Origin of the sequence: Dolosigranulum pigrum ATCC 51524 (assembly GCF_000245815.1) — a bacterium.
Classification (GTDB): domain Bacteria; phylum Bacillota; class Bacilli; order Lactobacillales; family Carnobacteriaceae_A; genus Dolosigranulum; species Dolosigranulum pigrum.
Genome location: NZ_JH601103.1, coordinates 115,343 through 230,685, shown reverse-complemented (window position 1 = coordinate 230,685; position 115,343 = coordinate 115,343). Strand labels below are relative to the sequence as shown.

102 protein-coding genes, 2 tRNA genes, 3 rRNA genes, 2 pseudogenes and 1 other annotated feature (2 of these 110 running past the window's edge) are annotated in these 115,343 nt (G+C 41.3%); of the genes and pseudogenes, 93 read left to right on the top strand and 16 right to left on the bottom strand.

Annotated elements, in window-relative coordinates; genetic code table 11:
- The 5 genes from HMPREF9703_RS01005 to HMPREF9703_RS08825 form a co-directional block, all read left to right on the top strand.
- On the top strand, positions 1-84 hold the 3' end of the coding sequence (locus HMPREF9703_RS01005; RefSeq protein ID WP_004634791.1) for an ABC transporter ATP-binding protein. It extends 1,635 nt beyond the left edge of the window; 84 of the gene's 1,719 nt are visible here — the last part of the coding sequence; its start codon lies off the left edge, out of view; it ends in the stop codon at positions 82-84.
- On the top strand, positions 84-1,958 hold the full coding sequence (locus HMPREF9703_RS01000; RefSeq protein ID WP_004634789.1) for an ABC transporter ATP-binding protein: 1,875 nt from the start codon (positions 84-86) through the stop codon (positions 1,956-1,958). The genes HMPREF9703_RS01005 and HMPREF9703_RS01000 overlap by 1 nt, the downstream gene beginning before the upstream one ends.
- A 303-nt stretch (positions 1,959-2,261) precedes the next feature.
- On the top strand, positions 2,262-3,746 hold the full coding sequence (locus tag HMPREF9703_RS08830) for a hypothetical protein (RefSeq protein WP_004634787.1): 1,485 nt from the start codon (positions 2,262-2,264) through the stop codon (positions 3,744-3,746).
- Between the two features lie 249 nt (positions 3,747-3,995).
- On the top strand, positions 3,996-5,366 hold the full coding sequence (gene brnQ / locus HMPREF9703_RS00990; RefSeq protein WP_004634785.1) for a branched-chain amino acid transport system II carrier protein: 1,371 nt from the start codon (positions 3,996-3,998) through the stop codon (positions 5,364-5,366).
- Positions 5,367-5,598: 232 nt separating this feature from the next.
- Positions 5,599-5,739 carry a lmo0937 family membrane protein gene (locus tag HMPREF9703_RS08825; protein WP_004634783.1) on the top strand — a complete coding sequence of 47 codons (141 nt, stop codon included), beginning with the start codon at positions 5,599-5,601 and terminating at the stop codon, positions 5,737-5,739.
- Between the two features lie 62 nt (positions 5,740-5,801).
- On the opposite strand, the gene HMPREF9703_RS00985 is transcribed toward HMPREF9703_RS08825, so the two are convergent.
- Positions 5,802-6,122, bottom strand: coding sequence for a hypothetical protein (locus tag HMPREF9703_RS00985; RefSeq protein ID WP_004634781.1), 321 nt, complete (start codon positions 6,120-6,122; stop codon positions 5,802-5,804).
- 202 nt (positions 6,123-6,324) lie between these two features.
- Between HMPREF9703_RS00985 and HMPREF9703_RS00980 the strand changes: the two genes are divergently transcribed.
- The 22 genes and pseudogenes from HMPREF9703_RS00980 (at position 6,325) to HMPREF9703_RS00875 (ending at position 29,018) form a co-directional block, all read left to right on the top strand.
- Positions 6,325-6,558, top strand: a complete 234-nt coding sequence (locus HMPREF9703_RS00980; RefSeq protein WP_004634780.1) for a hypothetical protein — start codon at positions 6,325-6,327, stop codon at positions 6,556-6,558.
- A gap of 255 nt (positions 6,559-6,813) precedes the next feature.
- On the top strand, positions 6,814-8,304 hold the full coding sequence (locus HMPREF9703_RS00975; RefSeq protein ID WP_004634779.1) for an efflux RND transporter periplasmic adaptor subunit: 1,491 nt from the start codon (positions 6,814-6,816) through the stop codon (positions 8,302-8,304).
- A gap of 3 nt (positions 8,305-8,307) precedes the next feature.
- Positions 8,308-9,156: an ABC transporter ATP-binding protein gene (locus HMPREF9703_RS00970; RefSeq protein WP_004634778.1), complete on the top strand. Its 849-nt coding sequence runs from the start codon at positions 8,308-8,310 to the stop codon at positions 9,154-9,156.
- A complete protein-coding gene (locus HMPREF9703_RS00965; protein WP_004634777.1) occupies positions 9,153-10,388 on the top strand; it encodes an ABC transporter permease in 1,236 nt (411 codons plus the stop codon). The genes HMPREF9703_RS00970 and HMPREF9703_RS00965 overlap by 4 nt, the downstream gene beginning before the upstream one ends.
- 331 nt (positions 10,389-10,719) lie before the next feature.
- Positions 10,720-11,634 carry an FAD:protein FMN transferase gene (locus HMPREF9703_RS00960; protein WP_306424276.1) on the top strand — a complete coding sequence of 305 codons (915 nt, stop codon included), beginning with the start codon at positions 10,720-10,722 and terminating at the stop codon, positions 11,632-11,634.
- A 75-nt stretch (positions 11,635-11,709) separates the two neighbouring features.
- Entirely contained in the window at positions 11,710-12,318 is a 609-nt protein-coding gene (locus HMPREF9703_RS00955; protein WP_004634775.1) for an NADPH-dependent FMN reductase, read from the top strand.
- 12 nt (positions 12,319-12,330) lie between these two features.
- Complete coding sequence (locus HMPREF9703_RS00950) at positions 12,331-13,662, top strand: NAD(P)H-dependent oxidoreductase (protein WP_004634774.1); 1,332 nt, start codon at positions 12,331-12,333, stop codon at positions 13,660-13,662.
- A 631-nt stretch (positions 13,663-14,293) separates the two neighbouring features.
- A complete protein-coding gene (locus HMPREF9703_RS00945; RefSeq protein WP_004634773.1) occupies positions 14,294-15,112 on the top strand; it encodes a MetQ/NlpA family ABC transporter substrate-binding protein in 819 nt (272 codons plus the stop codon).
- Positions 15,113-15,145: 33 nt separating this feature from the next.
- On the top strand, positions 15,146-16,156 hold the full coding sequence (locus HMPREF9703_RS00940) for a methionine ABC transporter ATP-binding protein (protein WP_004634772.1): 1,011 nt from the start codon (positions 15,146-15,148) through the stop codon (positions 16,154-16,156).
- Entirely contained in the window at positions 16,156-16,857 is a 702-nt protein-coding gene (locus HMPREF9703_RS00935; RefSeq protein ID WP_004634771.1) for a methionine ABC transporter permease, read from the top strand. Before HMPREF9703_RS00940 ends, HMPREF9703_RS00935 begins: the two co-directional genes overlap by 1 nt.
- A gap of 89 nt (positions 16,858-16,946) precedes the next feature.
- A complete protein-coding gene (locus HMPREF9703_RS00930) occupies positions 16,947-17,828 on the top strand; it encodes a MetQ/NlpA family ABC transporter substrate-binding protein (RefSeq protein WP_004634770.1) in 882 nt (293 codons plus the stop codon).
- Positions 17,829-18,025: 197 nt separating this feature from the next.
- A complete protein-coding gene (locus HMPREF9703_RS00925; RefSeq protein ID WP_004634769.1) occupies positions 18,026-18,697 on the top strand; it encodes an NAD(P)H-dependent oxidoreductase in 672 nt (223 codons plus the stop codon).
- Positions 18,697-18,882: a hypothetical protein gene (locus HMPREF9703_RS00920; RefSeq protein WP_004634768.1), complete on the top strand. Its 186-nt coding sequence runs from the start codon at positions 18,697-18,699 to the stop codon at positions 18,880-18,882. The genes HMPREF9703_RS00925 and HMPREF9703_RS00920 overlap by 1 nt, the downstream gene beginning before the upstream one ends.
- Before the next feature lies 1 nt (position 18,883).
- A complete protein-coding gene (locus tag HMPREF9703_RS00915; protein WP_004634767.1) occupies positions 18,884-20,713 on the top strand; it encodes a DUF2207 domain-containing protein in 1,830 nt (609 codons plus the stop codon).
- 129 nt (positions 20,714-20,842) lie between these two features.
- Positions 20,843-21,961 (top strand): DUF1002 domain-containing protein, encoded by a 1,119-nt coding sequence (locus tag HMPREF9703_RS00910; protein ID WP_004634766.1) that lies wholly within the window; start codon positions 20,843-20,845, stop codon positions 21,959-21,961.
- A gap of 141 nt (positions 21,962-22,102) precedes the next feature.
- Positions 22,103-22,786 carry a SanA/YdcF family protein gene (locus tag HMPREF9703_RS00905; RefSeq protein WP_004634765.1) on the top strand — a complete coding sequence of 228 codons (684 nt, stop codon included), beginning with the start codon at positions 22,103-22,105 and terminating at the stop codon, positions 22,784-22,786.
- Between the two features lie 107 nt (positions 22,787-22,893).
- On the top strand, positions 22,894-24,231 hold the full coding sequence (locus HMPREF9703_RS00900) for a C1 family peptidase (RefSeq protein WP_004634764.1): 1,338 nt from the start codon (positions 22,894-22,896) through the stop codon (positions 24,229-24,231).
- A gap of 168 nt (positions 24,232-24,399) precedes the next feature.
- Positions 24,400-24,984 (top strand): class D sortase, LPxTATN-specific, encoded by a 585-nt coding sequence (gene srtD / locus HMPREF9703_RS00895; protein WP_004634763.1) that lies wholly within the window; start codon positions 24,400-24,402, stop codon positions 24,982-24,984.
- A 79-nt stretch (positions 24,985-25,063) separates the two neighbouring features.
- A pseudogene (yidD, locus tag HMPREF9703_RS09175) lies at positions 25,064-25,297 on the top strand (membrane protein insertion efficiency factor YidD); the annotation flags it as partial.
- Between the two features lie 547 nt (positions 25,298-25,844).
- On the top strand, positions 25,845-26,528 hold the full coding sequence (locus HMPREF9703_RS00885; protein WP_004634761.1) for a response regulator transcription factor: 684 nt from the start codon (positions 25,845-25,847) through the stop codon (positions 26,526-26,528).
- 34 nt (positions 26,529-26,562) lie between these two features.
- A complete protein-coding gene (locus tag HMPREF9703_RS00880; RefSeq protein WP_004634760.1) occupies positions 26,563-27,705 on the top strand; it encodes a sensor histidine kinase in 1,143 nt (380 codons plus the stop codon).
- On the top strand, positions 27,705-29,018 hold the full coding sequence (locus tag HMPREF9703_RS00875; RefSeq protein WP_004634759.1) for a serine hydrolase: 1,314 nt from the start codon (positions 27,705-27,707) through the stop codon (positions 29,016-29,018). The genes HMPREF9703_RS00880 and HMPREF9703_RS00875 overlap by 1 nt, the downstream gene beginning before the upstream one ends.
- 265 nt (positions 29,019-29,283) lie before the next feature.
- Here the strand turns inward: HMPREF9703_RS00875 and HMPREF9703_RS00870 are convergent, their stop codons facing one another.
- A complete protein-coding gene (locus HMPREF9703_RS00870) occupies positions 29,284-29,823 on the bottom strand; it encodes a hypothetical protein (RefSeq protein WP_004634758.1) in 540 nt (179 codons plus the stop codon).
- Between the two features lie 420 nt (positions 29,824-30,243).
- Positions 30,244-30,497 (top strand) — a binding site (T-box leader).
- 58 nt (positions 30,498-30,555) lie between these two features.
- On the opposite strand from HMPREF9703_RS00870, the gene serS reads away from it, so the two are divergent.
- Genes serS through HMPREF9703_RS00855 form a run of 3 tightly spaced genes read left to right on the top strand, consistent with a single transcriptional unit; the run spans position 30,556 to position 33,511 of the window.
- On the top strand, positions 30,556-31,851 hold the full coding sequence (serS, locus tag HMPREF9703_RS00865; protein ID WP_004634757.1) for a serine--tRNA ligase: 1,296 nt from the start codon (positions 30,556-30,558) through the stop codon (positions 31,849-31,851).
- On the top strand, positions 31,852-32,379 hold the full coding sequence (msrA, locus tag HMPREF9703_RS00860; RefSeq protein WP_004634756.1) for a peptide-methionine (S)-S-oxide reductase MsrA: 528 nt from the start codon (positions 31,852-31,854) through the stop codon (positions 32,377-32,379).
- Positions 32,380-32,413: 34 nt separating this feature from the next.
- Complete coding sequence (locus HMPREF9703_RS00855) at positions 32,414-33,511, top strand: beta-N-acetylhexosaminidase (RefSeq protein ID WP_004634755.1); 1,098 nt, start codon at positions 32,414-32,416, stop codon at positions 33,509-33,511.
- Between the two features lie 68 nt (positions 33,512-33,579).
- Here HMPREF9703_RS00855 and yidA read toward each other — a convergent pair whose 3' ends face one another.
- Genes yidA through HMPREF9703_RS00840 form a run of 3 tightly spaced genes read right to left on the bottom strand, consistent with a single transcriptional unit; the run spans position 33,580 to position 36,661 of the window.
- Entirely contained in the window at positions 33,580-34,395 is an 816-nt protein-coding gene (gene yidA, locus HMPREF9703_RS00850; RefSeq protein ID WP_004634754.1) for a sugar-phosphatase, read from the bottom strand.
- Between the two features lie 41 nt (positions 34,396-34,436).
- Positions 34,437-35,786: an HD domain-containing protein gene (locus tag HMPREF9703_RS00845; RefSeq protein WP_004634753.1), complete on the bottom strand. Its 1,350-nt coding sequence runs from the start codon at positions 35,784-35,786 to the stop codon at positions 34,437-34,439.
- The gene (locus HMPREF9703_RS00840) at positions 35,786-36,661 is read right to left on the bottom strand and encodes a lipoate--protein ligase family protein (RefSeq protein ID WP_004634752.1); all 876 of its coding nucleotides are present in this window, start codon (positions 36,659-36,661) and stop codon (positions 35,786-35,788) included. Before HMPREF9703_RS00840 ends, HMPREF9703_RS00845 begins: the two co-directional genes overlap by 1 nt.
- A gap of 175 nt (positions 36,662-36,836) precedes the next feature.
- Here HMPREF9703_RS00840 and HMPREF9703_RS00835 point away from each other — a divergent pair, with 175 nt between their 5' ends.
- The 8 genes from HMPREF9703_RS00835 to pyrG all read left to right on the top strand — a co-directional run bounded on the left by HMPREF9703_RS00835 (position 36,837) and on the right by pyrG (position 44,138).
- The gene (locus HMPREF9703_RS00835) at positions 36,837-37,280 is read left to right on the top strand and encodes a YwiB family protein (protein WP_004634751.1); all 444 of its coding nucleotides are present in this window, start codon (positions 36,837-36,839) and stop codon (positions 37,278-37,280) included.
- Positions 37,281-37,328: 48 nt separating this feature from the next.
- Positions 37,329-37,847: a DNA-directed RNA polymerase subunit delta gene (rpoE, locus tag HMPREF9703_RS00830; protein ID WP_004634750.1), complete on the top strand. Its 519-nt coding sequence runs from the start codon at positions 37,329-37,331 to the stop codon at positions 37,845-37,847.
- Positions 37,848-38,031: 184 nt separating this feature from the next.
- A complete protein-coding gene (locus tag HMPREF9703_RS00825) occupies positions 38,032-38,943 on the top strand; it encodes a magnesium transporter CorA family protein (RefSeq protein WP_004634749.1) in 912 nt (303 codons plus the stop codon).
- Between the two features lie 335 nt (positions 38,944-39,278).
- The gene (locus tag HMPREF9703_RS00820) at positions 39,279-39,662 is read left to right on the top strand and encodes a GntR family transcriptional regulator (protein ID WP_004634748.1); all 384 of its coding nucleotides are present in this window, start codon (positions 39,279-39,281) and stop codon (positions 39,660-39,662) included.
- A complete protein-coding gene (locus HMPREF9703_RS00815) occupies positions 39,649-40,374 on the top strand; it encodes an ABC transporter ATP-binding protein (RefSeq protein ID WP_004634747.1) in 726 nt (241 codons plus the stop codon). The genes HMPREF9703_RS00820 and HMPREF9703_RS00815 overlap by 14 nt, the downstream gene beginning before the upstream one ends.
- On the top strand, positions 40,367-41,191 hold the full coding sequence (locus tag HMPREF9703_RS00810; protein ID WP_040376761.1) for a hypothetical protein: 825 nt from the start codon (positions 40,367-40,369) through the stop codon (positions 41,189-41,191). The genes HMPREF9703_RS00815 and HMPREF9703_RS00810 overlap by 8 nt, the downstream gene beginning before the upstream one ends.
- Positions 41,192-41,204: 13 nt before the next feature.
- Positions 41,205-42,383, top strand: coding sequence for a hypothetical protein (locus HMPREF9703_RS00805; protein WP_004634745.1), 1,179 nt, complete (start codon positions 41,205-41,207; stop codon positions 42,381-42,383).
- Positions 42,384-42,536: 153 nt separating this feature from the next.
- Positions 42,537-44,138: a CTP synthase gene (gene pyrG / locus HMPREF9703_RS00800; protein WP_004634744.1), complete on the top strand. Its 1,602-nt coding sequence runs from the start codon at positions 42,537-42,539 to the stop codon at positions 44,136-44,138.
- An 80-nt stretch (positions 44,139-44,218) separates the two neighbouring features.
- Here the strand turns inward: pyrG and HMPREF9703_RS00795 are convergent, their stop codons facing one another.
- Positions 44,219-45,520, bottom strand: a complete 1,302-nt coding sequence (locus HMPREF9703_RS00795; RefSeq protein WP_004634743.1) for a Na+/H+ antiporter NhaC family protein — start codon at positions 45,518-45,520, stop codon at positions 44,219-44,221.
- Between the two features lie 684 nt (positions 45,521-46,204).
- Between HMPREF9703_RS00795 and fba the strand changes: the two genes are divergently transcribed.
- A complete protein-coding gene (gene fba / locus HMPREF9703_RS00790) occupies positions 46,205-47,059 on the top strand; it encodes a class II fructose-1,6-bisphosphate aldolase (protein ID WP_004634742.1) in 855 nt (284 codons plus the stop codon).
- 91 nt (positions 47,060-47,150) lie between these two features.
- Here fba and HMPREF9703_RS00785 read toward each other — a convergent pair whose 3' ends face one another.
- Positions 47,151-49,223 carry a heavy metal translocating P-type ATPase gene (locus HMPREF9703_RS00785; protein WP_004634741.1) on the bottom strand — a complete coding sequence of 691 codons (2,073 nt, stop codon included), beginning with the start codon at positions 49,221-49,223 and terminating at the stop codon, positions 47,151-47,153.
- A 1-nt stretch (position 49,224) separates the two neighbouring features.
- Entirely contained in the window at positions 49,225-49,500 is a 276-nt protein-coding gene (locus tag HMPREF9703_RS00780; RefSeq protein ID WP_004634740.1) for a DUF6110 family protein, read from the bottom strand.
- A 191-nt stretch (positions 49,501-49,691) separates the two neighbouring features.
- Here HMPREF9703_RS00780 and HMPREF9703_RS08660 point away from each other — a divergent pair.
- The 20 genes and pseudogenes from HMPREF9703_RS08660 to HMPREF9703_RS00690 form a co-directional block, all read left to right on the top strand.
- Positions 49,692-49,853 (top strand): annotated as a pseudogene (locus HMPREF9703_RS08660) (phosphoribosylformylglycinamidine synthase subunit PurQ); the annotation flags it as partial.
- 278 nt (positions 49,854-50,131) lie between these two features.
- Positions 50,132-50,299 carry a hypothetical protein gene (locus HMPREF9703_RS08820; protein WP_004634739.1) on the top strand — a complete coding sequence of 56 codons (168 nt, stop codon included), beginning with the start codon at positions 50,132-50,134 and terminating at the stop codon, positions 50,297-50,299.
- 194 nt (positions 50,300-50,493) lie between these two features.
- Entirely contained in the window at positions 50,494-50,799 is a 306-nt protein-coding gene (locus HMPREF9703_RS00775; protein ID WP_081476604.1) for an AIR synthase-related protein, read from the top strand.
- A gap of 129 nt (positions 50,800-50,928) precedes the next feature.
- Positions 50,929-51,117 (top strand): DNA-directed RNA polymerase subunit beta, encoded by a 189-nt coding sequence (locus HMPREF9703_RS00770; protein WP_040376759.1) that lies wholly within the window; start codon positions 50,929-50,931, stop codon positions 51,115-51,117.
- A 68-nt stretch (positions 51,118-51,185) separates the two neighbouring features.
- Entirely contained in the window at positions 51,186-51,548 is a 363-nt protein-coding gene (locus tag HMPREF9703_RS00765; protein ID WP_004634736.1) for a DUF488 domain-containing protein, read from the top strand.
- Positions 51,549-51,720: 172 nt separating this feature from the next.
- Positions 51,721-52,947, top strand: coding sequence for an arginine deiminase (gene arcA / locus HMPREF9703_RS00760; protein WP_004634735.1), 1,227 nt, complete (start codon positions 51,721-51,723; stop codon positions 52,945-52,947).
- 95 nt (positions 52,948-53,042) lie between these two features.
- The gene (argF, locus tag HMPREF9703_RS00755; protein ID WP_004634734.1) at positions 53,043-54,047 is read left to right on the top strand and encodes an ornithine carbamoyltransferase; all 1,005 of its coding nucleotides are present in this window, start codon (positions 53,043-53,045) and stop codon (positions 54,045-54,047) included.
- 66 nt (positions 54,048-54,113) lie between these two features.
- Complete coding sequence (locus tag HMPREF9703_RS00750) at positions 54,114-55,607, top strand: YfcC family protein (RefSeq protein ID WP_004634733.1); 1,494 nt, start codon at positions 54,114-54,116, stop codon at positions 55,605-55,607.
- Between the two features lie 37 nt (positions 55,608-55,644).
- Positions 55,645-56,982, top strand: a complete 1,338-nt coding sequence (locus HMPREF9703_RS00745) for a M20 family metallopeptidase (RefSeq protein WP_004634732.1) — start codon at positions 55,645-55,647, stop codon at positions 56,980-56,982.
- A gap of 13 nt (positions 56,983-56,995) precedes the next feature.
- Entirely contained in the window at positions 56,996-57,943 is a 948-nt protein-coding gene (gene arcC / locus HMPREF9703_RS00740; protein WP_004634731.1) for a carbamate kinase, read from the top strand.
- 132 nt (positions 57,944-58,075) lie between these two features.
- Positions 58,076-59,404 (top strand): arginine--tRNA ligase domain-containing protein, encoded by a 1,329-nt coding sequence (argS, locus tag HMPREF9703_RS08535; protein ID WP_004634730.1) that lies wholly within the window; start codon positions 58,076-58,078, stop codon positions 59,402-59,404.
- 129 nt (positions 59,405-59,533) lie between these two features.
- Positions 59,534-60,253, top strand: a complete 720-nt coding sequence (locus tag HMPREF9703_RS00730; protein WP_004634729.1) for a B3/B4 domain-containing protein — start codon at positions 59,534-59,536, stop codon at positions 60,251-60,253.
- 160 nt (positions 60,254-60,413) lie between these two features.
- Positions 60,414-61,112: a Crp/Fnr family transcriptional regulator gene (locus tag HMPREF9703_RS00725; RefSeq protein ID WP_004634728.1), complete on the top strand. Its 699-nt coding sequence runs from the start codon at positions 60,414-60,416 to the stop codon at positions 61,110-61,112.
- 98 nt (positions 61,113-61,210) lie between these two features.
- Positions 61,211-61,498: a Veg family protein gene (locus HMPREF9703_RS00720; protein ID WP_004634727.1), complete on the top strand. Its 288-nt coding sequence runs from the start codon at positions 61,211-61,213 to the stop codon at positions 61,496-61,498.
- A gap of 173 nt (positions 61,499-61,671) precedes the next feature.
- Positions 61,672-62,940, top strand: a complete 1,269-nt coding sequence (locus HMPREF9703_RS00715; RefSeq protein WP_004634726.1) for a metal ABC transporter solute-binding protein, Zn/Mn family — start codon at positions 61,672-61,674, stop codon at positions 62,938-62,940.
- A gap of 78 nt (positions 62,941-63,018) precedes the next feature.
- Positions 63,019-63,726, top strand: a complete 708-nt coding sequence (locus tag HMPREF9703_RS00710; protein WP_004634725.1) for a metal ABC transporter ATP-binding protein — start codon at positions 63,019-63,021, stop codon at positions 63,724-63,726.
- On the top strand, positions 63,672-64,475 hold the full coding sequence (locus HMPREF9703_RS00705; RefSeq protein ID WP_004634724.1) for a metal ABC transporter permease: 804 nt from the start codon (positions 63,672-63,674) through the stop codon (positions 64,473-64,475). The genes HMPREF9703_RS00710 and HMPREF9703_RS00705 overlap by 55 nt, the downstream gene beginning before the upstream one ends.
- A 160-nt stretch (positions 64,476-64,635) precedes the next feature.
- Positions 64,636-65,544 carry a ribonucleoside hydrolase RihC gene (rihC, locus tag HMPREF9703_RS00700; RefSeq protein WP_004634723.1) on the top strand — a complete coding sequence of 303 codons (909 nt, stop codon included), beginning with the start codon at positions 64,636-64,638 and terminating at the stop codon, positions 65,542-65,544.
- A gap of 120 nt (positions 65,545-65,664) precedes the next feature.
- Complete coding sequence (locus HMPREF9703_RS00695; protein ID WP_004634722.1) at positions 65,665-66,720, top strand: PTS sugar transporter subunit IIC; 1,056 nt, start codon at positions 65,665-65,667, stop codon at positions 66,718-66,720.
- 17 nt (positions 66,721-66,737) lie between these two features.
- On the top strand, positions 66,738-67,658 hold the full coding sequence (locus HMPREF9703_RS00690) for a 2-dehydropantoate 2-reductase (RefSeq protein WP_004634721.1): 921 nt from the start codon (positions 66,738-66,740) through the stop codon (positions 67,656-67,658).
- Positions 67,659-67,795: 137 nt separating this feature from the next.
- Here HMPREF9703_RS00690 and HMPREF9703_RS00685 read toward each other — a convergent pair whose 3' ends face one another.
- Positions 67,796-68,734: a sugar-binding transcriptional regulator gene (locus HMPREF9703_RS00685; protein WP_004634720.1), complete on the bottom strand. Its 939-nt coding sequence runs from the start codon at positions 68,732-68,734 to the stop codon at positions 67,796-67,798.
- 142 nt (positions 68,735-68,876) lie between these two features.
- On the opposite strand from HMPREF9703_RS00685, the gene HMPREF9703_RS00680 reads away from it, so the two are divergent.
- The 8 genes from HMPREF9703_RS00680 to HMPREF9703_RS00645 all read left to right on the top strand — a co-directional run bounded on the left by HMPREF9703_RS00680 (position 68,877) and on the right by HMPREF9703_RS00645 (position 76,198).
- Entirely contained in the window at positions 68,877-69,722 is an 846-nt protein-coding gene (locus HMPREF9703_RS00680) for a class II fructose-bisphosphate aldolase (protein WP_004634719.1), read from the top strand.
- Between the two features lie 4 nt (positions 69,723-69,726).
- Positions 69,727-70,425, top strand: a complete 699-nt coding sequence (locus HMPREF9703_RS00675; protein WP_004634718.1) for a triose-phosphate isomerase — start codon at positions 69,727-69,729, stop codon at positions 70,423-70,425.
- Positions 70,426-70,947 (top strand): YjbQ family protein, encoded by a 522-nt coding sequence (locus HMPREF9703_RS00670; protein ID WP_004634717.1) that lies wholly within the window; start codon positions 70,426-70,428, stop codon positions 70,945-70,947.
- Between the two features lie 4 nt (positions 70,948-70,951).
- The gene (locus HMPREF9703_RS00665; RefSeq protein WP_004634716.1) at positions 70,952-71,416 is read left to right on the top strand and encodes a PTS sugar transporter subunit IIA; all 465 of its coding nucleotides are present in this window, start codon (positions 70,952-70,954) and stop codon (positions 71,414-71,416) included.
- An 11-nt stretch (positions 71,417-71,427) separates the two neighbouring features.
- Positions 71,428-72,762 (top strand): PTS galactitol transporter subunit IIC, encoded by a 1,335-nt coding sequence (locus HMPREF9703_RS00660; RefSeq protein WP_040376858.1) that lies wholly within the window; start codon positions 71,428-71,430, stop codon positions 72,760-72,762.
- Position 72,763: 1 nt separating this feature from the next.
- Positions 72,764-73,045: a PTS sugar transporter subunit IIB gene (locus HMPREF9703_RS00655; RefSeq protein WP_004634714.1), complete on the top strand. Its 282-nt coding sequence runs from the start codon at positions 72,764-72,766 to the stop codon at positions 73,043-73,045.
- Positions 73,046-73,221: 176 nt separating this feature from the next.
- Positions 73,222-74,730, top strand: coding sequence for a PTS transporter subunit EIIC (locus tag HMPREF9703_RS00650; RefSeq protein WP_004634713.1), 1,509 nt, complete (start codon positions 73,222-73,224; stop codon positions 74,728-74,730).
- Between the two features lie 46 nt (positions 74,731-74,776).
- The gene (locus HMPREF9703_RS00645) at positions 74,777-76,198 is read left to right on the top strand and encodes a glycoside hydrolase family 1 protein (RefSeq protein ID WP_004634712.1); all 1,422 of its coding nucleotides are present in this window, start codon (positions 74,777-74,779) and stop codon (positions 76,196-76,198) included.
- 72 nt (positions 76,199-76,270) lie between these two features.
- On the opposite strand, the gene HMPREF9703_RS00640 is transcribed toward HMPREF9703_RS00645, so the two are convergent.
- From HMPREF9703_RS00640 to HMPREF9703_RS00620, 5 genes are all read right to left on the bottom strand, one after another.
- Positions 76,271-77,083: a Cof-type HAD-IIB family hydrolase gene (locus tag HMPREF9703_RS00640; RefSeq protein WP_004634711.1), complete on the bottom strand. Its 813-nt coding sequence runs from the start codon at positions 77,081-77,083 to the stop codon at positions 76,271-76,273.
- Positions 77,084-77,259: 176 nt separating this feature from the next.
- Positions 77,260-78,705 carry a sialidase family protein gene (locus HMPREF9703_RS00635; protein WP_004634710.1) on the bottom strand — a complete coding sequence of 482 codons (1,446 nt, stop codon included), beginning with the start codon at positions 78,703-78,705 and terminating at the stop codon, positions 77,260-77,262.
- Positions 78,706-78,830: 125 nt separating this feature from the next.
- Positions 78,831-80,672 (bottom strand): oligopeptide ABC transporter substrate-binding protein, encoded by a 1,842-nt coding sequence (locus tag HMPREF9703_RS00630; protein WP_004634709.1) that lies wholly within the window; start codon positions 80,670-80,672, stop codon positions 78,831-78,833.
- 157 nt (positions 80,673-80,829) lie between these two features.
- Positions 80,830-82,686, bottom strand: coding sequence for an oligopeptide ABC transporter substrate-binding protein (locus HMPREF9703_RS00625; protein ID WP_004634708.1), 1,857 nt, complete (start codon positions 82,684-82,686; stop codon positions 80,830-80,832).
- A 400-nt stretch (positions 82,687-83,086) separates the two neighbouring features.
- A complete protein-coding gene (locus tag HMPREF9703_RS00620) occupies positions 83,087-84,445 on the bottom strand; it encodes an FAD-dependent oxidoreductase (protein ID WP_004634705.1) in 1,359 nt (452 codons plus the stop codon).
- A 286-nt stretch (positions 84,446-84,731) separates the two neighbouring features.
- On the opposite strand from HMPREF9703_RS00620, the gene murA reads away from it, so the two are divergent.
- From murA to HMPREF9703_RS00570, 10 genes are all read left to right on the top strand, one after another.
- Entirely contained in the window at positions 84,732-86,006 is a 1,275-nt protein-coding gene (gene murA, locus HMPREF9703_RS00615) for a UDP-N-acetylglucosamine 1-carboxyvinyltransferase (protein WP_004634703.1), read from the top strand.
- Between the two features lie 7 nt (positions 86,007-86,013).
- A complete protein-coding gene (gene rho / locus HMPREF9703_RS00610; protein ID WP_004634702.1) occupies positions 86,014-87,291 on the top strand; it encodes a transcription termination factor Rho in 1,278 nt (425 codons plus the stop codon).
- Positions 87,292-87,433: 142 nt separating this feature from the next.
- Positions 87,434-87,688, top strand: coding sequence for a type B 50S ribosomal protein L31 (locus HMPREF9703_RS00605; protein ID WP_004634700.1), 255 nt, complete (start codon positions 87,434-87,436; stop codon positions 87,686-87,688).
- A 153-nt stretch (positions 87,689-87,841) separates the two neighbouring features.
- Entirely contained in the window at positions 87,842-90,907 is a 3,066-nt protein-coding gene (locus HMPREF9703_RS00600) for a glycoside hydrolase family 2 TIM barrel-domain containing protein (protein WP_050815184.1), read from the top strand.
- On the top strand, positions 90,908-91,942 hold the full coding sequence (locus tag HMPREF9703_RS00595; RefSeq protein WP_004634697.1) for an aldose epimerase family protein: 1,035 nt from the start codon (positions 90,908-90,910) through the stop codon (positions 91,940-91,942). It abuts the gene before it with no gap.
- A 3-nt stretch (positions 91,943-91,945) separates the two neighbouring features.
- A complete protein-coding gene (locus HMPREF9703_RS00590; RefSeq protein WP_004634694.1) occupies positions 91,946-93,118 on the top strand; it encodes a galactokinase in 1,173 nt (390 codons plus the stop codon).
- A 135-nt stretch (positions 93,119-93,253) separates the two neighbouring features.
- A complete protein-coding gene (locus tag HMPREF9703_RS00585) occupies positions 93,254-94,300 on the top strand; it encodes a D-alanine--D-alanine ligase (protein WP_004634692.1) in 1,047 nt (348 codons plus the stop codon).
- 18 nt (positions 94,301-94,318) lie between these two features.
- Complete coding sequence (locus HMPREF9703_RS00580) at positions 94,319-95,695, top strand: UDP-N-acetylmuramoyl-tripeptide--D-alanyl-D-alanine ligase (RefSeq protein WP_004634691.1); 1,377 nt, start codon at positions 94,319-94,321, stop codon at positions 95,693-95,695.
- Positions 95,692-96,051, top strand: a complete 360-nt coding sequence (acpS, locus tag HMPREF9703_RS00575; RefSeq protein ID WP_004634688.1) for a holo-ACP synthase — start codon at positions 95,692-95,694, stop codon at positions 96,049-96,051. Before HMPREF9703_RS00580 ends, acpS begins: the two co-directional genes overlap by 4 nt.
- 167 nt (positions 96,052-96,218) lie before the next feature.
- A complete protein-coding gene (locus HMPREF9703_RS00570; RefSeq protein WP_004634687.1) occupies positions 96,219-96,575 on the top strand; it encodes a type II toxin-antitoxin system PemK/MazF family toxin in 357 nt (118 codons plus the stop codon).
- 120 nt (positions 96,576-96,695) lie between these two features.
- Here HMPREF9703_RS00570 and cbpA read toward each other — a convergent pair whose 3' ends face one another.
- Complete coding sequence (gene cbpA / locus HMPREF9703_RS00565) at positions 96,696-97,343, bottom strand: cyclic di-AMP binding protein CbpA (RefSeq protein WP_004634686.1); 648 nt, start codon at positions 97,341-97,343, stop codon at positions 96,696-96,698.
- Between the two features lie 89 nt (positions 97,344-97,432).
- On the opposite strand from cbpA, the gene HMPREF9703_RS00560 reads away from it, so the two are divergent.
- The 13 genes from HMPREF9703_RS00560 to HMPREF9703_RS00500 all read left to right on the top strand — a co-directional run bounded on the left by HMPREF9703_RS00560 (position 97,433) and on the right by HMPREF9703_RS00500 (position 111,303).
- Positions 97,433-98,140 carry an O-methyltransferase gene (locus HMPREF9703_RS00560; protein ID WP_004634682.1) on the top strand — a complete coding sequence of 236 codons (708 nt, stop codon included), beginning with the start codon at positions 97,433-97,435 and terminating at the stop codon, positions 98,138-98,140.
- Between the two features lie 419 nt (positions 98,141-98,559).
- Positions 98,560-100,106 (top strand): 16S ribosomal RNA (locus tag HMPREF9703_RS00555).
- Between the two features lie 82 nt (positions 100,107-100,188).
- Positions 100,189-100,261, top strand: a tRNA-Ala gene (locus tag HMPREF9703_RS00550).
- 193 nt (positions 100,262-100,454) lie between these two features.
- A 23S ribosomal RNA gene (locus HMPREF9703_RS00545) occupies positions 100,455-103,358 on the top strand.
- A gap of 78 nt (positions 103,359-103,436) precedes the next feature.
- A 5S ribosomal RNA gene (gene rrf / locus HMPREF9703_RS00540) occupies positions 103,437-103,552 on the top strand.
- The 16S, 23S and 5S rRNA genes sit together here with 2 tRNA genes alongside, the layout of an rRNA operon.
- A gap of 30 nt (positions 103,553-103,582) precedes the next feature.
- Positions 103,583-103,655: transfer RNA gene (locus HMPREF9703_RS00535), tRNA-Asn, on the top strand.
- Positions 103,656-103,888: 233 nt separating this feature from the next.
- On the top strand, positions 103,889-104,380 hold the full coding sequence (locus tag HMPREF9703_RS00530) for an ECF transporter S component (RefSeq protein WP_004634681.1): 492 nt from the start codon (positions 103,889-103,891) through the stop codon (positions 104,378-104,380).
- Positions 104,381-104,414: 34 nt separating this feature from the next.
- Entirely contained in the window at positions 104,415-104,885 is a 471-nt protein-coding gene (locus HMPREF9703_RS00525) for an S-ribosylhomocysteine lyase (RefSeq protein ID WP_004634679.1), read from the top strand.
- Between the two features lie 135 nt (positions 104,886-105,020).
- A complete protein-coding gene (metG, locus tag HMPREF9703_RS00520) occupies positions 105,021-107,045 on the top strand; it encodes a methionine--tRNA ligase (RefSeq protein WP_004634678.1) in 2,025 nt (674 codons plus the stop codon).
- Between the two features lie 294 nt (positions 107,046-107,339).
- On the top strand, positions 107,340-108,956 hold the full coding sequence (locus tag HMPREF9703_RS00515; RefSeq protein ID WP_004634676.1) for an ATP-binding cassette domain-containing protein: 1,617 nt from the start codon (positions 107,340-107,342) through the stop codon (positions 108,954-108,956).
- A 138-nt stretch (positions 108,957-109,094) separates the two neighbouring features.
- A complete protein-coding gene (locus tag HMPREF9703_RS00510; RefSeq protein ID WP_040376749.1) occupies positions 109,095-109,277 on the top strand; it encodes a DUF4093 domain-containing protein in 183 nt (60 codons plus the stop codon).
- Positions 109,270-110,160 carry a 16S rRNA (adenine(1518)-N(6)/adenine(1519)-N(6))-dimethyltransferase RsmA gene (gene rsmA / locus HMPREF9703_RS00505; RefSeq protein WP_004634674.1) on the top strand — a complete coding sequence of 297 codons (891 nt, stop codon included), beginning with the start codon at positions 109,270-109,272 and terminating at the stop codon, positions 110,158-110,160. Before HMPREF9703_RS00510 ends, rsmA begins: the two co-directional genes overlap by 8 nt.
- Before the next feature lie 177 nt (positions 110,161-110,337).
- Positions 110,338-111,303 carry a ZinT/AdcA family metal-binding protein gene (locus HMPREF9703_RS00500; RefSeq protein ID WP_004634672.1) on the top strand — a complete coding sequence of 322 codons (966 nt, stop codon included), beginning with the start codon at positions 110,338-110,340 and terminating at the stop codon, positions 111,301-111,303.
- Between the two features lie 141 nt (positions 111,304-111,444).
- Here HMPREF9703_RS00500 and argS (HMPREF9703_RS00495) read toward each other — a convergent pair whose 3' ends face one another.
- Positions 111,445-113,136 (bottom strand): arginine--tRNA ligase, encoded by a 1,692-nt coding sequence (gene argS, locus HMPREF9703_RS00495; protein ID WP_004634671.1) that lies wholly within the window; start codon positions 113,134-113,136, stop codon positions 111,445-111,447.
- Between the two features lie 313 nt (positions 113,137-113,449).
- Between argS (HMPREF9703_RS00495) and HMPREF9703_RS00490 the strand changes: the two genes are divergently transcribed.
- The 3 genes from HMPREF9703_RS00490 to HMPREF9703_RS00480 form a co-directional block, all read left to right on the top strand.
- Complete coding sequence (locus tag HMPREF9703_RS00490) at positions 113,450-113,785, top strand: single-stranded DNA-binding protein (protein WP_004634668.1); 336 nt, start codon at positions 113,450-113,452, stop codon at positions 113,783-113,785.
- A 206-nt stretch (positions 113,786-113,991) separates the two neighbouring features.
- Positions 113,992-114,708, top strand: coding sequence for a response regulator transcription factor (locus HMPREF9703_RS00485; protein WP_004634664.1), 717 nt, complete (start codon positions 113,992-113,994; stop codon positions 114,706-114,708).
- A gap of 2 nt (positions 114,709-114,710) precedes the next feature.
- Positions 114,711-115,343, top strand: the beginning of a protein-coding gene (locus tag HMPREF9703_RS00480; RefSeq protein ID WP_004634662.1) for an ATP-binding protein. 825 nt of this gene lie beyond the right edge of the window; only the first 633 of its 1,458 coding nucleotides appear in the window; the start codon lies at positions 114,711-114,713; the stop codon falls past the right edge of the window.

Below are 115,343 nucleotides of genomic sequence, written 5' to 3'. Positions count from 1 at the left end.
CGTGGCACACACGAAGAATTAAAAGCGACCAATGATGTGTACCAAGAGATTATGAATTCACAGATGAAAGGAGAGGAATTATAATGCCAGCATCTGCCCAACATAAGCGCCGCCGAAAAGCCCATAACTTCTGGGGAACGGTTCTGCGCTTGTTGCAATATATGTTCAAACGTGCATGGGGGCTGTCCTTTGCGGTTCTCATGTCAGCTGGGGCCATTATTTTAGGAGCACTCGCCCCGAGTTACTTAGGACGCGCGACGGATGAAGTCTACCGTGCGATCCAAGAAGCCCGTGAATTACGAGCAGCCGGCGAAGTATTGGATGGCATTCCGATTAACTTTGACTTGATTAAAGAGATCATTCTAACCTTGATTATTCTCTACGTTATTCAAGCCATATTACGCTTCTTCCAGAGTTTCATTCTAGCGCGAAGTTCACAACGAACGGTCTATCACTTACGTAAGGATCTTAAGCAAAAAATCAGTGAACTACCGATTGAATACTTTGATACACACGGGAACGGTGATATTATGTCACGAGCTGTCAATGATGTGGATCAAATTGCCAACACCTTGCAACAATCCTTAATTCAGTTGATGAATGGGGTAATTATGTTTGTTGGGGTCCTAGTCATTATGTATATGGTGAACTGGATTTTAGCGACGGTTGTAGTTGTGACGACTCCGATCAGTGCACTGTTAATCTACTACATTGCGCCTAAATCCCAACGGCAATTTTCGAATCAGCAGCGTGAATTGGGGAAATTGACCGATCAAGTGGAAGAAGCCTACTCGGGACATACAATTATTAAGACGTATAACAAGGAAGAAGATGAAATCGATAAGTTCCTTGAGCGCAGTGCTAAGCTGAATGAAGCTTCATGGAAAGCGCAGTTCTTAGCCGGAACAATGATGCCACTAGTGAGTTTTGCCCGCGATATTGGGTACTTCGGTATTGGCATTATCGGTGGATGGGGAGTGATTAATGGGACGATTTCGATCGGGCACGTGCAAGCGTTCATGGATTACGTGAACCAATTCGCCCAACCCGTTCGATTTTTTGCGCAACTCTCGAATACCGTTCAAGTCACGATTGCCTCAGCCGAGCGAATCTTTGAGATTATCGATGAAGATGCGATGGATGATGAAGTGGTCCATGTTCAGAATAAGCCGAATTCGCCGTACAAAGTTGAGTTCGACGGCGTTCAGTTCGGCTATGGTGATGAACCGGAAGATTCATTGTTGATGACAGACTTCAACTTGCAAGTTCATCCCGGTGAGATGGTTGCGATTGTCGGTCCAACCGGTGCTGGGAAATCGACGTTGATTAACTTGCTGGAACGCTTCTACGATGTAAGTGGTGGCGGAATTTACTTAGAAGGCACCGATATTCGTAATATTCCGCGTGAGCAATTACGCGAGCGCTTCTCGATGGTACTGCAGGATACGTGGCTATTTAACGGCACGATCTGGGAGAACATCGCTTACGGGAATGATGATAAGGCTGACGATGATGAAGCGATTCTGGAAGCGTCGAAAGCCGCCCGCGTTGATAGTTTCGTGCGCCGACTTCCTCATGGGTATGAGACGATTATTAATGAGGAAGGCAGTAACTTATCGCAAGGACAGCGCCAGCTCATTACGATTGCCCGAGCATTTCTAGCTGATCCTGAGATATTAATTCTGGATGAAGCGACCTCCAGTGTCGATACACGAACCGAAACCTTGATCCAAGAAGCGATGAATAACATCTTAGCTGAACGAACCAGTTTCGTCATTGCACACCGTTTGAGTACGATTCAAGATGCCGATAAGATTATTGTGATGAATCAAGGGGATGTTATCGAAACGGGCACCCACGATGAATTATTAGCTCAAGACGGCTTCTACGCCGGCTTGTACAACGCCCAATTCTCCAACATCGATGAAGCCGCCGATAACCTCGGTTGGAATAGTTAAAATACACAAGAGTCCTAGCAAAAGCTAGGGCTTTTTTGAATTGTTAAACAATATTGATTTTATTGAAAGGTATTTTTAAAGGAAATTCAATAATAAGCTATTAATGAATAGATTATCAAGGTGATATTGAATTTTTTGTGAAAAAGACTTGTTTTTTTTTTTTTTTTTTCTGGTAAGGTGTCGGTAGCAATCTGATGGTAATGACCGAAAGTATGCAATTTGTGAGTGCATGAGTAGATTGTGAGATTTATTGGACATGGGGCGGCATTACAATCACAATAAAAAGATTTAGGGGGAAATTAAATGAACAAATACAGTCAATTACTTAAGAAGTTAGGATTATCTGCCGCAGCTCTTGCGTTATCAGCGGCATTAGCTGTTGACAGTGCTGCAGCAGAAGAAGCTGATGTGAATGCAGAAGAGGGAGAAGAGGTTGTTGAAGACTTTGATGTTGATGGATTCCTTGAAGGCATCGAATCTGAAGCAGTAGAAACAGCACCTGAAGAAGAAACAGTGACTGAAGCGACTGAGGAAGTTAGCACACGTGCAGCAGAAGAAGTGGCAGAAGTAGAACAAGATAAAACAATTACACAACCGGAAGAAGTATTAGGATTGAACTTGAGCAGTAATGCTGGTGGGAATGTTCTAAGTAGCTATATACGTGTTTATATAAATCTTGATTGGCGAGTTAAAGAGTTAACGGGAACTTACCTAATTACTAACTCAAATGGACAGCGTATGGATGATGGTGAATTCAAATCAATTGATAACTTACAGCATCAAATTGTTGTCCAAAGAATTAGAGAATATCCAGATGGGATCTATACTATTACTATCGAAGGTCAAGCAGATGAACAAGATAATAACCAAAAATTTGCAGATACTTTTACATTTACAGTTAAAGATGGTAAAGCTCATAAAGATTTAAAAGAAACCGAAGAAGCTTCGGAAGAACCAGAAGTTGAAACACCGACTCCGGAAGAACCTCAAGAACCAGAAGTAACGCCAGAACCGGCCCCTGAAGAAGAGAAAGAACCGGAGAAAACACCAGAACCTGAACAGCCTGCTGATAAAGTAGATGAAGAAAAGCCAGCCGCAGACAAGCAAGAAGAGCAACAAGCAGAAACACCTGCGAAAGAAAAGCCAGCAACAGATAAGAAAGAAGAACAAAAACAAGAAGCTCCTGCGAAAGAAGAACCAAAAGAAGACGATAAAAAGTTTGAAGAGAAAAAAGAAGAATCATTTGATGATTTACGTCCATTAGAGGAATTACCTTTAGGTGGTCACGCATCATCATTCGATAAAAATGGTTTCCCAATTAACTGGAGTGAAGCGAAGAAACAAGCTTACATCGAAAAATTCGGCTTACCTAAAGGGGCTGACAAACAAGGATCTGTTCAATCAGATAAACAAGATTCAGAGTTAGTAGCAAAACGTAAAGATTTATTAGCTCGAGTAGAAGCATCAGACTTAACAGAGAGTGCCAAGAAACAGTTAATTGAAGTGATCAATGACTTAAAACTAGAAAATGTTAGTGGAGCTGAAACAGCTTTTTATCACTACCAAAAACGTCACTACGAAGAAGTTGAACGTCAAAAACAAGCCCAAGACAAACAACAACAAAATGATGGACAAAAACAAGCGCAAGACAAACAACAAGATACTCAAAAACAAGAAGCACGTGGTGAATGTCTACCAGACACGGCAACAGGTGCTTGGGCATTAGGCGCTGTTGGTTTATCAACTATTCTAGCAGGTCTCGGTGTCAAAAAATTCAAAAAAGACTAATTCATTAGTCTCTAATTGAAGTTTTAATCTATGAAGAAGGAACCCCATGTCCTTCTTCTCTACATAGCTTGAAATAGCCCTTCAGCCGGGGCTATTTTTATTTCTGAAAAAACCAGTTGAATTTATAATGAAAAAAATATAAAATAATAAAATGCTGTTGTGTCAGCTGGTCTTGTAATAGATACGGAGTATGCGGATTTACATGATTTAGTTTTTTGTACATAGTTGTTGAGTTAATGAGGAAGTAGGATGGTTGCTGGAGTAATTATCCGGAAAGGGGTTATGATGAAGCGACAATATCGTGATAGTATGACAGTGGGGTTTGCTCTGTTTGCTATATTTTTTGGGGCAGGGAATTTAATTTTTCCGCCGTATTTAGGGTTTTCAGCGGGACGTGATTGGCTCAGTGCAACGGGAGGTTTCTTATTAACCGATCCGTTCCTTGCTATTTTAACCGTTGTGGTGACGACAAAATTAGGTGGGCGGATTGATGATATTGGTCGCCGGGTAGGAGTGAATTTTGCCAAGGGACTTGGGGTGTTGACTATTTTGTTAATTACGTCACTTGTCGCTGTTCCGAGGACGGCTGCTACTGTACATGAGATTGCTATTGCACCGAATTTTCCCGGTATTTCTCCGGTATGGACGTCGATCATCTTTTTCAGCTTAACGATGTATTTTGTATTCAATGAAGGACGTGTGATAGATTTTATTGGGAACTTTTTGACGCCGATGTTGTTAATCACCTTAGCTATCTTTATTATACGCGTGGTGTTCAATCCTCCAGGTGAGTTGAGTGCACCAATTGTTGAGGGGAATCAATTTATTCGTGGGTTTATGGAAGGTTATCAGACGATGGATGCACTAGCGGCGCCGCTGATGGCTGGAATTGTTGTGACAGATTTTGTTCGACGGGGTTATGGTCATCCCGAGCAGAGCTATCATATGGTTAAAAAAGCCGGCTATATTGCATTAGCTTTGTTGATCTTTGTCTACAGTGGATTGACTTATATTGGGGCTACGATGGGAAGTCACTTCCCGGCTAGTGTGACTCGTGTAGAAATTTTATTGGGTTCATTTTTGCAAGTTTTTGGGGGAATGGGAGCGGTCTTGATTGCCTTGATCGTGACATTGGCTTGTTTGACTACTTCAGTCGGTTTAACAGCGACGTGTGGGGATTTTTTCCATTCCATTTCGAACGGTCGGTTGAGTTATAAAGCAATTGTGCTATGGTCGCTAGTTGTCAGCTTCTTAATTTCTTTATTTACGGTAGATGAGATTATTATTTATGCAGGGCCGATCTTGGAAGTCATTTATCCGGTTATGATTACATTGGTTCTATTGTCAGCGGTCGATCAGTTCATTATATATGATATGACTTATATCGGGGCAGTGACAGGGGTACTATTGATGAGTATAATCGAAGTGGCCAGTCGATTGTTGGGCTGGACAGGCTTTAGTCAGTGGTTAGATCACTGGATTCCGTTAGCGAGTATTGGCTTAGCCTGGGTGATGCCGGCTATTATTTTAGGGATTGTCTTTGGTCTGATCGGAAAATATGCTGCAGTTGGTAAGCAGTTGGCAGATCATAATGAAGTGCACACCGTTTATCGCGCGTAGATGGCGTGAATTATCTCACTATTGAATGGGTGAATACTTCATCTTGGGATGCTAACATGGACTATAATCGTATGATACCTGTGCAACATAGAATGGAATCAATGAAAAATGTAGTCGGATAGTGAAGATGGGGTTTAAAGGTGTTTTTACTATGTTGATCAGAATATAATTTGATTATCTAATATTCGTTTTTTCGTGTTATAATGATTGTATAGAGATAGGAGGGGTTAGTATGTTAAAAACATTAGCACTTATTTTATTAGTTATTTGGATTGGTGGACTGGTGTTGAATATTGCTGCGGGATTTATTCACTTTGTCCTAGTGTTGGCTATTATTTCATTCGTAGTGGATCTTGTTCGCGGGCGCCGCTAATCAATCAAATAAAGAGAGCGCTACAGTCCTATTAGACTGCATCGCTCTTTTTTGTTATGAAGTTATTTTGAGAAGTGCCAACCGATCCAATGACTGATAAATCCCCAAAACATATAGCCGATAATAATGGGCCACGATTGGCGTGGAAAGTAAACCAGCCAGGCTAGTAGCATGATGAGTGAGACACCTATTCCAAATAGGCTGTCATATTTTGGCGTGAGAATCCCATGTACGAGTCCGGTAATCCCGATAACACCAGGGACAATATAGACTAGATAAACAAAATCAATGCCGTGAACAATATTTAATAGATGGACTCCATAAATAATAAGTGCTACGATAAGTAAATTAATCCCTAAACTTCTCCAATCGCGTACCTTCATCATATCCCTCTTTCCCGTTGTTGGCTTCATTATACACCAAAACTTATAAACAAATAAACTAAATAATAAACTGCTGCATCATCTCAGAATATTCATCATTTTACCGAAAAAAAGTAATGCAATAAGAGCAATTTGTTCATTGCTTCGCAGAGTATTACTTGTTAAGATATGAGTATCAAAAATAGAGATAGGAGAATTACAAATGAAAAAAGCATCAAAATTTTTAACCATCTTATTGGCAGCAGGTACTTTAGCAGCGTGTGGTAGCAAGGTAACAAAAGAAAACGGAACGGAAACTGTTTCACCTGAGAACGCAACAATTACTGAAGAAGGCGCTGAAGAGGGTACTTCATTAGACGACGCTGAAGTTAAAGACGGTGACATGGACAAAGATATGGACATGGATAAAGATATGGATAAAGACGACAAACAATAATTGTCAGCTCTCCTTAAAAAGGGTCATCCGATATGTCGGGTGGCCTTTTTTAATTGGGACAAAGTAATAGGGGCTCATTTTTGGGGATAATTATCAAATAATGAGTCAATAGTGTATGAGTATAACTAAATTCATAAAAATATCAAAGAAATTCGGTGGACAATAAGGTGGTTTTACCGTACAATTGGTGTGATGTCACTCACAAAAGAGTGCGGGAGTATTAGAATGATCAGTATAGATAGAAGGGGAATAGCGATGAAAAAATGGTTGAGTGTGAAGAGAATAGTAGGGAGTATGGCGGTGGTCAGTACGCTGACATTGGCTGGATGCCAGGCATTCGGAGGAAATGAGCAGACTGAGGAGTCCGATGAATTAACGTATAATACAGTTATTGTACGTCCTGAAGAACCAGCAACAGTTGATGGAGTCGTTGCGTCTAGAATCGACAAGGGATATTATTACAGTTCAGATATTGGAACGATTTCGCAAGTCCATGTCTCAGATGGTCAACAAGTCCAAAAAGGCGATGCTTTATTTACATATGCAGCCAAGGAAGACGATCACGAGCTGGAAGATTTGAGCCGCGAGCAGACCAATCTGTACAATCAGCGAGAAGCCTTAATTGCCGACTTGTCACGCTTGACAGGTGGGACATATAACATGATGGGAGACCGTATTGTCTGGTCTTATGCACAAGGACGCTATGTCGTTACCGATCCAATTGGTGTGGATTACGGGGCACGCACGAATACAACAAACTCTGGTGGTCAAGCTGGTGGTGCGGGAGCCCAAACTCCTGATTCAGGCGGTAATGATGCGGATTCAATTAAATCCTCTATTCGTCAAGTGAATGCGCAGATTAAAGAAGTCGAGATTAAATTACTACGTGCTCAAGAGAAGAAAAACCCAACCATTAAAGCAGATTATGCGGGACAAGTTTATGTTGATGAACGTGGTCGTGATGGTGGTTCAGTACCGTTCGTGCGTATAATTGGTCAAGGTCTAGTTGTGAATGGAACAGTAGATGAATATAATTACCACCTATTAGAAAATGACTTAGAAGTTGATATGTACATCAATGCAGAAGACCGCACAATTAAAGGGAAAATTACGTCTTATGACCGCTTACCACAGAGTAATTCGTCACAACACGGCGGTGGAGGCGGTGCTGGCGGCGGAAGTGGTGCCGGTGAAGATAGCGGAAGTAGCGATGATGCGTCACCAAGTCAATCAGAATCACAAGCTGCCAAATTTGGCTTCATAGTTGAACCAGAAGAAGATGTCCAAATTGGATTCAGTACCCAAATTTCTATTCCGCGAAAAGGATTCGTCTTACCACCTGAATCTATTCTTGAGATGAATGGTGAAAAATACGTCTTCAAATACGTGGATGGCGTGGCGAAGAAGACAAAAGTGAAGATGGAAAAAATTGGTATCCAAGAAGTCATTACGAAAGGTCTATCAGAAGGCGATGAAGTTATCCAAGACCCAACCGGCTTAAAAGACGGAGACCAAGTAAAAGTTGCCGGTGAGAACCGAATGGAAACAGATGAAGACTTCATGGCTGATCCAGCGGCTGAAGATGCAGAAGGTGCAGATACAGAGGCCGAAACAACAGAGGCAGGTACTGATAAAAAAGATGGCAAAGACAACACAGAGAATGATGCAGATGAGGAAGTTCACTCACCTGCTGATGATGCTGATGTAAAAGATATGGATCTTAAACCTCAAAGTGAAGGGGAGTAAGCCATGATTGAATTAAAACGTGTAAGTAAATTTTATCAGCAAGGACCGAACCGTCATCAAGTGCTGAATGAAGTCTCTTTAAATATCGAACAAGGTGAATTTGTTTCAATTATGGGGCCGTCCGGGTCTGGGAAGTCCACTCTAGTGAATGTGTTAGGCTTCTTAGATGCTGATTATGAAGGGGAATATATCTTTGATGGAGAGTCAACAGTTAGCCGTAATGATAATCAAATTTCAAAATTACGCAATGAGATGGTTGGGTTTGTCTACCAGTCTTTCAACTTAATTGATTCGATTAGTATCGAGGATAATGTCCAATTGCCACTGCTCTATAATGGGTATTCTGTTGCTGAGACACATGAAAAAGTGAAAAAATCTTTAGAACGTGTAGGCTTAGGAAATAAATTGAAGAGTACGCCGAAAGAATTATCTGGGGGACAAAAACAGCGTGTTGCTATTGCTCGTGCCTTGGTGAATGAGCCTCGTTTTATCATTGCCGATGAGCCAACAGGAGCCTTGGATACAAAGACTAGTCGTATGATTATGACAACACTCGAGCGGTTAAATCGCGAAGATGGGGTGACGATTGTAATGGTTACCCATGATCCGACATTGGAAGATTATACGAACCGTCGTATTCGGGTCGTGGATGGCCAGGTTGTGACCAATACGTTGATTGATGATGAAACCTACCTTCGTGGGAAAGAAAAGTATCAGCCGGTTTACTTTGAATCTGAAGAACAATCAGTGCAGACTGTTCCGGAAGATAAGGCTGAAGCTGCCCAACAACGTTCACGGGTTGCACGCCGCTTCTTTAAACGAGGGAAGAAGTCAGGAGGCGATAAATCGTGAAATTTAGTGTTATTTTAAGATCATCGCTGTACTCACTGAAAAAGAATGCCCGGCGAACGTTTCTGACGATGCTAGGAATTATTATCGGGATCGCGTCGGTTATTACAATTATGAGTTTGGGAAATGGCTACAGCCGTCACAGTGTGGAAACGTTGACTAAAGATGAGCAAGGTCGCCAGAACGTTGACTTCTTTTATGAAATGACCTCAGAAGTGGATGTGCCGAACTTCTCGCCATTCTCTGATAAAACGATGGAAAAATTAAATGAAATCGATGGAGTAAGTGAGGCGGCCGAAAGTCAATATGAAGCAGATAATCAGCCGTATTATGAGATTAAAGCACGCGAACATTCTGAATCGCTAGCTGTTGATGTTGCCGCCAAAAATTATGACCGAACCATGGTGGCTGGACGGATGTTGACGCTAGATGAGCAAAAGACATTCTTACCTTACGCCGTTATAGATGACGAACTAGCGCGTAAGATGTATGGAACGGAAGAGAATGCTTTAAATAAGGGAGTAAAAATTAATAACTATTCCTTTACCATCATTGGTGTGATGGCCCGTGAAGGGGATGGCTCGTTTGGGAGTAATTTATTCGCAACGCCGGGCGAAGAATTGGAGACACCGCCGGGTAATGCGATTATTCCGGCTCGAACATATGAACAACTCTTTAAAGAAGAAATGCCACGGTTTGGGATTACGGTTTATATCGAACCGGGTCGGGATCCGAAAAAAGTTTCTGAACGAGTTAAATCTGCTCTGGATGAATTCGGATCAGGGGCTAAATATGGAACCTACTCATTTATTGACAATAGTGAGATTATGCGTGAGATCGGTAAGCAGTTGCAGACAACCACTTACTTTGTATCCAGTGTAGCTGGAATTTCTCTGTTCATTGCCGGAGTTGGGGTAATGAATATGATGTATATCTCAGTGTCAGAGCGTATTCGTGAAATCGGGATTCGCCGCTCACTTGGATCCACGAAGCAAGCGATCCAACTTCAATTCTTGTTGGAAGGGATCTTAATTACGGTAATTGGTGGGATATTCGGATTCGTGCTGGGACTTGCTATCGCTTATGGAGTCAGTACATTCCTACCATTCGGCATAGGTTTGACGCCAATCATGGTTGTCGGGACGATCGGAGTCTCCACGCTAATTGGAATTGTCTTTAGTGTCTTCCCGGCCCGATCAGCTGCCAATAAGAACTTAATCGAAATCTTACGATAAGTTTTTCGTAAGATTGTAAGACAGATCGGCTAAATAGCTTACATGAAAATCCTTCTAGTGTATCGGCATCAGCTTGTACTTTGGAAGGATTTTTTAATGTGTATGAGGATGTTGCTTCGTACGTTCCAGCGAATGAAAAATTAGGTTTTAAATACGATAAATACGTGCTAAAAAATAGAGTGTGGGATCAGTTGTAAACCTTATATTGGTGGAAATATCATCAATGTATATAGAAAAATATTGACCTTAGTTGGAATAATTGGTAAAATTCAAAGTGTAGAATGATTATGAAGGTGGTGATGCGGTGTTCAAAGAAACAGATTCTGTGCGAATGATGGGAACGACGATTCATCTGATGGCAGAAGGATGGCAAGCCGGACGTATTATTGAACGCATGAAGGAGTTGCTTGAGCAATATAATCACCGCTTTAGTGCGAATGATGATGGGTCAGAATTGGCCCAAGTCAATCATGCAGCTGGTCGGGAAAGTGTTCAAGTGCATCCGGAATTGTTCGAACTCATTCAGATTGGTAAGCAGCATAGTTTACCTGAGGATAGTTTTTTGAACATTGCGATTGGCCCATTAATAAAGCTATGGCGGATTGGTTTTGATGATGCGAATGTGCCTAGTAATCAGGCTATTGAGCAAGTGATGAAACGAATCGATGTGCATCAAGTGGAGCTTGACGCAACAACGCATACGGTGAAGTTGGCACAACCGAAGATGGAGCTTGATCTAGGTGCTCTGGCAAAAGGCTATATTGCTGATAAAATTATGGCTGATATTCAATCCTTCGCGCCGAGAACAGCTTTTATTAATTTAGGGGGCAATTTACTTTTATCAGGAAAGGCACATCATCATCCTGATAATTTGTGGCGGGTCGGTATTCAACATCCCGATAAGCCTCGGGGACAGAATTGTATGATTCTGAAGTTGCCAGCCTGTTCTGTTGTCACATCCGGCATTTATGAGCGGCGGCTTATTGCTGAAGATGGACGTGAATTCCATCACGTGTTTGATACGAATACGGGGCGCCCAATCGCTACTGATTTAGCTAGTATTACTATTATCTCGCCAACTTCATTGGAAGGTGAGATTTGGACGACACGTCTATTCGGTCATGATAAAGCAACTATCTTACAACAAGTAGAGGCGCTAGATCGGATCGAAGCAATCGTGATTGATCAGCAACATAATATTGCCTATACGTCGGGAATTAAGTCACGGATTGATGCATTTTTATAAAGATGCAACTTTAGATAATGTTTGGTATAATGAGTTTATAGTATAATAGTATAGAGGATGAAAGAGGGTAAAAAAATGAAACAATTAATCGGATTAGTGGGAACGAATTCTGATCAGTCAACCAACCGTCAATTACTGCAATTCATGAAGGAGCACTTCAAAGAAAAAGCTAAGATTGAATTGGTTGAAATTAAGGATTTCCCAATGTTCAACAAACCTGAAGAAAAAGATTTACCTAAGATTGTGAAAAATGTGGCAGAAAAAATCGAAAAAGCGGACGGTGTGATTATTAGTACACCAGAATATGACCACTCGATTACGGCGTCGTTAAATAATGCATTGGCTTGGTTATCTTACGGTATTTATCCATTTGTAGATAAACCGGTTATGATTACGGGAGCGTCTTATGGGACATTAGGTTCATCTCGCGCACAACAGCACTTGCGTCAGATCTTAGATGCACCAGAATTGAAAGCACGTATTATGCCAAGTTCTGAGTTCTTATTAGGTCACTCACTTGAAGCATTCGACGAAGAGAATCAATTAATCGATGAAGAAAAAGTTGAAAAATTAGATGAATTATTCGCAGATTTCTTAGTCTTTATCGAAATTATGGAGAAACTGTCACACGCTTATTCATCAAACAAAAAAGATGCTGAGAACTTCGATTGGGAATCATTGTAGAAGGAGAATATTATGCTTAAAATAGTAGGATTAGTAGGATCAAATGCGGACCGTTCGTATAACCGATTATTACTTCAAGCGATTAAACGTCGCTTCAAAGCGAAGTTCCGCTTCGAGATTTTAGAAATTAAAGATGTACCGATGTTTAACCAATCCGATGATCAGTCGGACAGTGCAGTGATTCAACATTTAAATGAACGGATTGAAAATGCAGATGGGGTCATTATTGCGACACCAGAGCATAATCATACATTACCACCAGCACTGAAAAGCACGCTCGAATGGCTATCTTACAAGTTACACCCATTTGAGAGTAAGTCAGTTATGGTGATGGGCGCCTCATACTATAACCAAGGGACTTCACGTTCACAACTGCACTTACGTCAAGTGTTAGAAGCACCAGGTGTTGGCGCACATGTCTTCCCAGGACAAGAATTCTTGTTAGGAAAAGTTAAAGAAGCCTTCAATGAAGATGATCACTTAATTGATCAACGAACCATTGATTACTTGGAATTGTGCTTGGATAAATTTGTAAGATTTGTAAAAGTGAATAAAGCATTTGAACAAAAGGGTCCGTTGCCATCTGAAGATTTGTGGGCAACAGATTCTATTGAATCAACCATTGAAGGAGTCGATAAGTCTGACCCAGAATGGGTTGAGAAAGCTGCTGAATTAGTTGGAGCGGCAGAAGGCTCAGACTATGTGAAGTTAGACCGTGGGATTTTAACGGTTGATCAGTTGAACATATTCTTACGTTCAATGCCAATGGAACTGACCTATGCTGATGATAACAACCAGTTCCTATACTACAACCGAGTACGTATGGGAGATGACATGTTAGCGTCTCGTTATGAGCATCAAGTTGGATTCTCTCTTGCTGAGTGTCACCCAGAGAGTGCGCGTAAGGGAGCAGAGTATGTTATCCAACAATTACGTTCAGGTCAGACTGACGTTCTTCGTATTCCGATTACACACCATGGCCCAGATAAGTATGTTGTTCACAACTACCAAGCCATGTACTATGAGAATGGTGACTATGCAGGAATTAATGAATATATCTTAGACTTCAAGCCAATTGTTGACTTCTACCTCCAAAAAACAGGTCAGTCATTAGTTGGTGTTGGCGACACGTCAAGTGGTGCGAGTGATGCAGGAACAGATGCCGACAGTGGCGCTAGCGAATCCGGTGGCGGTCAGGTTCCAGCAACAGCAGAAGGGGCACAACCTGCTACAGATGCTGATAGTGGTGCAAGCGACACAACCAGCAATACGTGGGATGCAGCAGCCAGTGATATTGACACACAAGCAGCCGTAGATACTTCATCTGGAGCATCAGAAGGCTAAGTCAGTTATTGAATTTAGTGGATAAAATATTTAAACACTCCATTTCTAACATGAAGTTAGAAGTGGAGTGTTTTCTCTGTATAATTCATGATAGAGTTAAGGTACATTTGGAGTTAGAATAATAAGGGATGACTGATGAAATTAAGTTGTGACGAGATAGTCTCTCTTTTTAAACTCATATTACATCTTGTTTTTTCTAACTTTTAATATTTTTTTCTAAAAAAGTGTTGACAGGGTGATGAATATGCGGTAAAGTATACATAGTTAGTTGAGCAAATTGAATAAGTTGCTGTGAGTGGATAAGTAAGTTAACGGAAATTGTCAGAGAGCCTGCGTTCGGTGTGAGTAGGTAAGGGAAGTTAGCCCAAAATGGTCCATGAGTATAGTGGTGTGAGCTGTCAGATGAGTATCACTCGGAAATCTCCGTTATCAGATATGAGTATGAATGCGACTGATGAAGTGATTGCTCATCAGAGTAAGCAGAGTACTTAATGAGGCGCATTCAGTGATGAATGTGTGGATAAAGGTGGTACCGTGAAGTCTTCACCCTTTATGATAATTTTGAATTATCATAAGAGGTGAGGACTTTTCTTTATGCCAAATTATATTATATAGAGTAGGAGTATGAAAGATGAAAAAATGGTTAAAAGCAAGTGCAACATTATTACTGGGAGCTAGTGTATTGGCGGCTTGTCAGCCAGCTGAAGAGGAAGCTACTAAGCTTCATATCGGAGCCAGCAACTCTCCACATGCTGATATTTTGGAATTCGTGAAGCCCAAGTTAGCTGAAGAAGGTATTGAGCTAGAGATTAGTGTGTTTGAAGATTATGTTTTGCCGAATCGAGCAGTCTTCGAGGAAGAGTCGGATGCGAATTACTTCCAGCATATTCCCTACTTAGAAGAGTCCAATCGTGAGAATGGCTATGATTTGGTCAATGCGGGTAGCATTCATTTGGAACCACTTGGCGCTTATTCACAGCGTTACGATAGCTTGGAAGAATTACCCGATGGAGCGGATATTTTTGTCAGCAATAATCGTCCGGATCATGGTCGTGTGATTGCAATGTTCGAAGAAGCTGGATTGATCGAAGTAGACCCGGATGCGGATTTGACCCAATCGAGTTTTGATGTTATTACGGAAAACCCACACAATTTCAACTTTGATGCAGATTATGATTCGGGCCTGATGGTTACACTTTACCAAGAAGATGAGGCAGATGTAGTCTTTATTAATTCCAACTTCGCGGTAGAGACTGGTATCGATGTGTTGGAAGAAAGTATTGCTCTAGAAAGTAAAGCCACACCGTATGTCAATATTCTGGCGGTTAAATCAGGACGTGAGAATGATCCGCATATTAAACGTTTGGTGGAAGAATTACAATCCCAAGAAGTGGCTGATTATATTCTAGAAACTTGGAAGGGAGCAGTTCTTCCAGTCGGGCAAGAATAAATACGCTGAACAGATCTAATGAGGAGTGAGTGAATGATTGAATTAAAAAATGTGTCAAAAGTATTCAGTGATGGCACGCAAGAGATTGTAGCCGTTGATGATGTCTCTCTACACATTGACGAAGGGGAAATATTTGGAATTATTGGCTATTCTGGAGCTGGGAAGAGTACTTTAGTACGAACGCTGAATGGCTTGGAACAACCGACCTCGGGAAGTATTACGGTAGCAGGCAAAGAGCTTAGTCGTCTAAGCGGCAAGCAACTGCGCCAGAGTCGGCAGAAGATCGGAATGATTTTCCAACACTTCAATATTTTATGGAGTCGGACCGTTGTTGAGAATATTATGTTCCCGCTTGAAATTGCAGGGGTGCCGAAGAAGGATCGACTCGAGCGAGCACAAGAGTTAGTGCGCTTAGTTGGACTAGATGGACGTGAAGGGGCTTATCCATCTGAATTATCAGGTGGACAGAAACAGCGAGTCGGAATTGCTCGGGCGTTAGCGAATGATCCGGATGTCTTGCTCTGTGATGAGGCGACCAGTGCATTAGATCCGAAAACGACTGATGATGTTTTGGAACTGCTCTTAGATATTAACCGTCGCCTTGACTTAACCATTGTCATCATTACTCATGAGATGGAAGTCATTCGGAAGATTTGTGATCGGGTTGCTGTTATGCAAGGTGGCCGTGTCGTTGAGACCGGGAAAACCACAGATATTTTCCAAAATCCAAAAGAAAAAATTACACGTGAATTTATTCAACAGGATGAGGATGAAGATATTGATCAATTGTTAAGTGACTTCCGTGAATATTTCCCTGAAGGGCGTATTCTTCGGGTGACTTATCCGGGCAACCAGTCCAGAGCACCTATTATCTCACGGGTATCGCGCGAGTTCAATGTAGATATTAATATCATTCGTGGTTCAATCTATACTACCCAGAATTCACCGGTTGGAACGCTTTATGTACAGGTTTTTGGTGATGAGAGTGATGTTGACCGAGCGATTGATGAGTTGCAAGTACTCAATACGGAGGTGTTATCATAATGAAATTATTATCGTTAGCGGGCGGGACGTTTGCCGATTATTTCCAATTTAGTGAAGTTGACTGGAGCAAAGTTTGGAATGCGACGTATGAGACGATTTATATGTCAGCGTCTTCGATCATTGCCATCTTCTTGCTTGGTCTTGTCTTGGGCTTGCTCTTATTCGAAACGAGAGTATCAGAGCATGCAGGCATCCAGGCCTTGCATAAAATCGTATCGGGTATTGTTAATATATTCCGTTCAATCCCCTTTATTATCTTAATTGTGTTACTTATTCCATTGACTCAAATTTTAGTGGGAAGAATGACAGGCCCAACTGCAGCTTTGCCAGCTTTGATTATATCATCGGGGCCATTCTACGCCCGAATTGTTGAAGCGGGTTTCCGCGATGTGGATAAAGGTGTGATTGAAGCAGCCGAAGCAATGGGTGCGAGCAAGTGGGAAGTCATTTATAAAGTCTTAATCCCAGAGAGTTCACCTAGTATTGTAGCGGGACTAACAACAACCGCGATTGCAGTCGTTGGTTTTACCGCAATGGCGGGTGTTATCGGAGCAGGTGGATTGGGAAGTCTAGCTTACTTACAAGGGTTTCAGCGTAATAAGCACTCAGTGACCTTAGTAGCGACACTAATTATTCTGGCGATTGTCTTCGTTGTACAAGCACTGGGAGATTGGGCCGTTAAGACGTTAGACAAGCGATAAGCGAGTTAAATCGTAACTATCAAAATGAATAACTATTATTTTATTAGCAAATTTTAAAAATTATTAATTATTATATGGAGGAATTTACAATGACAAACAACAAATGGATTAAATCAGGATTAACACTTTCAGCGGCATTAGTACTTGCAGCATGTGGTGGTGCTGGGAACAAGAGTGAAGAGGGATCAACGGGTGCGGATGATCAAGCAGCCGAGACAACTGAAGAGCAAGTGGATGACCAACATATTCATGTCGGTGCCTCTAACACACCACACGCTGAATTATTAGAATACGTCCAGCCAAAATTAGCTGAAGAAGGTATTGAGTTAGAAATTACGGTCTATGATGACTATGCGCTACAGAACCCTGCATTAGTGAATGGTGATGTAGATGCGAACTACTTCCAACACGTACCATACTTTAATGAGCAAATTAAAGAGAATGATTACGATATTGCTGATATTGGTCACATTCACTTAGAGCCGATTGCTGCCTTCTCTAAGCGCTTTAAGAGCTTAGAAGAATTACCAGATGGTGCAACCATTTATGTCAGCAACAACCGTCCTGACCACGGCCGAATTTTAGAAATTTTTGAAAAAGCTGGCTTACTTGAAATCGATGATGCTATTGATATTACCGAAGCTTCTTTCGAAGACATTAAGGAAAACCCACATGATTACAAATTTGAAACAGACTTTGACCCAGGTTTGATGCCAACATTTTACGAAAACGATGAAGCAGATGCGATCTTCATTAACTCTAACTTCGCAGTGGATGCGGGGATCAATATCTTAGAAGAAAACATTGCTATTCAAGATGCTGATTCGCCATACGCGAACTTGATTGCTGTTCGTAGTGAAGATAAAGATAATCCAGCCTTGAAACGCTTAGTTGAATTACTACAAGACAAAGAAACACAAGATTACATTCTCGAAAAATGGGAAGGTGCTGTACTTCCAGCAACAGACTAATACAATCTGATGGAAAACTGACTGCTATCTTTTTGGATAGCAGTTGGTTTTTTTCTATGTAAAAATTTAGACGTGGCAGATGGCACAATATGGGAAGGCATGGGTAGCGAAATAAGTTGTATGATATTAATGAATCAGTTCCATGTTAGGGTGGATGTTTGATATAATGAGGGTGAAGTAAGGGAATGGAGGTTCTTATGAAGACATTAGTTATTGTATCGCACCCGGATGTACAGGGGTCGAATAGTCAACAATTTCTGAAAGAATCCTTGCCAGTGAGCGAGGACATAACCTATCATCATTTGGAGACAACTTATCCAGATGAAAACATTAACCGTCAAGCAGAACAAGCATTATTGGTGGCGCACGATCGGATTATTTTTCAGTTTCCATTGTATTGGTATTCAAGTCCGCCACTGTTGAAGAAATGGCAAGATGAGGTGTTGACAGAAGGGTTTGCGTACGGTGTTGGTGGTCAAGCCCTTGTAGGCAAGGAGCTAGGCCTAGTTTTGACAGTTGGCATTGCCGAGCAAGCTTATCAAGCAGGTGGGGCTGAACAATTCGCGCTTAGTCAACTATTAATTCCTTATCAAGCAGTGGCGAATAAGGTGGGTATGCGATTTTTAGCCCCATTTGCGATTCATCAGTTTCAGTATATGACTGAGCGTGAGCAGCAAGCCTTATTAATTCGTTACCAGCAATATATGACTTTGCCAGATTTGTCACTGTCAGCACGGGTGAATTGGTTTATCGAGCAGTTGGAAGCTGAGGCGGATAGTTTCGAGATGGATCAAGTGATTGATGTGATAGAAGATTTGCAATTGGAGATTGATGAAATGCGACTGCACTTGAATTATGGAGGACGATGATGATGGAGAGAGCAGATTGGGCCCGAGCTGAGCTAGCTAAACGAGCTGAAGCAAGTCAGAATTATACACAAAAGGCCCTTTACTTAGAAGCAAGTACCTTAATTGAGGAATTAGTGTTACGACGCCAGCAAAATCAAGGAGAACTGGATGGAACACTGTGGTCACCTGAAGAATGGGAGGATTAAGATGAAACGATGGTATATTAGAGGAATGATGATGTTCGTAGCGCTGTTCGGTCTACTCATCGGAGTTAATCATGATGTTAGCGCTAATGAATTGCACCGCTTAGTGATTGATATTAGCTTGCAGTCAGATGGAACAGCCGTTGTATCTGAACAGCGAGAGATGACGGTTGATGAGGGAACAGAGTTGTACTTCACCTTGCCGAATTTAGCGCAAGAATCATTGATTGATTTTTCGGTGGAAGGTTATCAGCCCGTTGATGAGTGGGATATTGATGCTTCCTTGGAAGAAAAAGCGGGGAAATATGGGATTATTGATCAAGGCGATGGAACGTATGAGCTAGCGTGGGGAATGGGCACGCATGGTCAGCAATCATATCATTTAACGTACAACTTATCCAACTTAGTGAAGCAATTGCAAGATGGCCAAGCGCTGTATTGGAATTTTGATACGTTTAGTGATATTCCCGCTGAATCCTTAACAATTCGTGTCAAAAAAATTGACGGCGAGCCACTATCTACTGAAAATGTGAATTTCTGGGGCTTTGGCTTCAAAGGAGATATTCAGTTGGACGGAGAGGAGATTATATGGACCTCGACTGAGACTGCTTCGGAAGGCGCCACGTTGCTCTTACAGTTTCCGGAAGCATTCTTTGATTTGACAGCTATGCGGGATCAGACCTTGCTTGAGCAACGTCAACAGGCACTGGAAGGATCTGTTTATGATATCGAAGAAGCGACGGGAACCGCTAGCAGTACGGATACAGCTGGACATATCGGAGATGATTCGCTATCTGGCAAGACGATTGCCCTCATTATTACAGGAGTTATTGGCGGGATTGGTGCCTTGTTAGGAGGAATTTTCCGCCTAGATTATAAATTCCGACAACATATGCGTAAGCTTGGACATATCTTACCGACAGCAGAATTGGAACGTCAGCATGACGGATTAGAGCGCAGTGAACCGCCTCTTGTTGATGATTATGCCGGTATTGCCAAGGTGCTTCATCAGTTAGGTTATGGTCACTTCGAAGAGATTATGCAAGCTTACTTTATGAAGTGGGCGACTCAGAACTTAATAACGTTGGCTGGTCAGAAAGAGACCTCACTCTGGAGAGGAACGACGCATCATCCAACCATCCAGATTCATGATTATGCAGAGATTGTGGCACGAACAGATTTTTCTGCGGATGATGTTTTGCGTGAAGTCAAAGCTGAAACCTATACGGGAACCTATGAGGATGCACTCTGGGCGATCTTGATGGATGCCGCTGATACAACTGGGCAGGTGACCGGTGAAGCATTGAAAAAATGGCATAAACACCATGCTAAGCAGATGAATTACTTGGCTGATTACTTAATGGACTATTCGGAAGATTACTTAGAAGCAGAGGGATACTTCCGTTTTGGCCATACGAGATATTGGATGACGAAACACGAGACAATGGTGCCGAGTGAACAAGGGCAAGCGTTAGTTGATCATATTGTTCAGTTTCGTCAATACTTGCAAGAACAAGATTATGGTCAGGTTCTGAGTGCATTTCATCAAGCGGATACGGAAGCTGAAGCGATGATTTGGAGTGTGTTAGTGGGCTCTAGTCAACCGATAATGGATTATCTAGAGGAGTTATCGGAGACAGATGCGCATTATCCGTTCTATAGCTACTATTATCCTTATTATTATGGTGCATTTGGAGCGAGAGTGGAGAGTGCAAGTGGTCTTACAAGTGGTGGGTTCAGTTCTGCGACAAGTCCAGCTACAGGCGCTGGTGGAACAACTGGTATTGGAGGCGGAACCGGTGCTGGCGGTGGTGGAGGTGGCGGGGCCCGTTAACGGTAGTCGCTTGCTACATCTAGTTGCAAAGTTGTGCGAGTCTTCTAAGCTTTCATAGAAAAATCTGACTTTTCGAATGAAAAAAGCAAATACTCGTGATATAATCTTGAGGTGAAGGAGCGAAGTAAAATGACAATTAAGAAAATGATAAAAACAACGATCTTGATGGTAGTAGCCATAATTATAAGTATCGGTGTAGTGGAATCTGCATCGGCTATGATCGAGACGAAAGAATGGAAGAAGCCAACGTTTGTCTACGGTGGAGGCTTGAATGCCGATGAGATCAATCAGACAGCCGGAATTTTTGAAATTTCGCGTCAGGATGTAGTGGAAGCCCCGATTACAGGAGAAGATTACGGGAAGTATTTAGGCACAGCGCCGGTAGATACATCAGCCTTGATTTCATCTGTCTTAGTGGTGAAACAGAATAATATCTCCGGGGTAGAAGTTATCAATAAAACACCGAATAATATTACACAGGTGACGCAACTCCAGTATACGAATGCAGCGATCACAGCTGGGATTACCAATGCACGTATCTATGTGGGAAGTATTAAGCAAGTGACGGGAACCAGTGCCTTAACAGGTGTGTATAAAGCTTATGCCATGAATGGGGAGAACTTAGAATCTGATCGGATGGAAGTCGCTCAAGTGGAATTAGAAACCACCAACCAGATTGCTTCCAGCTTAGATGAAACAGATAGTGTGAAGCTGGAACAAGCCATTGTTGATATTAAGAAGGACTTGGCAGAGTTGAAGCAACAAGTCGGTGAGTTGGCGACACGTGAAGATATTGAACGTATTATTAATGATGCGCTTATGCAACATCAATTGCAAAATGTGATTACAACTGAACAGATTGATCGCTTAATTTCGTTATTTGAACGGTACCAGCAGACGAGTGCTATCGACTCAACAGAAGTGACGGAACAATTGAATAACTTTGCGAATGATATTTCAGGCCGTTTCGATTCATTCGTACAAGATGCTAAAGATAGTGGCCTCTGGGATCGTATTGTCCAGTTTTTCCAAAGTATCTGGGAAAGTATCATGGGCTTGTTCGGTGAATCGAATGGTGTTACGGAATCGTCTATTCAAGAACCAACATTGACTGATCCAACTGAAGACTTAGACCAGAAAACCTTTGAATCAGCAGCACCACAATCGGATGATCAGACAGACATGGGTGTTGAGCAACCAACAGCAGATGACCAACCGATTGATGGCCAAGATGAGACGATTGAATAAGGTGATCAATAGATAGTCCAAGGCGATTAGAGTTGCTGAAAGCGTAAGATGAGAGATTCTTTGCTGTCGTGAAATTGGGCAGTGAAGAATTTTTTTATTCATATTGGTAATAGCTATTAATGAGAGAGTGAGGGAGAGATGATGAGAGTTGTGAAGGTTGTGCTAAAAGGCTTGATGTGGGGAATTGGCATCATTGTCGCAGGTATTATTGCAATTAATATATTCGCTCAAGTATCTACCCTTCAACAAAAAGTATCAGTGGATGAAGTTGGTCAACAGTTTGATAACGCCCCAGTTGTGGTTGTCTTAGGGGCAGGAGTGACACCGAATAAAGAGCCAAGTTTAGTGCTTAAAAAGCGCCTAGATAAAGCAAGTGAGATCTATCAACAGTATCCGGAGGCGACGTTTATTATGTCGGGAGATCATCAAGGTCCTTATTATAATGAAGTATCAGTGATGAAGGCTTATTTAAGTGAACAGGCCGGTATTCCTAGTCGCCAAATTTATTTGGATCATTTAGGCATCAATACGTATAGTAGTATGTATCGGCTGCAACAAGTTTTTGGGGTAAATCATGTAGCAGTTGTTACGCAATCTAGTCACTTGAGCCGTGCATTGATGATGGCAAATGGCTTAGGGCTTGAAGCAGTAGGGGTCTCTGCTAGCGAGGATAATAATATCCAATTATCACAATTTGTACGTGAGGTGGGAGCAACGGTGAAAGCTTTTGCCGAAGTCTATACACCATTAAAGCCGACTGTGGTCTATGAGAGCAACCGAATTGATATGAATCAAGGTGGCGATCAGACAGATGAATTTTATTAAATAGTAGCTAGATACTTTTAAGTAAACTTAAAAGTATATTTAATAGACCTTTATAATATGTTGTGTTATAATGACCGTACTATCTATTAAGTAAAGGAAGGGATATTATGACGATCAATCAAGAACTAATCAATCGATTCAACCAACGTTATCAGGATAATCCGACTAATCAGGCAGTAGAGAGTGCGATTGCCAAGGTAGGAATCAATGATGCATCACTCAATAATAATACCGTTCGTTCGCATCCGTTTGTGTTTTCGGATGAGACGAAGCGAGGCGATATGACGAATCAGAAGTCAAGTGGCAGATGTTGGATATTCGCTGCTCTCAATACAGCTCGGGTAGATACGATGGCGACGCTGAATGTGAAGACATTCGAGTTTTCCCAAAATTATGCCTTATTCTGGGACAAGTTGGAGAAGGCGAACTATTTTTTAGATAATATCATCGAAACAGTGGACGAACCGTTAAATTCCCGCCTTGTTCAACATTTATTGAATAGCCCACTTGAAGATGGTGGCCAGTGGGATATGTTTGCCAACTTATTGAAAAAATATGGAGCTGTGCCAAAATCGGTCATGCCCGAAACCTATCACTCATCGAATACAGGACATTTAGTGGCGGTATTAACACATTATTTACGTGCATTTGCCAAAGATTTACGTGATCAAGCAGAACAAGGAGCCTCTACAGAAGCCTTAACAGAGCAAAAAGAAGAGATGTTGTATGTGATTTACAATGTCTTGACGAAAGCATTAGGAACAGTGCCGGAGTCATTCCGTTATGAGTATCGTGATAAAGATGATGTGTTCCATCGCTTGGAAGAAACAACACCACAAGCATTCTTTGAAAAATATGTTGATTGGCATTTAGACAACTTAGTCAGTCTAATTCATGCGCCGACTGATGATAAACCAATGGGGCGAGCCTATACGGTTAAATTCTTAGGTACTGTAGCGGAAGGGGAGCCGATTACGTATATTAATACACCGATTGAAGTCTTGAAGCAAGCAGCTATTGCCTCTATTCAGGATGGGAAGCCGGTCTGGTTCGGTTGTGATGTGGGTAAGATGTCACATCGCGATTCAGGAATTATGGACAAAGACTTATATGGTTATGAAGCCACATTAGGACATCCCCTCCGATTAGATAAAGCAGCCCGACTTGATTATGGCGAAAGTTTACTCACACATGCCATGGTGCTTGTTGGAGTGGACTTAGCTGATGATGGTAGTCCGCTTACGTGGAAAGTTGAGAACAGTTGGGGTGAAAAAGTTGGAGATAAAGGTATTTTCTCCATGAGTGATGCGTGGTTTGATGAATATACGTATCAAGTGACCGTTGACCGAAAATATGTTGAACAAGCTTGGTTGGAGGCACTAGACAAGCCGATAATCGAACTTGACCCATGGGATCCGATGGGGTCACTCGCAACGGTTCATTAAGATTATGAGTTGAAGTAAGCAGTCCTAGTTCACATTAGGACTGCTTTTTTAGAGGACATACAAGACATAATTCAAACATAATACATGGTACAAATTGAAACAGACTAGTTTACAAAGATATTCTTTTTCGATAAAATAGGGGTGTGATAATCTGGGAGGAGGGATTTTATGAAATGGTTTAGTCGATTATTAATGTCAGTTGGTGTGTTCTTCTTGATGGCCTTCGGGTATACAACGTGGGATCATGCCAATGCAAGCTCTGTTACTTTGGATGAAGCAAGAACGGTCCTCGAGACGAAGCAAGTAGAGGCAGCTGAACAAGAAGAGTATGATATTGCGAACTTCACGGCAGAGAAGAATGAAGCATTCGGTGTCTTAACTGTTCCGAAGCTAGATAACCGTAGTGTCGGTGTTGTTGAAGGAGCGGATGCAGATTCCTTGCGTCGTGGTGTCGGACACGTATCCAGTACAGCCTTCCCCGGACAAGGTGAGCAAATTGTTCTCTCAGGACACCGCGATACGGTATTCCGTGACTTTGGCCAGATCGAAGTTGGGGATACGTTTGTTGTAGAGATGCCTTATGGAACGTATGAATATGAGATTTATCAACGTGATATTGTCGATGCTGACGATCGAACGGTTATCCGTGAGATGGGCGAGGAAGTACTCGTTGTGACAACGTGTTACCCATTCGAGATGTACGGATTTGCTCCAGATCGGGCAGTCTTCTACTCACGTCCAGTGAATAAATAATGAATAATTAACTGTCTAATACTTCCTGCCATGTGTGGGAAGTGTTTTTTCTTTAGCGTGTGTTGAATGGAGGAAATGAATGAAACGATTGTTGATTGGTCTGGTGAAAGGGTATCAGCACTATATTTCACCGTTGACACCACCGAGTTGTCGCTATCATCCGACGTGTAGTCATTATATGGTACAAGCGATTGAAAAACATGGTGCAATAAAAGGGACAACAATGGGATTGGCTCGTATTATGCGCTGTCACCCCTTCACAGATGGCGGATTCGATACGGTACCGGAATATTTTACAGTGAAGCGGAATCCAGCTGATCTGGATCGTCAGACGTATGAAAGAGTGGAAGCACTAGATGAGATTGAGCAGTTATTGACTGTATATCATGAGAAGTTAAATATTCGATCAGAAGCAGTGACATTGAAGCAAGCGGCAGCCGAATTGGTTTCGCTTAAGGCGTGTCCCCTTGATAAGATATCCACTGAACAGTTAGCTGAGCTTGTCTCAGAAGAGGTGGGGGCTATCTCAGATTGGGAGTTGTACCGTGTCGTGCACGATAAGAGAAGCGAGGCGTATTTTTCTCAAGTAGCGCCAGGACCGCTCGATCAGATTTGGGATCCGGGAGCGATTGGCTTATTAATTAATGAGGAGCTAGGTATTTATGAGAGTAACTCAGTGGAGCTATTAGTTGATGTCATTCGGCAGTACGGTGTGACTGAACGCGATATTCAAGCGCGAAGTGATCGCTTGTTTGATTATCTTTATGTGCTACGTGAAACAGATATTTAGTAATTTAACCATTTTTTAAGCAGTTAGCCACTTAATCGTGATACAATAGGAGAGAATGGAGGGGGTTCGTATGCGGATATTAGTAGCAGATGATGATCGTGAAATTTGTAATTTACTTGAAATCTATATTAAAAATGAAGGTTATGACGTATTGAAGGCATATGATGGGCAAGAGGCACTCGATATCATTCAAAGGGAAGCAATTGATTGCTTAATCCTGGATGTGATGATGCCGAAGAAGAGTGGGTTGGAAGTGGTGAAGGAAGTACGAGCATATTCGCATTTGCCGATTTTGATGTTGAGTGCGAAGACGAGTGATGTTGATAAAATTCGTGGCTTATCGAATGGAGCGGATGATTATGTCGTGAAGCCGTTTAGTCCGCTCGAAGTATTGGCTCGGGTGAAGTCGTTGATTCGGCGTAGTACGTATAATCAGACTGAACGCAATACGGGTGAGTTAGAAGTGGGTCCGCTTCTCATTAGCAAGGAACGTCATGAAGTTGAGACAGTTGATGGCCAGTCGATTCCACTGACAGCACTCGAATTTGGGATTCTTTACTTACTAGCAAGCTACCCCAATCGTGTATTTAATGCAGATGAAATTTTTGAAAAAGTTTGGAAGCAAGAGAGCTTAGTGCCAGCAAAGACGGTAATGGTCCATGTGAGTCATCTGCGTGATAAGATCGAACAAGCGACAGGTGGCGAACAGATTATTAAGACCGTCTGGGGTGTCGGCTACAAGATTGAAGCATAAGACGGATGAACTATTGTAAGAGGACGGGGAGAAGATGAAGCTAACGACTAAAGAAAAAATGCGCTTAGTGGTGGAAGGTGTCATTACGGCGGGTATTATTCTCTTAATGTATGTGGCGACGCATCAAATTATGACCCGATTAGCTGTTTATATACTTGATAGTAAGCGTGAGGTTTGGTCTGAGGAATTTCTAGTCCAAATTCGCGACCAACAGTTTTGGGGGTTGACCCCGTATGTGGGTGTGTTCTTATTAATTATTATGGGTATTCTAGTTTACTGGCGATTGAAGCGACGATTACGTCAATATGAGCTGAGCCATATTATTGATGAGTTGCATTATATTGCGCAAGGGAACTTCGAACATCGAATCCGTGGTCAGTATCGTGATGAAGTCAAGCGGGTTGTTGAGAGTATTCATATGCTAGTGGATTCAGCACTTCAAGCGATGGAAGAAGAACGGCTGATCGAACAGTCTAAAGATGAATTAATTACCAATGTGAGTCATGATATTCGTACGCCACTTACATCAATTATTGGCTACCTTGGCTTGATTGAACATCAACGCTATCATTCAGAGGCAGAATTGACTCAATATGCGAGCGTGGCCTTCGAGAAAGCGCAACAGATGAAGGTCTTAGTGGACAACCTATTCGAATACACAAAAGTTCGCCAAACAACGACACCACTTAATCTGACTCAGTTCGATATGGTACAATTACTAGAACAATTAGTGATAGATTTTGAACTAGAAGCAGAGAAGCAAGCGATGCAGTTGACGGTATCCACGCAAGCACCACATGTTCACATGCAAGGTGATACAGAAAAACTCGTGCGAGCAGTGAGCAACTTGCTCTCGAATGCTTTAAAATACGGCAGTGATGGGGACCAAGTGAAAGTAAATGTAAAGTGTTATGAGCCAACAGATGAAGTTATTATTCAAATAAAAAATAATGGGACCCCGCTGGAAGCGACTCATTTGGAGGATATTTTTGAGCGATTCTATCGGGCGGAAGAATCGCGTTCTCAAGCAATTGAGGGAAGTGGTTTAGGTTTAGCGATTACGAAGAGTATTATTGATTTGCATCACGGCAATATTAGCGCTCGTGTCGAAGCAGGTTGGACAATTTTCCAAATCACATTACCGCGAATACAAGTTGTTCAAAATGGGGGAGAATAATGAAACAAGTCATGCATAAGTTAATAGGGATGGTGGGGGTTGCGCTAATTCTCATCTTCATTCAGCCAATTACTGCTTTAGCAGGCTTCGCGAATGCGCCGAATGTACCTGCTGAATCAGCGGTCTTAATTGATGCCGAGAGTGGTCAAGTCTTAGTTGATCAACAAGGTCATGAAGTGCGTGAGATCGCTTCAACTACAAAAATGATTGTCCAATATATTACACTATCAAAGATTCATGCCGGTGAGTTGGATTGGGAGGAACCAGTTAATATTAGTGATTACGTGATGGACTTGACGGAAGATCCCAAACTAGCTAACTTACCGCTTAATCAGGAAGATACATTTACAGTTCGCGAGTTATTTATGGGGATGAGTATTGCCAGTGCCAATGCAATGACCGTTGCTTTAGCAGAGCATATTGCGGGTTCAGAAGAAGCGTTTGTTACCCAGATGCGCGAATTAATGACCGATTGGGGCCTGGAAGACGCGCATTTAGTGAATGCAACAGGACTGAATAATGAAGATTTACAAGGCGGTCCACTGCTCAATACAGCCACGGATGATGAGAACCGCATGTCAGCACGTAGCTTAGCGGCGGTAGCCCAGCGATTAGTGACTGATTTTCCTGAAATACTAGAAATTACAGCACTCACGAGCTATACATACCGGCCTGACTCGCCGGCAGAACAAGACGTCAGTAGCTATAATTTTATGCTGCCGGGATTTCCTTATGCTTATCCTGGGGTGAAAGGCTTGAAGACAGGCACAACAATTAATGCGGGAGGCAGTTTTGTTGGCTATTTAGATCAGGAACCAACACCTCTTATTTCCGTGGTGTTGCATGCGGGTGATGGCTTTATGGATAAATTCAGTCGCTTCGATGCAACAGCAAAATTGTTTGATTATGCCATGGCTGACTTGGAGTATATCAATGTTCCACAAGTGAACTTACATCATGAAGAATTGACCGATTATCCCGTAGCTGATGGAACAATAGAGACAGTTGATTTGGAGATCGAGGGGAACTTGCCGGTCTACTTACCAGAAGAAGTAGCAGATTTGTATGAAGTGACGTATGAGATGGATCAATCTGCCGTCGATAAAAATGAGCAGTTACAACCACCATTTGTGGCAGGCGAAACAGTGGGAACTGCCACCGTGCATCCGACCGAAGCAGGACTGGACTATCTCGGTGACTTGCCGGAGGATTATTTTACCTTTCCAATTGTAACGACAGAAGCATCCGAGCAGTTGAATATCTTTCAACGTCTTCAGCGCAATATCAGTCAATGGTGGAAAAATTTAAGGTAAGTTGTATAATTAAATGCAAGCAAGAAAATACTAAAAAAAGCCATATTCTCTGTTAATCTGATAGCATTCACACCCATACAGAAAGGACAGAGAAATATGACTCACGTTAAGTGTACCAAATTAAAGCTAAAAGGTAAACATTTAGATGAAGAAGATGATCGGGAATAATTTGGAAAAAATGGCTCGTCAAAATCGTCAGCTCCCTAAGCATAAGCGATTGACTCAAGCAGATGTTGCACAATAATAATTAATAGCTGGTTAATGACTAAAGCAATTCTTTTTCTTGCAAGAAGTTTTCAATATCTTGTTGTTTTGATCGATCAAATTCTAATCGTTGTTCTTCTCCCTGATTCATATCAAACTTTAAAATAACTTTATCCATTTTGTCATTCGTTAAGGTGGCGTTACTTGCTTTTTGGTAAGAGACTTTATGCACATTACGAATAGGGAACATGGCTCCCATACTTCCCCCGGCATTGACGAATAATTTAATCTCACAATGAATATTGTTTTCGGCTAGTCCATAATACTTCACTGAAAGTATCCGACTGATGATAATCAGGGCGATAATAATGAGAATAGTAGCGGGTGCTTGCTGGTACATAAACGTATAGATTCCTAATGCAACAGAGATAATCACTGTGTAGCCAATATTCCAAAGTCGTTTCATTTTGCCAGGTTGTCCAGGAATTATAATTTTTTTGGCATCATTTAATTGCACCATTATTCCGATAATAAGTCCAACAACAGCAAGTCCCAAAATTGCATTCATTTCCATAGATTCAACTAAAAAATATTCTTTCATGATGTGTCCTCTTTTCCAATTTAATTAACAAAGTAAAAGTGATGAGCCGAAGTGAGCATTAAAACGATTCACCCGGGAATTAGACCGATCATTTCATCGCGCATGCAGGTGAGAAAACGTCTTTGGTAGACTGCAGCTTGAAGATGTCCCTGAATATTGTCTTCAGTATACAAAACATTGATACCTTCTGCAATATATTCCGCTTGTTCTTCTCTATAGCGACTAGCCAACATTTCTTTATTAACGGTTACTTGCCCGTTTTCATATACAATATCATAATTATAAATAAATTGAAATACCTTTTTCCTATCTGGTAGAGATTAGTGCCTATTTAGACAAGCGATCTTACTAAATAATATCGAGCTTTAAATTTGCACCTGTATTGATTTAGCGGTACAATAGAACTAATTAAATGAATAATTAAATACGAATCATCTGTCCTAGTAAGTAGCGGAATCTAACAGAGAGTCAGCGGGTGGTGTGAGCTGACAGAGGAAGGTGCTGAATCCAGCAGATGAGTAAATAATGACCAAGGACAGGGATGACTGCTAAGTGATCCCTGTGTACAAGTTATTTCGGTAGATCCGTTATCCAAGTTGAGTGCAAGCTAGGCCTGTTTAATGGCATGGCTTGAAAGTTGGGTGGCACCGCGAGAGGCAGTCTTCGTCCCTAGTTGAGGGATAGGGACTGCCTTTTTCAGAATAAAAATTAAGAGATAAAGGAGCGATAGTCATGTTAGATATGAAGGGCATGCGCGAGCAGATTGATTTATATAAGCAGAAGTTGCAGTCGAGAGGAGTGGCTGCTGAAGTTGTTGATGAATTAGTAGCGTTAGATGAGAAGCGACGTGAGCTCATCCAAACATCAGAAACCTTGAAGCAGCGCCGTAATGATGTATCCAGTACGATCGGTGAGAAGAAGCGAGCCGGTGAATCAGCTGAGGATGCGATTGCTGAGATGCAAGAAGTTGCTGCAGAAATTAGAGACCTTGATGAGAAGTTAGCTGAGATTGAGGAACGTCTGCAAGAGCAGTTATCTTGGTTACCGAACTTACCACATGAATCAGTGCCGGTAGGTGAGGATGAAGAAGATAATGTTGAAGTGAAACGTTGGGGAGATGAGTTTATCCCTGATTTCTCAGATTTTCCTAATGGCGAGCCTAAAGCACACTGGGATTTAGGGAAAGATTTAGATATTTTAGACTTTTCACGTGGGGCGAAGGTGGCGAGTTCGCGTTTTCTTTACTACAAGGGCTTAGGCGCACGCTTGGAGCGAGCTTTGTACAATTATATGTTGGACAAGCATGTGGATGAGAATGGTTATCGTGAGATGATTCCGCCTTATTTAGTCAATGATCAGGCGATGTATGGAACCGGTCAATTCCCGAAATTTACGGAAGATGTTTTCCAAGTTGATAAGCACCCACTGACGATGATCTCAACAGCGGAGATTCCATTGACTAACTTTTATGCGGATGAAATTATCGAAGAAACGTTACCAATCTACTTGACGGCACTGTCACCAAGTTTTCGCTCTGAAGCGGGGAGTGCGGGTCGCGATACACGGGGATTGATACGTTTGCACCAGTTCAATAAAGTTGAGATGGTGAAGTTCTCTGAGCCAGAGACGTCTTATGATGAGTTAGAGAAGATGTTGGTCAATGCGGAAGAGATCTTGCAAGAGTTGAAATTGCCGTACCGCGTGTTGACGTTATGTACGGGGGATATGGGCTTCTCAGCTGCGAAGACATATGATATTGAAGTTTGGATTCCAGCGCAGGAGACTTATCGTGAGATTAGTTCATGCTCGAACTGCGAAGATTTCCAAGCGCGACGAGCGAAGATTCGTTACCGCAATGAAGAAGGGAATCCGAAGTTAGTACACACTCTGAATGGTTCTGGTTTAGCAGTAGGACGTACGGTCGCAGCGATTCTTGAGAATTATCAACAACCGGATGGCAGCGTGAAAATTCCGGACGTGCTCGTGCCTTATATGGGTGGGAAGACAGTAATTAAGGAGGAAAAATAAATGAGTCATAATTTTAAGACAGCAGTATTTGCTGGGGGATGTTTTTGGTGCATGGTGAAGCCGTTCGATTCATTAGATGGGATCGAACAAGTTTTATCCGGCTACACAGGTGGTCATGTGGAGAATCCCACCTATGAAGAGGTTTGTTCAGGGACGACGGGGCATACTGAAGCGGTTGAGATTACGTATGATCCGAGTAAGATGTCATACGAAGAATTAGTTAATATTTACTGGCAACAGACTGATCCGACCGATGCGAGTGGACAATTTGCTGATCGTGGTGATTCATATCGTCCGGTGATTTTCTATGAGAATGAAGAAGAGAAAGTTATTGCTGAACAGTCTAAGCGTGAGTTGGATGCGAGTGGCCGTTTTACTAAGCCGATTGTTGTTTCCATTGAAGAGAAGGAGACCTTCTACCCGGCAGAAGACTATCATCAAGATTTTTATAAGAAAAATAATGCGCACTACACCCGTTACCGTAAGGGAAGTGGGCGCGATGATTTCTTAGATGAGCACTGGGATTAATAGGTTAACTGGATGCAAAAAAGGAGGCTAATATATGGCGATGGTAGATAAGATGCGTGTTGTATCACTTGATGCGGGACGGAAGTATTTTTCCTTAGAGCAGTTAAAAAATGTAGTCGATATGCTAGCGGACAATGGTTATACACATTTGCACTTGTTGGTCGGCAATGATGGTCTGCGCCTTATATTGAATGATATGCGTCTAGATGTTGCGGGGACGGTTTATGAGAGTGAGGCAGTCCAAGAAGCGATTAAGGTCGGAAATGTGGCTTATTATGATGATCCGAATGGGAATACACTAACGGAAGCAGAGATGGATGAGTTGCTGGTCTATATGGGAGAACGCGATATTGAGCTGATTCCGGCTGTCAATACACCGGGCCATATGGATGCTATCCTAGAAGCAATGAAGCATTTAGGCATCGAAGCGCCCAACTATGTCTATCATGATCCGGATTCCGGAGAGTCAACTGTATCAAAAAGAACAGTTGATCTAAAAAATGATCGAGCAGTTGCTTTTACGAAGGCACTTGTTGAGTTGTATGCGACGTACTTTGAAGGGAAAGTAGCTTTCTTCAATATGGGCTTGGATGAGTATGCTAATGATGCGATTCCGAACTGGATGCCGGGCTGGAAGAACTTACAGAAATGCGGAGAATATGCGGACTTTGTAGCTTATACCAATGATTTAGCACATCTATTGAAGCAGCACGGTTTACGTCCGATTGCGTTCAATGATGGTCTGTACTTCGATTATGTGAGTGATCAAGGAACATTCGATTCCAATATTGTGATTGCGTACTGGACAGCGGGCTGGGAAGATTATGAGGTAGCCTCCTCGCATTACTTCAGCGAGCGCGGGCATGATATCTTGAACACGAATGATTCATGGTATTATGTGATTGGTCGCGAGGATAAAGAGAGCGGCTGGTATAACTTAGAACAAGGCTTGGATGGCATGAATAAGGTACCATTTAATCAAGTGTTGAAAGATGAAGACGAAGCTATTCCGACAATTGGTAGCATGATTGCCGCTTGGTGTGACGATCCGGATGTACCGTATATCGAACCGCATCTTAAACACTGGCTTGAAACATTTGCCCAGAAAAATAATCAGCAGTTTTCAAACTAATGAGTAACCAAAAATGGCTAATTGTCCACATGATGTGTGGATAATTAGCCATTTTATCTGTTAGATTGTTAGGATTTAAGAATAAATCTTTCAATCGCGTGAGCGACACCACCGTCATCATTGGTAGGCGCGATATAATCGGCCAAGTCTTTCAGTTCATCGATGGCGTTACCAACTGCAACACCGATGCCACAGGTGGTAATTAAATCTAGGTCATTCCCGCTATCACCAATCCCCATTGTATCACTGAGGTCAATTCCCAATTGTTCAGCTAAATAAGCGACAGCTTTTCCTTTACTTGCTTGGGGATGAATCATCTCTAAGTAATAAGGTTGGCTACGTAAGGCGGTGAATTGGTTACTGTAATGTTCTTTCATATGTGCTTGTGCGCGATCTAAGATATCTGGTTCATCGACCATCATGAATTTATTATAAATCAGTGACTCATCGAGTTCATCAACAGGTTGATAGAAGAGGGGTAAGTCTGTCAACCAAGCTTCACGAACAGTGTAAGGACTAAGTGGGTTGTTTGGTGTAAAAATACCTCCGTCAGCGATCGCGTGTGCGTGCGCACCAATCTCTTCACTCACATCAAATAACGTGCGGATATCATCAAGATCTAATGTCGCATCCGCAAAAATGGTATCGTCAGCTAAGTTCGTCGTAACAGCTCCGTTATACGTAATTAAAAACTGTCCCGCGTCCTTCAAGCCGAGCTCTTCGGCGTAGCGCATCGCACTCGGGGTAGCACGCCCGGTACATAAGACGACTTTGACACCTGCTTCAAGTGCACGAGAAATCATCTCGGGGGCAGCTGAGTGTACCTCGTGACTGGATGTCAGTAAGGTATCATCAATATCAATTGCTAATAATTTTATAGACATGTTGTATCTCCTTTTTGGTTGGGGTGTTTTGTTCAATTGGGCTAATTAGATGACTTAGGGCGGGTGATTTTGCCATTATGGATATACTGACTGAATTCGTGCAAGCTCTCAGCGAACATACTCATGTAATCTTGATCAGATGGTTTAATAAATTCACGTGGCACATACAGTCGATCATCTCCATGAATACTATCACTTAAAATATTGGCGATTTTACTAACTTCTCCCAGTTCAATCAAGCTCCCGTCCGGATAATAGAGCATAATGGGGGCTTTTTGTTTTAGTTTATAATCATAAGAAATATCAAAGGTGGTATTAACCATGGTGAACAAGTCTTTGTCATAATACACATTCTCGACAATATTACGCAACGTATCTACCAAGTCTTGATCTGTCTCATGATCGAATTCAACAGATTTCAGTGGCTTCCGGTCCAAAAACATCCGAGCAAGCTGGCTCAAGTAAGGGTCTGAGCTATCCGTCCAATGCGTCAAAGCCACGTAGAAAGTCGTATCATCAATTCGCAGATAATCTTGCAATGAATGCTCTTCAGCAAAGAATGGCTCTAGTAAAGGAGCATGCGAATCTAATTTATCTTCACTATAGAGTTGGCGTGCTCGCTTCAATAAGCGGTCCAAGGTAACTTCCATGCCTCGTGAAGCAGGGTGGAAGTAGACTTGCATGTACATCTGATAGCGACACAAAATATAATCTTCAACCGCATGCATGCCGCGGTGAGAGAAGGCAATTCCGTCTTCATAAGGTTTCATCACTCGCATAATACGGGCTAAATCGAAGGCGCCATATGTTGCTCCCGTAAAGTAAGCATCGCGTAATAGATAATCCATCCGATCGGCATCGATTTGGGAACTAATGAGTTGGACCACTTGAGGATTAGGATGTTCGCCGGTGATGACACTTGCGACCTGATTGGGAAAGTCATCGGATACTTGTCGCAAGATATGATGTACTTCGGTTCCCTCTTGCAAAATAATATCAATCGTAAATTGCTCATGATCGGTATCGAAGATCTTCTCAAACGTATGTGAGAAGGGACCATGACCGATATCGTGCAGTAGTGCAGCACACAAGGTAACGAGTCGATACTGGTCATTCCACACATCTGAATAATGGCGCTGGAAGTTGTTAATCATCTTTCGCGTGAGTTCGTAGACCCCTAAGGAATGCGAAAAGCGGGAATGTTCCGCACCATGGAAGGTATACTGCGCCGTACCGAGTTGTTTAATGCGGCGCAAACGTTGAAATTCGCGCGAGTTGATTAAATCCATAATTAACTGATCATTAACATGGATATAGTCATGGACCGGGTCGCGGAAGACTTTTTCATCATTTAATTTATTCTTTTGTTCGAATGTGACGTCTTGGGTCATTAGTATGCCTCCTTATCGAATGCGGAACCCAATAGTTTCTTATTGCGCATCACCATTTTATCATAGGCGGTCATATAGGTGGATAAAATATCGTGGGTAAAGTTTCCTTCGCGCAATGCTTGACCATGTGCATTGTCTTGTAGCACTTGGATAATTAACTCAGTCATCTTGGCTACATCGATGGGCTCTCCAATCTCAGCTTCTACAGTTGTCATGACACTTGGATCGATATCAGGATAGTCCCAATTAATGGTCTTGCCTTGAAGACCACGATCATAGAAGGACTTAATTAAGCGTGAACGTACGTCTTGATCACCGTTCATACTAATATAGATCATCACTGCCACCCCTTGACCGATCCGCCGCTGTGAGATTCCAGCAATCTTACGTCCATGAATACTTAAATCATAATCACCCGGACAGTATGATTCTGGCACTTCAATCGCATTCACCTCAACACCATATGGGGCTAAGGCTTGGGAAATAAGCTCATGCATCCGACTGTAAGCTCGATTAATATCCAGTCGTTGATGTTCTTCTGGAAAGATAATCGAAAAATTCAATACACCAGGATCACTTACAACGGCTAATCCCCCCGAATTACGCACAATATACTCATACCCAGCCTCTTCGAAGACCTTTAGTCCATCGTTCAGATGAGGTAATTTGGAATCCACCATCCCTAAGAAAATTAAGGGATCAGACGGCCAAAAGTAGACAAGTGGCTGTTCTGCCCATCCTGCATACTTAATTAATGCATCTGTCAGCGCAAAATAAGTTAAGCCGTTCACATCGAGTGGAAAATCATCCGTATGATACAACTCGAAGACATATTCCTTCCATTGATCTAATCCATCTGCTTGTAACTCACTCACATCAATCCCCCACAGTCATCTAAGTAATCTATGCCTATTATAGCAAAAATCAATAGAAAATGCTGAGATAAGCGGTTTTTCATAAGGAGAGGAATAGATGGATACCAAAAGAAATATTTTTAAACGTGAACCGTATGCGGTATAATAGAGAAGATGATGAGAAGAGGGAGTAGTGATGTGTCAAATGATTGATGGACAAGCGCAAGTAGCTGAAGTGAATATGTCGGTTAAGTCGAAGCAGGCGGGCCAAGTGAATGAGCATCAGTTCGAGGATCGCGGGCGGTTTGCTCAGATGAAGGGGCATTATTATATTAAGTTCGATGAAGTATTAGATGAACAAGTGACACCTGTTACAGTGAAAATCAATCAGTCGGGAGAGGAAGTCACATTAATTCGTCATGCGGAACAGACGACGCGATTAGTTTTTAGTAGCACACAGCCAACGAGCGTCAATTACCGAACACCAGCAGGAATAATACAACTAGTTGTTCAAACTAACCACTTGATGACAACACTTAAGCAACAGCCAACAGCTGGTGAAGTACAAGTGGACTATCAATTATTCTCAGGTGAAGAGAAATTAGGCGACTACGAATTAAGATTGCATTTCACGACATAATACGCTAATATAAATAAGAGAATGTGGAAGAAGAAAGGTTGATAGATAGTGGAATTAAAAGAATTTAATGGGATCGAAAAACACGAATTAGCCCCGGTTCATGTAGCGAAGGCAATCTTGGACAAAAATCATGAAGTAATGAACTTCAATGACTTATTACACCAAGTAGCTGACTACTTAGAGTTGGATGATGAGCAGCTAGAAGAGCAAATAGCGCAGTTCTATACCGATCTGAACATCGATGGACGCTTCATCTCACTAGGAGAGAATCGTTGGGGACTCCGTGGTTGGTATCCAGTTGACTCGATTGATGAAGAGTTAACGCACGATAATGATCTAGAAGATATTACACCGAAGCAAGCACCGGATGGCTTCGATGATATTGATGATGTAGAAGATGAACTCTCTGAAGACGAAGCCGATGAAGAAGAAATCGAACTAGAAGATGACGAGAACTACGATGAATATCGCGATGAATTAGACGATGACTTCATTACGGATGATGAAGGTAGCGAATTAGAAGATCTATCGATCGTTGATGACGAAGATGTTCTTGGTGACGACTAATTTATTAAAGAGGGCACTATCTGGGAAATATAACTCAGATAGTGTTTTTTTCTTTTGGAGAATCTTAGATGTTCAAGATATGTCCGGTAAGTTACATGGAATAGTGCTTCTTTTATCAGGGGCTGATTGAAAATTTGAGTGCAAAGCTTTATAATAGTGAGGTTAGAGAATGGAGGAAACCGTTATGCAAGAGAAATATTTTGGGCAAGATAATGCATTTCGTTGGGTAATCATTCATACAGACAAGGTAGAATTGACGGCAGATACATTGGCAGATGATACGATCGATAATGATATTATCGCGTATGCGATGGATGAGAACGAGCGGGCGATTGTTAATTATGATGCCGATGATCAGGCGTTGTTAGTTATTTATAATGCACTGGATCATTATCGAACGAGTGAGCATTACGAAACGATCCCAGTGACATTTATTGTTCAACCCAATCGACTTATTACAATTGTTAACGATAAGAGTGAATACTTGATTGCGCACTTCAATCAGTATTTAATGCATCATAGACAGGTGTCAGTGAACAAATTTTTCTTCTCCTGTCTGACGTTAATTACGGAGCGCTATTTTCCGGTGATGGATGCGATTGATAAAGAAAAAGATATATTGAATAGAAAACTACGCCAAAGGACGAATAAACATAACTTGTTCGCCTTATCCGATTTAGAAACCGGCTCAGTCTATCTACAAGTGGCAGCGAATCAAAATGTCTTGCTGTTGGAGAAGTTAAAAAATCATCATGTCATTAGACGATGCGACCCGGAAGATAGGGAAGAATTAAATGATGCCTTGATAGAAGCGAAGCAATTGGCCTCTATGACACAACTAAACGCACAAATTTTCCAGCAACTTTCAGGAGCATATAATAATGTATTGAACAATAATCTAAATGAGAACTTGACGACATTAACGATTATTTCGATTATTTTAGCTGTGTTTGGGGTGATTACTGGTTTCTTTGGGATGAATATAGCACTTCCGATGATGAAAACACCACATGCTTGGGTCTATATTGTGGGGCTGTTCGTCATACTATGGGGAGTGATTAAGGTTATTCTGGATTATATCGTTAACCGACATTAACTCAATGGAGTAAACATATAATAACTCGGACACACTGCCTACAAGAGACGCCACTATTATGATGGAGAGACGTCATCATAGTGGTGTTTATCATATCTTGTGAAGGTGGAAGGAACTCTTCGCGAGCGGCTGAAAGCTATCAGACCGCAATGACGAAAAAAATATGTATAAAATATCGAAAAATAACTTGCCTCATAACTGTATTAATCGTATAATACACATAAGGGGTAAGTATTTTTTTAATTAAGGTGTATTAAGTGGTTGATACGGGTCAGTATACTATTTTTTTAGACAGAGTGTATTAATTACTTAATACGGAAGTGAGAGGTGATGGCGTGAATATTAGGTTTAATAATCGAGATCCAATCTATGTCCAAGTGGTTGAATACTTCAAGGAAGAATTAGTGGCGAAGCGTCTGCAGCCAGGGCAAGAGTTGCCTTCAAGACGAGAACTAGCTCGGACGTTGAAGATCAATCCCAATACTGTGCAGCGGGCTTATAAGGAGATGGAAGAGATGCAGTTGATTTATACCGAAGCAAATGTCGCCAGTAAGATTACGGAAGACCTAACCGTGCTCAGGCAGCTGCGACAAGAATGGGCCCGCGAAGCGGTGAAGCAATTTGTCCAGCAAGTGAGCTTGTTAGAGTTGGATGAGGCTGAGGTTGTTCAGATGATCCAAGATGAATGGAAGAGGGAGGACTCAGATGTTAGAGGTTAATGGACTGACGAAGCGTTACGGGAAACGAACAATTGTAGAAGACATCTCATTTACTGTACCAAAAGGGGAAATCACCGCCCTTATCGGGGTGAATGGTGTCGGGAAGACGACTATTCTGAATGCGATAATGAATTTGGTACCTAAGCAGGCAGGAGAGGTGCGGATAGATGGTGAGCCGCTTAAGTATTCATTGTATGAAAAAATAAGTTTTATTCCAGATGAATCTATTATGCTACTTGAGTTTACAATTCGAGAAGCGATGGACTTTATGCGAGATTTCTATGCGTCTTGGAATGAGCAGAAGGCCCAAGATATTTTACGCTTTTTTAACTTGGAGGAAACGATGGTGATTAAGGAGTTGTCGAAGGGGAATATTGCCAAGGTGAATCTGTTGTTAGGGTTTGCACAGGATTCAGATTATATCTTAATGGATGAACCATTCAATAATATCGATATCTTTACTCGAGAGGAGATTGCCAATATCTTCACGACAACATTGGTAGAAGATAAGGGTGTGCTTATTACGACGCATGAGATTGATGAAATTGAGCGACTCGTGGATCATGTAATCTTGCTTGATCGCACGCGGATTGCTAAGGAGTTCAATGTTGAGCAGATGCGGATGGATGAAGGGAAGTCGATTGTCGATGTGATGCGTGAGGTGTATCAGCCGCAACAATTCGCAAGCTGGGAAGGTGATGAGTATGAATAGAACATGGAAGTTATTACAATTCGAATTTAATCGGCTATGGAAAGTACTGATCGGGTTAATTCTCTTCAATATGGTGGTCCAACCTTTAGGCGTCATCTGGAGTACGTATAGATACTTCGACCGTGATGTCTCGGCTGGCACGACCTTGGAGATGCCCGGAACTGTGGCGCGAGCACTGGCTTTCAATGAAGTGACACAGTCGGGGATTGTAACGCTAGCCATCTTGTTTACGGTCTTTGCATTAATCTTTTATGCCTTCTATACGTGGTATCGTGAATGGTATGGCAAGAGTCGCTTCAGCTATCGACTCATGATGATTCCGGGCAATCGAATGCAGGTTTATTTTGCTAAATTATTAGCCCTATATATTGGGGTCTTATTGTTAGTAGCGCTACAGATCGTGTTGTTAGCAGTTGGGAATTGGATCTTCGAATGGGTCTTGTCTGAAGATGTGATCCGACCGATTCATCTATTTGAGCTCTATTATTGGAACGCTTTTGGAAATGAAATCTTCCTGCCGGTACTCCAAATTATGATTAACCGATATGTAATGGGGTTTATGACCTTAAATATTGTGTTTGTCGGCATTTTGTTAGAGCGAAGCTTTGGCTTAGCTGGATTCATCAGTGGTCTAGCTTTTTATCTTATATCGTTGATCGGCTCCGTTGCGGTAATATCAGTGATCGGTGGACAAGCCTATAAGTGGTATCTTTTCTACGATGAGGCGCTCTATATGATGTATGGAATTATGGTGCTATATACGTTGATTTGTATCGGCATCAGCCATTATCTCATCAATCACCGGCTGAGAGTTTAGGAGGGATAAGGTTATGAAAAATATGAAATTGACAACGGTATTCCTGATTATTGTCATTGTTTTCGTCGGCTTCTTCGGAACGCGTGCCTATACACGAGGTGAACGTCGAGATGTAGATGTATCAGTGACGTTCACGCCGGCGCATACAGTGATAGATGAGTTAACATTTTCAGCGGCTATTAGCGAGCCAGCTGCTGATTTTGATGATTGGCGTTCAGCAGCACAAGTGGATTATAATGAAGGACAATTTCAGCTGAGACAAGCAAGTGAGGCTATCTTGCCGCAAGATTATATTCGTTTGCCAGCCTTACTTACGAGAGACTATCCTGAACTATTGCGCGGTCTGCCGGATGGGGAAGTTTCGGCTTATCACGAAACAGTTGACGGTATTTGGGCATATGGCTTTATCGGTGAGCCGTATAAACCCAAAACATTGCGCTTAAATTACGTGGATAAAGCGACTGGAGAAGTTGAGCGACAATCGATTGAGATGGGACCGGAAGATAATGAATTGGATGGCTTTATTATGCATTCGTTCTTCGATGAGTCGGGTCAGTTGCATCTGTTCTCTCATATTATGGATCGATCAGAGGAGATGAAGCATCTAATTATTGATCCGCAACAAGGGACAGTCGAGCGTAGTACGATGACGGCAGACGAAGGAAAAGTACTGGCACTATACGGTGATGGAGCGGGCGATGAAGTAGTCTTGGAAGAATACACTGTCGATTATGTGGCAGAAGCCAATCAGGAAACCTCCACCTATTACCGCTACAACTGGCAGACGGATACGAAGGAAGAGATTCACTTCGATAAGACGATGCATCAGGGAATAGAGGTTATCTATGAACGCGGGCAGTTGTATATGGTGGCGCAAGATTATGAGACAGAGACGTTGCGTATTTATGAAGTAACGGCAGATAATGAAACGGTCTTGCGTATAGAAGAATCGATGCCGGAAATGATGGAGACGACGGAGGCATTAATGTGGAGTGAACCTGGCTTCCACTGGCTCGTGCAAGATGGTCAGTTATGGCTTATTCCTATACAGTGGCAGAGCGACCAACCGACTGAGATGAAACGATATGATCTCGTCACGTTCGAACAGACAGAGACGGTTACCGCGCAAGTCCAAGCCTCAACACCAACCGTACTTGATGTGAGACATATTTCGTTGCCGTCAGAATTTTAAGTAAAAAAATTGACAGCAGTGTCCAGAATCTGTAAAATAGTTATTGGGCACTACTAGATATGAACGATTGAGCTCCCTATTCAAATATTGGAATAGGGAGTTTTGCTATTTTATAGACAGTGAGCGATACATAAAGATAATGGAGGAATTGTCATGGCGAAGTATATTTTTGTAACAGGTGGCGTTGTGTCATCAATTGGGAAAGGAATTGCGGCAGCAAGTTTGGGTCGATTGTTGAAAAATCGTGGCTTGAAAGTCACCATTCAGAAGTTCGATCCGTATATTAATGTGGATCCGGGAACGATGAGTCCGTACCAGCATGGAGAAGTTTTCGTGACGGATGATGGGGCGGAGACGGACTTAGATTTAGGCCACTATGAGCGTTTCATTGATATTAACTTGAATCAATACTCAAACGTCACAACCGGAAAAGTGTATTCCGAAGTGTTGAATAAGGAACGTAAAGGAGACTATCTCGGTAAGACCGTTCAAGTCATCCCGCACATCACGGATATGATTAAAGAAAAAATTATGCGAGCAGCGGAGACGACCGATTCCGATGTCATTATTACGGAAGTGGGTGGAACGGTTGGAGATATTGAGTCGTTGCCGTTCTTAGAAGCGCTCCGTCAGATGAAGAGTGACGTTGGAGCAGGAAATGTGATGTATTTACATGCAACCTTGATTCCCTATCTAGCTGCAGCAGGTGAGATGAAGACGAAACCGACTCAGCACAGTGTGAAAGAATTGCGCAGTCTCGGTATTCAGCCTAATGTCTTAATTGCGCGCTCTGAGCGTCCACTTGACGAGAGTATCAAAGAGAAAATTGCCTTGTTTACCGATGTGGACAAAAGTGCAGTCATTGAATCTCTTGATGTTGATACGCTTTATTCCGTGCCACTGCGTTTACAAGAACAGGGACTAGACCAAATTGTTGTGGACTATTTAGGATTGGACGTGCCTGAAGCAGATATGAGTGCGTGGAAAGATTTAGAACAGCGCGTCCAGAACTTAAGTGGACAGACGACGATTGGAATTGTCGGTAAATATGTTGAATTACCGGATGCGTATATCTCTGTGACTGAAGCGCTAAAACATGCCGGATATAAACATGATACTGACGTTCAGATCACATGGATTAATGCGGAGAAAGACTCGACTGATGCCATTATCGATCAAATTAAACAATGTGATGGTATTGTCGTCCCTGGTGGATTCGGTGAACGTGGCCTTGATGGAAAACTAGAAGCCATTAAATATGTTCGCGAACATAATATACCATTCTTAGGTATCTGTCTCGGCATGCAACTGGCAGCAATCGAGTTTGCCCGTAATGTAGTCGGCTTAGATGGGGCACACACAGCTGAAGTGGATCCACAAGTTGAACACAATATTATCGACTTAATGGCAGATCAAGCTGATATTCAAGATATGGGAGGAACCCAGCGTCTCGGTCTCTATCCATGTAAAGTAGAGAACGGTACAAAGGCTCATGAAGCATACGGTCAAAACTTAGTCGAAGAACGTCACCGTCACCGTTATGAGTTCAATAATGAATACCGCGATATCTTATCAGAAGCAGGACTGGTCTTCTCGGGTGTGTCACCGGATAATAAATTAGTCGAAATCATCGAGCTATCGGATCATCCATTCTACGTTGCGAGTCAATTCCATCCTGAATTTATCTCCCGGCCAGAACGCCCACAACCCCTCTTTGACAAATTTATCGAAGTCGCACAAGCAAACGCTAAATAATCAATCAACTAAAGAGCTTCCCCACCTAGCATACGGGGGAGCTCTTTTTACTAATAATCAACTCTGCAATCGTGACCTAGCTATCCTATCAACAAGGCTGCCAGTGTTCCGATTAAAATGAGCGGAATATTGTAGTGTAAGAAGGTAGGCAGACAGGTATCTCTAATGTGATCATGCTGACCATCGATATTAAGACCAGCAGTTGGCCCCAGTGTACTATCAGACGCGGGCGAACCGGCATCGCCTAATGCTGCCGCCACCCCGACCAATAGAATCGTTGCAGTAGGAGTGAAGCCAAGTTGTTGTGCTAAGGGGACATAAATAGTGGCAATAATAGGAATCGTCCCAAAACTCGTTCCAATTCCTATTGTAATAAACAAACCAACCACAAGCATGCCGAATGCACCGAGTAATTGATTGTCGCCAACAAGGGAAGATAGAGACTGGACAAGTTGTTCTACTCCACCCGTCTCACGCATAATATTGCCATAACCAGCTGCTACCAGCATTACAAAGGCAATGTATCCCATTGAGGTAATACCGTTATTTAACAAGTGATCTAATTGATCGAAGCGAAACGTTTGTCCTAATAACATAATACCGAGACCAATTATAGCACCTAACGCTAAGGAACTATATAAGATTTGAATGATTAAGGCACTCATGGCTCCGATTAAGACGATCAAGTGACGGCGCGACCAGGTGACATCTTCGGATTGCTCTTTATTTACAGAAACTTCTGAGTATTCATATATTCGTGACTTCTTGTAGGAGATGAAGATGGCAATCAGTAAGCCGATTAGCATAGCGACCCCCGGGATCCACATCACACCAGCAATTTGGCTATTGGTCACCGACAGACCACTTGCCGTCAATTCCTCTTTTATAATATTGTGAAAAATTAAGCCGAACCCAATCGGAATTGATATATAAGGGGTCTGCAAGCCAAAGGTTAAGGCCGATGCAATCGCACGCCGGTCAATCTTAAGCATATTGAAGACAGGCAGCAGTGGAGGGATTAAGATGGGAATAAAGGCAATATGCACGGGGATCACGTTTTGTGAGAGCATACTGAATAAGGCAATTCCTAAGATAAGCCACGTCGTATGTTGACCGATCTTCTTAGCTAGATGATGTGCCAGTAAGGTAGCCACTCCCGATTGGCTAATAGCAGCGGCCAGCGCCCCGAGTAAAATATAATCCAAAGCTGTCGCTGCATTGCCGCCCATTCCTTCTACCAAGATCGTCATGACCCCTTCGACAGACATTCCCGCCAGTAAACCGCCAACCAGTCCACCAATAATTAAACTTAACAACACATTTAGTCGCAAGAGTGACAAAATAATGACCGTTACGACTGAAATTAATACCGGATTTAACATATAAACCTCTCCTTATACAATGAATCACCTGCTAGTTGTCCGAAGCCGACTGAAAGAAAGACAAAAAGCGTCCTCTCTCATTGAAAGGACGCTGTAGACGTGGTTCCACCTTACTTTGCAAAAAATGCCTCAGTATGATAGGCAGTTTAAGATCTGCCATCACGGCTCCGTAACGCAGAGCAGACGATATTATTTTTAATAATATAGCTCGTGGGTGTGCTTGGTACCTACGTTAACTTCCACCACCGTTAACTCTCTGAAAATCGGGCCAGATCGTCCACTCATCGCTTATTGGAATTATCATAATTTAATTTTAATGATAAGTCAATACTTTTCTGAAAAAATATGATATCTTAATACAATTCATCAATTAGGGAGACAAGCGCCACTGATTTTTTATTGCTGATAAATTCGGGGATGATCGAGCAGTGAGGGACTAAAAATTCTATCTATCTGAAGAGAGTATGAAGTGATTTGAGCCCGTCGGACAAGCAATATTTAATTCGGTTCATACCAGAAAGAGACGTTCTGTTGAATTGTATACGGTTTAAGTTTTGACACAGTAGGAAACACTAGCGTCTGTGGGGTTTCAAGGTATTTTGTTTAGTAAAATAGAGGTATTGTGCTATAATAGGGGTGTAAGTTAAGAATGAAGAAAGATTAATTATAGGAGGAACAGATAGAATGGGTTTAGTAAATATGACAGATATGTTGAACAAGGCGCTCGAGGGTGGATACGCTGTTGGGCAGTTTAACATTAATAACTTAGAGTGGACACAAGCGATCTTAGACGCGGTTGAAGAGGCTAACTCACCAGCCATCTTAGGTGTATCAGAAGGTGCAGCGAAGTACATGGGTGGTTTCAAAGCAGTCGTAGGTATGGTGAAAGGTCAATTAGAAGAGCGTAACATCTCTCAACCAGTTGCAATTCACTTAGATCACGGTTCATCTCTAGAATCATGTCGTGCAGCGATTGACGCTGGATTTACGAGTGTTATGATTGATAACTCAAAATTCCCAATTGAAGAAAATATTGCCAACACACGTGAAGTTGTTGAATATGCGCATTCTAAAGGGGCATCGGTTGAAGCAGAAATCGGTTCTGTCGGAGGAACTGAAGATGGTGTGACAGGTGGCGTTATTTATGCTGACCCAGAAGAGTGTAAGCGAATTGTAGAAGAAGCGAAGATTGATGCATTAGCTGCAGCGCTTGGATCTGTTCACGGTGATTATGATGGCGAGCCGAAGTTAGGGTTTGATGAGATGAAAGAAATCTCTGAGTTAACAGGTGCACCACTTGTACTTCACGGTGGATCAGGTATTCCTGAGCACCAAATCAAAAAAGCAATCGAGTACGGTCACAGTAAAATTAACGTAAATACTGAGCTTCAACAAGTTTGGGCGAAGAAAACACGTGAAGTGATCGCTAACAACCCTGACCAGTACGATCCACGTAAGATTATTGGACCAGGAAAAGAAGATATTACGAAAGCAACTATTAAAAACATGGAAATCTTCGGTTCTGCAGGACAAGGTTAATCGAATAAACCAACTAAATAATAACAAAAAGGACAAGCACGCCAACAGCGTGCTTGTCCTTTTTTAAGTGTGTGCTACTGCTAATGAGTTGTTAATCTAGTACATTAAAGAAGCTGCGGGTAATCATTAACAGAGTAGCACTGTTATGCAGGGTGGCGAGAAGACTAGGTGAGAGGAGATCTAAAAGTCCCATCACAATTAATGACGAATTAATCGTATACGTGTGGGTCATATTGCGCTGAACTTTTTGTTGGACCCCATCACTTAAGTCTATTAAAGTATGCAAGGATTGTAAGTCATCCGTTTTTATAATGATGTCACTGGCTTGTCGTGCTAAGTCAGAGCCTTCTTGGAATACAGCTCCGATATCAGCTTGAGATAAAGCAGCGGAATCATTCAAGCCGTCACCAATCATGAAGACTGATCGACCTTCTGCTTGCAATTCTTGGATAATACGGTGTTTATCTTCAGGGTAGACCTCACTGTACGTAGCATCAAAACCAATTTTTTGGTCTAATTTTGCTACACGAGCAGCATGATCACCTGAGAGTAGAACAATAGATTTGCCAGATGCTTTCAGTTGCTCCAGTACATCAGTTGTGTTCTCACGTAAAGGCATGTCGATGAAGAATAGTGCAATAAGTTGTTCGCCGTATGCTAAGTAGAGCAGGTTATACTGATCTTCATAAGTGGTAATCATCTCACGTTGATTAGCATTAAATTGGATATCATGTTCTTCCATGAATGACTTACTACCAATCAGTAACGTCTTATCTTGGTAGGTAGAGATGATTCCTTTAGCGACGACATGAGTAATCTTACCATGGAATTCTTCGTGAATAATGTGATTATTATCGGCTTCTTGAACGATGGCTTGGGCAATTGGGTGATAGATATGCTCTTCTAGACAAGCACCGATACGAAGAACGTCTTCAATGCTGTAATCATAGAACGGTTCGATCCGATTAATCATCGGGATACTCGTCGTTAAGGTTCCCGTTTTATCGAATACGAAGGTATCAATCTGATTCATCACTTCTAAGTAGCGGGATCCTTTAATAACAATGCCTCGCTCGACCCCTTCATTAATAGCTGATATATATGATATAGGGGTCGAAATTTTTAGTGCACAAGAATAATCTACAAGAATGAAGACAAGAGCTTTGCTAATTGATCGCGTCAGAAGGTATGTGAGCGCCATCCCTAAGAAGTTATACTTCACAAGGTTATCAGCTTTTTGGGTGAGTTCAGTTGCATTAGTGGATTGATGAGTCGACGCTGTTTTGATTAACTCGATCATGTCACTAATGCGAGCGTTAGGTTTGTTGTTAGTGACTTCAACAATAAGTTCACCGCTCTCCAATGTGGTATTAGAATGAACGATATCACCGGCTTGTTTGTGGACTAGGAAGACCTCTCCAGTGATCGAACTTTCATTCACATGGCCATCACCTTGAATAACTGTACCATCGAAAGGAATATCATCGCCTTCTTGACAAATTATATGTGACCCAATCGAAATCTCTGTACTGTTAACTTTTAGTTGCTCGCCCTCTTCGGTTTGGATCCAGACGGGGAACTCTTGCTTGGCCAAACTTTGTTCCAAATTAGCAAGCGATGTTTCATATGACCAGGCTTCCAATTGATCACCTAAGTTAAGTAAGAAGATAATCGTATCGGCTGAGCGGAAATCACCGGATAGAAGTGACACAAAGATGGCACTAGCATCCAGCACATGCATATCCAGCTTGCCAGTTAATAAAGATTTTATTGCTTCCTTCACAAAGCGCACGGCACGTAATAAGATAAGTCCGTGGCGCCAAGATGTAGGGAGAAGGGCCATACGAAGTGCTTTAAAGTATAGGGCATTGGAGACAATATCGTAGACAGACTCTGGCCCGTGATCAATCGGATTATCGCGCACCTTTGCCATAAGTATCTCCCAATCAATGGCTTGTAAGTAAGCCTTCACTTGATCTAATTGTTGACGATCGAACTGAATCGCAAATTGCTTATTGGTTTGATAAAAATGGAGTGCACGAATAGAACTAAACTGCTTAGACAGCTCAGTTAAATAGTCATGGCACGCTTCATTCAATGGGAACGCAACACCTAATCGGATACGTGTCTTACTCTGGTGAAGGACTGTTAGTGGCGCCCCCACGTTATTCTGCCTCTTCTTCGAGATCAGCTAAGATGTCTTTCGTTTTTTCTTCCGCATAAATCGCCTTACCATCTTCATATACATCATCTAAGTGCTGCTTAGCTGTTGAAAGTGAATCATCAATTGATTCTTTTACTCTTAATGATTGAGCTACTGCGTGTGAAGCCACCTTTTTCGTAGTTTTACTTGTTAGGACTTTAAGCCCCACTGTTCCGGCTAATAATCCCCCAACAAATCCACCTGATTTAGATGTTGCTTTCAATACTTTCTTCAACATAATAATTCCCTCTTTCTAAGTATTTTAGTATAGCTATTATAGACTGAAGCAGGTGAAAAGTAAAGGAAACGGAGCATTATGAGCAATATGTAATCATTGAGCGATCCGTTACTTATTTTTTAAAGGGACAAAAAAATATATTTAAATAACGAATATTTTTATTTTTAAATATCATATTATACTTGAAAAGACGAATTGTATTCCGCTACAAGTCAGGACAAAATCCGAATAGGAGTAAGACAGATATTGCTGGGATTGTCAATGAAGCTGGCCATGTGTTAGGGATGATGCCTCATCCGGAGCGGGCAGTCGAAGAGGTATTAGGCTTTACGGACGGGCTGAAAGTTTTCTAGTCACTGATCGAATCATTGGAAGACAGAAAATAGAGAGTAGTTGTTACGATTTTCGATGCTCGATATCAATCAATTAATGGATTTTCCTGTTAAAAATTATAGGAACATAAATAGGAACAGTTTGTTCTAAAAAATCACATATTAAACATAATTTAATATTGACAGATACTTTAAAAGAGCATATTATTTTCATCAAAGGGGGCATTAACAGCTATTCAAATTAAAAAGCGAGTAGCGACAACTAATTTATATTTTAGAATAAAACGGGGGACCCTATAATGAAATCTAAAAAACATAGTATATTATTATATGTTATAAGTAGTGTGTTGCTAGTGTTAACAGTGATGGTGGGTATTGTGTTGTGGCTAGTAATGAATCTTGAACCTCAACCAAGTCACGTGCTTAAGGCAGATTCAGCGACAGGTATCGAGCAAGTGGTGGAATAGTCAACATAAGCGCGATCAAACCATTGTCACGAAAGAGAAAGTTGAGTAGCTTGAAGATAGGAGTGTGACGATTCGTATAACCGCTACGCCGAATACAAGTGAAGTGGTCTAGGTGTTTGACTTAGGAACTATGACTAAGTTAACTCGAGAGCAAGCTGAAAACTCGTTGATAATGTTGATAACCATGAGGATTATTGCCGGGGTTGTTACAGGTTGTGTTCAAGACAGGTTTTGGTTTAACAGTAGATCTATCGAATTATTCAGGAGCACAACTTTTCAGTGAAACCCAGTCGCGCTACGTTGTTAGTGTAGCACCGAATCAACAAGCTGCCTTCGAAGCCCTTGCCCAAGAACGTGGCGTTTTTGTACAACAATTGGGTACAGTAACAGATGAACCAACTATTCACTTAACAACCACTGAACGCACACATAGGATAAACAAAGCTACCCTCGAATCATTATGGCAGCATGCTTTGCCGACTCTGTTAAATCCATCATAAGTGAAAAAACATTCTGTCCTCAAAAAATACAACTAAAATCATCACTTTACAGTTGTATTTTTATCGATTTTTCAGTAAGATGAAGGATAGAAGTACACGAGTAATCAGAATGGATGAGGATGTGTGAGTGTGGAAGCTAGAAGTATAATGAAAGATATTTTATTCTACTTGTTAAAAATTGTCATTGTGTTAGTGTTACTTGTTGTGTTTTTTATGGTCGGGGCAATGATTGGTTATGCTGTCGTTGGAGAGGGTTCTAACCCACTTGACGTCTTCGATCAACAATTATGGCAACATGTATTAGATTTCTTTGTGTAAATGTAAGCTCTCTAGTCTCCGGATTAGGGAGCTTTTATTATGAATAATAAGATGAATGGAGGAATAGGATGAGCATACAGTTGAAGCGAGCATATGATGAACCGGCTGTGTCTGATGGGTTTCGGGTGCTAGTGGATAAATTCTGGCCGCGTGGAGTGAAGAAAGAAGAGCTTCCTTACGATGAGTGGGCTAAAGAGATCACACCGTCTGATGAAGCGCGTCAAGATTTTGATCATGATCCGGCGAAGTTTGAGGACTTCCGCCAGCAGTATAGGTATGAATTGGATCATAATGAACAGGCCGACGAGTTTCTTGCTTTAATAAAAGAGAAATTGGAGGCAGGGACAGTGACATTTATCTATGCGGCTAAAGATGAACAATATAATCATGCACAAGTTTTACGAGACTGGGTGCAGGAGCAACTAGCATAGGAAAAGCCAACATATATTGAAAGAGCAACGTTGTAAAGGTATAACATTCATGTCAAGGATCTAACGTAAGCGGTGTGATGAATTTCGCATCAACAATGTTAACGATTTATTGAAAGCTCTTTCTATGGGGAGTATACTGAAGTTGTTCAAAAATACAAAGGAGGAGTTATTCATGACAACCCCAATTCATGTTCATTCCGAAATCGGTCAATTAAAAAAGGTTCTATTACACCGTCCCGGAAAAGAACTCGAAAACTTAGTACCTGATTACCTCGAGCGGTTATTATTCGACGACATTCCGTTCCTAGCTGAAGCACAGCGCGAGCACGATGCTTTCGCAGCGAAGTTAGAAGAATTAGGTGTCGAAGTTTTATATTTAGAAAAATTAGCAGCTGAGGCCATCGATCATGCTGATGTGAAAGAGCAATTCATCGATGAATGGTTAGATGAGACTACCATCGAATCTACTAGTAAGCGCGAAGCCGTGCGTAAGGTGTTACTCGGCTATGACGACACGTATGAAATGGTTCTCAAGACAATGGAAGGCTTCCGTAAAGAAGAAGTGGACTATGAAGAAGTCTCTATTACTGACCGTCTAGAGAGTGACTACCCATTCTTGATCGATCCAATGCCGAACTTATACTTCACACGTGATCCGTTCGCAACAATGGGTGAAGGTGTCTCTCTGAATAAAATGTACGCAGATACGCGTAACCGAGAAACCCTTTACGGTAAGTACATCTTCAAGTATCACCCAGAGTATGGTTCAGATCAAGTGCCACTTTACTACAACCGAGAAGAATCTACTCGAATCGAAGGTGGAGATGAACTAGTTCTATCTGAAGACGTGCTAGCAGTCGGAATCTCTCAACGTACAGCGGCTAAATCTATTGAAAAATTAGCAAAACGTCTATTCGCAGAGACCGACTTTAAAGAAGTTCTCGCTTTCGCTATTCAGAACAACCGTAAATTCATGCACTTAGATACCGTCTTCACGATGGTTGACTACGACAAATTTACGATTCACCCTGAAATTGAAGGCGAACTGAAGGTCTTCTCTATTACCAAAGGCGAAGACGACAAGTTAGACATCCAAGAGAAAGTAGATAGCTTGGAGAATGTCTTAGCTGATGCATTAGGTCTTGAATCTGTCACCTTGATCCGTTGTGGTGGGGGCAGTCTTGTTGCAGCAGCGCGTGAACAGTGGAATGACGGATCTAACACCCTAACTGTCGCACCAGGCGAAGTGGTGGTATATGAGCGAAACACTGTAACGAATGCTAAGCTAGAAGAAGCCGGCATTAAGTTGCACAAAGTTCGCGGCAGTGAATTAGTCCGCGGTCGTGGTGGTCCGAGATGTATGAGTATGCCACTTTACCGGGAGAAATTAAATAAATAAACAGTAAATGAAACGTGCAAGTTAGGTGGGTGGAATAGCTCACCTACCGCAAACTTGCGCTCATAACGACATAACTGATAAAGGAGAAATAACAAATGTTTCAAGGAAGAAGTTTATTAAAAGAAGTCGATTTTACCCCAGCAGAGATTGAATATTTAATTGATTTTAGTATTCACTTAAAAGACTTGAAAAAACGTAATATTCCTCATGAATACTTAAAAGGACAAAATATTTGTCTCTTATTCGAAAAAGCATCAACTCGTACGCGTGCAGCCTTCACTGTTGCGGCAAAAGATTTAGGGGCAAAACCTGAATTTATGGGAGCAAACGATATCCAACTTGGGAAAAAAGAATCTGTTGAAGACTCAGCAAAAGTTTTCGGTAGCATGTTTGACGGGATTGAATTCCGTGGATTCAAACAAGAAGATGTAGAAGCATTAGCGAAATATTCTGGTGTCCCTGTCTGGAACGGTCTAACAGACGAATGGCACCCAACTCAGATGATCGCTGACTTCATGACGATTAAAGAAGAATTCGGTGAATTAAAAGGTAAAAAACTTGTATACTGTGGTGATGGTCGTAACAATATGGCCAACAGTTTAGTGGTGACAGGATCAATGCTTGGCGTTGACGTCACTATTGCATCACCAAAAGAATTATTCCCAGATCAGTCAGTTATTGACTACGCAGAGAAATTTGCGAAAGAGTCCGGTTCAACAGTAACGGTTACAGAAGATATCAAATCTGCGGTCAAAGATGCGGATGTTCTCTACACCGATGTCTGGGTTTCAATGGGTGAAGAAGACAAATTCGAAGAACGTATTAACTTATTGAAACCATACCAAATCAACAAAGAATTGACGGACTTAATCGAAGGCGACTACATCTTCATGCACTGCTTGCCAGCGTTCCACGACACAGAAACAAAAATCGGAGCAGAAATGGCAGAAAAATTCGGTATCACTGAAATGGAAGTGACTGATGAAGTCTTCCGCGACGAAAAACACGCACGCCAATTCGAAGAAGCAGAAAACAGAATGCACTCTATCAAAGCAATTATGGCCGCAACAAACGGAAACTTATTTATTCCAAAAGTATAAATAAATGATAGAAGAAAAGGGGCTGCTTGTGCAGTCCCTATTTTAAAAAGAAACGGAGTGAACATTATGAGCGAAGAGAAGAAAAGTAAAATGTTAAATGCCTTTACAATGCTATTTGTTATTATTACACTTATTGCGGTTTTGACATGGATTATTCCAGCTGGACAATATGATTTTGATGCAGATGGACAAATTTTGGCCGGAACGTACAAGGCTGTTGAACAAAATCCACAAGGAATCTGGGATATTATATCAGCTCCAATTAAAGGTTTTTTAGGAACAGATGATACAGATGGAGCGGTACAGATCTCCCTATTTATCTTAATTGTAGGTGGATTTTTAAATGTTGTAACGCAAACAGGTGCAATTGATGCGGGAATTAGTTCAGTTATCAAAACTAACAAAGATAATATGTCGCGATTAATTTGGATTCTAATGTTTATTTTTGCTTTGGGCGGATCAACATATGGTATGGCTGAAGAAACAATTCCATTCTATGTTATTCTTATTCCAATGATGATTAATGTAGGAATGGATGCAGTTGTAGCAGTGGGTGTTGTATTGATTGGTTCAGGTTTAGGAGTATTATCATCAACAGTTAACCCGTTTGCTACAGGAACAGCCGCGACAATGGCTGGCATTGGAATTGAAGAAGGAATTATGATTCGTGTCATTTTCTTTATTGTTACGTACATTATAGGTGCTTGGTATGTATCAAGTTACGCTAAAAAAGTTCAGGAAGATCCTAAAAACTCTGTTATCTATGATAAATTAGAAGAACATAAAAAACACTTTAAAATGAAAGAAGTTGACAGCATTACAAGTAAGCAAAAAGTAGTATTAACACTATTTGCGCTAACCTTTGCTACTATGATTCTAGGTTTAATTCCATGGCATGAACTCAATGAGAATTGGACATTTTTCATGAGTGTTCATGAAACACTTATTAATGTACCGTTCATTGGTAATCTAATCGGAAGTACTATAGAGCCACTTGGAACATGGTATTTAGTTGAAATTTCTGTCTTGTTCTTCTTGATGTCTGTTATTATTGGTTTATACTATGGTTTCAGTGAAGAAGAACTGATTAATACATTCATCGATGGGGCAAAAGACTTAATAAGTGTTGCTTTGATTGTAGCGGTGGCACGTGGAATTCAAGTTGTCATGAATGATGGAAATATTACGGCTACTGTTTTACACTGGGGTGAAAATGGTTTGAAAGGCTTATCTTCAGGTGTATTTATCGTTCTGACATACCTGTTCTATATCCCAATGACTTTCTTAATTGTATCAACTTCAGGACTTGCAGCAGCAACAATGGGGATAATGTCTTCATTAGGAGAATTTGCCAATGTACCGAAACACTTAATTGTTACTGCTTATCAAGCTTCAAGTGGTGTAGTTAACTTGATTGCACCAACATCAGGCGTTGTAATGGGGGCATTAGCAATTGCTAAATTTGATTTAGGGACTTGGATTAAATTCACTTGGAAATTACAAGTTATGGTAGTTATTGCATCACTCGCGATACTAGTTGGAGCAGCTTATTTACTTTAGTATATGACCTAGACAATTAATTAGGAGGACATGGATTATGAACAGTTATCCGTTAACTAAGAACCAACAAGAAGCATGTATAGAAGCTATTAAGCAAATTGTAGCTATTCCCTCTGTTTTGGACGAAAATAGTCAATCGACACCGTTCGGACAAGATATACAAAAATGTTTAGAGGAAACATTATCAATTTGTAGTTCATTAGGATTAGAGACTTATTTGGATGATGAAGGTTATTATGGTTATGCCGAAATAGGTGAAGGAAAAGAAACATTAGCTGTATTGTGTCACTTAGATGTTGTACCTGCTGATAACGAAGCAGACTGGACACATCCACCATTTGAACCAGTTATTGACAATGGAAAATTATATGGTCGTGGCACGCAAGATGACAAAGGACCAAGTATTATTACATTATTTGCATTGAAAGCTTTGATAGATGCTGGTTATACATTTAACAAAAAAATTCGCTTTATTTTTGGGACAGATGAAGAAACTTTGTGGCGTTGTATGGATAAATATAATAAAAAAGAAGAAAAAGCTGATTTAGGATTTGCTCCTGACTCAAAATTCCCGTTAATTTATGCTGAGAAGGGATTGTGGCAATTAAATCTTACAGGTCCTGGTCATGATGAATTAGCATTAAATACTGGAGCAGCGTTTAATGTGGTGCCAGATAAGGCTATTTATACTGGGAATAATAAAACTAAAGTAAAAGAAGCGCTCGATCATTTAGAATTTGATTATGATGATGTGGATGATAGTTTAATTGTTAAAGGTAAATCAATTCACTCAAAAGATGCCCCAAAAGGTATAAATGCAGTAACTCGACTAGCTAAAGCTTTAGGACAAGTGTATGAGCATCCTACATTAACATTCCTAAATGATATCGTGAACCAAGATCCTCACGCAACTAATATTTTTGGTGAACTAGCTGATGAAGCATCTGGTAAATTAACCTTCAATGTAGCCAAAATTGAAGTAACGCCAACTGAGTCAAAATTATTTATTGATGTAAGACTTCCAGTAACAGCTGATAAAGAGGAATTAGAACGAACCATAGCGAATATTGCACAAGAAAACGGGCTAACTTATCAAGAATTTGATTACTTAGCTTCATTGTATGTACCAAAAGATAGTGAATTAGTACAGACATTGCTAGCTATTTATCGAGAACGCACTGAAGATCAGACAGAACCAATTAGTTCTGGTGGAGCAACTTATGCTCGCATGATGGATAACTGTGTATGTTTTGGAGCCAGATTACCAGAAACACCGGATTTAGCACACCAAGTAGATGAATATATTCCACTTGAAAATATTTATGAATCACTTGAAATTTACGCTGAAACGTTGAAAAGATTAGCTTGTCAGTAAAGGAGAATAAATTATGTCAAAACGAAAGATTGTAGTAGCACTTGGTGGGAATGCGATTTTATCCGATAGCCCAACCGCAGAAGCACAAAAACAAGCCTTAAAAGATACAGCCAAACAATTGGTGAAATTAGTTAAAAATGGCGATGAATTAATTATTACACATGGGAACGGCCCACAAGTCGGGAACTTGCTGTTGCAAAATATTGCAGCCGACTCAGAGAAGAACCCAGCCTTTCCACTTGATTCTTTAGTAGCTATGACTGAAGGAAGTATTGGCTTTTGGTTACAAAATGCGATGCAAAACGAATTAACAAAAGCAGGTATCGATAAGTCAGTCGCTACTGTGGTGACGCAAGTTTTAGTTGATAAGGAAGATCCAGCGTTCGAAAATCCAACAAAACCGATTGGACCATTTTATAGTGAAGAAGAAGCGAAAGCGGAGATGGAAAAATCGAATGACACCTTTAAAGAAGATGCTGGTCGTGGCTGGCGAAAAGTGGTGCCCTCACCAAAACCAAAAGGTATTAAAGAAATAGAAGCGATCCAAACATTAATTGACAACAAACAATTAGTGATTGCAGGTGGTGGGGGAGGAATCCCTGTCGTAGAGGCAGCAGATGGTACTTTAGAAGGCGTTGAAGCTGTTATCGATAAGGACTTCGCTTCCCAAACCTTGGCGGGCTTGATCGATGCCGATTTATTCATCGTCTTAACTGGAGTCGACAATGTGTATGTCAACTTCAACCAACCCGATCAGAAAAAATTGGAAAATGTGACCGTCGCTGAATTGGAAGAATATATCCAGCAAGACCAATTCGCACCAGGTAGTATGTTGCCAAAAGTTCAAGCAACGATGGCCTTCGTGAGCGAAAAACCAGGCAGTAAAGCGGTTATTACCTCACTGGAGAACTTGGAGAACTTAATCGAATCTGACGCAGGAACGATTATTACAGCCGAATAATAAATACGTACCAAGAGCCGATATCCTATGAACTATCGGCTCTTCGGTATATTAGATGCCTTCTTTACAAAGTGGTATCTTCTTAGGCACTACTGACTACATAGTAATTAATGGACGCTAGGAGTAGATAAAATGAACAACTATGATGTATTAACCAAAGATTCCCTGATTATAAATGAACATGACCAAATCATTACAATCGATATGTCCAGTCCAAATATTGCCAAGCCAATGTCGATGGAGCATTTACGTTCGACACTTATTGGGAATACATTGAGTAATGTATTGACGAAACAAGGCTATAAGACAGTTAAGATAAATCATATTGGCGATTGGGGCTATCATCTGGGTAAAATTTTGCTAGCAATCGATCGGTGGGGTGACCGTAAGCAGATTGAATCAGATCCTCAGCCACTGCAAGCATTGGATGAGTTGTATCGGGAATATTTTCGGCGCTTGCAGTTTAACCCATATTTAGAAGAAGAGAGTGCACAACTGTTTAGTCGCTTGACATATGGCGATAAGGCCATTATTGAACAGTGGCAATGGCTAGTTCGCTTGTCACTTGAGCATTTTAGTCAGCTCTATGAGACGTTAGGGATTACCTTCGATTCTATTCGAGGCGAATCATGTTATCAGCCGTTTGTGAAAAAAACACTTGAACGGATGCGTCAAGCGAAAGAGAGTCGGATGCAGGATGGGGTTTTGTTATTAACGATCGCAGGAGAAGATATTCGTGTGTTGGATCAGTTGGAATTATCAACGTATTTGACACGTGATTTGGCAGCCGCGGTTCATCGTTATGAGACCTATCAGTTCGACCGAGCACTGTATGTGGTGGCGCAAGAACAAACCGAACATTTCCAACAACTGACTACAATTTTGGGGACACTGGATTATTCTTGGGCCACTGATATTGTCCACGTGCCGTTCAGCTCATTGACCACACCCCAACCAACTGTGCCTCAACTATTAAAAGAAGCAAAAAATATGGATCCATCACTTTTAGATACCTTCCGTGAGACAACTGACTCACGCGAAATGCTTCGTTCCAAGTTAGCAGTGGGGACAATTATTTACACGATGTTGTCACATCAGAACGGGGAGAGCTTTCAATTGGAAAATGCGGTACAGCCGTCGATGAAGCCAGGACATTTGGGCTATATCTTGAACTTGATTAATGAGGTGAATCGAGTAGAACGAACTGGGGATGAAAATGAACAGGCTCCTGAAGCATTGACTCAGTGTATCGATCGATATCCAGCAACGATTCAAACGGTCCAAGACACATATGATCCGAGCCATCTAACCCATTATTTGAATGAGTTGAGCCAGTTAACTAGCAAATATTTTTATAATAAAGCGGAACATGATAAAATAAATATGACTGTAATCCATAAGAGCACACAGGTCTTAACAGATGGATTAGCACTGATGGGAATCAAGACAATCAACGGATAGTGTGGCCTATCAAGCCAGCGACATGGCGGTAACAACAAGAGTGGTAGCGGAGAAAGTTGGCAGCTATTTTGGTTATGGACGAAAAAAGATTGTATAGTATCGTATGAATAAGAAAGCGAAGTGATTTTGATGAGCAAACAAGTAATCGTGGATCAGTCATTTTGGGAATTATTCCCAGAAGGAGCGATTTATGTGATGGAACTGACGGGGATAGATAATCATAAAACAGAGGGCGATATCGAGCGATTTGAGCAACTTCTTAATCAAGCAGTAGAGAAAGCAGAGCAATTTTTTACTGAAGAAACATTCAGTCATAATGAAGTTATTGCAGTGTGGCGAGAAGCATTTAAACAATTCAAAACGAAAAAAGGAGCTCGTTCTTCGATTGAAGCACTTTTGAAGCGCGCCAGCAAGGGACACAGTTTTCGTTCGATTAACCCGTTAGTTGATATTTATAATAGTGTATCAATTGAATATGGTATTCCTTGTGGTGGGGAAACAGTGGACGCTATTGATGGGGATATGCATTTAGGTACAGCGCAAGGCGGAGAAGCGTTTCGACCATTAGGAGAAGATGAGGACTCACCAGCGCTTGAAGGTGAAATGATTTACTATGATGAATCGGGAGCAATCTGTCGGTGTTTGAATTGGCGTGAAGCAGAGCGAACGATGCTTACCCCGGAGACGACGCATGCGATTTTAGTGATTGAAACGGTGCAACACGATCAGCGAGAACGTGCAGAGGAGGCGCTGCAAACGTTGAGAGAACGTTGTGAGGACTATTTTGGTGTGCCAGCACAGACGTATCAGCTGACTAAAGACCAACCAAGCGCACAACTAGACACATAGGCTATATTAACCAAAGTCATTCCGCCAAAGTATAACGATACTTACTCTAGGTGTTGTTTGTCTTAGTGACGCTAAGCGGGTGTGTTGCTTTAGAGATGAGTTTTCGTATGCGGGTAAATTTATAGCAGATAATCAACGGATAGTGTGGGGATTTATCACGATGGTAAATAGAGATATCGAGTTATTTATGGAGGGATTAGACGAACGGCCGTTTTTTAAGAAATTCTCAGCGGAAGCGGTCGCTCAGATCAAAAATATGTCCATTATTCGCCAATACGATAAGGGGCAGATGCTATTTTATGAGCAGGATCCGAAGAATTATTATTATTTTGTACTAAATGGGCTGATTAAGCTGGAGAGTCGCAGTTATAATGGCGAGAGTATCTACGCGGATTTTATCACAACGAATGATTTTTTTCCGTATGGTGAGGTATTCGGCGATGATGTCTATACAGCCAGTGCTGAGGCTGAGACGACGGCGATGATGTTGATGCTGCCGGTAGATGAGTTTGAAGCGATTGTTCGCTCAAGTCCAGCTATACTGTTGGAGATGTATAAAGAATTGTCACAGGTCTTGTTGTATCATGAGAAGCGAGTACGAGCAGTGACGATCTCCAGTGCGACAGAGCGGGTAGAACAGATGTTAGCGCTGTGGATGTTAGATATGGGGCATATGAAAGATCAACATGTGATTATTCCGTATCCATTAACGATTATCCAACTAGCTGAAGTGGCAGGTACAACGCGTGAAACCGCGGGGAAAGTCATTAAGCGCCTAACGGAAGAAGAGCGGATCAATTATGGACGTAAACAAATAGAAATCTTAGATGCGGATTATTTTTTCGAGTTGATTGAATAGGGAAGTGCTAAGGAATCAAAAGAGATATTCTCATATACTTTTAATTTTAGAAGATTTATGATATAATAATAGTAGAATCTTTGCGAGGAGAATTTACGATGACAGACACACTAGAGACAATCGATGATATTAAAGCACAACTCGAGAAAAAAATTGGTCAACGCATTGAACTTGTTGTCGATAAAGGCCGTAAGAAAACAAGAGAACGTCGCGGTGTTTTGAAAGATACGTATCCAGCCATCTTTATTATTGAGTTGAATGATGAAGTGGAGTATGAAAGGTTGTCCTTTAGCTATACCGATGTTCTGACTGGAATTGTTGATATTACCTTCTTAGATGAAGAAGATGATTCTGATCATAGTGACAACACGCAAGAAGAAGCGTAAATATAAGCCATCTGCCGATATGGTAGGTGGTTTTTTGTTATTGTGGGGAAGATAGTGGAATATGGCTTGACATTCAACTGTATTTTGCTTAAAATAGTAAATCGTAATGGATACTATCTGTAGTTATACTAAATTAAAAATTAAAATAATTAGATTAGAAAGGAAGCGATAGGATGTTAAAACAATGGATGAAGTACTGTATAAGCGGTGTCTTGGGATTAACATTAGTTGCCTGTGGAACTGGCGAGCAAGATAATGGTGAGGTAGCAAGTACCCCAGAGACAACCGGTGACGAGCCAATTGAAGTGATGACGACTTTTTATCCGATGTATGAATTCGCTCGAGAAGTGGGTGGCGACCGAGCTAATGTGCAGATGATGTTGGATGCAGGTGAAGATGCGCATACATTTGAACCCAGCGCACAAGATGTGGCTAAAGTTTCAGAGGCAGACGTTTTTGTCTATAGTAGTGAAGAGATGGAATTCTGGGTGCCATCGCTTCTAGAATCAGTTGAGAATCCTGATTTAACAGTGGCACGAGCAGCAGATGGCATTGATTTGCATGAGCGTCATGACCATGAGGAAGATGACCACGCACATGGCGAAGATGAACATCACCACGATCATGAAGACCACGACCATGCACATGGCGAGGTTGCTCAAGGTGAATCAGGTATTGTTGGAGTACAAGGACACTACCATACTGGGGATACAGCCACACTTAAATATGAAAGTACAGCCATAGATGCACAGGAACTCCACTGGAAAGTAACCGTCAATGGAGATGTTGTTGACGAAGTAACGACCACTTCTGATGAATCATTCGAATACACAGTCACTGAAGATGGAGCCACAATTGATGTTGAGGTGCATGATGCGACTGGAGAGCATGTTGCTGAAGAGAAGATTCAGTTACACGTGGATGATCACGAAGCGGTAGATCCGCATACTTGGTTAGATTTAGTGTATGCGCAAGAGCAAGTGGATGTGATTAAAGATGCATTCATTGAAGCTGATCCAGCAGGTGAAGATATATACGAACAGAATGCGCAAGATTTTAAAGCACAACTGCAAGCCTTGCACGAAGAATATGAAGAGACACTCAAAGATGCCGAACACCGAAATTTTGTCGTCCAACATGAAGCATTCGGGCACTTTGCTCAGCGATACAACTTGAACCAAATTGCTATCGGAGGACTTTCTACAGAAGTCGAACCGAGCCCGTCACGAATCGCTGAAGTGGGTCGCATTGTTGAAGAATATGATGTGCCGGTTATTTATTATCAACAAGGAGCAGACTCTAGTATCGCACAAACGGTTGCTGAAGAGACCGGGACAGAAGTTGCTCAACTCTTTGACTTAGAGGTCTTGTCTGATCAGGCAGACAGTTACCTTGATGCCATGAAACAAAACCTGGAACAACTGAAATTAAGTATCCGATAACCACTGCTTTTACCACCCCTTGACTGAGCTGACAAGGTAGGACTAGCAATCATGCTATAGAGAAGAAAGGAAACAGCAATGACGTATATTGATGTGAAGGACTTAGCCTTTCAATATGATGATGAACCCGTCTTGGAGAATATCTCCTTCAAGGTGGAACCCGGTGACTTTTTAATCTTGACCGGAGAGAACGGAGCTGCGAAGACAACTTTACTTCGCAATATCTTAGGACTCTTGCAACCTCATAAAGGAAATGTGACGATTGCCAAACAAAATATTCATGGGCAAGAGATGGTCGTTGGCTATGTTCCCCAACAAGTCGCTTCCTTCAATGTTGGTTTCCCAAGTACAGTTTTGGAATTGGTTAAGTCGGGACGTTACCCACATGGTCGCTGGTTTAGCCGCTTAGATGAGGATGATCATGAACATGTTCAACGGGCCTTGGAATCAGTCGGCATGTGGGATCAGCGCCATAAAAAAATTGGCGAACTATCTGGTGGGCAGAAGCAACGGATCTCACTAGCGCGCACATTTGCCACTGATCCGGATATCTTCGTATTGGATGAACCGACTGCCGGGATGGATAAGACTTCCCGCCAACAATTCTATGAACTGCTTAGACATAATGCCACTTACCATAATAAAGCGATCCTAATGGTGACGCATGATTACGATGACTTGAAATATTACGCCGACAAACATGTCGAGCTGGTTAGAAAGGAAGATTCACCGTGGAGATGTTTTTCTATGGATTCATGCAAAGAGCTTTCCAAGCAGCCTTCTTAATTTCACTGATTGCCCCCATACTTGGTTTATTCCTGATCTTGCGGCGTCAATCATTGATGGCTGATACGCTCTCGCACGTTTCTCTAGCCGGTGTTGCTTTAGGACTATTGATCGGCATTAATCCGACATTCGTTAACATCGGAGTTGTCGTAGCTGTCGCTATATTGTTGGAATACTTGCGTTCAGTTTATCGCTCATATTCCGAAATATCGATTGCGATGCTCATGTCAGGTGGGATGGCGATTGCGCTCGTATTAATTGGTCTCTCAGAAGGAAGTGCTTCGGTCAATATTAACACGTTCTTATTTGGCTCGATTGTAACCATTAGTCGCTCACAAGTTTGGATGTTAACAGGATTGACTGCTGTGATTTTTGCCTTGTATATTATTTTCCGCAAGCCCATGTATGTGCTCACCTTTGATGAAGAAATAGCTTATACATTAGGTTTACCGGTGCAGCGCATGTCTATTTTGTTCAATATTTTAACAGGAGTGACGATTGCAATTATTATGCCAATCATGGGTGCGTTACTAGTAGCAGCTATCTTAATCTTGCCAGCAGCCATTTCGATGCGCTTAGCCAAGAGCTTCAGTGGCGTCATTGGAATCGGAATTCTAATTGCCTTAATAGGGACTATTAGCGGGCTAATTACTTCATATAATTGGGGGACCCCACCCGGCGCAACAATTACGTTAATTTTTATTACGATTTTTGCCTTAGTCTCTATGGTCAAGGCAGTCCAAAGATAAAATCAATTCATTCTAATAAGCAGGAAGTGTCTCAGTCTTCGTACGAGGCATTTCCTGTTATTTTTATATAGAATTTCAAACTATTCGCGACAAACTGTTATTTTCGGTAAAATACATATAAGTTGCTTGGATAGAAAAACGAATAAGGAGAAGGTATGACATGTCTGATAAGCGAAAAATAATTTTAGATACAGATCCAGGAATTGATGATGCGGTTGCGATTGCTCTGGCGGCTTTTTCTGAGGCCATTGATATTAAATTAATTACTACCGTATCTGGGAATGTCCATATTGATCACGTCACCGAGAATGTTCTGAAGTTATTAACATTTTATGGGAAAAATATCCCTGTGGCAAAAGGGGCCAATACGCCTCTTATCCGGCAATCAAGAGATGGCAGTCGTATTCACGGCGAGACAGGAATGGCTGGCTATGACTTCCAACCAGGAGATAAATCATTACTGATAGATTCGCCTGCTGTTGTTGCCATGTATCAGCTAATTAAGCAATATCCTGGAGAAATTACACTTGTTACAATTGGGCCACTGACGAACATTGCCTTGTTGTTGAAACTATACCCTGATGTCGCATCAGATATTAAAGAAATCATCTTGATGGGCGGGACCCCGGATCGGGGCAATTATGGTGTCTATACCGAGTTTAATATTGGATATGATCCAGAAGCAGCCCAAGTTGTGTTTAACTCGACTATCCCCCGCACGATGGTTGGGATGAATATCGGGATTAAAGCGATTATTCAACCTGAAGTCAGCGAAAACATTCGTCATTTGAATAAAATAGGGGACATGTTCTACTCCCTCTTTAAGACATATCGTGGAACGTTTCACTCAGGGCTAACGATGTATGATGCCACCGCAATTGCGTACTTAGTGCGCCCAGATATGTTCCAAACGGTAGATACCTTTGTGACTATCGAAACTCAAGGTCAGTATACCACGGGCGCTACCATCGTTGACCTAAACAACTACTTGCACCAACCGTCTGCCTCGATATCAATGCCGAAGTATTTGAAGAATGGTTTGTGCAAGAAATCGACGCATTTGACATAGACTAACAAAAAGATGATAAAAGAATAAATAAGATATTAGATAAGTGCCATTTCATGTGCGGGAATTCACTATTAGAGATATAATATAGTAGCAAGCCAATTATCTAAGGGAGTGATAGAAATGGAAGAAAAATTAACAGCTAAGCAATTTTTAAACCATGTATTAGGAGGAACAGCTACAGGAATAGTTGTAGCACTTATTCCAAATGCTATTTTGGCGACTATTTTCAGGCTTTTTCCTGATAGTGTACTAGCACAGGACTTACTCCATGTTGTGCAAGTGTTTCAGTTTTTAACGGCTATTATGGTTGGGTTTTTGATTGCAAAAAATTTTAAATTGGACCCTATGGAACAGCTAACAGTTGGAGGAGCAGCTTTTATTGGATCTGGTGCTTGGCAATATATAAATGTGGGACTAGATGGAGACCCTCAGTATATCTTCCAATTGCAAGGAATAGGGGATTTAATCAATATTATGATCACAGCTAGCTTAGCTGTAGGAGCAATTTTGTTGATTGGAGATAAACTGGGATCAGTAAAAATTATTTTTCTTCCCATATTAATAGGTGGAGGAATTGGCTACATCGGAAAGTTGTTGTTACCTATTGTTGGTTCAATCACTACAATTATCGGCAATGGAATCAACAGCTTTACGACATTGCAACCAGTATTAATGAGTATATTAATTGCAATGTCATTTGCGATTATTATTGTTAGTCCAATCTCTACCGTTGCAATCGGGCTAGCAATTGGACTTGACGGTATGGCGGCAGCAGCAGCTTCTATGGGAATTGCTGCTACTACAGCTGTATTAGTAATTAGCACAGTGAATAGAAATAAAAAAGGAGTTCCTATTGCTATTGCACTGGGTGGGATGAAAATGATGATGCCTAATTTTCTAACCCAACCAATTATTGGTATTCCTATGATTATAACAGCAGCAATAAGTGCTGTCACAGTACCACTTTTTAATCTTGTCGGAACATCTCAATCAGCTGGTTTTGGGCTTGTTGGCTTGGTTGGACCTATTGCTTCACTTGAATCAGCAAATATCAATTTTTTAATTATGCTATTTGTATGGTTAGTTATACCTTTTAGTGTAGGTTTTGCTATTTCACTATTGTGCGAAAAAGTTCTAAAGTTGTATGAACCAGAAGTATGGATATTTAAAGGATAATAGAAAGGAAATTTAATATGTTAAATATATACATTGCTGGAGCAGGATCAATGGGTTGTCGATTTGGCTACCAATTGACAAAAGCTAATAATACAGTAACTTTATTAGACGAATGGGAGGAACATATTACCGCCATTCAGTCGAAGGGATTATCGATTACGGGTGATCAGGAGGATAATATTGATATACCGATTATGAAGCCTGAAGAGGCAGATCAATCGGCTGATTTAATCATTTTATTTACTAAGGCGATGCAACTTCCTTCTATGTTGCAAAATATTGAGCATATTATGAATGAAGACACAAAGGTATTATGCTTGCTTAATGGATTGGGCCACTTGGAAGAAATCCAAAAGTATGTCCCTAGAGAAAATATTTTAATGGGAGTGACTATCTGGACAGCTCAGATAGAGTCTCCTGGTAAAGTGAAGTTATCGGGTCAAGGAGGTATTAATTTACAAAGTGTTGAGAAAACCGGTGAAACATTCGGTAAAGACCTTATCAATATCTTCAATGAGGCTAATTTAAATGCCGAATATGATCAAGATGTTTGGCCATCAATCTGGCGAAAAGTGTGTGTGAATGGAACAATGAATTCAACATGTGCTCTGATGGATGCAAATATTAGTGAAGTATTTAGTAGCTCACACGGATATAATCTTGTTGAAAAATTAATTAGTGAATTTGTCCAAGTAGCCGCTAAAGAAAATGTCCACTTAGATGCAGACGAAATGTACGATTACGTTGTCTCAGCCTCCAAAAAAGTAGGCGAGCATTACCCTTCAATGCACCAAGATCTCATCCAAAATAAACGACTGACTGAGATTGACTACATCAATGGCGCAATCGTCAAAATTGCCCAAAAATATGATGTAGAAACCCCTTACTGTGAAATGATGACTGAACTCATTCACTTAAAAGAAGATATCTTATTATAGACCACTCTCAGCAACTTACAAAAACGCATATCTTTAAATAAAATACAATCCCCAAAGATTAGAACAACTCATTCTAGTTTTTGGGGATTTATAATTGTAAATATATATGAATAAGTGATTTTACATCAAATAATATATTAATTTTGTATCAAATAATCAGCAATTGTTTGATCAATAATTAAATGATCAATAAAACCTTTATTAAGTAGTATACTAAAGCTTTCAGCTTTTTCTTCACCTACCCCAAAGATTAAAACTTCATTCATCATCTCTATATCTTTTAATTTTAAACCAGTCATTCTGTTAGAAACTGAAGTATTAATGGTGTCTCCGTTACTATCAAAAAATGTGCCGAGAATATCTCCTATAGCACCTTTGTTTTTAATTTCTTCATGTTCAGAAGGAGAAATATTATTAAAGGATTGATATGTTTGAGATGTTGTAGGGTTGCCAATACTAAAGATAGCAAGTTCAGCACTTTTAGCTGAATTATAAGCTCTAGAAATTAAATTAGAAGTCTGAAAAATATTAAATACTTCTTCATTTTCTGCTATTGCAGGTGCATAGAAAAAAGATGCATTACATTTATATTTTTCGGCTAACTGAAAGGCAAGATGGTTAGAATGATATAAAATATTATCAATACCTATTCCGCCCATTAAAGGAATTATTTCTAAATTATTCATAGGATAAAAAGATGCAGCTTGAACAAATTCATAAACGGTAGTGCCCCACCCTAATCCTAAAGAGTGATAATTTGGCAGAATTCCTTCGACAAATTCCGCACATAATAATCCAATATTTTTCTTCCTTTCTGTTATAGGACCAGTATGTGTTGAAATTATAACTGTTTGTAAATTAAACTTCTCTGCTAGGAATTCTTCTTTTTTGATAACATTACTTTGTTTATGAATTATATTTATGCGAACTATTCCTTTATCACGTGCTTCTTGTAGCATAGATGATATAGTAGGGCGAGATTTATTAAGTCTCTTAGCAATTTCTGATTGAGTTAAATTCGCTTCGTAATAAAGTGTGGCAATTTTAGCAAGTAGATCATTTCGATTTGACGACATATGACAACTTCCTTTCTAAATATATAATTTTATTCTACATTAAATTTTACATTTGTAAAGTCACATAACAAATTATTTGTAAGCGTTGACTTTTACTGGTGGTTAGTATTATAGTTGTATTAGAAAGAGGTGAATAGATGTTATGCTAGTTAATTCAAATTATTTATTTAAGGAAGCACAACAACATAAATTTGCTATACCAGCAGCAAATTTTATTGATATAGATTCTGCACGAGTATTTACTCAAACAGCAGAAAAAGAAAACAAACCATTAATATTAGCGTTTGCTCAATCACATAGTCATATTATTTCACTAGAGGAGGCAGCATTAGTTGGAAAATTTTTTAGTGAAAAATTAACAGTTCCGATTGTGCTACATTTAGATCATGGAGAAGATTTCGATTTTATTAAGAAAGCAATTGATTTTGGATTTACTTCAGTTATGATTGATGCTTCACAAGAGTCTTTTGAAGATAATATATCGATAACAAAAAAAGTAGTGGATTATGCTCATCAATTTAATGTGAGTGTTGAGGCTGAATTAGGCCATGTAGGATCAAATGACTTATCAGAATCAAATAGTTTAACAGAATCAGTATACACTGAGGTTAGTGATGTTTTAGAATTTATAAAAAAAACATCAGTTGATTCATTAGCCATTTCAATTGGTACAGCACACGGTGTATATAAAGGAACTCCTCATATTAACTTTGATCGACTAAAGGATATTAAACAAAAAACTAATACCCCCTTAGTATTACACGGAGGATCATCATCAGGAGATGAAAACTTATCTAAGTGTGCTCAATTAGGTATATCAAAGATTAATATATATACTGATTTTTTAAACGGAGCAATGAATGCAATTGAGGAATCTACCTATGATAATTATATAGGACTAAAGAATTTAGCAAATAAGGGAATGGAACAAGTACTCACACATTATTATAAAGTATTCAAAACACAGGAAGTTAGAAAGGAGGTATAGCATCATGAAATATAAGATAAATACACCATTCTTTATTTTCAATCCTAAATCTTATTTTACTGGAGAAAAAATACAAGAGTTTGCTTCTTTAGCTGAGAAATTAGCTGAAAAATATACAGAATTATCAATCTTTATGACAGCACCATTCGCTGATTTACAAAAAATAACAGCACATACAAGAAATATAATCGTAACTGCTCAACATATGGATGGAATAGAACCGGGACGTGGTATGGGATATGTTTTACCTGAATCTTTATACGAATCAGGAGTGAAAGCAGTGTTCTTAAATCACGCTGAAAAACCAATGAATTTTTCAGAATTGGTTAAATCTATTGAACGAGCTAATGAATTAGATATTATTACGATTGTTTGTGCAGATTCAATCAAAGAAGCAAAAGCTATAGCAACGTTGAATCCAGATATTATTTTATGTGAACCGACTGAGCTTATTGGAACTGGTCAAACTAGTAATGATGAGTATATAAGAGAAACAAATGAAGCTATTAAACAGATAAATCCTGATATTTTAGTTATGCAAGCAGCGGGTATTAGTAATACCGATGATGTATATAAAGTTATTTCACTTGGTGCTGATGGAACTGGGTGTACAAGTGGCATAACAGAAGCAGATAACCCAAAAGAAATGTTTGAATCTATGATATATTCAGTAAAAAGCGCTAAAAGAGAGTTGGAACAATAAATGGCAATATATAAAAATAAATTTACTGTTAACACAGAATCTAAGAAAGCCACATATATAAATATAACTAATAATGTAAAAGATAGTGTCAAGAATAGTGGGATAAAGGAAGGGATATGTGTGGTAACAACAAGACATACTACGTGTGCTATATTTTTCGAAGAATATGTGCATGATATAAATGAGGAAGGGGATGAATTTTTACAAGAAGATTTAAATAATGTATTAAGAAAAATTATTCCGGACCACCGAGATGAAACGGCATACAAATATCCTGGAGAAAAACATTATCAAGCAGTAGAAAATTGGGAGAATGCCAATGATTATTTACCTAATGGAGATCGTAGTGCACTCTGGAATGCAGATGCACATTTAAAATCGACTATTATTGGAGCGAGTGAAACGTTAGAAGTTACGGGTGGAAAATTAGGAATAGGAGGGACAGGATATATATATTTAGTCGATTTTGATCAAACTAGGGAGCGACAGCGTGAATTTACAACTATTATAATGGGGGAATAATTTTATGAAAATATTTAAAAAGGATTTAGTTGATTTAAGTACAAATGCAGAAAGTGCTGAAGAATTATTTAGAGAATCTTTTGCTGTGCTAAAAAATAAAGGATATGTTCAAGATGATTTTTTAGAAGCACTGAATAAGAGAGAACATGATTATCCAACTGGTTTAGAATTTCCTAATATTGCTATAGCAATACCACATGCTGATCCGCAATATGTATCAAAACCATTTATCTATATACAAAAATTAAATAATAAGATTTCATTTAAGCACATGGGAAATGCTTCAAAGGAAATTTTTCCAGAATTAGTTTTTACATTAGGAATGAAAGAAGGTGAAAAACAACTAGAACTATTATCCGAATTGATGGAATTCTTTACCAATGAGAAAATTGTTGAAGAATTGAAATCTATAAATAATGAGGAAAAATTACTTTATTTATTATCTAATAATATTATGATGGAGGAATAGAGATGAATAATATAATTTCAGGAATAGAATGGTTTGTTGACCTAGGTCCGACTGTTGTTTTACCTGTATTAATTTTTATATTTGGTTTGGTATTAAAAACTAAACCAGGTAAAGCATTTGAAGCCGCTTTGATGGTTGGTATAGGGTTTATTGGCTTGAATTTAGTAATCGGATTGTTGACAGATACTTTAGGGACTGCAGCACAACAGATGGTAGAAAATTATGGGTTGAATTTATCAGTTATTGATGTAGGTTGGCCTGCTGCAGCAGCAATTTCTTATGGGACAGTTTTAGGGACACTTGCTATACCTATAGGAATAGGGATTAATGTTGTCTTGCTGATTACTGGTCTAACGAAAACTTTGAATGTTGATATTTGGAATTTGTGGCATGCTGCATTTGTTGCATCACTAGTGTATGCTATTTCAAATGATTTTTACTTAAGTATATTAACTACAATAGTTTATATTTTATTAATACAATTATTTGGTGACATGCTCGCTCCTACAATAGAAAAATTTTATGGATTTCCTAATTTAACTTTTCCACATGGAACTGCAATACCTGGATATATAGTTGCTTTACCATTTGAATGGCTTTTTAATAGAATTCCAGGACTTAAAGATTTAGAATTTGATCCAGATACGATTCAAGATAAATTTGGAATTTTAGGTAAATCATCAGTAATGGGGTTAATTATTGGGATTGGAATAGGTATACTTGCTGGATATAACTTTCAAGGAATAGCTGAATTAGCTGTATCTACAGCTGCTGTTATGGTATTATTACCTAAGATGGTATCCGTATTAATGGAAGGATTGACGCCTATATCTGAAGCAGCTAACGATTTAGTTAAAAGTAAATTTCCAGATAGAGAAGTATATATAGGTATGGATGCAGCACTATCAGTAGGACATTCTTCAGTTTTATCATCTAGTTTATTATTAGTGCCTATCACAATTCTTTTAGCAGTTATTTTACCAGGCAATAAGACACTTCCTTTTGGTGACTTAGCAACTATACCTTTTGTTGTTTGTTTAATGGCACCTGTTTTTAATGGGAATATTGTAAAAACAGTCATTTCAGGGACATTTTATATGATTAGTGTTCTCTATATTACGTCATGGGTTGCTCCACTTGTTACAACAGTAGCTCAAACAGCTAATTTTGACTTAGGTGGACACAGTCAAATTACTGCATTAGCAGAAGGTGGGTTGTGGACTACTGGTTTATTTGTGAGTGTAGCACAATGGTTAGGATGGATAGGAATAAGTTCCATTGGAATTATATTATTAATTGGTTTATATTATGTAAATAAAATAAGAGGAAAATCGGAGGTAGAATAAAATGAAAAAGTTATTGATAATGTGTGGAACAGGTGTAGCAACTTCAACGGTTGTTACAAATAAAGTAAAAGAATGGTTGAAAAAAGAAAGTATGGATAAAGAAGTAAAAATTATTCAGTCTAAAGTATCTGATGAAGTTGGTAGATTAGATGAATATGATGTAGTATTAAGTACAACCACTGTTCCTGAAAGGGTAAAGGATAAGGTTATAGATGGTGTTCCTCTATTAACGGGAATTAATGTAGATGAAATGTACAAGGAAATTAAAGACAAATTAAGCTAGTAAATAGATATTATGAAGCTGTATATAGTTCTTAAATGAGATACTATATACAGCTTTTTATGTTTAAAACATATTGGCATGAAGATGCTAGTGAACGAACATACATTGATAAATATGATAAAAAGGGTTACAATTTATATGGTTGAATTATAATTAAAAAAAGAGAGGGACAGATTATGTTTAAGAAATTTTCACGTTTAGGTCAGGCGTTTATGTTGCCGATTTCTATTTTACCGGCAGCTGGTTTGCTATTGGGAATTGGTGGTGCGTTGTCGAATGAAACAGCTGTTCAACAATTTCCTGTATTAGGCCAGGCATGGTTGCAAGTAATTTTTAAGATTATGTCCGTAGCCGGAGAAGCAGTATTTGCTAATATTGCGCTTATCTTTAGTATTGGTGTGGCAGTCGGCTTAGCAAAAGCAGATAAAGGAACAGCTGGATTAGCATCGGGGATTGCTTATCTTGTCTATACAGCTACAATCAGTGGACTGTTGGAGTTATTCTCACCTGAAGATGCTAGTATTGACACAGGTGTATTAGGGGCGTTAGTCATTGGTCTTGTGGTTGTTTACTTACACGGTAAATACAGAAAAATTGATCTCCCACAATTCCTAGGATTCTTCGGGGGATCACGTTTTATTCCAATTGTATCATCTGTTGCTGCAATTATTATTGGTGCTATTTTTTACTTCATTTGGCCACCTATTCAAAGTGGATTAGTTGTTACAGGTGAATATATTGCTCAGTTAGGTAGTTTTGGTTCATTCTTATATGGATTTTTCCTGCGATTAACAGGGGCGGTTGGGTTGCACCATACGATTTATCCAATGTTCTGGTACACATCATTAGGTGGAGCAGAAGCTGTTGGTGGTAATATGATTCAAGGAGCTCAAAATATTTTCTTTGCACAATTAGCTGAGCCGGGTTTTGAAGGGTTGTTTACGTACGGCACACGATTTTTTGCTGGGCGTTTTGCGACCATGATTTTTGGATTACCGGCAGCGTGTTTGGCGATGTATCATTCTATTCCGAAGAAAAATCGAAAAGCTAATGCGAGTTTTTATTTTAGTTCAGGATTGACTTCAGCTCTAACAGGAATTACCGAGCCAATTGAATTTTCATTTTTATTTGTAGCACCCTGGTTATATGTGATTCATGCTTTCTTAGATGGAGTATCCTTCTTTGTTGCAGATCTATTGTCTATCCGAATCGGGAACTCGTTCTCTGGTGGTTTAATTGACTTTTTCTTATTTGGTATTTTGCAAGGAAATCATCATACAAATTGGTTACTTGTGCTACCAGTTGGAGTAGCGTGGGCAGCAATGTATTATGTTGTATTCCGCTTTTTTGTTACTAAATTTAAGGTGGCTGTTCCGGGTATGATAGATGAAGAAGAGCTCACTTCTGATTCATCCACTGCTCCTTCATCGAATAATTCATTAAAAGATGAAGCGCAGATGATTATTGATGCATTAGGTGGAGCGGAGAATATTGAATCCGTTACTGCTTGTGCAACCAGACTTCGCGTTGCAATCACAAATACAGATCAAGTGGATAAACAGACGATTAAATCATTGGGAGCTACAGCAGTTGTAGAAGTCTCTGGAGGTATTCAAGCCATATTTGGAGGCAAATCAGACTTATATAACCAAGAAATTAGCGAAATATTTGGTTTGGAAGACTAAAGAGAAAATTATTAAAGTAGCCGTATTTAGAAGAAGGAGTGTAATGATGATTTTTCCAAAAGATTTTTTATGGGGTGGGGCGACAGCTGCTAATCAAATTGAAGGGGCATATAATAGGGATGGAAAAGGTTTATCCGTACAAGATGTTACCCCAGATGGTGGATTTGGTTCTGGCAGAATAACCACTGAACCTACCGCGGATAATTTAAAACTTAAAGCGATTGGGTTTTATGATCGATACGAAGAAGATATCGCTTTATTTGCTGAGATGGGATTTAAAGCGTTAAGAATTTCAATTGCATGGAGTCGTATTTTTCCTAAGGGGGATGAACAGACGCCAAATGAAAAAGGACTTCAATTTTATGATAGAGTATTTGATGAGTTAGCAAAGTACGATATTGAACCAGTTGTTACGTTATCACATTATGAAACTCCGTTATACTTGACACGTCAATACAATGGTTGGATTAACAGAAAAATGATTGAGTTTTATAAAAAATATGTAGCAACTGTTTTTGAACGTTATCAAGATAAAGTTAAATATTGGTTAACCTTTAATGAAGTTAATTCAGTACTGCATGCACCTTTTATGAGCGGGGGTATTGCTACGCCTCCAGATAAATTATCTAAACAAGATTTATACCAAGCTGTCCATCATGAACTAGTGGCTTCAGCGTGGGCGACGAAAATTGGTCATGAAATTAATCCTGAATTTAAAATAGGTTGTATGGTTCTAGCAATGCCAGCCTATCCAATGACTGCAGATCCAAAAGATCAATTAGCTGTTCGAGAATTTGAAAATTGTAATTACTTATTTTCTGATATTCATGTGCGAGGAAAATACCCTAATTATATTAAACGGTACTTTAAAGAACAAAATATAGATATTAATTTTGCTGAAGATGACAAAGAATTATTAGCTAATCATACAGTTGATTTTATTTCATTCTCGTATTATATGAGTGTAGCTCAGGCACATAATCCACAAGATTATAAACAAGGAGAAGGGAATATTCTAGGTGGGATTACTAATCCGTATTTAGAAGCAAGTGATTGGGGTTGGCAGATAGATCCAATTGGTTTACGTTTAGTATTAAATAGCTTGTATGATCGTTATCAATTACCTTTATTCATTGTTGAGAACGGGTTTGGGGCTAAAGATGAACTTGTTGAGAACGGAGATGGGTATACAGTAGAAGATGACTACCGAATTGACTACTTAAGAAAGCATTTGATCCAAGTAGGCGAAGCATTAAAAGATGGAGTAGATATTATGGGCTATACAAGTTGGGGGCCAATTGATTTGGTTTCAGCTTCGACTGCTCAGATGAGCAAACGTTACGGATTTATATACGTAGACCGTCATGATGATGGAACAGGGACGCTGAAAAGATACAGAAAGAAATCATTCTACTGGTACAAAGACGTTATTGAAAGTAATGGAGAAATTCTTTTTAATAATAATTAGGACAGAAGTCCGTTATACGAGCATATAATTGATGCTCGTATAACGGACTTTTACATTTATTTTGGAAGAGATTTAATTCTTAATGATATATTCCTCCACAACCTCTAGGACGCCATTGTTGTCGTTACTTGGGGCGATGAGGGGAGTGATGTTTTTAAGGTCTTGGTAGGCGTTTGTCATGGCGTAACCGTATGTAGCATACTGGATCATTTCGAGGTCATTGCCACTGTCGCCGAATGCAAGGATTTCGTCAGGTGAGATGTTTCGTTTTTGGGCGATGTTTTGGATAGCGACGCCTTTGTTACTGTCAGTAGGATTGATGTCGATATTGTCTCCATTCGTGATGACAGCGTTCAGTTGGTCACCAAATTGTGTGTTCAGTTCAGCAATGAGTTCACGGCAGAGCTCACTGGGGGTTTCTAAGGTGAGTTTGACATATTGGTCTTCTTGTAAGTTCTGTAAATGGTCAACTTCGATCAATTTATGGAAGTAGCGGGCGATGTTTTCTTTATAGGCATCAGAATTATCTGTGCGGATGTAGCCATTGTTGACGCCGGATAAGACGATAGGGACATGCGGATAGTTGGCTTCGACGTAATTAATTAGTGCAGTAAGCGTATCATGATGGATATGAGCAGCTTCTATGAATTCTTCCCCATGATAAATAACACCGCCGTTATCGCCGGCAAAAATAATGTTAGAACGGATGTCTTCCGAAAAAAAGGATTGTAGTTGGGCGACTTGATTTCCACTGGCAACGACAAATGTAATATCCTGGGCTTGTAGTTGTTGGAAGATACGGTTGAATCGTTTGCGGTCATAGTCTTTGTTCGAGTTAAGGAATGTTCCATCCATATCAGTTGCAATAAGTTTAATCGTTGGCATTATATCACCTTTCTAATACTAGTTTACCATAAAGAGAGGCGAGGTTGAACTATGAAGGTTGCGAGGGATACTTAGGTGGATGTTGAAGGTCATGCAAAATAAGTCAGTATTAGTTAGGCGTTAAATAATATAAATAAACAGGCCACTTCGAAGATGAGGTGGCCTGTTTGAGTAGGTTAGTGCTTCTGGAGTAGCTCTGCTAGGGAGAAGGTTTGGAATTTTAGTTGATAGTCATTATGAGCATCATCGGCGGTTTCATAAAGTAGTCCAAATGTCCCCGGAGCTAGTTCTTGGAGGGAGTTATAGGCAAACTTGCCGGTATTAATCTGTCGGTGATGGAGCCAATGTAAGTTGCCTGAAGCATCTACTTCAGCAAGATGGATGTAGCCATTGTTGCGGTCAGGACCTTGGGCATTAGCTAAGAGAATATATTCCTGCTCATGATAGATCGTCTGGATAGCTGAGAGTTGGACGTACACATCTGGCACAGCTTTGAAAGAGATGATGTCTTCTGGCTGATTGTGCCAGCTTGCTCCGCCATCCGTACTGCGCGCCATTTGGACATGGCCAGTTAGATTGCGCATAAAGAGGAGTAAGTCACCATGGGAGGTTTCGACGACACTTGCTTCCGAATTCTGTGCCGTTGTATGAGCCATTGTAGCAGAATGGATGCGTTCGCCATTGTCTAGAATACGACCATCATTGACCGCTTGCCCACAATGCCAAGTGTGTCCGTAATCATCTGAATAAATCACCCGCGAGGATTGGGAGCCTTCGAGGTGGCTGATCCAGTTCGTTGTGTAAGTGGGAATGACGATACGGCCGGTATACGGGGGATGTGTGAGTGTAATGCCAGCCCCTGGACCAATACCGTGGAAGTTCATATGAGATGAGGTGAGCTGTCCAGCAATATTATGAGGGGCGGACCAGGTTTTACCCGCATCATCACTATAAGAATAGTGGATGTGAGCTGTCTTGGCAACGCGAAAAGGAGCGGTTTTATTCGTGATGAAGAAAATATTGCCCACCACATCATTGCCGCGTAAAATATTCCCGTAATCAGAATAATTTGGCTCAGTCGGTTGCGTGACAATCCGATAATCAGTCGGGCTCCCAGTCGGATCATGGACAATGCCTCCGTCACGAATAGTATACGGAGCTGACTCATCTACTCTATCATTGGTGTAAAGGGCTTGATACATTGCTCCGTCAATCTCAACGAAGGGCGGTTCATATGTCTCAGTCATGCCCCATAATCCCTTAATTTCAGGAAACAGATCGTATAAGGCAAAGATTCGTCCGCTGTTTGGGTGCTGAACGAGCGCCATATCAATTAAGAAAGGGCCGTCTACTTCTGGATCTTCAGTTTGTGGATTTCGGCGCAAGTCAAGGATCGTAATTTTTTCTCCCCAAGATTTGCCATTATCTAGGCTACGTCGAATGACCATGGCAATGTCACCGAAATCAGCATACTGGTTACGCCGCTCATCGCCTCCTGCAATTAATGGACCTGTCGTTGTCTGCAACAAAGCAGGGATACGGTAGCAAAAGATGTCATCCGTATTTTTTTCATCATGTGTGCCACTGTTGAACACCGTAATTTCGTCAGTTAATGTCTTCAAGTTCTTTAACTCCTTTTATTGAGAGGTTATCTATTTGAATTATAAAATGCTTACGATAAAAAGGCAACTTTCATTCATATGAAAAACACCCATATCAAGTGAGTTGATATGGGTGAGAGTTAGGGTTATTCAGTTGTCATTGGTTGGTCTGCTAAGAGTTCAATATTGTGAAGACCATATGTTTCGTATTCTTTACCCATGCCTGGTTTGTTACTGTGGACATAAGCTGAGACACGGTTGTTTACTAATGTGAGGTTCGTTGTCCATACGGTTGGGAAGACAGGTGCTTCTTCCATAAAGAATTCTTGCCACTTGTGGAAAGCTTCTGTACGGTATTCTAAGTCATGTGCTTCAGCTGATTGGATATCTGCTAGAAGTTCATTGTGCTCTTCAGACTCGTAACGAGAGTAGTTGAAGGCTGAGTGTGGACCGTATAAGCCATGTGGTGTTGGGTCGTGTCCAACGCCCCAAGCGCCTAGGAAGACATCGATTCCCTCAGCATCGTTCAAGACGTCATCGTAGAAGGCATTCATCTCAAGTAATTCATATTGAACATCTAAACCAATTGCCGCCCATGATTGTTGGTAGAATAAGAAGAGACTCTCATCCGCACCCGTCATTGCGATCATTTTAATCTTCAATGGGTTGCCATCTTTATCGAGACGGTAACCTTCACCTGGTTCGCCTTCCCATTCGTAGCCAGCTTCGTCTAAGAGTTGATTGGCTTTGTCTACGTCATATGGGAAGCCTTCGATATCTTCATTGAAGTATTGTGCGAAGGTTGGTGGAAGCATGGTGGTTGCACGGAAGCGTGTTCCATGGTAGAAGCTCTGAACCATCTCATCGATGTTCAAGGCATGTGCCATTGCTTTACGTAAGTTTTTGTCCGCCATCTTCGCATCCGGGTTGTAGTTAACTTTCCCTTCATCGGCATTCCATTCACCGAGCTTGAAGCCGGTGTAGCCGTAGTAGTTGTCTAGGTGGCCCAGTGTGGTGTAACCAGGAATCCCATCTTGGTAACTTTCATACATGTCAAGTGGCATACCACGGACCCAGTCGAACTGACCGGAGCTTAAACTACTGACGACATTGTTCTTAGAGATACGTGATAGTACCATACCATCAACTTTTGGTGCACCTAAGTAGTAGTCATCGTAGGCTTCATATTGAACCGCAGTATCACTGATTGATTTGACTTTAAAGGGACCGAAGCCAAGTGGGTTCACGCGAACTTCATCTGATGCTTCAATCTTGTCTACCGGGACATCTTCTAAGTGGTGACGAGGTTCGGCATAGGCATAAATTCCACCACCAGAACTTCTCATATTCGGGTTGAATTCTTTATATTCAATCGTCACTGACATATTATCATCTGATAGAGTCAATCCAGAGATGGTGTCTGCTTCACCGTTGTGGTATTCTTCCATTCCCACGACGTTCATTAAGTCATCACCGTAACGTACACCACGGTAATCTGGGTGTCCGACTAATTCGTGTGCAAAGACAATATCATTTGCAGTTAATGGTTCACCATCATGCCAAGTAACCCCATCACGGACAGTTAATGTAACGGTTTTGGCTTCTTCATCGATTTCAATATCGGCTGCGGTACCATATTCTTCACCACCGACTAATTGATAGTTCTCATCCTCAGCTAAGAGTGAGCCTAGCATAGGGCCCATTAAGGTTGAGTCAACTGAATCTTGATAGTGAGTGATACTGAAGACACCTTTCCAAGCACTTTCAGTAACGACACCAACTTGGAGTTCGCCCCCTTCGATAGGGTCGCCTTCATTAATCACGTGATCCTCGTAACCGATCGAATAACCTCGCTCGCCTACAGGGACATCTTCTTGAACTTCAGCGGTAGATTCTTGACTTGCACCGCCACCAGCTCCACAAGCAGCCAACAGCAAGGTCAGCGATGCTGTGGTTGCTAAAAATGCATGTTTCTTACTCAATTTCATACATTTATCCTCCTTTACTCATAGTAGTATAGCATACTTACTTCACAAAAATAAAACATTCACGAATTATTGGCACTTTTTTCATAAAAAAAGAAAAACACGCTTAGCCCTCACTCCTGAGAGGAGGGCTAAACGTGTTTTATTACTTAGTAAGTGTTTATTCTGTAACTGGGTTTTCTGATAATAATTGGACATTGTGAAGTCCGTAAGTTTCGAATTCTTTGTCAGTACCAGGCTTGCTACCGTGAATGTAAGCAGAGACACGGTTGTTGACAAGCGATAACTTAGTTGACCATAGTGTTGGGAAGACAGGTGCTTCATCCATGAAGTACTCTTGCCATTCGCGGAAGGCTTGCGCACGGAATTCTGGATCATGAGCTTCATCTGATTGAATCTTCTCTAAGAGGGCAGTGTGTTCTTCCGTTTCGAAACGAGGGAAGTTGAAGGCTGATTGTGGACCGTATAGTCCTTCTGGTGTAGGGTCACTTCCGACACCCCATGCAGCTAGGTAGACATCAACACCTTCTTTGTCATTTTGAACATCTTCATAGAAGGCGTTCATTTCAAGCAATTCGTATTGAACGTTCAAGCCGATTGCTTCCCATGATTGTTGGTAGAATTGGTAAAGACTTTCGTCGGTACCTGTCATGGCAATCATTTTAATTTCAAGTGGCTTGCCATCTTTGTCGAGACGGTAACCTTCACCTGGTTCACCTTCCCATTCGTAGCCAGCTTCGTCCAATAATTGGTTTGCTTTTTCTACGTCAAATGGGAATCCTTCGATTTCTTCGTTGAAGTACTCTTTGAAGTTCGGAACAATCATTGATGTCGCACGCATACGGACACCGCTGTAGAAGGTTTCTGCTAATTGGTCGATATCAAGGGCGTGAGCCATTGCTTTACGCAAGTTTTTGTCGGCCATTTTTGCGTCTGGGTTGTATTCTACTTTTCCTTCTTCGGCGTTCCATTTACCTAACTTGAATCCAGTGTAAGCATAGTAGTTTTCCAAGTGTCCAAGTGTTGTGTAACCTGGAATACCATCTTGGTAACTCTCGTAAATATCAGCTGGCATATCGCTTACCCAGTCGAAGTCTCCAGCTTTTAAGGCACTGACGACATTACTTTTCGGAACAGTTGTTAGAACCATACTATCAACTTTAGGTGCGCCTAAGAAGTAATCTTCGTAAGCTTCGTATTGAACAGCTGAGTCACTGAAAGATTTAACTTTGAATGGGCCGAATCCGATTGGGTTTTTACGAACTTCATCAGCTTCTTCGAATTTAGCGATTTCAACGTTTTCTAAGTGGTGACGTGGTTCTACATAGGCAGCAACCCCACCACCAGCAGATTTCATGTTTGGTGTGAATTCTTTATATTGAATGGTTAGAGTTAATTGGTCATCTGATAGGGTCAAACCAGAAATAGTATCTGCTTCACCATTGTGGTATTCTTCCATACCTACTACGTTCATCATATCGTCATCGTAACGAACACCTTGGTAATCTTTGTGCCCAATAATTTCGTAGGCGAAGACGATATCATCTGCTGTTACAGGCTCGCCATCGTGCCAGTTAACGCCTTCACGAACAGTAATAGTTGCTGTTTTTGCTTCTTCGTCAAATTCAATACTCGCAGCAGTACCGTATTCTTCTCCACCAACTAATTCATAGTTCTCGCCAGTAGCCAAGAGGGAACCAGCCATTGGACCAAGAATGTTATTATTTAGAGCGTCGCTAGAGTGAGTTGAACTGAAGATTCCTTTCCAAGGGGTATCGGTTACAACACCGACGCGGATTTCTCCACCTTCAATCGGGTCACCTTCATTAATGACGTGATCTGGATAACCTAGTGTGTAGTCACGGTCACCAGTTGATGCTTGGTCATTTCCATTTTCATCTGTAACTTCTTCAGTTGCGGGGTCATTAGCTCCACTATTTCCGCCACCACAAGCAGCCAATAGTAAAGTTAATGAAGCAGTTGTTGCTAAAATTGCATATTTTTTATTAAATTTCATGTTAACTTCCTCCTTTTTAGTAGTATAGCACACCAATTAAAAAATGCAAAGATATTTTTTGATAAAATTTCTATTTTTTAAGAATTAAATGATAAATAAGACTAATATAGCTAGCCCAACTAACTGAAAACAATTACTTATATATTCTTTTTACTCAAAAACTTCTTTATAAACCTTATTTTTGAGGAGAGAGTTCTATATTTATAGTCATAATTAGAAAAAATGTATCAAGATACTAAAAATGAAAAGGAGAGAAGATGAGTGTTTTTTAGGAGAAGAGAGATATAGATGAAGAACTTCTTATTTTATGTGGGGTGGCAGGATAAAAAAATCCCCACATACTAATGAACAAGTATGTGGGGAGAGTGGTCAAGCTATTGTATTGTTGTGATGCAGGTGATTAGACACCTAGTAACCCATTCAATGATTCGGTCATAGTTGGGTGAGTGTAAATTTGGTCGCGTAGTGCGCGGTAGTCGATCTGGTGGTTAATGGCTGTCGTGAAGAGGTTAATCATTTCATGTGCTTCTTCACCATATAGTGTTGCTCCAAGAATATAGTTCGTATCCGCATCGATCATGACTTTGAAGATACCGGTCTTCTTGCCGAGAATCATAGCTTTTGGAATAGCTGCAACTGGCATTTTAGCGACTTTAACATTCTTGCCGGCTTCTTTAGCCGCTTTTTCAGTTAATCCGACGTGTGTTAATGGTGGATTAATGAAGGTTGCGGTTGGGAAGTCACGACCAGCTTTGGTGTAGTCTTTTTCACCGGTGAGTTGGTGCTTAATAATACGGAAATCATCGAGGGAGATGTAGGTGAACTGTGGACCACCTTTGACATCACCGAGTGCGTAGACACCTTCAACCGTGGTTTCGAGTTTATCGTTAACTTTCACTTCACCACGTTCGCCAAGTTCAATATCGGTGTTCTCTAAACCAAGTCCTTCTGTTGCTGGTTTGCGTCCAGTTGCCATAAGGAAGGCATTGCTCTGTAAGGTATGCTCTTCACCATCAACAGAGTAATGGGTGTGAACGCCACCGTCTTGTTCGTGAACTTTGGATGTGCGGGCATTGAAGATAAATTGAATGCCGCGTTCTTCTAAGCTCTCTAAGACCACTTCTTGCACGTCACTGTCGATGAAGCTAAGGAAGCTTTCTTTTGGTCCGTATTCGAGTACGGTAACGTCAGCTCCGAAGTTGTTATAGATAGAAGCAAACTCAAGCCCGATTGGACCAGCGCCTAGAATGGTTAATTTTTCTGGGAAGTTTTCTTCCTCTAGTAAGGTAGTCGATGTGTGAATGTTGCCTCCAACTTCTAGACCATCGATCGGTAAGATGTTTGGCACAGCACCTGTATTAATGTAGATTTTGTCTGCAGTGTATTCTTCGGTACCTCCGTTGCTTAGTTCTACCGAGACAGTTTTGTTATCTTTGAATGTTGCAAATCCGTCAATGACTTCTACATTATCTGTTTCAGCGACATTTTTATAGTTAGCTGGGTTCATTTTTTTGCGAAGTTCTTTTTTCGCTTGGATGGACTCTTTGTAGTAAGTGAACTTGTCAGCTCCAGCTGGCTTCTGTTCCGCCATGTCGACTAATTTTTTAGTTGGGATGCAGGCGATGTTAATACATGTTCCACCATACATATCAGGAGATTTTTCGATTAAGATCGTTTCCTCACCACGTTCGCCTAAGAATTGTGCGAGTGTTTTACCAGCTTTTCCGAAACCGATAATAATGTTATTTACTTTAGTCAAAGTAATCGTCCTTTCAATTGTTCGTTTATTTCAATGTGTAAGTCTATTATAACGCGTATTTTTTGTAAGCCAAATATTTTGCTTAGCAAGTTGTTTTTTAGGGGAGTTTCTCAGTATAATAGGGATGTAGTAAGGAAGAGAGGGATAAACGGCCTAGGTAGTTGTCTTTTGGGTCAGAATTTAATATACTGAAAGAGCGGGCACTTCTGTCAAGAGGTAGTGGCGGTAAGAATGATATGATAATAATGTAGAAACAAAAATAGACCGATGTGAAAGTGGGATAATAATGAAAAAACTAGTTATTAATGGAGGTCGTCCGTTAAGTGGTGAAGTGACGATTTCGGGAGCGAAAAATAGTACAGTTGCCTTAATTCCAGCAGCAATTTTGGCGGATTCACCGGTGACGTTAGAAGGCGTGCCGGATATTCAAGATGTGCATTCTTTAATTGAGATTTTGCATGAGATGAATGTGAAGACGGAATTTACCGGATCTACCTTAGTTATTGATCCAACTGAGATGGTGAATGTACCGATGCCGAGCGGGAAGATCCAGAGCTTGCGTGCGTCCTACTACTTTATGGGCGCATTGTTATCGAAGTTTGGTGAAGGGGTAGTCGGACTGCCGGGCGGATGCTTCTTAGGGCCGCGACCGATTGATCAGCACCTGAAAGGCTTCCGAGCGCTCGGAGCAGAGGTCGAGAACGAGATGGGCGCAATGTATCTGAAGACAGAAGAAGCTGGTCTTCAAGGGTCTCGTATTTACTTCGATGTGGTCACGATTGGGGCAACGATTAATGTGATGCTAGCGGCTGTGAAAGCAAAAGGGCGAACCATTATTGAGAATGCAGCACGTGAGCCAGAAATTATCGACGTAGCGACACTTCTGAACAATATGGGCGCAAAAATTCGTGGAGCCGGAACAGATATGATTCGTATTGACGGAGTGGATGAATTACACGGCTGTCGTCATACGATTATTCCCGACCGAATTGAAGCAGGGACGTATTTATCGATTGCGGCAGCTGCTGGAACGGATGTATTAGTGAAGAATGTTATTGTCGAGCACGTCGATGGTTTATTAGCTAAGTTGGAAGAGATGGGTGTGCCGATGGAGGTTGGAGAAGATAGTGTCCGGATTACTCAGGCAGATCAACCGTTAAAACCGGTCTCTATCAAGACATTGCCGTATCCAGGCTTTGCCACGGACTTGCAACAACCGCTGACGCCTTTATTAATGTTAGCATCCGGTGAGTCTGTGGTGATGGATTCGATCTATCCGAAGCGAACGAAACATATTCCAGAATTAAACCGCATGGGCGCGAACGCTCGTATTGAGAGTGATGTTATCTTAATTGAAGGTGGACATCCGCTAAAAGGAGAAGCTGTGACGGCGAGTGATTTACGGGCAGGGGCTTGTCTAGTAAACGCTGGGTTAATTGCAGAAGGAGAAACGGTCATCTCTGGTGTGGATAATATTTTGCGAGGATATGCTGGTATCGTAGCTAAATTACGGGCACTTGGCGCAGATATTAAGATGATTGAGACAGAAGAAGAGGAGTAGCGATTCGTTGCATAAGAAGGATCATTTTTTAACGTTAGATCACTTGAAGGATAAGACTTTAGATGAAATTTATGAATTAGCTCGAAAATATAAAATCCCATCATATGCTGATATGAATAAAAAAGAATTGTCGCTAGCGGTAGTGCGAGCACAAGAAGAGAAGACCGGATACTTCCAAGTGTCGGGGATTTTGGACAAGATGGTGGGACAAGATTTTGGCTTCCTGCGACCGATTAATTATGCGCAGAGTAATGAAGATATTTATATATCGGCAAGTCAGATTACTCGATTCGGCTTGCGCAATGGTGATAAGGTGACTGGGACAGCGCGCCCACCGAAAGAAGGTGAGCGTTATAATGGGTTAATGAACGTCGAGCAGGTTAATGATAAGGACCCGGAGCAAGCAAGTAGTCGACCGCATTTCCCAGCGTTGACGCCGCTGTATCCTGACCGGGCGCTACGCTTGGAGTCGTCTGCCCATGAATTATCAGCTCGTTTGTTAGATTTGGTATCTCCCATTGGTTTCGGGCAACGGGGCTTGATTGTCGCTCCGCCCAAAGCGGGAAAAACCACATTGTTGAAAGAGATCGCCCATGGTATTACACGTAATCATCCCGAGGTCACACTGATTGTGCTCTTGATTGATGAGCGACCAGAAGAAGTGACAGATTTAGAACGCAGTATTGATGGAGAAGTTGTTCATTCAACGTTTGATCAGAAGCCGATGAATCATGTGAATGTGAGTGAGCTTGTCTTGGAACGGGCGCGGCGTTTAGTCGAAGAGAAGCAAGATGTGGTGATCTTGATGGATAGTATTACTCGACTGGCGCGAGCGCATAACTTAATTCAAGAACCGAGTGGACGAACATTAAGTGGTGGGTTAGATCCAGCTTCTCTCTATCGTCCGAAGCGATTTTTTGGTTCGGCTCGAAATGTAGAAGAAGGCGGAAGCTTGACGATTGTGGCGACTGCTTTAGTCGATACCGGGAGTCGGATGGATGACGTGATTTATGAAGAGTTCAAGGGAACAGGGAATATGGAAGTACACTTGTCTAGACAGTTAGCTGAGCGTCATATTTTCCCAGCGGTGGATCTTCAGAAATCAGGGACGCGGAAAGAGAACCTGTTGCTGTCTGAGAGACAACAACAAGCCCTGATTAAGTTGCGCCGTAGTATAGGGCAGGACTCGCTATCTTACTCTGAAAAATTAATCACCACCTTACGCAAATTGAAGACCAATCACCAATTTATTGCTAAAGTATTGGGTGATGAGGCAAAAGACTAAAAAAATCTGCTTGAAGAGTTGTGTTTTTTAGTGAAGTATGCTATTATGGTTAGTGTTGTAACTAAAGATCTTTTTATAGATACGTGAGCAATCACAGAATTATTATGGGCGCGAAAAGAGCTCATGTCAAAGGAGTGAAAATATGAAATCAGCTATTCATCCAGAATACAAACCAGTTGTGTTTATGGATACAACAACTGGATTCAAATTCTTGTCTGGATCAACTAGACAACCAGCAGAAACAATTGAATGGGAAGATGGAAACGAATATCCATTGATTCGAGTGGAAATTTCATCCGATTCGCACCCGTTCTACACCGGACGTCAGAAGTTCGCACAAGCGGATGGACGTATCGACCGTTTCAACAAAAAATACGGTCTTTCCGACGAAGAATAAGCATAATGATCAGAAGCTACGACAGAATTTTTCTGTCGTAGCTTTTTTTCATGTGCGAAAAAATACGGTCATATGTTATGGATACATAAACAGATATCACTTTGAAAAGGGTTTCTGCTAATGTATAATGAACAGGAGATGAATACGATATAAATGAAAGAAGGCGATAACGTCATGAATGGGCAAGAATATAAAGACTTTAATGTACTAGGCATGAATCGGTTAAAAGAATCTTTTTTTATTGAAGAAGATCAGATAAAGCTGGCATCTGGGCGACCAGCTATTCAGTCGCTTAGTGGCAAGTGGCAATTTTTCTACAGTCAGTATCCAGAAACAGTGCATGACATGTTTTATCAAGTGGATTATGATACTTCGGCGTGGGATGAGATGCAGGTACCTGCGCATTGGCAATTGAATGGCTATGGCGAGCCACATTATACGAATGTTGCGTATCCATTCGCGGTGCGTCCACCGATTATTCCGTCTGAAAATCCAACGGGGCTGTATAAGCGAACATTTAACTATGATTCGGTGACAGATGAGATAGTTCACTTGCGTTTTGAAGGAGTGGATAGTGCTTTTTATGTTTGGGTGAATGGGAAGTTTGTCGGATACGGTACGGGGAGTCGGACCGCTTCTAGTTTTGATGTGACGGATGTGATACAGTCTGGAGCGAATCAAATTGCCGTAAAAGTTCATCAGTTCAATGCGCAAACATACTTAGAAGATCAAGATATGTGGTGGTTAAGTGGTATATTTCGCGATGTGAAGCTTGTGCGACGGCCACAAAATCACTTGGAGGATTTGTTCGTTCAAGCGACATTGGATTCCGATTATAAGGAGGGGATGTTGCGAATTGAGTCGGCCTTTAATTCCGACCAAGTGAGCTTAGACTATACGTTATATAATAATCAACAAGAGGTAGTTTATACGCGAACAGATGTAACAGACCGTAACGTAGTAGCTCAGATCGAAAACATTGAACCGTGGACAGCGGAGATGCCTAACTTATATACACTAGTTGTTCAGGTGAAGGGTCATAACCGGGAACTTCTAGAGACGGTGACACAACGAGTGGGTTTCCGTACAGTTGAGATTAGAGAGGGATTGCTTCTCATCAATGGGCAACGTGTACTGTTCAAAGGTGTGAACCGACATGAACATGATTGGGAGCGGGGGCGGATTAATTCACTGCAGACGATGAAAGATGACCTGATGCTGATGAAGCGTCACAATATTAATGCAGTTAGAACGGCCCATTATCCGTCTGATCCACGGTTTTATGCATTGTGTGATGCGCTGGGGTTGTATGTTATTGATGAGGCAGATATTGAGACGCATGGGATGCAGCATACATTGGGGTGGAATAAGTTAACGAATGATCCAGCTTGGGAAGCGGCCTATGTAGAGCGTGCGAAGCGAATGGTTGAGCGCGATAAGAACCATCCGTCGATTATTATGTGGTCATTGGGGAATGAATCGGGATATGGTGTGAATCATGAAGCGATGGCGAACTGGATTCGTCAGCGTGATCCGTCGCGATTGCTGCATAATGAGAGTGAGTCCTTTGGGTTGCTTCAAGAGACCGAATATGAGCCAGTGAAGCTTAATGATACGTCCGATGTTTATTCCTCGATGTATACGTCACATGCGAGTTTGGAAAAGCTAGGGAAACAGTCCGACCTAGCCCAACCGCATCTATTGTGTGAGTTCGTTCATGCGATGGGGAATGGTCCAGGTGGCTTGAAAGAATATATGGATTTATTCTATCGTTATCCGCGCTTGCAGGGAGGATTTGTGTGGGAATGGATCGATCATGGGTTGCGCCAAGAGACAGCTAATGGAGAGGAATACATTGCGTTCGGTGGCGACTTCTCGCATGAGCAACATGACGGGAACTTTGTCTGTGATGGGTTATTATTCGCTGACCGTCAGCCGTCTCCTGCTTTAAGTGAATTTAAAGCGGCAGCCCAACCGTTAAAAGTAACACGCAATGCGAACGGGCGTTTTTTGCTAGAGAATCGATATGATTTTAGTGATTTAGCGCATTTGGTAGCAGATTATACCATCACTTATCAGGGTGAGTTGCTTCAGAATGGATTAATTGAGCTTCCGCATATTGAGCCGGGAAAAATCCGGGAATTACCTCTGTCAATTGATGAAGAGGAGTTACCTGAAGATAGCTTCTTGACGATTCAGTTCAAGTTAAAAGAAGCAGTGGAGTGGGCTGAGCGTGGTCATGAGGTGGCCTTCTGTCAGTTCAGAGTTGGGCAGAAATCTCAGCCTCATCCGCAAGCAGCGTTAACAGTCAATCAACAGAAAAATGAAGCGTTATCAGTACAACAAACAGTGGGGCAATTGCACGTAACAGGGGAAGATTTTGACATTTTATTCAACACACATACCGGCTGGCTGGACTGCCTCTCTTATCGCGGAGAAGAAGTGATTGCACAAGGGCCACGATTCAATGTGTGGCGTGCGATGACAGATAATGACCAATTACCACTGATGAAAGGAAGCGGTCGAATTGGTGATTACTGGCAAGAGAAGCAGGTTCATTTAATGGAAGGTACGTTGTTGAACATTGACTATCAGCAGACAGACGAAGGAGTCATCATTGAAGCGCAACATATGCAGGCACCTCCGGGACAAAGTTGGGGATTGGATCTAATGACGCGTTACACGATTGATGCGGACGGCCGTATTGGGATAGATATAGCGGGCGAACCGTTTGGGCAGAATGGGAGTGAGTCGTTGCCGAAGCTTGGGATGCAATTGTATCTGCCAGATCAATACGAGACGGTTACTTGGGATGGACTGGGACCCGCAGAAAATTATCCCGATAGTCAGTTGGCAGCTCGCTATGGTCGCTTTACGCGAACGATTGATGAACTTTGGACGCCGTATGCTCATCCTCAAGAGAACGGGAATCATATGGGAGTATCACAAGTTACGTTGACCAATCAGTCGAATTTCGGGTTAAAAATTGTCGGCGAGGAACTGAATTTTTCAGCACATTATTATACAACGCGTATGATTGATCATGCGTTGCACCCGTATGAATTAGTCAAGCAGCCACAGATTGAGCTTAACATTGATTATCAGCAATATGGGCTGGGGACGAATAGCTGTGGACCAGCAACGCAAGAGCAATATAAGTTAAAAGTAGAACCATTTCATTATACATTCACATTGATGATGACAGAGGAAGGTGATTAGATGAAAGTAGAGATTAGACCATTTTCGACTTCAGGGCGGCATAAAGAGATTTGGATAACGAATGAAGCGGGGTATACAATTGCCCTATCCAGTATCGGAGCGCGAATTAATCGGTGGCTGACACCGGATGGCCAGAATTTGATTTTAGGCTATGAGATAGCAGAAGACTTGCTAGCGGAACCTAATTTATATTATGGAGCTACAATTGGTCGAGTTGCTGGTCGGATTGCGCAGAGTCAGTTCCGCTTAGATGGCGCAACGTATCATTTGCCGGCTAATGAAGGGGCACATCATTTACACGGCGGGCCATCAGCATTAGATCAAGCGGTTTGGGATGCATGTATTAAGCACCATGGCGATTCAGTGTCGGTTGATTTTTCATATCAGGAGTCAGCTGGGATGCACGGTTACCCAGGAACGATTGATATACGGGTGACACATACCTTCGATGAGGAGAATCGTTGGACGGTGAGCTACTGGGCCCAGACAACCGATGAAGCAACCATCCTTGATCCGACCAATCATGTGTACTTCAACTTAAATGGGGATATGTCGCAATCGATCTTGAACCATCATGTCCAAATTAATGCGGATCACGTCTTGGCATTAGATGCCGAAAATATCCCAACCGGACAGCGACTGGCAGTAGAAGAGACAGCTTTTGACTTGCGTGATGGACAGTGCTTGCGAGAGTTATTTGAACCGATGCCTGCCGAGTTAGAGCGGACAGACGGACTGGATCATCCGTTCGTGTTGAATCCATCAGCTGACCCCGTAGCAGTAGTGACTTGTCCGGGAACAGATTATCGGATTGAAATGACGACAGATGCCCCGTGTGTGGTCGTCTATACGCATAATACGGCTGAGCCAGATAAGACGATCTTCAATCAGTCACCGCTGAAGTATGCGGGGATCACGTTGGAAACACAGTGCGAGCCTAATGCCGCTAATGAGACAGATTTTTCTGATATTACGTTGCGTGTTGGGGATATATATAGTCGGACGACGAGTTATCAATTGGTGAAGGAGCGATAAGTGATGGATATGCAAAGAGAAGTAACCACTAAATTTAAGGAATTATATAACGAAGCGTTAGCAGGAGTATTTTTTGCACCGGGACGAGTCAACTTGATCGGTGAGCATATTGATTATAATGGAGGCCATGTTTTTCCGTGTGGGATTACGCAAGGGACGTACGTGGCAATTGGCCAACGTGATGATCGCGCGATTCACTGTTATTCCATGAATTTTTCTGACAAAGGGGTAATGAAGACCTCGCTGGATCAATTAGTCTATGCTAAGGAAGATGATTGGATCAATTATGTAAAAGGGATTGTGAAATATCTCCAAGAAGCTTCAGGGCAGCAGTTAGATGGTGGCTTTAATTTGGTCGTTTACGGTAATATTCCGAATGGGGCTGGATTGTCGAGCTCGGCATCGATTGAGTTAGCAGTTGGGTTGGCGGTTGATCAGATATATGGATTAGCGGTCGATCGGTTGACGCTTATTAAATTGGGGCAACGCGTCGAGAATGAGTTCTTTGGCTTAAATACCGGGATTATGGATCAATTTGCGATTGGGATGGCACAGGCAGATCAGGCGATTTTTTTAGATACCAATACGTTGGAATATAGCATGGTGCCGGCTGCTTTTAAAGATTATGTCATACTGATTATGAATACGAATCAACGTCGGGAATTAGCGGACTCGAAGTATAATAAGCGACGCCAGCAGTGTGAACAAGCGCTAGCTGACTTGCAGACAGAACTTGATATTCAAACATTAGGTGACTTGTCGAGTGAGGCATTCGAGCAACATAAACAGTTAATCACAGATGAGGTGCTCCGACGTCGAGCGAAGCATGCAGTCTATGAGAATGAGAGAACCTTACAAGCAAAAGAAGCACTGACGGCTGGTGACTTGCCAGCATTCGGTAAGTTGTTGGATGAATCACACCGCAGCTTGCGCGATGATTATGAGATTACAGGTGAGGCGCTCGATACGATTGTGTTAGAAGCTTGGCAACAAGAGAGTGTTCTAGGCGCCCGGATGACAGGTGCAGGGATGGGAGGCTGTGCCATTGCTTTAGTGCATAAAGACCAGGCTGAAGCTGTTATTCAAGCAATTGGGCCAGCTTACCAAGAAGCAATTGGCTTAGAAGCAGAGTTTTATATTGCAGAAGTTGGCGATGGGGCAAAAGCATTGTCGTAACAGTAATAGTGGACCCTTTCTATAGGAGGAAGGGTCTTTAGTTTTGCAGAAAGTGGTGTGATTTTTAGTCAGTTGGATTTTTTTATGATAAAATGGATGGAGAAAAAACTTAAATGAACTGACGGGGGATTAGGAATGAATATTTTTGTCTTATATGGTGGTAAGAGTGCGGAGCATGATGTGTCGATTATTTCAGCCTACAATATTTTGAAAGAAGTGTACTATCAATATTATACAGCGACTCCGATCTATATTACGCGTGAAGGACAGTGGATGCGCAAGGCGACTATTACTTCAGTTGATGATGTGCCAACACATGCAGCCATGACGGAAGACTTAGAACCGTTCTCGATCGAAGCATTGAAGGTAGATGATAGCATCGTATTCCCGGTACTTCATGGCCCGAATGGAGAAGATGGGACGATGCAAGGGCTATTCGAAGTGATGGATATTCCTTATGTAGGGTGTGGTGTACTTGCGAGCAGTACCGGTATGGACAAAATTGTCAGCAAAGTTTTGTTCGATGCAGCAGGCATTCCAATTCTTCCATATGAAGCCGTGACACCGGCAGAATGGCAAGCCAAAAAATATGAAGTCATTACGCGAGTGGAACTCAACTTGCTTTATCCAGTCTATGTTAAGCCAGCGAACTTAGGATCAAGTGTGGGTATTTCTGAAGTTAAGAATACAGATGAATTGATCGAAGCGATTGATCTGGCCTTCGAGTATGACCACCGTGTCTTAGTTGATCAAGGCATTGAAGCACGCGAGGTAGAGATTGCTGTGTTAGGGAATGATGATGTGAATGTCTCTGTCGTTGGTGAATTAGTGAAGGATACACAGTTTTATGATTACAAAGCAAAATACGAATCTAATGATGTGGGCTTACGTATTCCGGCCCAATTAGAAGACGAAACAGTTAGCCGAATTAAAAAATATGCAGCCGATGCATTCTTAGCGACAGATGGTAGTGGCTTGATGCGAGCTGATTTCTTCGTGACAGCAGATAATGATATATTCATTAATGAAGTAAATACATTCCCAGGCTTTACTCCAATCAGTATGTATCCAAAATTGTGGGAAGCAACAGGATTAAGTTACGGCGATTTAATTGAAGAATTGATTCAATTGGGGTTACGCCGGCATAAGAGTCGTCAAATGAGTAGTATGAAAGATAGATAAAAGTAAGGAGTATCAAGTATGATAGAACAGACACTAGCAACGATAGCTGAAGCGGTCGCTGGACGTGTTTACCCGAATAATGCGGGAGATATTAGAATCCGAGGGGTGCAGTTTGATTCACGCCAAATAGAGTCCGGGAATTTATTTGTTCCTTTAGTAGCTGAACGTGATGGGCATGATTTTACGTCAGGTGCTATTGAGAAGGGGGCAGTCGCTACGCTTTGGAGCAAGGATGCAGCAGATGTGCCGGCAGGAGTGCCCGCTATACTAGTGGATGATACGTTGGCAGCTTATCAAGCATTGGCTGGGTGGTATCTGCAAGAAGTGAGTCCAACAGTGGTAGCTATTACTGGGAGCAACGGGAAGACCACAACCAAAGATATGACAGCAGCGGTGGTCTCTACACAGTACAAAACACATAAAACAGAAGCCAACTATAATAATCACCTGGGAGTTCCAATGACTATCTTGAGTATGGCACCAGAGACGGATGTTATTATTTTAGAGATGGGTATGGATCATCCGGGAGACATTCATGACTTATCTCTCTTGGCTCAGCCAGATATTGGTGTGATTACGATGATTGGTGAATCACACTTGGAATTTTTTGGCTCGAGAGAGAAGATTGCCCAAGCGAAGTTGGAGTTGCTGGATGGCTTCAAAAGCAGCAGTGTATTGGTAACAACAGGCGATGAACCGTTATTAGCAGAAGCGCTTGCGACGACGCAGAGTTATTCCTTTGGGCTGGAAGAGGGGAATGATTTACGTGCTAACGATATAGTGAATCTTAAACATGTAACTGAATTTGCCGTAGTTGGTCACGAGGAATTAACGGTGACTATTCCAGTTCCAGGCCGTCATAATGTTCATAATGCCTTGGCTGCTTTGTCGGTTGGGCTGCAATTGGAGATTCCCTTAGAAGTGGGTGCAGCTGGTCTAGCGACATTCCAATTGACTAAGAATCGCTTAGAATGGATAGCTGGGAAACAGCATTCACAAATCTTGAATGATGCTTATAATGCCAGTCCAAGCTCGATGAAAGCTGTATTAGGGTATATGGGAGCACTTGAACATGATGGGCGTAAGCTTGTGGTGTTAGGAGATATGCGTGAATTGGGCGAACAATCTCGCATGCTTCATGAATCATTAGCTGCGTCGATTGAATTGGGTGAGTTTGACGAGGTATTTCTCTATGGGGAAGAGATGCGGGCATTATACGAGAAGTTAGCGGCGAAATTATCAGCAGACCACCTCCACTATGTTAAAGAAGGAACAGCTACGTTAGCAGCACAGATTGAAGCGGAGTTACAACCGGGAGATGCGGTATTGGTGAAGTCTAGTTTTGGGACGAATTTACTCGATGTGGTTGCGCGCTTGAAAGAATCAGACGTATGATAGTTGGCATTGGTATGGACATTATCGAAATTGATCGGATTGCGCAAGCTTATAAGAAAAATAATCAGTTTGTTAACCGGATCTTGACAGGGGCAGAGCTCGATATGTTTAATCAGCTAGAAAATCGACGACAGATGGAATTTTTGGCAGGGCGCTTTGCAGCGAAGGAAGCTTACAGTAAGGCGGTTGGAACAGGCATCGGTAAGCTACGCTTCACGGATATGGAAGTCGGAAAAGGCAAGCGCGGTGAGCCCGTTTGGAAGAGGCCGCTGTCACCGCAATGTCGTGTGCATCTCTCTATTACGCACACGAAGTCTGTTGCCGCAGCTCAAGTGATTATCGAAGAGGAACAGTGAGTATCGAGTGATAGTTTTCAAATGGTACAGACTATGGTAGAATAGGCTTGAGGAAGGGATTATTTTACTGAATCAAACTACTTTTTGATTAGCTAGGGATACAGTTGGCTGAGTCAGATTAGTATGCTGATATGTTTGGTAAGTAAATGAGTGAGAGGAAGACAGCTATGGTACAACGAGGAGAAATTTATTATGCTGAATTATCTCCGGTCGTTGGTTCTGAACAGGGCGGGATGCGTCCAGTCCTGATTTTGCAGAACAACGTCGGAAATAAGTACAGTCCAACGGTGATTGTTGCAGCAATTACAACTAAAATTGATAAGGGGAAAATGCCGACTCATGTGGAGGTAGGATCTGATCGAGGATTAGAGAAAGATTCAGTTGTCTTGTTGGAACAGATTCGAACGATTGATAAGCAACGGGTGAAAGAAAAAATCACCCAACTTAAAAAAGACAAAATGGCTGAAATCGATGAGGCATTAAGAATTAGCGTCGGTTTATCCGAGAAATATAAAGATGTCTAAAGAGAATCTGCTGAATGCATACACAATGATATGTACATATATAAAATAAAAACTCTGAAGTATAGAGAGACTTCAGAGTTTCTGACCATTATCTAACGATTCTATTCTATTGATGAATAATTAGTTAGTGTGTAAGTCTTCGATTTGTAGTACGCTATATCCTTTTTTGTCTAGACGTGTTCGAAGATCTTCGATGTTCTTTTTGGTGACACCGGGTTCTAATGTAATAACTAAACGCCGAACTTTACTGAATTCCGATTCCTTGTTCACATCAAGCGAGATAATACTCATAATTGAGCTAAAACGGTTGATAATTTTAGCTACTGTTGAGAAGTCACCTTTTTCACCCGGCGTAGCGATCGTTAACACATAACTTCCACGGTCGATACTCCAAGATTGCTGTAACATGTCGATAAGTGAGCTGTGTGTCAAAATACCATAAAAATGATTATCTTCATCCAAGACGGTAATATAAGGTAAGTCTTTGATCATGAAGAAGATATTGAAGAATGAATCATTGATATGGACATATTTTGTAGCATTTTTTAATAGATGTGTGACGGGAAGGGACATATCACCGCCGCGTGATTGGTGGCGATAAATATGCATCTTGTAAATGTTTCCGCGATAAATTTTGCCACTCTCGTCTAAAATTGGCACGCAACGAAACCCAGATTCTTCCAGTAAGTCAATTGCTTCTTGTAGCGTTGTATCTTCAGAAATCGTCGACACAACACGTTTTGGTAATGATAATTGTTTGATTAACATAGCCAACACTCCTTATAATATGATTACATATATTATAACAAAAATTGAAAAATTAACAGCTATAATAATACTTTTTAGGAGAGATCATAATGAGAAAATTAAATGAAATGATGGATCGTCCAGTTATTGACTCAGCTGTCCGAGATTATCTCAGACAAGAACAAAAACAACTCACTGGAAAACTAGCGGACATTGAACGGTTTGCCAATGAAAACCGGGTTCCGATTATTCCACATGAGACAGTGACGTATTTTATTTGGTTATTTAATCTAATAAAGCCTAAACAAATATTGGAGATCGGAACTGCGATTGGTTTCTCAGCAGCATTAATGGTTGAGCATATGCATGAAGATGGTCATGTGACAACAATTGACCGCAATCCAGATATGTATGAACGAGCAGAAGCTTTATTTGCTGAGATGGCTATTGAAGATCGCGTAACTTTAATGAAAGGACAAGCCAATGAAATTTTAGCTGAATTACCGGCTGATACGTATGACTTTATTTTTATGGATAGTGCGAAGGCGAAGTACTACAGTTTTTTCCCGGATTGTATGCGTATATTACAGCAGGGTGGTGTATTGGCTGTTGATGATGTCTTGCAAGGAGGCACTATATTAGACAGTAAAGAAGACGTGCCGAAGTATCGTCGCAAGATTCACCGTAAATTGAATGATTTCCTAGAAGTAGTACTAGATCATCCAGCTTTAGATACTACATTACTACCATTAGGAGATGGGTTACTCCTCATCACAAAAAAAGAAGCGTATGACTTTGACTTTATGCGACAAGATTAAAATACCTTGACAATCCCTATTAAAACAACAATATCCGCTTATTTCACGAGAGAAGACATAGACTGTATAGAAATAAAAATAATTATTTTTTCAAAAAGTGTTGACAAGTTATTTATAAGATGATATCATAGTATTTGTCGTTGAGAAAGACAACAGGCACTAATTGGAATCATCAAAAAAATATTTTAAAAGTTTTTCAGAAAATGCTTGACAAGATATTCGGAAGATGATATAATAGTTATTGTCGCTAAAAGATAACGACGAACTGATCTTTGAAAACTGAATAAGATAAACAACCAAGATGTGTAAGGGTCTCTGGTTCAATCGAATCAGGACAATTCATATTTTTGTAAGTTTTAGAAAAACTTATACTTTAAATTGAGCTATTCAAACAAGTGTGGCTAAACGCCACCTCATTTAAACATGAGAGTTTGATCTTGGCTCAGGACGAACGCTGGCGGCATGCCTAATACATGCAAGTCGAACGATGATATCACTGCTTGCAGTGATTGATTAGTGGCGAACGGGTGAGTAACACGTGAGGAACTTGCCCATGAGCGGGGGACAACATTCGGAAACGGATGCTAATACCCCATAGGTGGATTGGTCGCATGACTAATTCATTAAAGGTGGCTTTGCTACCACTCATGGATAGCCTCGCGGCGTATTAGCTAGTTGGTAAGGTAATGGCTTACCAAGGCAGTGATACGTAGCCGACTTGAGAGGGTGATCGGCCACACTGGGACTGAGACACGGCCCAGACTCCTACGGGAGGCAGCAGTAGGGAATCTTCCACAATGGGTGCAAACCTGATGGAGCAATGCCGCGTGAGTGAAGAAGGTCTTCGGATCGTAAAGCTCTGTTGTTAGAGAAGAACACGTGCTAGGTAACTACTAGCGCCTTGACGGTATCTAACCAGAAAGTCACGGCTAACTACGTGCCAGCAGCCGCGGTAATACGTAGGTGACAAGCGTTGTCCGGATTTATTGGGCGTAAAGGGAGCGCAGGCGGTCTGTTTAGTCTAATGTGAAAGCCCACGGCTTAACCGTGGAACGGCATTGGAAACTGACAGACTTGAATGTAGAAGAGGAAAATGGAATTCCAAGTGTAGCGGTGGAATGCGTAGATATTTGGAGGAACACCAGTGGCGAAGGCGATTTTCTGGTCTAACATTGACGCTGAGGCTCGAAAGCGTGGGGAGCGAACAGGATTAGATACCCTGGTAGTCCACGCTGTAAACGATGAGTGCTAAGTGTTGGGGGCTTTCCGGCCCTCGGTGCTGGAGCTAACGTATTAAGCACTCCGCCTGGGGATTACGACCGCAAGGTTGAAACTCAAAAGAATTGACGGGGACCCGCACAAGCGGTGGAGCATGTGGTTTAATTCGAAGCAACGCGAAGAACCTTACCAGCTCTTGACATCTTCTGACAACTCTAGAGATAGAGCGTTCCCTTCGGGGACAGAATGACAGGTGGTGCATGGTTGTCGTCAGCTCGTGTCGTGAGATGTTGGGTTAAGTCCCGTAACGAGCGCAACCCTTGTTGTTAGTTGCCAGCATTAAGTTGGGCACTTTAACGAGACTGCCGGTGATAAACCGGAGGAAGGCGGGGATGACGTCAAATCATCATGCCCCTTATGAGCTGGGCTACACACGTGCTACAATGGATGGTACAACGAGCAGCGATCCCGCAAGGGCTAGCTAATCTTTCAAAGCCATTCTCAGTTCGGATTGCACTCTGCAACTCGAGTGCATGAAGTCGGAATCGCTAGTAATCGCGAATCAGAATGTCGCGGTGAATCCGTTCCCGGGTCTTGTACACACCGCCCGTCACACCACGAGAGTTTGAAACACCCGAAGTCGGCCGGCCAACCCTATGGGAGGCAGCCGTCGAAGGTGGGTTGAATGATTGGGGTGAAGTCGTAACAAGGTAGCCGTATCGGAAGGTGCGGCTGGATCACCTCCTTTCTAAGGATACTGCCATTAGGGCAGACGGAACCTTACACATTGTTTATCTTATTCGGTTTTGAGAGATTAGTTCTCATTATATGGGGGTATAGCTCAGCTGGGAGAGCGCCTGCTTTGCACGCAGGAGGTCAGCGGTTCGATCCCGCTTATCTCCATTGACCGAAAGGTTAATATTGTTCTTTGAAAACTGAATAGTTGAATCGACATTTAATTTATAAATTATTTGAAGACAACACCGAGACATAATCATTAGTTTGATTTAAAACGTTGAAAAGAGTCTATTTATTAAGTTTAATAAATGAGAGTAACAATTTTTTAACGCTACACATATGCTTAACTTAACCAGACGGTTAAGTGAATAAGGGCGTACGGTGAATGCCTTGGTACTAGGAGCCGATGAAGGACGGGACGAACACCGATATGCTCCGGGGAACTGTAAGTAAGTTTTGATCCGGAGATTTCCGAATGGGGCAACCCACCATATTGAGAAGTATGGTATATACTAAGTGAATACATAGCTTAGTGTAAGGGACACGCGGTGAACTGAAACATCTCAGTAGCTGCAGGAAGAGAAAACAAATGTGATTCCCATAGTAGCGGCGAGCGAAATGGGAAGTGGCCAAACGATCATGCTTGCATGATCGGGTTGTAGGACTCAAGAATGGACGATTGTTGTTAGTTGAACACGTTGGAGAGCGTGGCCAAAGAAGGTGACAGCCCTGTAGGTGAAAACAACATGAACCAATGAGGATCCTGAGTACGGCGGAACACGAGAAATTCCGTCGGAATCAGCCGGGACCATCCGGCAAGCCTAAATACTACCTAGTGACCGATAGTGAACCAGTACCGTGAGGGAAAGGTGAAAAGAACCCCGGAAGGGGAGTGAAAAGCACTTGAAACCGTATGCTTACAAGTAGTCAGAGCCCGTTAATGGGTGATGGCGTACCTTTTGTAGAATGGACCGGCGAGTGACGATTTCATGCAAGGTTAATCTGAAGAAGAGGAGCCGCAGCGAAAGCGAGTCTGAATAGGGCGTGCAGTATGAGGTCGTCGACCCGAAACCAGGTGACCTACCCATGTGCAGGGTGAAGGTGCGGTGAAACGCACTGGAGGCCCGAACCCACGTATGTTGAAAAATGCGGGGATGACGTGTGGGTAGCGGTGAAATTCCAATCGAACCTGGAGATAGCTGGTTCTCTCCGAAATAGCTTTAGGGCTAGCCTCGGATGATGCATCGTGGAGGTAGAGCGACTGTTTGGACGAGGGCCCCTTGCGGGGTACCGAATCCTGATAAACTCCGAATGCCACAGATGTTAATCCGGGAGTCACACTGCGAGTGATAAGATCCGTAGTGGAAAGGGAAACAACCCAGACCGTCGGCTAAGGTCCCCAAATCCTTGTTAAGTGGAAAAGGATGTGGGGCTGCTTAGACAACTAGGATGTTGGCTTAGAAGCAGCCATCATTTAAAGAGTGCGTAATAGCTCACTAGTCGAGTGGCCCTGCGCCGAAAATTTACCGGGGCTAAACAAGGTACCGAAGCCACGGATAGAACCTTTGGTTCTATGGTAGGAGAGCGTTCTAATCAGCATAGAAGCCTGACTGTGAAGACAGGTGGAGCGATTAGAAGTGAGAATGCCGGTATGAGTAGCGAAAGACAGGTGAGAATCCTGTCCACCGAATGACTAAGGTTTCCTGGGGAAGGCTCGTCCTCCCAGGGTTAGTCGGGACCTAAGCTGAGGCCGAACGGCGTAGGCGATGGTCAACAGGTTGATATTCCTGTACCAGTTTCTTTTGTTTGACCGATGGAGGGACGCAGCAGGCTAAGATATGCCCACTGATGGATGTGGGTGCAAATAATAAGTCTGGCGATGAGTCAAATGCTTATCGCTAAGGAGAAGTTATGACGCGGAGGGAAGTACAGTACCGAAGTATCTGACGTCACACTGCCAAGAAAAGCTTCTAGGGAGAAAGCAACTGCCCGTACCGCAAACCGACACAGGTAGTCGAGATGAGAATTCTAAGGTGAGCGAGCGAACTCTCGTTAAGGAACTCGGCAAAATGACCCCGTAACTTAGGGAGAAGGGGTGCTAACGCAAGTTAGCCGCAGTGAATAGGCCCAGGCGACTGTTTACCAAAAACACAGGTCTCTGCTAATTCGAAAGAAGATGTATAGGGGCTGACACCTGCCCGGTGCTGGAAGGTTAAGAGGACAAGTTAGCGTATGCGAAGCTTTGAATTGAAGCCCCAGTAAACGGCGGCCGTAACTATAACGGTCCTAAGGTAGCGAAATTCCTTGTCGGGTAAGTTCCGACCCGCACGAAAGGTGTAACGATCTGGGCACTGTCTCAACGAGAGACTCGGTGAAATTATAGTACCTGTGAAGATGCAGGTTACCCGCGACAGGACGAAAAGACCCCATGGAGCTTTACTGTAGCTTGATATTGAGTGTCTGTACGGTTTGTACAGGATAGGTAGGAGCCATTGAACTCTGGACGCCAGTCTAGAGGGAGGCATTGGTGGGATACTACCCTCACCGTATGGCCACTCTAACTCGCGCCCCTTAACGGGGTGGAAGACAGTGTCAGGTGGGCAGTTTGACTGGGGCGGTCGCCTCCTAAACAGTAACGGAGGCGCCCAAAGGTTCCCTCAGAATGGTTGGAAATCATTCGTAGAGTGTAAAGGCAGAAGGGAGCTTGACTGCGAGACTTACAAGTCGAGCAGGGACGAAAGTCGGGCTTAGTGATCCGGTGGTTCCGCATGGAAGGGCCATCGCTCAACGGATAAAAGCTACCCTGGGGATAACAGGCTTATCTCCCCCAAGAGTTCACATCGACGGGGAGGTTTGGCACCTCGATGTCGGCTCATCGCATCCTGGGGCTGGAGTTGGTCCCAAGGGTTGGGCTGTTCGCCCATTAAAGCGGTACGCGAGCTGGGTTCAGAACGTCGTGAGACAGTTCGGTCTCTATCCGTCGCGGGCGTTGGAAATTTGAAGATAGCCATCCTTAGTACGAGAGGACCGGGATGGACGCACCGCTGGTGTACCAGTTGTCATGCCAATGGCATAGCTGGGTAGCTATGTGCGGGAAGGATAAGCGCTGAAAGCATCTAAGCGTGAAGCCCCCTTTAAGATGAGATTTCCCATTCCTATAAGGAAGTAAGACCCCTGAAAGAAGATCAGGTCGATAGGCTCGAAGTGGAAGTGTGGTGACATACGGAGCGGACGAGTACTAATCGGTCGAGGACTTAACCAAATGGTTGGTTAAGCATAGGATCGGTGAAGGATTCAAAGAGTGATTCAACTATTTAGTTTTGAGAGAGCAATAAGAGTGTGTGGTGATGATGGCAAGAAGGACCCACCTGTTCCCATACCGAACACAGAAGTTAAGCTTCTTAGCGCCGAGGATAGTGACGGGTTTCCCGTTGTGAAAGCCGGACGTTGCCACGCACTATTTTTATAAATAGTATGTTATCTCATTCCTCAATAGCTCAGTTGGTAGAGCGCGCGACTGTTAATCGCGTTGTCGCTGGTTCGAGTCCAGCTTGAGGAGTTTATACATTGGTATAGGTTGGTTTTAAAAAATCAGGAATGGCTCTACAGCAGGGTTGTTCCTGTTTTTTTGATTTTTAGATTGGTATAGATTGGTATAGGTTTGATAATTTTTTTGCACTTATTTTGTACGGATTTGGAAGGTTATGCTTGAAATATTTGTCTATCCTGGTTATGATTAGGATATAGTGTTAAGAATTTTTGAAATAAATTAGAAAAGAAAGGAGAACTATGATGAAAGAAAGTAAAACCTCAACACGACAATTAACTTTAGCCGCATTGTTTATGGCTTTGACGACGGTAGCGACAATGGTTATACATATTCCAGTACCTGCGACGCAAGGTTTTGTTAATGTTGGGGACTCCTTTGTCCTATTAAGTGGACTGTTATTCTCACATTATTATGGTGCATTAATTGGTGGTGTTGGATCAGCGTTAGCAGATTTATTTTTAGGTTATACGATTTTTGCCCCGGTAACGCTAATTGTAAAAGCAATTGAGGCTTTATTAGCGAGTTATATTGATCGAGGGAATACGGTGTCGCGTGTTATTGCGGTAATTGTTGGTGTGGCTTGGATGGTATTTGGTTACTTTATTTTTGAGGTGTTTATGTTTGATTTGCCTGTTGCGTTGAGCGCAGTGATTCCTAACAGTATTCAGGGTATCGTGAGTGCGGGACTCACTTTATTACTTTATCCAATCGTACGCCGTCTAATTGATCGCTAAAAGTGAAAGTAGATAAAGAGAAAGTAGGTTAACAATGGAAAAAATTGCAAGTTTTACGGTAGATCATGAAAAACTAGAACCAGGACTATACTTATCGCGTCAAGATAAATTAGGTGAACGTGAGTTGAATTCATATGATTTGCGCTTTACATCGCCAAATGATGAGCCGGTCATGAATACGGCAGAAATCCATACGATTGAGCATTTAATTGCAACGTACTTACGCAATGATAAGCAGTTTAAGGATGATATTATTTACTTTGGGCCAATGGGATGTCGGACGGGGTTTTATCTTATTACGTCCGATGCAATTGAGGCAGCTGATTTGTTGCAATTGTTGAAGGAAGCTTTTGCTTTTGCAGCTGCGTATGAAGGAGAAATTCCTGGCGCTGATGCGAAGAGTTGTGGGAATTACTTAGATCAAAATCTTCCTATGGCGAGATACTTCTCGAAACGTTACTTGGCAACACTTGAGCAAGTTGAGGATTTATCGTTTAGCTATTAGAAGGAAGTAAGTGGATAGTGAAATAGTCAGTGGCTCTCTTTGGCATAAAAGCGAAAGAAAGCCACTGATTTCTATTAATTTAATGAAAATTGTGCTATACTAAGAAAGAGTGAAAATTTCAAAGGAGGATTTGGTGTGGTAGAGAATAAGAATTATTATGTGACGACGCCGATTTATTATCCAAGTGGGAAGTTACATATAGGTAATACGTATACAACAGTGGCATGTGATGTGTTGGCGCGGTATAAACGTCTACAAGGTGCGAATACATTCTTCTTAACAGGAACAGATGAACATGGTCAAAAAATTCAACAAAAAGCGGCAGATAAAGGATTGTCTCCGCAAGCCTATGTTGATCAAATGGCTGATAGTATTAAGTCACTATGGAACTATTTGGAAATTTCAAATGATGACTTTATTCGAACAACAGATCCGCAACATAAAGCAGTTGTGGCTAAAATCTTTGATAAGCTGTTGGAACAAGGTGATATCTACTTAGGTGAATATTCGGGCTGGTATTCAGTGTCGGATGAAGAATTCTTCACAGAAAGTCAATTAGCAGAAGTGTACCGCAATGAGGCCGGTGAAGTGATTGGTGGAGTAGCTCCAAGTGGTCATGAAGTTCAGCAAGTTAGTGAAGCGTCTTACTTCTTTAAGATGAGTAAGTATGCTGATCGCCTGCTTACCTATTATGAAGAACACCCTGAGCTAATCCAACCCAAATCGCGTGAAAAAGAAATCGTGAAAAACTTTATTGAGCCGGGCTTGGAAGACTTGGCGGTAACGCGGACGACCTTTGATTGGGGGGTGCCGGTTAATTCAGATCCGAAACATGTTATCTATGTTTGGATTGATGCATTGACGAACTACATTACTGGGCTTGGCTATGATCCAGATAAAGGGAGCTTTGAGCAACAGTCTGAGCAATTCAAGCAATTCTGGCCAGCTGATTTGCATATGGTGGGGAAAGATATTGCACGATTCCATTTTATTTACTGGCCAATTATGTTGATGGCACTGGATCTGCCATTGCCGAAGCAAATGTACGGTCATGGTTGGATGTTGATGAAAGACGGTAAAATGTCTAAATCAAAAGGAAATGTGATTTATCCGGAGTTCTTAGTGGAGCATTATGGGATAGATGCCCTGCGTTATTATTTAATGCGTGAGGTGCCCCACGGAGGTGATGCGGTCTTCACACCGGAAGATTTTGTCGGGAAGATGAACTATGACTTGGCCAACGATTTAGGTAACTTATTAAATCGAACTATTGCAATGATTAATAAATACTTCGATGGAACAGTACCAAGTTATGCAGGAGATATTACAGCCTACGATGCTTCCTTACGTGAGTTGGGAGATACAACGATTACTGAGTATAAAGCTTTACTAGATAGTTTGGAATTTTCGAAAGCATTAGAAACGGTTTGGGCGCTTATCTCACGGACGAATAAATATATTGATGAGACAACTCCGTGGGTGCTTGCTAAAGATGAGAATCAGAGCCAAGCACTGAAAAGTGTCATGACACATTTAGTCTTGAGCTTACGCGTGATTGCCAATCTCTTGAAACCAGTATTGATTACAACTTCTGATGAGATCTTGCGTCAATTAGGCTTGGAACCTCTAGCAGAAGGCACTTGGGATGAGTTGACTTTTGTGGCAGATTTAGGTGCAGCACAAGTGATTGATAAAGGTGAGCCGATTTTCCCTCGTCTAGATGTGGAAGAAGAAGTGGCAAAAATTACCGAATCAATGACAGGTGGGCAAGCGGCTGGAGACGATTCAGACTGGGATCCAGAAACCGTTGAACTGACGAATGAAAAAGCTGATATTGAATTTGGTCAGTTTGAAGCTGTTGAATTGCGGGCAGCGGAAGTGCTAGACTGCCAGCCAGTTGAAGGGTCGAATAAATTACTTCAATTCAAATTAGATGCTGGTGACGATCAGCCAAGACAGATTCTCTCGGGAATTGCCAAGCACTATCCAGATCCTAAGTACTTCATCGGTAAAAAGGTAGCCATTGTTGCTAACTTAAAACCGATTCATATGATGGGCGAAATCAGCCAAGGAATGATCTTATCCGCTGAGAATGCAGACGGCAAGCTAACAGTTGTGGAATTACCAGAGCGAGTCGAGTCGGGCGCAGGATTAGCATAATAAATAAGTTTAAAACCGTGTAGTATATAATACTACACGGTTTTAAGATGGTGATTCAGAATATTCAAACGTATATTTTAGCTATAATCATAATAAAGGTGAATCCTTAACTTTCTAAAAAAATTTGTTTTCACAATAATGTTTTCCTAACCTTTTTCGATATGCTTCATTAATTATTTAATGATTTAAAAAAAGAAAGGGTTATCAGTTGACTGGATAAAAAAAGATGTGATATTATGAAATTAAGATAAGATTTTTAGTTATCTGACATCTATCGGAAAGGGGGATAGCATCATGTTTTACTATTTAAAAAAAGACAAGAAAAGAGTGTTTATACTGAGTATTGTCATTATCATTAGACAGTTATTATTAGTGTATAATATGACGATTAATGCTAGAGGATTGAATGCTTTAATTGCTTTTAATTTTAGTGAGTTTATTAAACAGAATGTATATTTAGTTATTTTGTGGATTATTATTGTTATGATGGATATTAGAATCAAAATTTCCAAGGAAAATTTGATTCAAGATTTGATTATCGAGATAAAACAGACCATTTCCAATCATCTCAAAAATCAAAATTATCGACAATATCACAAACACTCAGAAGGGACATATCTTTCTTGGTTAAATAACGATATGCAACTAATAGAGACAAAAGGATTTAACCAATTTTTTAATATTGTTCAAGGTTTGGCGGGGATAACATTCGCTGTTATTTCATTATTTATGTATCATTGGTCACTCACAATTGTAGTAGCTTTAGGAGCGAGTGTGATGATGTTGGTGCCTAAGTTATTTTCAGATAAAATAAAGACATCTAGTCAAGCTCTAGCGCAATCAAACGCTGAATATGTTGAAGAAGTAGAAGATACATTACATGGGTTTAATGTTTTTTTTGGACTAAATATATTGAGACGATTGCCAAAGAAAATTTATACAGCGGCAATAGGATTGAAACAAAGCATCATGGAGCAAACAAAAGTAGAAGCCTTTAGTTTCTCAGTTGGATTTGCCATTAATGTGTTGGCTCAAATAGGTATTACGTTTTATGCAGGGTTATTAGCGTTCAATGGAGTAGTCTTAATTGGAACTATTGAAGCAACAGGTGGATTAACGGATATTATATTTAATTCGCTTAGTCAGCTTTCTAATCAGATCACGCTGATTAATGGGGTTACACCAGTGTTTGACAAATTTAAGCAAATGGATGCGAGAGAACTAGAAGATTTTAGTAGAATAGCTGAACAGGTGGATAATCAGAAAACATCGATTGTCTTTAGTGGGAACCAAGTATCATTTGCGTATGAAGACAAGCAGGTTTTTAGTAATTTAACGTTTACCATTCATCAAGGACAGAAGTATCTGATTAAAGGTCCAAGTGGTTGTGGGAAGAGTACTTTCTTAAAGGTGCTGGCGAGTTATTTGCAGACATATGAAGGAGATATACAATATTTTGGACAGCAATTGAGTGTTATTCCATCCCACATTATTCGTGATCAGATTATGTATATTGATCAAACGCCTTACCTATTTAATCAAACTGTTAGAGAGAATATTTCGTTAGGTGATAAATTTACAGATGAAGCGATTGTTGACTCACTTGTGCGTGCAGGGTTTAGTGAAAATAGGGCTAACGAATTGATTGATTATCAAGTTAGTGGGAATGGGAAAAATTTATCAGGCGGACAAAAGCAACGGATTACATTAGCAAGAGGATTAATAAGAAATAAGCATATTTTATTAATGGATGAGAGTACATCAGCGATTGATCAAAAAACTGCTCTTGAAGTGCAAGAACGTATTTTAGCACTACCTGAACTGACCGTTATGATGATCAGTCACCAAACAAGTGAAGATGTGCGGAAGTTGTTTGATGAAGTGATTAATTTCCCAAATGATTTAATATAGAAAAATTGGGTTTATCAGGTTATCCCTAGTTGTTATATATATTTAAAATAGGTAAAATAGGAGTAGGAGACTAACTTCACAGTCTCCTGCTTTTTTACTTTTGTATTACAAAAAGAGAAGTTTTCTTAGTCTTTCTTAATGAAGATGGGCTTGATAGGAAGAGATTATTCGGCCGGGCTGAGAGATAAGTTGGGGCAGAAACTCAGGATTGGGTACACGAATGGCAAGCAGCTGAAGAAGCGGTTGGAGCTGTTCGGGATTAGTGAGGATGAAGTCGAGAGGGCGTTGGAAGAATTAAAGGAGAGTGACGGAAGTGACTAGAGATATTGCAAATCCAAGCAATACGATTGCAATTTTGAAGCGATATAATTTGCAAGCAAAGAAGAGCTTGGGACAGAATTTCTTAATTGATACGAATATTTTAGAGAAAATTGTAGCAGCAGGATCAGTTGATAAGCGAACAACAGTAATTGAGATTGGGCCAGGGATTGGGGCATTGACAGAACAGATTGCTCGACACGCTAAGCAGGTCTATGCCTTTGAGATTGATCAGCGGTTAATTCCAGTACTGGAAGAGACATTGGCGGATTATACCAATATTGAAGTGTTTAACCAAGATATATTAGACGTTAACCTATCAGAATTTGAGCGTAACTATTTGGCGGAAGCTGAGCGGGTGGTGGTGATGGCGAATTTACCTTACTATATTACCACCCCGATTATTATGGGGATCTTAGAGTCAGGCCTAGAAGCGGATCAGTTAGTCTTTATGGTCCAAAAAGAAGTGGCCGCACGGATGTCAGCTGAACCGGGAACAAAAGATTATGGCTCTCTGTCGATTGCTCTGCAATATTTTGGGGAGCCGGAACTTGCCTTTACGGTGCCACCAACTGTCTTCAAACCACAACCGAATGTGGATTCAGCTATTATTCAGATTAAATTGCGCGATAAGCCGGCTGTCGCTGTCCAAGACGAAGAATTTTTCTTCAAACTTGCGAGAGCGGGCTTCGCTCAGCGTCGAAAAACCTTGTGGAATAATATGAAGATTGCATTCGGTAAGGAAAAAGATGTGCAGGCACGTATGAAGGAAGCGTTAGCAGCGGCAGATATTGATGCTTCAAGACGCGGTGAAACATTAAGTATCGCTGAATATGGAGCACTGGCTGATGCGCTAGTTGCTCGGGACATTCAATTTGTAAACTAATCGGCCGTGCATTCAATTATACAACTCATCGAAAAAAGCTTCTGATTGAAAAACACTTGACAAGTGATGTTGGGTAAGGTAAACTAGTAAATCGTAATGGTTATTGTTTTCAAAAATAATTAAATAAGTCTAATAGTATCTGTAATCATTATGATTTTGAAATAAAGGAGAGATAATGTGAATCGTTTTATAAAACGTGGATCGATTGTATTAGTAACTGCGGGAATCCTAGCTGGATGTGCGAGTGATCAACAAGCAGCTGACAGCCAGCAAGTTGAAGAGCCAGCTATTGATAATCAAGATACAGCTGAAGAAGCCAGCGATGTGGCACAAACAGTTGATATCGAGGGCTTACAAGATCACTACCATACGGGTGATAAAGTAAAATTAATTGCCAAAGATGATGGAGCTGCCTGGCAATGGGTTGACGGAAATGATCAAGTCATTGGCGACTCAGAGATGTTAGAAATTGACGCAAAAGATGGCCTACAAGTGAAAGCACAAGCATTAGATGATAATGATCAAATTATCGGTGAATCAGATCTAATGGAGATTCATATCGATGATCATCACGGAACGGATGGCGATGAAGTTGCTTCACGGATATATAGTGGATTTTTCTACAATGATGAAATTGAAGCGCGTGAGTTAAGTGATTGGGAAGGGCAATGGCAGTCTGTTCATACCTACTTAGCGGACGGGGACTTAGATGAAGTGATGGAGCATAAGGCTGAAGCAGCGGATGATCCGGAAAAAACTGCTGAGTATTACAAAGAATATTACACTAAAGGATATGAGACTGATATTCAATATATTGATATTCATGGCTCAGAAGTCACCTTCACGGATGAAGAAGGCGAACAACAATCAGCTGATTACGAGCATGATGGCCATGAAGTCCTTGAATATGAACGGGGAAACCGTGGTGTACGTTTTGTCTTCAAGCGAGTAGGCGACAATGATAAGATGCCAAAATATATTCAGTTCTCTGATCATGCTATCGCGCCACAAGAGGCTCTTCACTACCACTTATACTGGGGCGATGATCGTCAAGAACTCTTAGATGAAGTTGAGCACTGGCCAACCTACTATCCTATTGATTACACGATCGAGCAGATCAAAGCAGATATGATGGCGCACTAAGCTGCTTAAATAAAAAAGTGGATTATCCTCCACAGCGCTAAAGCATAAATAATAGTCTAAAAAATCTAAATTGAAACAGGAAAACCCCTGTCACAGCTGATGTGACAGGGGTTTAAAGTTGTTGTTGAAAGGCTATTCAGATTACATTTCTTCTGGTGATGGAACACCGAGTAAGTCAAGACCGATATGGATGACTTCCTGAGTGGCATCAACTAGAGCGAGTAAACTTTCTTTATTCTCGCCAGCTTCCATTACGTGAACATTCGCGTAGAAACGGTTGAATGCTTGCGCTAAGCTTAAAATATATTTAGTAATGATTGATGGTTCGTAGTTACGGTATGCGCGTGCAATTGCTTGTGAGAATTCCTCGATAAGCTTCACTACACGCCAACTGTAATCATCGTCTAAGCCGACTAAGTTAGTATGTGGTTGGCGTTCGTAGCCAGCATTTTCTAAGATACTTAAGGCACGAACACGTGTGTATTGAACATATGGACCGGTTTCGCCTTCGAATTGAACAACTTCATCAATTGTAAAGTCGAAGCTATTTTTACGGTCATTTTGCAAGTCGTGGAATACAACCGCACCGACACCGACTTGTTCTGCCACGTCTTCTTTATTCGCTAAGTTAGGATTTTTCGCTTCAATTTGCTCTAAAGCTTTAGCAGCAGCTTCATCTAGAACATCTTCTAATAAGATGACTTTCCCTTTACGGGTAGAGAGTTTCTGGCCATCTTTGGTAATAAGACCGAATTGAATGTGGTGCATGTCTTCTTGCCATTCGCGTCCCATCTCAGCTAAGACCGCTTTTAGTTGAGCGAAGTGATTGGCTTGCTCGTGGCCGACCACGTATAAACTCTGAGCAAAGTCATAGGTCTCATGACGGTAGTTCGCAGCAGCTAAGTCACGTGTAATGTAGAGAGTTGCTCCGTCTTTTTTCTTAATGAGGGCTGGATTTAGGTCATATCCTTCTAAATCAACAATATAAGCTCCTTCATCTAGGACGGTCAACTGCTTGTCTTCTAACTCATCTAAGATGGGCTGCATTTTATCGTTGTAGAAGGCTTCTCCTTTAGTTGAATCAAATTCAATATGAAGACGATCATAAATTTTGTTGAATTCTTTTAAAGAGACATTACGGAATCTTTCCCATAATTGCCAAGCTGTTTCATCGCCTTGTTCTAATTTGTGGAACCACAGACGGCCTTGATCATCTAAAGCAGGATCTTTTTCAGCTTCGTCGTGGAACTTAACGTAAATACGAAGCAATTCTGCAATTGGTTCATTTTCGATGGCTTGTTCATCGCCCCATTGTTGGTAGGCGTAGATTAACTTACCGAATTGGGTTCCCCAATCGCCTAAGTGGTTGATTCGAATCGGGGTATAGCCAACTTTAGCCAAAATATTCCCGATCGCATTCCCGATAACGGTTGAACGCAAGTGACCCATTGACATAGGTTTGGCAATATTAGGACTGGACATGTCAATCGGCACATTACCACTGCCGAGTTCAAGCGATCCATAATCCTTACCGCGTGATTGAACATCTTGAATAACAGCCTGAGATACTTTTGAGCGATTAAGGAAGAAGTTAATGTAAGGTCCTACGACTTCAACCTTTTCAATTAAGTCATTATCTAATTTCTCAGCTAAGTTTTTAGCGATTTCAGCTGGATTTTGGCGGAAAATTTTAGCCAATTGGAACGTTGGGAAAGCAACGTCTCCGTGTTCTTCTTGTTTAGGGGCTTCCAGTAGTTGGTGAATGTCCTCTACTGTTAATTGGTTATCTAGTTGTGCATGGATAATTTGTGCTATCTCTGCTTGAATATTCACATGAGTTCCTCCTGTATAATTAATAATGGTAAGTCGTGGTAGCACGAGCTTGAGTATGTGATTAATGGTTAATCATAATTTATAAAGCACTTCATTTCTGAAGCTTTCTATATCTATTGTACCGCAGATAGGGCTAGAATGCTATTAGAATAGCCGATTTTTATTTAAGAACTTTATTTAAGAACTTAGGCATACCAGCTTAACTGATAGCATTTGGAGTGGTAAAAGAAAAGATACGTTAAAAAACTAATGCTGGTTTTAGTTGTGTATTTATATAAGTGAAGGCAATAAAAAGAAAAATGGAGGGATTTTGATGAATCGATTGACTGTTGTGGGACGAATCGTGCGAGAGGTGACGTTGAAGCAAGTGGGTGAGGATCGGATTGTACTCAATAATGTGATTGCCGTGCAGCGGTTATTTAAGTCGGAGAATGGGCAAGAGGCTGATTTTATTCCATTCGTTGTCTGGGGCAAGAAGGCAACGTTAATTGAAGAATATTGTGATAAAGGAGATTTAATTGGTCTCGATGGACGCTTGCAGTCACGGAGTTATGAAGATGATAGTGGAGAGCGACAATATGTGATTGAGATGAATGTCGATCACGTGCAGTTCTTGCAACCTAAAAAAGATAAAACAACTAATTTTTAATGAGTGTATAAGCTGAAGAGGAGAGGCCTGCTGATGTTGAGTGGGTCGCTCTTTTTTAGTGGGTATTGGCATAAGGAAGAATTTTTTATTTTTTTGTTAAATTTCCTGATTTTAAGCTATTTATTCGTAGATTCATTATGTATTATTCAAAGTTTTGATGTACAATGGGAGTAGAGATTTTTAGATTTAGAAAAGGTGGCGAAATAATGAATATTTTAATGATTGAAGATAATGAATCTGTCAGTGAAATGCTTGAGATGTTTTTTATGAAAGAAGATTGGAATGCAACGTTCATTCCAAATGGGCAAGAAGGTTTGGATACGTATATGGCGTCTCCAAGTCAATTTGATTTATTAATTCTGGATGTGATGTTACCTGATTTGGACGGGATGGCGATTTGTCGCGAAATCCGTCAGTCAGGCGATAATGTGCCGATTATTATGTTGACCGCGAAGGATACAGAGAGCGATGAAGTAATCGGCTTGGAGCTGGGAGCGGATGATTATGTGACAAAACCGTTCAGCCCATTAACACTAATTGCACGTATTAAATCGATTTATCGCCGGGCTTATGAAGTGACGGATACGGAAGTAGAGATTAAGCAGTCTAATTATGAAATTGAAACAAAGCACTTGCAGATGGATAGCGAAACGCGAGAAGTCTTCTTATACGGTGAGTTGTTGGAGAATTTGACGCCGAAAGAATTCGACTTATTGCACACATTGGCGAGTCATCCTAAACGCGTCTTCTCCCGTGAGCAATTATTGCAACTAGTTTGGAATTACGAATACTTCGGTGATGAGCGGACCGTGGATGCACATATTAAGAAGTTACGCCAAAAATTAACACCGAATGGACCACAAGTGATTCATACGGTTTGGGGTGTCGGCTATAAGTTTGATGACTCTGAAGCGAAGGATTAGCAATGAAGCTACCTTATTTTTACCAGCAAATGCTGGGCTTCTTTGCGGTCATTGTGACGTTAATGTATATTTCAATTTTTTCTTTCTTTCACTTTACGCGTAATGCAGCGCAAGAAGCCACACAGAATGATTTATTTAAATATGCAGAGACGGTTGTGGAGAATATTTACCTGTATCAAAATGTGGAGCGGGAACAAGCTTTATTGAATAAATTTGATATTAATTTATTCGTGGCGAACGAACATGGTGATGTCATTTATCCACATTCGCCGGAGTTAGGTCAGAGTACGATTGTGCCAGAAGAGATTGATCAGCTAAGAGAAGGGCAACGAGTTACGTCTGTTGTAGAGTATAAGACAGCTGAGAATAAGGTGGAGGAAATGATGTTAGTATATGTTCCTTTCTTCACCCAGAGCACGCAAGAGTTCAGTGGATTTGTAGCAGCTGCTACGCCAGTTAGTATGGTGACGAGTGAAATTGTGCAGTTAGAGACCCAACTTTTCCATGCTTTCTTAATCGCAACAATTATTGCGATTATTATTAGCGCCTTGTTAGCACGTTATCAGGTGAATCGAATCAATCATTTGCGAGAAGCGGCACATACGGTGGCAGAAGGTGAGTATGATGTGCGGGTA

What these genes read in the sequence shown, in the direction of transcription:
- HMPREF9703_RS01000 (WP_004634789.1), top strand. Translation starts at nt 84, where the DNA reads ATGCCAGCATCTGCCCAACATAAGCGCCGCCGAAAAGCCCATAACTTC.
- HMPREF9703_RS08830 (WP_004634787.1), top strand. Translation starts at nt 2,262, where the DNA reads ATGAACAAATACAGTCAATTACTTAAGAAGTTAGGATTATCTGCCGCA.
- brnQ (WP_004634785.1), top strand. Translation starts at nt 3,996, where the DNA reads ATGGTTGCTGGAGTAATTATCCGGAAAGGGGTTATGATGAAGCGACAA.
- HMPREF9703_RS08825 (WP_004634783.1), top strand. Translation starts at nt 5,599, where the DNA reads ATGTTAAAAACATTAGCACTTATTTTATTAGTTATTTGGATTGGTGGA.
- HMPREF9703_RS00985 (WP_004634781.1), bottom strand. Translation starts at nt 6,122, where the DNA reads ATGAAGGTACGCGATTGGAGAAGTTTAGGGATTAATTTACTTATCGTA.
- HMPREF9703_RS00980 (WP_004634780.1), top strand. Translation starts at nt 6,325, where the DNA reads ATGAAAAAAGCATCAAAATTTTTAACCATCTTATTGGCAGCAGGTACT.
- HMPREF9703_RS00975 (WP_004634779.1), top strand. Translation starts at nt 6,814, where the DNA reads ATGAAAAAATGGTTGAGTGTGAAGAGAATAGTAGGGAGTATGGCGGTG.
- HMPREF9703_RS00970 (WP_004634778.1), top strand. Translation starts at nt 8,308, where the DNA reads ATGATTGAATTAAAACGTGTAAGTAAATTTTATCAGCAAGGACCGAAC.
- HMPREF9703_RS00960 (WP_306424276.1), top strand. Translation starts at nt 10,720, where the DNA reads ATGATGGGAACGACGATTCATCTGATGGCAGAAGGATGGCAAGCCGGA.
- HMPREF9703_RS00955 (WP_004634775.1), top strand. Translation starts at nt 11,710, where the DNA reads ATGAAACAATTAATCGGATTAGTGGGAACGAATTCTGATCAGTCAACC.
- HMPREF9703_RS00950 (WP_004634774.1), top strand. Translation starts at nt 12,331, where the DNA reads ATGCTTAAAATAGTAGGATTAGTAGGATCAAATGCGGACCGTTCGTAT.
- HMPREF9703_RS00945 (WP_004634773.1), top strand. Translation starts at nt 14,294, where the DNA reads ATGAAAAAATGGTTAAAAGCAAGTGCAACATTATTACTGGGAGCTAGT.
- HMPREF9703_RS00940 (WP_004634772.1), top strand. Translation starts at nt 15,146, where the DNA reads ATGATTGAATTAAAAAATGTGTCAAAAGTATTCAGTGATGGCACGCAA.
- HMPREF9703_RS00935 (WP_004634771.1), top strand. Translation starts at nt 16,156, where the DNA reads ATGAAATTATTATCGTTAGCGGGCGGGACGTTTGCCGATTATTTCCAA.
- HMPREF9703_RS00930 (WP_004634770.1), top strand. Translation starts at nt 16,947, where the DNA reads ATGACAAACAACAAATGGATTAAATCAGGATTAACACTTTCAGCGGCA.
- HMPREF9703_RS00925 (WP_004634769.1), top strand. Translation starts at nt 18,026, where the DNA reads ATGAAGACATTAGTTATTGTATCGCACCCGGATGTACAGGGGTCGAAT.
- HMPREF9703_RS00920 (WP_004634768.1), top strand. Translation starts at nt 18,697, where the DNA reads ATGATGGAGAGAGCAGATTGGGCCCGAGCTGAGCTAGCTAAACGAGCT.
- HMPREF9703_RS00915 (WP_004634767.1), top strand. Translation starts at nt 18,884, where the DNA reads ATGAAACGATGGTATATTAGAGGAATGATGATGTTCGTAGCGCTGTTC.
- HMPREF9703_RS00910 (WP_004634766.1), top strand. Translation starts at nt 20,843, where the DNA reads ATGACAATTAAGAAAATGATAAAAACAACGATCTTGATGGTAGTAGCC.
- HMPREF9703_RS00905 (WP_004634765.1), top strand. Translation starts at nt 22,103, where the DNA reads ATGAGAGTTGTGAAGGTTGTGCTAAAAGGCTTGATGTGGGGAATTGGC.
- HMPREF9703_RS00900 (WP_004634764.1), top strand. Translation starts at nt 22,894, where the DNA reads ATGACGATCAATCAAGAACTAATCAATCGATTCAACCAACGTTATCAG.
- srtD (WP_004634763.1), top strand. Translation starts at nt 24,400, where the DNA reads ATGAAATGGTTTAGTCGATTATTAATGTCAGTTGGTGTGTTCTTCTTG.
- HMPREF9703_RS00885 (WP_004634761.1), top strand. Translation starts at nt 25,845, where the DNA reads ATGCGGATATTAGTAGCAGATGATGATCGTGAAATTTGTAATTTACTT.
- HMPREF9703_RS00880 (WP_004634760.1), top strand. Translation starts at nt 26,563, where the DNA reads ATGAAGCTAACGACTAAAGAAAAAATGCGCTTAGTGGTGGAAGGTGTC.
- HMPREF9703_RS00875 (WP_004634759.1), top strand. Translation starts at nt 27,705, where the DNA reads ATGAAACAAGTCATGCATAAGTTAATAGGGATGGTGGGGGTTGCGCTA.
- HMPREF9703_RS00870 (WP_004634758.1), bottom strand. Translation starts at nt 29,823, where the DNA reads ATGAAAGAATATTTTTTAGTTGAATCTATGGAAATGAATGCAATTTTG.
- serS (WP_004634757.1), top strand. Translation starts at nt 30,556, where the DNA reads ATGTTAGATATGAAGGGCATGCGCGAGCAGATTGATTTATATAAGCAG.
- msrA (WP_004634756.1), top strand. Translation starts at nt 31,852, where the DNA reads ATGAGTCATAATTTTAAGACAGCAGTATTTGCTGGGGGATGTTTTTGG.
- HMPREF9703_RS00855 (WP_004634755.1), top strand. Translation starts at nt 32,414, where the DNA reads ATGGCGATGGTAGATAAGATGCGTGTTGTATCACTTGATGCGGGACGG.
- yidA (WP_004634754.1), bottom strand. Translation starts at nt 34,395, where the DNA reads ATGTCTATAAAATTATTAGCAATTGATATTGATGATACCTTACTGACA.
- HMPREF9703_RS00845 (WP_004634753.1), bottom strand. Translation starts at nt 35,786, where the DNA reads ATGACCCAAGACGTCACATTCGAACAAAAGAATAAATTAAATGATGAA.
- HMPREF9703_RS00835 (WP_004634751.1), top strand. Translation starts at nt 36,837, where the DNA reads ATGTGTCAAATGATTGATGGACAAGCGCAAGTAGCTGAAGTGAATATG.
- HMPREF9703_RS00825 (WP_004634749.1), top strand. Translation starts at nt 38,032, where the DNA reads ATGCAAGAGAAATATTTTGGGCAAGATAATGCATTTCGTTGGGTAATC.
- HMPREF9703_RS00815 (WP_004634747.1), top strand. Translation starts at nt 39,649, where the DNA reads ATGTTAGAGGTTAATGGACTGACGAAGCGTTACGGGAAACGAACAATT.
- HMPREF9703_RS00810 (WP_040376761.1), top strand. Translation starts at nt 40,367, where the DNA reads ATGAATAGAACATGGAAGTTATTACAATTCGAATTTAATCGGCTATGG.
- HMPREF9703_RS00805 (WP_004634745.1), top strand. Translation starts at nt 41,205, where the DNA reads ATGAAAAATATGAAATTGACAACGGTATTCCTGATTATTGTCATTGTT.
- pyrG (WP_004634744.1), top strand. Translation starts at nt 42,537, where the DNA reads ATGGCGAAGTATATTTTTGTAACAGGTGGCGTTGTGTCATCAATTGGG.
- HMPREF9703_RS00795 (WP_004634743.1), bottom strand. Translation starts at nt 45,520, where the DNA reads ATGTTAAATCCGGTATTAATTTCAGTCGTAACGGTCATTATTTTGTCA.
- fba (WP_004634742.1), top strand. Translation starts at nt 46,205, where the DNA reads ATGGGTTTAGTAAATATGACAGATATGTTGAACAAGGCGCTCGAGGGT.
- HMPREF9703_RS00780 (WP_004634740.1), bottom strand. Translation starts at nt 49,500, where the DNA reads ATGTTGAAGAAAGTATTGAAAGCAACATCTAAATCAGGTGGATTTGTT.
- HMPREF9703_RS08820 (WP_004634739.1), top strand. Translation starts at nt 50,132, where the DNA reads ATGAAATCTAAAAAACATAGTATATTATTATATGTTATAAGTAGTGTG.
- HMPREF9703_RS00765 (WP_004634736.1), top strand. Translation starts at nt 51,186, where the DNA reads ATGAGCATACAGTTGAAGCGAGCATATGATGAACCGGCTGTGTCTGAT.
- arcA (WP_004634735.1), top strand. Translation starts at nt 51,721, where the DNA reads ATGACAACCCCAATTCATGTTCATTCCGAAATCGGTCAATTAAAAAAG.
- argF (WP_004634734.1), top strand. Translation starts at nt 53,043, where the DNA reads ATGTTTCAAGGAAGAAGTTTATTAAAAGAAGTCGATTTTACCCCAGCA.
- HMPREF9703_RS00750 (WP_004634733.1), top strand. Translation starts at nt 54,114, where the DNA reads ATGAGCGAAGAGAAGAAAAGTAAAATGTTAAATGCCTTTACAATGCTA.
- HMPREF9703_RS00745 (WP_004634732.1), top strand. Translation starts at nt 55,645, where the DNA reads ATGAACAGTTATCCGTTAACTAAGAACCAACAAGAAGCATGTATAGAA.
- arcC (WP_004634731.1), top strand. Translation starts at nt 56,996, where the DNA reads ATGTCAAAACGAAAGATTGTAGTAGCACTTGGTGGGAATGCGATTTTA.
- argS (WP_004634730.1), top strand. Translation starts at nt 58,076, where the DNA reads ATGAACAACTATGATGTATTAACCAAAGATTCCCTGATTATAAATGAA.
- HMPREF9703_RS00730 (WP_004634729.1), top strand. Translation starts at nt 59,534, where the DNA reads ATGAGCAAACAAGTAATCGTGGATCAGTCATTTTGGGAATTATTCCCA.
- HMPREF9703_RS00725 (WP_004634728.1), top strand. Translation starts at nt 60,414, where the DNA reads ATGGTAAATAGAGATATCGAGTTATTTATGGAGGGATTAGACGAACGG.
- HMPREF9703_RS00720 (WP_004634727.1), top strand. Translation starts at nt 61,211, where the DNA reads ATGACAGACACACTAGAGACAATCGATGATATTAAAGCACAACTCGAG.
- HMPREF9703_RS00715 (WP_004634726.1), top strand. Translation starts at nt 61,672, where the DNA reads ATGTTAAAACAATGGATGAAGTACTGTATAAGCGGTGTCTTGGGATTA.
- HMPREF9703_RS00710 (WP_004634725.1), top strand. Translation starts at nt 63,019, where the DNA reads ATGACGTATATTGATGTGAAGGACTTAGCCTTTCAATATGATGATGAA.
- rihC (WP_004634723.1), top strand. Translation starts at nt 64,636, where the DNA reads ATGTCTGATAAGCGAAAAATAATTTTAGATACAGATCCAGGAATTGAT.
- HMPREF9703_RS00695 (WP_004634722.1), top strand. Translation starts at nt 65,665, where the DNA reads ATGGAAGAAAAATTAACAGCTAAGCAATTTTTAAACCATGTATTAGGA.
- HMPREF9703_RS00690 (WP_004634721.1), top strand. Translation starts at nt 66,738, where the DNA reads ATGTTAAATATATACATTGCTGGAGCAGGATCAATGGGTTGTCGATTT.
- HMPREF9703_RS00685 (WP_004634720.1), bottom strand. Translation starts at nt 68,734, where the DNA reads ATGTCGTCAAATCGAAATGATCTACTTGCTAAAATTGCCACACTTTAT.
- HMPREF9703_RS00680 (WP_004634719.1), top strand. Translation starts at nt 68,877, where the DNA reads ATGCTAGTTAATTCAAATTATTTATTTAAGGAAGCACAACAACATAAA.
- HMPREF9703_RS00675 (WP_004634718.1), top strand. Translation starts at nt 69,727, where the DNA reads ATGAAATATAAGATAAATACACCATTCTTTATTTTCAATCCTAAATCT.
- HMPREF9703_RS00670 (WP_004634717.1), top strand. Translation starts at nt 70,426, where the DNA reads ATGGCAATATATAAAAATAAATTTACTGTTAACACAGAATCTAAGAAA.
- HMPREF9703_RS00665 (WP_004634716.1), top strand. Translation starts at nt 70,952, where the DNA reads ATGAAAATATTTAAAAAGGATTTAGTTGATTTAAGTACAAATGCAGAA.
- HMPREF9703_RS00655 (WP_004634714.1), top strand. Translation starts at nt 72,764, where the DNA reads ATGAAAAAGTTATTGATAATGTGTGGAACAGGTGTAGCAACTTCAACG.
- HMPREF9703_RS00650 (WP_004634713.1), top strand. Translation starts at nt 73,222, where the DNA reads ATGTTTAAGAAATTTTCACGTTTAGGTCAGGCGTTTATGTTGCCGATT.
- HMPREF9703_RS00645 (WP_004634712.1), top strand. Translation starts at nt 74,777, where the DNA reads ATGATTTTTCCAAAAGATTTTTTATGGGGTGGGGCGACAGCTGCTAAT.
- HMPREF9703_RS00640 (WP_004634711.1), bottom strand. Translation starts at nt 77,083, where the DNA reads ATGCCAACGATTAAACTTATTGCAACTGATATGGATGGAACATTCCTT.
- HMPREF9703_RS00630 (WP_004634709.1), bottom strand. Translation starts at nt 80,672, where the DNA reads ATGAAATTGAGTAAGAAACATGCATTTTTAGCAACCACAGCATCGCTG.
- HMPREF9703_RS00625 (WP_004634708.1), bottom strand. Translation starts at nt 82,686, where the DNA reads ATGAAATTTAATAAAAAATATGCAATTTTAGCAACAACTGCTTCATTA.
- murA (WP_004634703.1), top strand. Translation starts at nt 84,732, where the DNA reads ATGAAAAAACTAGTTATTAATGGAGGTCGTCCGTTAAGTGGTGAAGTG.
- HMPREF9703_RS00605 (WP_004634700.1), top strand. Translation starts at nt 87,434, where the DNA reads ATGAAATCAGCTATTCATCCAGAATACAAACCAGTTGTGTTTATGGAT.
- HMPREF9703_RS00600 (WP_050815184.1), top strand. Translation starts at nt 87,842, where the DNA reads ATGAAAGAAGGCGATAACGTCATGAATGGGCAAGAATATAAAGACTTT.
- HMPREF9703_RS00595 (WP_004634697.1), top strand. Translation starts at nt 90,908, where the DNA reads ATGAAAGTAGAGATTAGACCATTTTCGACTTCAGGGCGGCATAAAGAG.
- HMPREF9703_RS00590 (WP_004634694.1), top strand. Translation starts at nt 91,946, where the DNA reads ATGGATATGCAAAGAGAAGTAACCACTAAATTTAAGGAATTATATAAC.
- HMPREF9703_RS00585 (WP_004634692.1), top strand. Translation starts at nt 93,254, where the DNA reads ATGAATATTTTTGTCTTATATGGTGGTAAGAGTGCGGAGCATGATGTG.
- HMPREF9703_RS00580 (WP_004634691.1), top strand. Translation starts at nt 94,319, where the DNA reads ATGATAGAACAGACACTAGCAACGATAGCTGAAGCGGTCGCTGGACGT.
- acpS (WP_004634688.1), top strand. Translation starts at nt 95,692, where the DNA reads ATGATAGTTGGCATTGGTATGGACATTATCGAAATTGATCGGATTGCG.
- HMPREF9703_RS00570 (WP_004634687.1), top strand. Translation starts at nt 96,219, where the DNA reads ATGGTACAACGAGGAGAAATTTATTATGCTGAATTATCTCCGGTCGTT.
- cbpA (WP_004634686.1), bottom strand. Translation starts at nt 97,343, where the DNA reads ATGTTAATCAAACAATTATCATTACCAAAACGTGTTGTGTCGACGATT.
- HMPREF9703_RS00560 (WP_004634682.1), top strand. Translation starts at nt 97,433, where the DNA reads ATGAGAAAATTAAATGAAATGATGGATCGTCCAGTTATTGACTCAGCT.
- HMPREF9703_RS00530 (WP_004634681.1), top strand. Translation starts at nt 103,889, where the DNA reads ATGAAAGAAAGTAAAACCTCAACACGACAATTAACTTTAGCCGCATTG.
- HMPREF9703_RS00525 (WP_004634679.1), top strand. Translation starts at nt 104,415, where the DNA reads ATGGAAAAAATTGCAAGTTTTACGGTAGATCATGAAAAACTAGAACCA.
- HMPREF9703_RS00515 (WP_004634676.1), top strand. Translation starts at nt 107,340, where the DNA reads ATGTTTTACTATTTAAAAAAAGACAAGAAAAGAGTGTTTATACTGAGT.
- HMPREF9703_RS00510 (WP_040376749.1), top strand. Translation starts at nt 109,095, where the DNA reads ATGAAGATGGGCTTGATAGGAAGAGATTATTCGGCCGGGCTGAGAGAT.
- HMPREF9703_RS00490 (WP_004634668.1), top strand. Translation starts at nt 113,450, where the DNA reads ATGAATCGATTGACTGTTGTGGGACGAATCGTGCGAGAGGTGACGTTG.
- HMPREF9703_RS00485 (WP_004634664.1), top strand. Translation starts at nt 113,992, where the DNA reads ATGAATATTTTAATGATTGAAGATAATGAATCTGTCAGTGAAATGCTT.